Consider the following 113,605-nt stretch of genomic DNA (forward strand, 5'->3'; position numbering starts at 1 on the left):
TCGTCTGCGCAATGCGCTGGCGCCCATCCGCGAGAATTACGATTACATTCTCATCGACTGCCCACCTTCGCTGTCGATGCTGACCCTGAACGCGCTGGTTGCCGCAGACGGCGTAATTATCCCCATGCAGTGCGAGTACTTTGCACTCGAAGGTCTCAGCGACCTTGTGGATAACATCAAGCGTATTGCTGAACTGCTCAACCCGCAGCTGAAAATCGAAGGCCTGCTGCGCACCATGTATGATCCGCGGCTGAGCCTGATCAACGACGTTTCGGCGCAGCTCAAGGAACATTTCGGCGAGCAGCTGTACGACACAGTGATCCCGAGAAACATCCGTCTGGCCGAGGCACCGAGTTTCGGCATGCCCGTGCTGGCGTACGACAAGTCGTCTCGCGGTGCGCTGGCCTATCTGGCCCTGGCAAGTGAACTGGTTCGTCGTCAACGTCGCGGCGCAAAAACCGCTCAGCCAACCTAAGGAATTCCCATGGCCGTCAAGAAACGAGGTCTCGGACGTGGGTTGGACGCGCTTCTGAGCAGTCCAACCGTCAGTTCGCTGGAAGAACAGGCCGTCAAGGCCCCGCCAAGTGAGTTGCAGCATGTGCCGCTGGACCTGATCCAGCGCGGCAAGTACCAGCCGCGCCGTGACATGGACCCGCAGGCACTCGAAGAGCTCGCGCAGTCGATCAAGTCGCAGGGCGTGATGCAGCCGATCGTGGTGCGTTCTATCGGTGACAACCGCTTCGAGATCATTGCGGGCGAGCGTCGCTGGCGTGCCAGCCAGCAGGCAGGTGTCGAGACGATCCCGGCGATGGTCCGCGATGTACCGGACGAAACCGCGATTGCGATGGCGCTGATCGAGAACATCCAGCGTGAGGACCTCAACCCGATCGAAGAGGCCATGGCGCTGCAGCGCTTGCAGCAGGAGTTTCAACTGACCCAGCAGCAGGTGGCCGATGCCGTCGGCAAGTCGCGAGTCAGTGTCGCCAACCTGTTACGCCTGATTGCCTTGCCGGAGGCCATCAAGACGATGCTGTCTCATGGTGACCTGGAAATGGGCCATGCGCGTGCCTTGCTCGGCTTGGGTGAAGATCGGCAGGTCGAAGGTGCGCGACACGTTGTCGCACGCGGGCTTACCGTGCGCCAGACCGAAGCACTGGTCAGGCAGTGGCTGAGCGGCAAGGCAGAGGCTGCCGAGCCGGTGAAGACCGACCCGGACATCAGCCGCCTGGAACAGCGTCTGGCCGAGCGTCTGGGCTCTGCGGTGCAGATTCGTCATGGTCAGAAGGGCAAAGGGCAATTGGTCATCCGTTACAACTCGCTGGACGAGCTTCAGGGAGTGCTCGCTCACATCCGCTGAAACAATTGCTCTGTAGCGTATAGTCGGAAATCACTACCCGACTGTTGAATAGGGGCTTAACCGCCCCTATACTCTGCGCGCATTTTGTCGGCACAAATTATGCCAAGTTATTGATTATGGCGACCGACATCAAAGGAGCAGTTGCGATGGAATCCCGCATGCCAGACCGCTTGCCGTTCTATCGCCTGGCGGTTTTCCCGCTTTTGCTGGCTCAATTGATCGTGCTGCTCATGGCCGCATTGGTGCTGTGGCAGTGGCAAGGAGTCGTTGCAGGATATTCGGGACTCTGCGGAGGCCTGATAGCCTGGCTACCCAATTTATACTTTGCTCACAAGGCATTCCGGTTTTCCGGGGCCAGAGCAGCGCAAGCCATCGTTCGGTCGTTCTACGCCGGCGAGGCAGGCAAACTGATTTTCACGGCAGTGCTTTTTGCATTGACGTTCGCAGGTGTGAAGCCTTTGGCGCCGCTGGCTGTATTCGGCGTGTTCATGTTGATCCAGGTGGTCAACTGGTTCGCTCCCCTGCTTACGAGAACAAGACTTTCGAGACCTTAGGGCGTTTGAGGCAACCATGGCAGAGCAAACAGCTTCGGGCTATATCCAGCACCACTTGCAGAACCTTACATTCGGGCACCTGCCCAATGGCGAATGGGGCTTTGCCCACACCGCAGCGGAAGCCAAGGAAATGGGTTTCTGGGCCTTCCACGTCGATACCCTCGGCTGGTCGGTTGCGTTGGGTCTGATTTTCGTTCTGATCTTCCGCATGGCGGCCAAGAAGGCAACTTCCGGCCAGCCTGGCGCACTGCAGAACTTCGTCGAAGTGCTGGTCGAGTTCGTCGACGGTAGTGTGAAAGACAGCTTCCACGGCCGCAGCGCGGTCATCGCGCCACTGGCGTTGACCATTTTCGTCTGGGTATTCCTGATGAACGCGGTCGACCTGGTACCGGTGGACTGGATTCCACAGCTGGCGATGATGATCTCGGGTGACTCGCACATTCCGTTCCGTGCCGTTTCGACCACTGACCCGAACGCCACGCTGGGCATGGCCCTGTCCGTGTTCGCACTGATCATTTTCTACAGCATCAAGGTCAAGGGCATCGGCGGTTTCATCGGCGAACTGACCCTTCACCCGTTTGGCAGCAAGAACCTGTTCGTTCAGGCGCTGTTGATCCCGGTCAACTTCCTGCTGGAATTCGTGACGCTGATCGCCAAGCCGATTTCCCTGGCTTTGCGTCTGTTCGGCAACATGTATGCTGGCGAGCTGGTCTTCATTCTGATCGCCGTGATGTTCGGCAGCGGTCTGTTGTGGCTCAGCGGTCTGGGTGTAGTGCTGCAGTGGGCGTGGGCTGTGTTCCACATCCTGATCATCACCCTGCAAGCGTTCATCTTCATGATGCTGACCATCGTCTACCTGTCGATGGCTCACGAAGATAACCATTGAGATTCGTCTCAGGACGCGTCTGATGACCGTCTCGCCACTGGCGAGGCGGTGCCCGCAAGGGCTGATGTAGAAACGATTTTGTTTTACCGCTTCAATTAAAAAAACCTAACCAATACGACGTAAAAGTCGGGAGGAAAGATGGAAACTGTAGTTGGTCTAACCGCTATCGCTGTTGCACTGTTGATCGGCCTGGGCGCACTGGGTACTGCAATCGGTTTCGGCCTGTTGGGCGGCAAGTTCCTGGAAGGCGCAGCGCGTCAGCCGGAAATGGTTCCAATGCTGCAAGTTAAAATGTTCATCGTTGCGGGCCTGCTCGACGCCGTGACCATGATCGGTGTTGGTATCGCTCTGTTCTTCACCTTTGCGAACCCCTTCGTTGGTCAACTCGCTGGCTGATCACTCGAATTTTCGAGTTGATTGGTGTGATGGACAACGAACGAGCGAGGTGTTGGCGTGAACATTAATGCAACCCTGATTGGCCAGTCCGTTGCGTTCTTCATTTTTGTGATTTTCTGCATGAAGTTCGTGTGGCCTCCGGTCATCGCGGCTTTGCACGAACGTCAGAAGAAGATCGCGGATGGACTGGACGCTGCTTCCCGAGCAGCTCGCGACCTGGAGCTGGCCCAAGAAAAAGCGGGTCAACAACTGCGCGAAGCTAAAGCTCAAGCAGCCGAGATCATTGAGCAAGCCAAGAAACGCGGTACCCAGATTGTCGACGAAGCCCGTGAAACGGCACGCGTTGAAGCTGACCGTGTGAAGGCTCAGGCTCAGGCCGAGATCGAGCAGGAACTGAACGGTGTCAAAGATGCCTTGCGCGCCCAGTTGGGTAGCCTGGCAGTCAATGGCGCAGAGAAGATTCTGGGTGCCACAATCGATCAAAACGCGCACGCGGAGCTGGTTAACAAACTGGCTGCTGAAATTTAAGCGAGGGCGATCATGGCAGAACTGACCACGTTGGCCCGACCTTACGCGAAGGCGGCCTTCGAGCATGCGCAGGCCCACCAGCAGCTGGCCAATTGGTCAGCCATGCTCGGCCTGGCTGCTGCGGTGTCGCAAGACGACACCATGCAGCGCATGCTCAAGGCCCCGCGACTGACGAGCGCACAAAAGGCCACCACTTTTATTGAAGTGTGTGGCGAAAAGTTCGATGCCAAGGCACAGAATTTCATTCACGTCGTTGCTGAAAACGACCGCCTCCCGCTCTTGCCGGAGATCGCCGAACTGTTCGACCTGTACAAGGCCGAGCAGGAAAAATCGGTCGATGTGGATGTCACCAGTGCTTTCGCATTGAACCAAGAACAGCAAGACAAACTCGCCAAGGTTCTCAGTGCACGGCTCGGCCGGGAAGTGCGCCTGCATGCTGCGGAGGATGCCTCTCTTATAGGGGGTGTCGTCATCCGCGCCGGCGACCTGGTTATCGATGGCTCAGTTCGTGGCAAGATCGCGAAACTAGCCGAAGCATTGAAATCTTGAGTTTGAAGGGGCAGCAGAGCAATGCAGCAACTCAATCCTTCCGAAATAAGTGACATCATCAAGGGTCGCATCGACAAGCTCGATGTAACCTCCCAAGCCCGTAACGAAGGCACAGTCGTCAGCGTGTCTGACGGTATCGTGCGGATTCATGGTCTGGCCGACGTAATGTACGGCGAAATGATCGAGTTTCCGGGCGGTGTCTACGGTATGGCGCTGAACCTTGAGCAAGACTCCGTGGGTGCCGTTGTACTGGGCGCTTACACGACTCTGGCTGAAGGCATGAGCGCCAAGTGCACAGGCCGCATCCTCGAGGTTCCGGTTGGTAAGGAACTGCTGGGTCGCGTTGTCGATGCACTGGGTAACCCAGTTGACGGCAAAGGTCCGCTGAACAACACCGAGACCGATGCGGTCGAGAAAGTTGCTCCAGGCGTGATCTGGCGTAAGTCGGTAGACCAGCCTGTACAGACTGGCTACAAGGCTGTCGATGCCATGATTCCTGTCGGCCGTGGCCAGCGTGAGCTGATCATCGGTGACCGTCAGATCGGTAAAACCGCTCTGGCCATCGACGCAATCATCAACCAGAAGAACAGCGGCATCTTCTGCGTCTACGTAGCAATCGGTCAGAAGCAATCGACCATTGCCAACGTTGTTCGCAAGCTCGAAGAGAACGGCGCACTGGCTAACACCATCGTCGTGGCTGCAAGTGCTTCCGAATCCGCAGCGCTGCAGTTCCTTGCACCGTACTCGGGTTGCACCATGGGCGAGTTCTTCCGCGACCGCGGTGAAGACGCGCTGATCGTTTATGACGATCTGTCCAAGCAAGCAGTGGCTTACCGCCAGATTTCCCTGCTGCTGCGCCGTCCACCAGGCCGTGAAGCTTACCCAGGCGACGTGTTCTATCTCCACTCCCGTCTGCTGGAGCGCGCATCGCGTGTTTCCGAAGAATACGTAGAGAAGTTCACCAACGGCGCAGTGACCGGCAAAACCGGTTCCCTGACCGCACTGCCGATCATCGAAACCCAGGCTGGCGACGTTTCCGCGTTCGTTCCGACCAACGTGATTTCCATCACCGACGGTCAGATCTTCCTGGAATCGGCGATGTTCAACTCCGGCATCCGTCCGGCTGTGAACGCCGGTGTTTCGGTATCCCGTGTGGGTGGTGCCGCTCAGACCAAGATCATCAAGAAGCTTTCCGGTGGTATCCGTACCGCTCTGGCTCAGTACCGTGAACTGGCGGCATTCGCCCAGTTCGCTTCTGACCTGGACGAGGCGACCCGCAAGCAACTTGAGCATGGTCAGCGCGTTACCGAGCTGATGAAGCAGAAGCAATACGCACCAATGTCGATCGCTGACATGGCGCTGTCGCTGTATGCCGCTGAGCGTGGGTTCCTGACTGACGTCGAAATCGCCAAGATCGGCAGCTTTGAACAAGCGCTGATTGCTTACTTCAACCGCGATCACGCCGATTTGATGGCGAAGATCAACGTGAAGGGTGACTTCAATGACGAAATCGATTCTGGCATGAAAGCCGGCATCGAGAAGTTCAAGGCCACCCAAACCTGGTAAGCCGCAGCGGGGGCCGCAAGGCTCCCGCTTGCTAACCTGATAGGTGTTACATGGCAGGCGCAAAAGAGATTCGCAGCAAGATTGCGAGCATCAAAAGCACGCAAAAGATCACCAGCGCCATGGAAAAAGTGGCGGTCAGCAAAATGCGCAAGGCTCAAATGCGCATGGCTGCTAGCCGTCCTTACGCGGAGCGCATTCGTCAGGTGATTGGTCATCTGGCAAACGCCAACCCGGAGTACCGCCACCCGTTCATGATCGAGCGCCCTGTTAAGCGCGTCGGTTATGTCGTAGTGAGCAGTGACCGTGGTCTGTGTGGTGGCTTGAATACCAACCTGTTCAAGACTCTGGTCAAGGACATGGCGGTGAACCGTGAAAACGGTGTAGAGATCGATCTGTGCGTGGTCGGCAGCAAAGGTGCGGCATTTTTCCGCAACTTCGGCGGTAACGTCGTCGCTGCGATCAGCCACCTGGGCGAAGAGCCGTCGATCAACGACTTGATCGGCAGCGTCAAGGTGATGCTGGATGCCTACCTGGATGGCCGTATTGATCGCCTGTCCGTGGTATCCAACAAGTTCATCAACACCATGACCCAGCAACCAACAGTGGAGCAATTGATTCCGCTGGTGGCAACCCCGGATCAAGGGCTCAAGCACCACTGGGACTATCTCTACGAACCCGATGCCAAAGAGCTGCTAGACGGCCTTATGGTTCGCTACGTGGAATCGCAGGTGTACCAGGCGGTGGTCGAGAACAACGCAGCTGAACAAGCAGCGCGGATGATCGCGATGAAGAACGCCACAGACAACGCCGGTGATTTGATCAGCGATTTGCAGCTGATCTACAACAAGGCGCGTCAGGCAGCGATCACCCAAGAGATCTCGGAAATCGTCGGCGGCGCTGCCGCGGTTTAACGGTTCAAATATTAGAGGAACCAGCTAATGAGTAGCGGACGTATCGTTCAAATCATCGGCGCCGTGATCGACGTGGAATTCCCACGCGATAGCGTACCGAGTATCTACAACGCGCTGGAAGTTCAGAGCGCGGCAGGAACCACCCTGGAAGTTCAGCAGCAGCTGGGCGACGGCGTGGTTCGTACCATTGCGATGGGCTCCACCGAGGGCTTGAAGCGTGGTCTGGAAGTAACAGACTCTGGCGCAGCCATCTCCGTACCGGTCGGTAAAGCGACGCTGGGCCGGATCATGGACGTGCTGGGCAACCCGATCGACGAAGCTGGCCCGATCGCCACCGAAGAGCGCTGGGGCATTCACCGTCCTGCACCGTCCTTCGCTGAGCAGGCAGGCGGCAATGACCTTCTGGAAACCGGCATCAAGGTTATCGACCTGGTCTGCCCGTTCGCCAAAGGCGGTAAAGTCGGTCTGTTCGGTGGTGCCGGTGTCGGCAAGACCGTAAACATGATGGAGCTGATCCGTAACATCGCCATCGAGCACAGCGGTTATTCCGTGTTCGCCGGTGTGGGTGAGCGTACTCGTGAGGGTAACGACTTCTACCACGAGATGAAGGACTCCAACGTTCTGGACAAAGTGGCACTGGTCTACGGTCAGATGAACGAGCCGCCGGGTAACCGTCTGCGCGTAGCACTGACCGGCCTGACCATGGCCGAGAAGTTCCGTGACGAAGGTAACGACGTTCTGTTGTTCGTCGACAACATCTATCGTTACACCCTGGCCGGTACCGAAGTATCCGCACTGCTGGGCCGTATGCCTTCCGCAGTAGGTTACCAGCCGACCCTGGCTGAAGAGATGGGCACTCTGCAAGAGCGCATCACTTCCACCAAGAATGGTTCGATCACCTCGATCCAGGCCGTATACGTACCAGCGGACGACTTGACTGACCCGTCGCCAGCGACCACGTTTGCCCACTTGGACGCCACCGTCGTACTGTCCCGTGACATCGCTTCCCTGGGTATCTACCCGGCGGTAGATCCACTGGACTCGACTTCGCGCCAGCTGGACCCGAACGTCATTGGCCAGGAACACTACGACACCGCTCGCGGCGTTCAGTACGTGTTGCAGCGCTACAAAGAGCTGAAAGACATCATCGCGATCCTGGGTATGGACGAGCTGTCGGAGACCGACAAGCAGTTGGTTAACCGTGCTCGTAAGATCCAGCGCTTCCTGTCCCAGCCTTTCTTCGTGGCAGAAGTCTTCACCGGTGCTTCGGGTAAATACGTTTCCCTGAAAGACACCATTGCTGGCTTCAAAGGCATCCTCAACGGTGACTACGACCACCTGCCAGAACAAGCGTTCTACATGGTCGGCGGCATCGAAGAAGCGATCGAGAAAGCCAAGAAACTGTAATCCCGGCGCCCGGCAACGGGCGCTATTAGGTTGAGGCAAGCAAATGGCTATGACAGTCCATTGCGACATCGTCAGCGCGGAAGGGGAAATCTTCTCCGGTCTGGTCGAGATGGTGATTGCGCACGGCAACCTGGGTGATATCGGTATCGCTCCAGGCCACGCGCCGCTGATCACTGATCTGAAGCCGGGCCCGATCCGCTTGATCAAGCAGGGTGGGGAAGCCGAGGTGTTCTACATCTCCGGTGGTTTCCTTGAGGTTCAGCCGAACATGGTCAAGGTGCTTGCCGATACTGTGCAACGTGCTGCCGACCTGGATGAAGCTTCTGCTCAGGCGGCCGTACTGGCTGCCGAGAAGGCCCTGAACGAGAAGGGCGCAGATTTCGATTACGGATCTGCAACTGCTCGTCTGGCCGAGGCTGCAGCTCAGCTGCGCACCGTTCAGCAAATTCGCAAGAAGTTCGGCGGCTAACCCCGCTGCACTCGATGCGCGATTGAGAAAAAGGGTAGCCTCGGCTACCCTTTTTCTTTTTTCAGATTTCCTCTTTCAAGTCAGCCCGCCTTCGGTCCGGTTGCCGCTCAGTTGGTAGTCCTATCATGTCTCTCGATATCGTTATTCTCGCTGCTGGCCAAGGTACCCGGATGCGGTCCGCGCTGCCCAAGGTCCTGCACCCCGTGGCCGGCAATTCCATGCTGGGTCATGTTATCCACAGCGCGCGCCAGTTATCCCCAAGCGGAATACACGTCGTGATCGGACACGGCGCTGATGCTGTTCGTGAACAGCTGGCAGCCGATGACTTGAATTTCGTGATGCAGGACAAGCAACTCGGTACCGGCCATGCGGTTGCTCAGGCGCTGCCCGCGCTGACGGCTGACACCGTGTTGATTCTTTATGGCGATGTCCCGTTGATCGAAGTAGAGACGCTTTCGCGCCTGCTCAAACTGGTCAACCTGCGGCAACTGGGCCTGTTGACCGTTACGCTGGATGACCCTACCGGTTACGGCCGTATCGTTCGCGATGAGCAGAATCGTGTCTGTGCCATCGTCGAGCATAAGGACGCGAGCGACGCGCAGAAGGCTATCACCGAAGGCAATACCGGAATTCTCGCGGTGCCTGCTGCTCATCTCGCTGACTGGCTGGGGCGGCTGTCCAACAACAATGCCCAGGGCGAGTATTACCTCACCGACGTGATCGCCATGGCAGCTAATGACGGCCTGGTGGTTGCCACAGAGCAACCCCACGACGCGATGGAAGTGCAGGGCGCCAATGATCGCAAGCAGCTTTCCGAACTGGAGCGTCATTACCAGATGCGTGAAGCCCGTCGTCTGATGGCGGCTGGCGTGACCCTGCGTGACCCTGCGCGCTTCGATGTGCGCGGTGAAGTCAGCGTCGGGCGCGATGTGCTGATCGATATCAATGTGATTCTTGAAGGCAAGGTCGTGATCGAGGATGACGTGGTCATCGGTCCGAACTGCGTCATCAAGGACAGCACCCTGCGCAAGGGTGTCGTCGTCAAAGCCAACAGCCACATCGACGGTGCGATTCTGGGGGAGGGCAGCGATGCCGGCCCGTTTGCACGCCTGCGACCAGGCAGCGTGCTGGGTGCCAAGGCGCATGTGGGTAACTTTGTCGAGCTCAAGAATGCGAACCTGGGCGAGGGGGCCAAGGTTGGCCACCTGACTTATCTTGGTGATGCTGAGGTCGGCGCACGCACCAATATCGGCGCCGGTACCATCACCTGTAACTACGATGGTGCCAACAAGCACAAGACGACGTTGGGTGCAGACGTGTTCATTGGTTCCAACAACTCTCTGGTTGCGCCTGTGGATATCCTGGACGGCGCGACGACTGCAGCTGGCTCGACCATCACGCAAAACGTGCCTGCTGAACAACTCGGCGTAGCCCGCGCCCGCCAGCGCAACATCGAAGGCTGGAAGCGGCCGGTGAAAATCAGGAAAGACTGAGTTATCCACAGTCCATGATGCCCCGCGTGCCAATGCTCAACATTGGCACGCGTCCATAACTATCCACACCTGACAGTCAAGCCAGGACGCGGAGCATGGGTAAGATGATCTTGAGATCACCTCTCGTTCCTCACGCTCCAGCGTAGGAATGCCGTTCGTGACGCTCCGCGTCACACCCCAGGCTCAAAAGCCGATGTCACGAGTATCCGGTAGAAATTGCGCCGCCCCATCCCGAAACCTTGACCAAAACCAAAAAATAGGTTTTGATTGCCTTCATTATCTTTCGAAACGAAACTTAAGGCAGTCATGTCGAAGCGTAATACACCGCAGCGTCGCCACAACATTCTCGCCCTGCTCAACGAGCAAGGTGAAGTCAGTGTGGACGACTTGGCTAGACGCTTTGAAACTTCCGAAGTTACGATTCGAAAGGACCTGGCTGCGCTTGAAACCAACGGCCTGCTGTTGCGCCGTTACGGGGGCGCAGTGCCGCTTCCTCACGAGCTTATAAGCGATGGCAGTCAGCCGGTTTCCCGCTACAAACAGGCCATCGCCCGCGCTGCGGTTTCCAGAATTCGCGAGCACGCCAGAATCATCGTCGACAGTGGCAGCACCACGGCGGCATTGATTCCTGAGCTGGGCCAGCAACCCGGCCTGGTGGTCATGACCAATTCCCTGCATGTTGCGCGCGCCCTGACCGAGCTGGAGCACGAACCGGTCCTGTTGATGACGGGCGGAACGTGGGATCCGCACTCGGAGTCTTTTCAGGGGCAAGTCGCGGAACAGGTACTGCGCTCCTACGACTTTGATCAGCTGTTCATCGGTGCCGACGGCATCGATCTGATTCGTGGCACCACCACCTTCAACGAGCTGCTGGGCTTGAGCCGGGTCATGGCGGAAGTCGCCCGGGAAGTCGTGGTCATGGTCGAAGCCGACAAGGTCGGTCGCAAGATCCCCAATCTGGAACTGCCCTGGAGCAGTATCCACACCCTTATTACTGATGATCGCCTGCCCAGTGAGGCGCGCGATCAGATACAGGCCCGCGGCATCAATCTGATTTGTGCTGCTGTCAGCTAGGAGATAACCATGTGTGGAATCGTCGGCGCCGTTGCTGAACGTAATATCACGGCCATTTTGCTCGAAGGCCTCAAGCGCCTTGAATACCGCGGTTATGACAGCGCGGGCGTGGCAGTCTTCAGCAACGAAGGCACCCTTGAGCGCCGCCGTCGCTCTGGCAAGGTCAGTGAGCTGGAACAGGCACTTGCCGGCGAGCCGCTGATCGGTCGTCTGGGCATTGCCCACACGCGTTGGGCGACCCACGGCGCCCCGTGTGAGCGTAACGCCCACCCACACTTCTCGGCCGACACGCTGGCAGTTGTCCACAACGGCATCATCGAGAATCACGAAGCGCTGCGTGAACAGCTGAAAGGCCTGGGTTACGTCTTCGCATCCGATACCGACACTGAAGTCATCGTCCATCTGCTGCACCACAAGCTCAAGGACACCGCCGATCTGGCGGTTGCCCTGAAGGCTGCGGTGAAAGAACTTCACGGTGCTTATGGGCTTGCGGTCATCAATGCCGCGCAGCCGGATCGCCTGCTGGCCGCTCGCAGTGGCAGCCCGCTGGTTGTCGGCATGGGCCTGGGTGAAAACTTCCTGGCCTCCGACCAACTGGCGCTGCGTCAGGTCACTGACCGTTTCATGTACCTGGAAGAGGGCGACATCGCCGAGATCCGTCGCGACAGCGTGCAGATCTGGAACGTCGACGGTGTGTCGGTTGAGCGCGAAGTGGTGCAATACCATGAAGGCGCCGAAGCCGCCGACAAGGGTGAGTATCGTCACTTCATGCTCAAGGAAATCCATGAGCAGCCCAAGGTCGTACAGCGCACCCTCGAAGGTCGTCTGGGGCAACAGCAAGTGCTGGTCCACGCATTTGGTCCACAGGCTGCCGAACTGTTCGCCAAAGTACGCAATGTTCAGATCGTGGCCTGTGGCACCAGCTACCACGCAGGCATGGTAGCGCGTTACTGGCTTGAAGGCCTGGCCGGCATCCCTTGCCAGGTCGAAGTGGCCAGCGAGTTCCGCTATCGCAAGGTAGTGGTTCAGCCGGACACCCTGTTCGTCTCGATCTCGCAGTCCGGTGAAACCGCCGACACCTTGGCAGCGCTGCGCAACGCCAAGGAACTGGGCTTTCTGGCCAGCCTGGCGATCTGTAACGTCGGCATCAGCTCACTGGTACGTGAATCAGACCTGACCCTGCTGACCCAGGCTGGCCCGGAAATCGGCGTGGCATCGACCAAGGCTTTCACCACCCAATTGGTCGCCTTGTTGCTGCTGACCCTGTCGCTGGGTCAGGTCAAGGGATCGCTGGAGCAGGGCGTCGAAGCGCAGCTGGTCGAAGAACTGCGTCGCCTGCCAACCCGCCTCGGCGAAGCGCTGGCAATGGACGGCACGGTCGAGAAAATCGCCGAACTGTTCGCCGAGAAGCACCACACCCTGTTCCTTGGGCGCGGCGCACAGTTTCCGGTGGCAATGGAAGGCGCACTCAAGCTCAAAGAAATCTCCTACATCCACGCCGAAGCCTACCCGGCCGGCGAACTCAAGCATGGCCCGTTGGCGCTGGTCGACGCCGACATGCCAGTCGTCACCGTCGCACCGAACAACGAACTGCTGGAGAAACTCAAATCCAACCTGCAGGAAGTGCGCGCACGCGGCGGCGAGTTGATCGTGTTCGCGGATGAGCAGGCCGGCATGAAGAACGGCGAGGGCACCCACGTCATCGCCATGCCACACATCATCGATGCCCTGGCACCGATTCTCTACACCATCCCGCTGCAGTTGCTTTCGTATTACGTGGCTGTGCTGAAAGGGACGGATGTGGATCAACCGCGGAATCTGGCGAAGTCGGTGACGGTGGAGTGAGTTATCCACAGGGGTGGGGGTTTCGGTAACTTAGAGCAGACTCAGATTTATCCAAAATAATCCTAACGTCGTCACTCCTTCGTACGGAGTAGCTGCGTTGGGACGTCAAGCCTCCACGGAAGGAGACCACCCCAGTATGCGCTTGGCTTTTTCGTTGCTGACGGTCGGGCTGTCCTGAGTGATATTGAAAATACCACTTTGCTCTGTTTGCAACGCCAGCAGTGCGGCGCGTGCAGCGGCTTCTACATGCACAGGGCTGGTGCCTGTCGGCTCGTCAGTGCCAGTGCCGGGCCCGTATAACTGGCCATAGCGCAAGACGGTTCCGTTCAATGCAGGCTCGCTGAGCACTTGCTGTTCCAAGGCCGCCACACCCCCCACACTGATGCCACGGCTGCCGTGTGCCTCCACGTCCAGAGGACATGTTTCCAGATAAGGGGTGTCGCCTGGACGGTAGGCCCAGGCGATGCTTTGAGCGATCAGACGGGTAGCGCCAGCAGCTCGAGCGGCGGCTACCAGATTACGCGTTCCTTCTGTACGGATACGTGCGTTGTTCTCGACCGCTTTTGCCATCAATTCGGGACTTAGGCCACGAGGCAGATCTGTCAGTTGATGAATAACGGCCCATGGCTGGATGCGGACCAACTCTTCGTTTAAACGCTCGGCGTCATAGACATCGACCACTACTGCCGTAGCACCTGTGGCCTCAATGTCCTTCACTTTTTCGGCGCGACGGGTAGCGCCATATACGCTGTAGTCCGCACCCACCAAGAGCTTGAGCAGGGCTCTGCCGATTACACCGGATGCGCCGGCTACAAAAACTTTACGCGACATTGCACTCATCTCCTTGAGGTTTCATTGCAGAAGCAAGGCAGTCACTCGCCTGATACTGTGTCGATACCCTCTAATAAAAGCTGTGGATTCTATCGGGTCGGTTATCGACTAGGCCTAGGAATAGGCTCGACCTGACAGCGCGCTTGAGGATGCTAGATTATTTACTGTGATTAACTTTGAATCGAGTGACAATCAGGAGCATTTCATCATGGCAACTATCGCGAAACCCGATCTGTCACGGCTCACGTCCTGAGCAACTGGCATATTTTTCCGAATTCCATTAGCTCTCCCGAAAAAGACCCTACCCCCACTCCCCGAAAGTCATCCTCAAGACCAGGTTTCTTCACTACCTATTCCGGCACTTTCGAAAACTTGTAAAACAGATTCGGCTCACTCACGACGTACAGGTTGCCTGCGCGATCCATGGTCAGGCCTTCGGGTTGGGGGGCGCTGTGCTTGAGGTCGGAGAAGGTAGCCAGCAGGGATCGAATGCTGACGAATCGTCCCTTGCTGTCCAGTTCCGTGATCGAGTGCGACTGGTCGCTGAGCAGCAGTAAATGGCCGGTTCGCGGGTCGTAGTAGCCGTCTGAAAGGTCGCGTGCAGCGACACTTTTCGTGATCCAGTCCAGCCGGTCGGCAACTTTGATCTGCAAGCGGCCCTGATCGATGGAGTGCAGGACGCCGGAAACTTCGAACATCTGCCGTGGATCGCGTTCCTTGATCGCGAACAGGCGGTCGTTGGCGGGATCATAGGTCACGCCTTCGAATCCCTTGTTATGAATACTGGGGTTGATCAGTAGTGCAATGAACTGAGCTTCCTCGACGTGGATGGGGCGTGCCTGCGTCGGCAACGTGATGATGTCCAGTTGCTGGAGATCTTCATCGCACAGCACGATGCGTCCGTTACCCAGATAAGCCACACCTTCGGTGTCGTCGAAACCGATCAATGGGTAGCGGGCGATTATGTCGCCGTTCACGTCCAGTGCCAGCAGCTGCATGGGGCCTTTATTGGTCACTGCCAGCAGTCGGTCATTGTCGTAGTCGTAGGTGATCCCGGAGATATTGGCGACGTCCGGGGCAAGTGGTTTGGCGTCGATAACCACATGGAAATCCGGCAGCCAGATATTCTTGTCGGCTGCCGTATTGCCCTTTAACCAGGTGCGACCGTACTGGTACAGCTGTTGGTGGACCTGAAAGTGTGTCGACACGGCATAGGCCAGGATCAGCAGCCCGAGAGCACCTGCACTCAGCACGAGTTGTGCGAGTGATACCTGCCTTCGTGCGACGTTCGACCACGTCAGGCGCTTTGCCTTTATCGTTTCCAGCTGCATGGCGTCAGGCACTCCCGCGTGTTGGGCGGCTGGGCGGGCGATTAATCAACATTTTGCTGCCACGCGAAGCGATAGGCCTGCATAGGACTTTCCGGTTTACACCGGCCGTTGTCTGCATCGGCATCGACGATGAACCAGTCAGCTCTGGAGGTCTGGCCCAGCGGCCGGGCTTTTTCCGGCAAGAAGCAATTGGCCAGTTGCTCTCCTGGCACCAGCGCAAAGGTGTCGGGGTGTTCTCTTAGCCAACGGGCAGCCTGTTCGGTTGCCGACGGCTTGGCAAAACCGAAATGCACAATGGGTTGGCGTGCATAGAGCCAGTGCCCCTCGCGCCAGTTGACCAGCACCAGATCGGCACCTTGCGTGACATAAGCGGCCTGTTCCATCAGTTCCTTGTGTGGGTTTTGGCCCTCTATGACGGGTTCGACGAACCCTCTGGCGAACCACAGACCAAGCCAGATAACCACCACCGCCGGGACAATTCGCCGAGCCCTGACGCGGTCGTGGAACCAGCGTTTCAACAACCAGGGCAGCAAGGGGGCAGCCACCAGTACCAGGCCGGGCAGCGCTGGAAAGATGTAGATCTTGCGTTTGCCACTGGAGAGGCTGAAGAACAGCAGCACCAGCAACACCCAGCCGAGCAGTACCAGAACCCGGCCATCGCGCTTGCTCAACTGTCGGCGCCAGGGCGGGATCAGCCAGGGCAGCACCAACACCAGCGGCAGCCAATACTGCGGGATGACTTTGACGAAGAAATACCAGAAGGGCTCGCGATGATCCCAGGCGCTGGCGTATCGATTGGCTGTCTGGTGCAAGAGTATTTCCTGCACATAGGCGAACCCTTCCGGGCCGCCGTCACGCACGACCGAGATAATCATCGGCACCAGCCACAGGCAGCAGGCCAGCAATAACGCCAGCAGCCCCAGCGCCCAGCGCGCGGCCTGTCCTGGCATCGCCACCACACCGTGCCAACCTTTACGCGCGGCATAGGCGTAAGGGATCAACATCAAGGCGGGAACAAAACCGACGCCCTTGGTGATAATGCCCAGGCCCATCGCCGCACAGCTGAAATAGAACCAGCCCCAGGCCGGTCCGAGTAACACGTGGCGAACCAGGCCGTAGAAGCCCAGCGCAATCCACAGGCACAGAAAACTGTCGATCTGTCCGGTGCGCAGGATGCTGTAGGTTTGATAGGTCGCCAGGAATAACAAGGCGGCGTACCGACCGATGCGCCGGTTCCACAGGCGGCTGCCCAGATCGTAGAGGACTGCGGTGGTCGCGCCTGCAGAGAGCAGCCCAGGCAGGTACAGCGCGATGTTCGGGCTGCCCGTCAGCCAAATGAAGAATGCCGTCGCCCACATGAACAGCGGCGGTTTGTCGGCATAGATCTCCGCGGCCCGGTGCGGGACGAACCATGAGCCGTTCTGCAGCATTTCCAGGGCAACGCCGAGAAAACGCTCTTCATCCACGTTCTGCGGCAGACGCACGCCCAAGCCGCCCCCGACCAGTAAAACGGCCAGCGCGACCAGTAGCCATCCCTCAAGGCGAGGCGAAAAGTGAGTTCGCACCGTCATTGCTCCTCAGGTGTCTTGGCCTGTCGGCTGATCAGCTGCAGGTTGCGCATGTACACCAGCAGACCAAAGGCCTGGCCGGCGATGAAGACCGGGTCCTGTCGGTAAATGGCATAGGCCAGCAGGATCGTGCTGCCCAGCATGCTCAGATACCAGAAGCCCACCGGGATGATGCTGCGCTTCTTGAATTCGCTGTACAGCCATTGCAGGACAAAGCGGCCGGTAAATACGGCCTGCCCGACAAAGCCGAGGATCAGCCAGAAGGTCTCGTTGTCCGGCTTCATGGCCGCAGTTCCTGTGCCTGAACATCCAGCCGAGTCCGGCGGATCAGCCACCAGACGCCGACCAGATCAAGAATGCCCACCAGCGCGCGGTCCAGGTTGCCGTACTTGGACACGCCGGCCTGGCGATGGCGGTGGTTGACGGGATGCGTGACCATACGGCCGTTATGTCGCTGAATCAGTGCTGGAATGAACCGGTGCATATGGTCGAAGTACGGCAGGCGCAGAAACGCGGCCCGCTCGATCAGTTTCAGGCCGCACCCGGTGTCTGGAGTCGAGTCTTTGAGAAGCCGGCTGCGCAGGCCGTTTGCGAAGCGCGAGGCCCAGCGTTTGCTGGCGGTATCGCGCCGATTCACTCGGTGGCCGGCCACCAGCTGTATCGCCCCGGAGCCGTTTGCGTGAGCGCGTACCAGCGCCAACATCCCGGGAATATCCGCCGGGTCGTTCTGACCGTCACCGTCCAGGGTCGCCAGCCAGGTGCCGTTGGCCGCCAGTGCCGCGTGATAGACCGAGGTACTCTGCCCAAGTGATCGCTCGTGGCGCAGGATCCGCAACACGGTCAGCCCGCTGTCCTTGAGGTGCGTCAGCACTTTCAAGGTGTCGTCTGTGCTGCCGTCGTCAACGACCAGTATCTCGTAGCGTTCTCCGTCCAGCGCTGTGCAAATCTCTTTGATCAGGCTGGGCAGGTTATCGGCTTCGTTTTTGGCCGGGATCACGACGGATAGAAAAGTGGGCGTGGTCATGGAAGTCCTTGTTATTGAAGTGGCACACGGAGCCGGGCCTGGTAGTGCTCCCGATACCAGTCGACGAAGGCCCTGACGCCGGTGTCGACCGAGACCTGTGGTTGAAAGTCGATCCATTGGCTCAGCGCACTGACGTCAGCCCAGGTTTGCAGCACGTCGCCCGCTTGCAAGGGCAGGTAGCGTCGTTCGGCACGCAGGCCTAGCGCGGCCTCCAGGCAGTCGACGAACTCCAGCAGCTTGACGGGTTGGCCCCGGCCGATATTGAAGAGTTGATGGGGCGGCTCGCTGCCAACCGTGTCGGGCGGCAGCAGGCGCAGGCGCAGGATGCTTTCGACAATGTCGTCGATGTAGGTGAAGTCGCGCGCCATTTCGCCGTGGTTGTAGATATCCACAGGCTGCCCGGCCAGCATGGCTTTTGTGAACTTGAACAGCGCCATGTCCGGCCGGCCCCAGGGTCCGTAGACGGTGAAAAAGCGTAGCCCTGTGGCGCGCAGGCCGTACAAGTGGCAATAGCTGTAGGCAGTGAGTTCGTTGGCGCGCTTGGTGGCGGCATACAGGGACAGCGGCCGGTTGACGGCATCCTCAATCTGAAACGGCATGCGCGTATTGGCGCCGTAGACTGAGCTGCTCGACGCGTAGATCAGGTGCGCCGGTTGATGCTGCCGACAGGCCTCGAGCACGTTGATAAAGCCGACCAGATTGGATTGGGCGTAAACATTTGGCTGTTCAAGCGAGTAACGCACACCGGCCTGAGCCGCCAGATGAATGACCTGTTCGAAGGCGTTTTGCGCGAAGAGCGCGGACAGACCTTCGGCATCGGTGATGTCCAGCCTGTGGAACGTGAACCCTGGCAGGCGCTGGAGGATGGCCAGGCGCGATTGCTTGAGCTCGACGCTGTAGTAATCGTTGAGGTTGTCGATGCCGACGACCTCTACGCCGAGCTCGCACAGACGCTTGGCGACATGAAACCCGATGAATCCGGCAGCACCTGTCACCAGTACCGTCATGGTTGAGCCGCCCGGCCACGACCAATGCCGTAGTAGGTAAAGCCCGCCTCATGCAGTTGCGACGGATCGAACAGGTTGCGGCCATCGAACACCACGCGATCACCGAGCTTTTCGCCGAGCCGGTCCAGATCCAGCACCCGGTAGTCCTGCCATTCGGTCACCACCACCAAAGCGTCTGCGCCTTCCAGGGCATCTTGCTTGCAGTGCACCAGTTGCAGGTCGTTTCGCTCGCCGTAATGATGCCTGACCGCTTCTATCGCCTGAGGGTCGTGTGCTTGAACCCTGGCACCGGCTGCCCAGAGTGCTTTGAGCAGGGTATGGCTGGAGGCTTCGCGAATATCATCGGTATTGGGCTTGAAGGCCAGTCCCCAGACGGCGAACACCTTGCCCCTGAGATCACCGTGATAATGCGTGTGGATATTTTCAAACAGGCGGTGCTTCTGGCGGCGATTGACCTGTTCCACAGCGTTGAGCAACGCCGTTTCCACGCCGTGCTCGCTGGCTGTGCCGATCAGCGCCTGCAAGTCCTTGGGAAAGCATGAGCCACCGAAACCGCAGCCCGGGTAGATGAAGTCATAGCCAATGCGCGGGTCGGAGCCGATGCCTAGCCGCACCTGTTCTATGTCGGCACCTACTTGTTCAGCGAGGTTGGCGATCTCGTTGATGAACGAAATCTTGGTCGCCAGCAGGCAGTTGGCTGCATATTTGGACAGCTCCGCGCTGCGCGCATCCATGACCACAAACTTCTCGCGGTTGCGACTGAAGGGCTGATACAACTCGCGCATCTGCTCCAGTGCCCGCGGGCTGGCGCCGCCGACGATAATGCGATCCGGACGCAGGCAATCACTGACCGCGCAGCCTTCCTTGAAAAACTCGGGGTTGCTGATCACTTCAAAGCCGTCATCACGTCGCGGACTGGCAGCGATCTCAGCGAGCAGGCGGTCAACGGTGCCCACTGGCGAGGTCGACTTGTTGACAATGATCCGGGCACTTTCGGCGTGTCTGATTACCGAACCCAGTACGGCAAACACTTGGCTCAGGTCCGCCTTGCCATCGGCTTGCGCTGGCGTACCGACTGCGATGAATACCAACTCTGCAAAGCGACTGGCGTGTACTTCATCGGTTGTGAAACTGAGTCTCTTGCAGTCCAGGCCGTTGCGCAGAAGTTCGCCAAGACCGGGCTCGAATATCGGACATATACCATCGCGCAGCGCGTCGATGCGTTTGCTGTCGACATCCATGCAACAAACGGTATGACCTACCTCAGCCAGACAGGCGGCAAGGGTAAGCCCCACATAACCGGTTCCGAACACTGTCACTTTCAAGTGTCGCTCCTTCCGCCTCATGACATGAATGGATGAGCCAGTTTGTCTTCAGGTGCCTTGGCAGCCTGAAATAACCAGCGCAAAATAAATGTCATAAAGGTGTTAAGAAACGATGACACGAGTTTGTCATGTAGCAGGAAGGGCGGCGGGCAGTCCTGTTTGCCCGCCGCAAGCAGGACTGCCAATCACTGACCGCGCTTCATCATGAAAATGAAAAAAATCCCTCCCAACAAGGCGGTGGTTATGCCTATCGGCAGGTCTTCGGGGGCGATCAGCGTGCGGGAGATGACGTCGACCCAGACCATCAACAATGCGCCCAGAAGGGTGGCGACAGGCAACAATCGTCGATGCTCCGAGCCCACCAGGCGTCTGGCCATGTGCGGCACCATCAGGCCGACAAAACCGATGGAGCCGCACAGGGCAACCAGTACGCCGGTCATCAGTGAGGCGATCAGAAAAACCAGCAGGCGCACGTTGCGCACTTGCAGGCCAAGGCTCACGGCGGTCTGGTCGCCGCCCATCAGCGCGTTCAGTGAGCGACCCAGCCCTTGCAGCAGGACCCAACCGCACAGCACCGTGATAAACGGCACCGCAAGCAACTCCCAGCGGGCCAGACCCAGCCCGCCGAGCATCCAGAACAGCACGGAGGAACTGGCGCGGTGGTCGCCCAGAAACAATGACAAGTTGGCGATTGCCATCATCACGAAGGACACGGCCACGCCGCCGAGCAGCAGGCGCTGGCTGTCCAGCCTGCCTTGGTGAATGGCAAGCCATAGCACCAGGCACAGGCTGACCAGCGAGCCGACAAAGGCGGCCAGTGGCAATGTCAGCGTGCCAAACACTTCGCCCGCGTGCATGACCACGATCACTGCGCCAAGCGTGGCGCCCGAGGTCGCTCCCAGCAAATGCGGATCGGCCAGCGGATTGCGGGTCGCGGCTTGCAGAACGCAGCCAATCAGCGCCAGTCCTGCGCCTGCCAGCGCGCCCAGCAATACGCGGGGCGTACGTATCAGCCAGACGATGGTTTCCTGACCCGCGGTCCAGAGCGGTGGATGTTCGGCAGAACCCGAGACTTTGAACATCAGGATAGCCATCACCCGGCTCAAGGGCACAGGGGCCGCGCCGAAGGTGATGCACACCAGGCACGACGCCAACAGCAAAAGCGTCAGAGCGATCAACAGGCCCAGATAACGACGCGGCCGTTCAGTCAGCCACTGCGCCAGCGTCATCGCTTCACGTCATGAAATGCCGCTGCAAGCGTCTCGATGGCCGTGACATTGTCAATGCCGGGCGTCACCGCCACATAGGGCAGCACGACATAACGTCGGTTGCGGATCGCGTCCACGGATTGCAGTGCCGGATTGCTTTCAAGGAAATGCTGTTTCTGCGCAGCGCTGACTTCGCCATAGTCAACGATCACGATCACCTCGGGATTGCTTTGCACGACCGACTCCCAGTTGACGTGGGTCCAGCTGGCTGCGATGTCGCCCATGACATTGCGGCCGCCTGCAGCGCTGATCAACGCCTGAGGAATCGCCAGGCGCCCGGCGGTCATCGGCCGGTCTTCGCCGCTGTCATACAGAAATACCCTGGGCGGCGATTTGCCTGCCACGCTTTTCTCGACGTCGGTCACGCTGCGGCGCATCTGCGCGACCAGTGTTTCGGCCCGGGTCTGCACGTCGAATATCCGGCCCAGATTGAGCAGGTCGTTGTAGACATCCTCCAGCGTCGCTTCGGTGCGGGGCATTATCTGGGCGCAGGATTCGGTCAGTTCATAGGCCTTGATGCCCAGCGGGGCGAGACTTTGCGGCGTAACATCGCCACCCACGCGCATGCCATAGTTCCAGCCGGCAAAATAGAAGTCGGCGTTGGCATTGAGCAGCGTTTCCAGAGACGGATATTTACTGGACAGCTCGGGCAGTTTGCCCAGGTCGCGTAAGAGCGCCTGATCGGGCTTGTTCCAGCCGGTGATGCCGCTGTAGCCGACCATGTGCGATTGCAAACCCAGGGCAACCATCATTTTGGTGAGGTTCACATCGTTGCTGACGGCACGCTGCGGCGCAGCCGTGAACGTCACTGAGCGGTCGCAGCTTTGCACGGTGACGGGGTAGGCGGCATGCACCATCGGGCTGCATAGCAGCGTTGCCAATGCCAGGCGGGCGGACAGGCAGTTCATGTCAGGGTATCCAGGTGATGCGTGGGTAGTCACGCAGAGGGTGGCTGTCGACCAGCGCCTTGGCGCCGAACACACTGAGCAGCATTTCCGGGGTTAGCACCTCCTGCGGCGTGCCTTGCGCAATGAGCCGGCCGTGATGAATGACACACAGGCGATCACAGAATGCCGCCGCCAGGTTCAGGTCATGGATACTGGCCAGCGTGGCCATGCCGAGCTGTTTGACCAGCCCGAGCAATTCCAGTTGATGGCGCGGGTCGAGGTGGTTGGTGGGCTCGTCCAGCACCATCAATCGGGGTTCTTGCACCAGCGCCCTTGCCAGCAGACAACGCTGCTTTTCGCCACCGGAGAGCGTGTCGAACCGATGCTGCTCATAGCCCGCCAGCCCGACGGCGTTCAGCGCGTTTTGCACAATCGCGCGGTCGTGGTCACTGTCTGCGGCAAAGAATCCCTGATGGGGAGCGCGACCCATGTTTGCCACATCCAGCAGCGTCAGGCCGAATGAATCGGGAAACTCCTGGGCAACCACCGCCACATGCCGGGCGCACCAGCGCGGGCTGCAGGACCAGATATCGCGAGCATTGATTGCGACCTTGCCGCTGTGCGGGCGGCTGTAGCGGAATGCGCAACGCAGCAGGCTGGTTTTGCCGCTGCCGTTGGGCCCGATCAGGCCGACGAACTCGCCTGCGGCGATCTGCAGGTCGATATCCTTCAAGGCAAAGTGTTCGTGCGTGCAGACTGACGTCTGTTCCGGTGCCCACGCGAGGCGTTCCAGCGCCAGCATCAAACACGCGGGCCTATAATGACGTGCAGCGAGGGCGGCTCAACCGGTATCCATTGCCGAATGTGCTGACCGGCCTGCATGGCGTGTCTGGTAGTTACGGGGAGGAATTGGAAAACAGGGTTGATCATGGCGTGGGAAGATCGCTGGAGGAGGCTGAGTTAAAAATGCTCAATTGTTATAACATAACATTTAAGGCGCAGCACACTCGCGTATCAACATTCGATTGCCCCGCTTTATCGACCCACCTTTGCAGCGCAACGTGTGACCTTGACGATTCAATAAATCGCCCAGCAGCCGGGCGTGAGGAGTTCGACGAGATTTTCGTCAGGGTCGCGGAAATAGATGCTCGATCCGCCCTTGGGCCACTCTGTGCGGCCCTCTATGGCGACGCTGGCTCTGGCAAGGCGATCAGCCCAGAGTTGCATCTCGTCGGCATTGATGGCGAAGCACACGTGAATCCGGCCTTGGGCATCGTGGGGCGGTATCTCTCCGCCGCTCAGGTACTGCGTCTGCAGTGAAGCGCCGCGCTTGAACAGCAGCAAGGTGCTCACACCTCCGACGTTGAACGCCACCAATGTCGCGCTTTCGAACATCACTTCCAGTTCAAGGGTGTCGGAATAGAATTCCCTGGCGTTCGCCAGATCTTCTACGTAGAGGGCTGTTTCGATAATCCTGTTCAGGCGTGGCATGTGTCGTCATCCTTTTCGGTGTGCGACGAGCCTGCATCGATCAACAGTGAGGTGTTGATCGACGGCTCGTGACAAGTTTCACCGGGATGCCGAGAGGCTGACCAATGCTCGGTTCTTATGCGCGCTATAAGCATGAACTATCGAAGCTATTTCGGCGGGTCATGCAGAGCGTCGGGTGACCACCAGCTCCACCGCTGCAATACGGTCCACGTCCTCATAGCCCTCTTCAAGCAGCTCTTCACCAAAGACATCCGGGTCCAGTTCACGGTAGGTCCATGCCAGTGCCGCATGGTCGATATCGGCCTGCACCGCCTCGAAGAACGGATCGTGCTCGCCCACCATGGCCACGCCGGTGTAAAGCACCAGCGAGCCGCCCGGAGTGAGGCGGTCCAGTGATTCGCGCAGGATGCGCACGGACAGGTCCGCGCCCAATGCATCACCACCGTGGCGGTAGGCCCGCTGCCTGGTGTCTTTCATGTAGGGCGGGTTGGCGACGATGAGGTCGAAGTTTCCGTTCAGGCCCGAGAGAATATCGCTGTGGCAGCACTCCATATTCTTCAGCCCGGCAACCGCGGCATTGGTCTGCGCGAAATGCAGTGCCTTGGGGTTGATGTCGACGGCATGCACCTGAGCCTGCGGACGGGCGACCGCAATCAACATGGCGCCGGCACCCGTACCGCAGCCGATGTCGACGGCGCGGTTGATCGGGTGCGACGTGCCTTGCAGGTGACGATTGATGGACTGCGCGAAGCGATAGGTATCCGGACCGAAAAATACCGAGTCTTCATCTGCGGTAGGAAACGCCGAATGCACCAGCAGCAGATCATCCAGGCTGGAAAATCTCACCCGGCTTTTCAAGCCGTCTTCCTTGCGCTCCAGAATACCGGCAGCCAGCAGGCCTTGAGCCTCTTCGACCGGCAGCATGGATTCCGGTATCAGCCGGCTCCAGCCGAACACATCGCGTAGCGACGCGGCAAGACGATTTCCCGAGCGTTGATTGACGTATTGATGGGTCAAAGGGGTGGGCGTGATAAAGCGATAGCCACTGGTCTCAAGGCGCTGCGCCAATGCAATGAGCGCGGCGCTGTCGGGGAGGGCATGACTCATGCGTGCGCTCCCGTCATTCGCTCGGCCATGCTGCTCACAAACAGACGCGTCGCGTGTAGACCGGCAGCCGTTGCGTGTCTTGCTGGCGACATGCTTTCGATCAACGTAGTCATCTTCTCGGAGGAGGTCGCAGACTCCAGCCTCATGTGCAGTTCGCGCACGTCCGGATCAGCATCTGCTGAAGCAGGCACCGCAAGCGCGGGGGAGGGCTGAGCACCGTCTTGCAGATTGCGGAAACGCGAGCGAAAGGCTTCCGGAAGCCGTTTGCCGACCGTGGGCTGAGCACTGCCATCGGACAGTGAGTCGCCGGCGATCCAGTCGTGCACGAGTTGCTTTTCATAACCGTTGAAGACGCCGAACATTGGCGCACCGGCGCCTTCGAACAGCTTCCAGAAACGGCTGTGCAGGGGATCTTCATGACGCTTGATCCAGCCTCTGTTCTGCAGCACGGCAAGAAATTCCGGGATCTGGTCGGGCTCGGCGAGCCACTCGTTGACGGTCTTGCCGTCGAGACGGCAGTAATCGGAATGCATGTGCTGCCCGAACGTGCGCTTGCGCTCGAGCATGGCGATCACTTCCTGCTCCAGGTCGAACGACTGGATCACTTGAGTTGAACCCATGCCCAGCTCATTGAGGCGATAACCACTGGCGACACGACGATAAAACTCGTCGCGCTCCTGGCCAACAGGCATCAGCTCAAGGACGCTTTGTGCAGCCTTGCGCGCATGGCCGGTGCTGGCATTATCGATCGTCACATGCAGGGTGAAGTAGTAAGGGTCAATGCCCAGTTCATTCAGCTCGAATGATGTGATGAGCAAGTGCAGCGGCAACTGTTCATAGCCCAGGTTGTAACCAATGACTTCGGGAAGGTATTGCTCGCTCAATTGCCCCAGTGACAGCTGAATCGCACCTTGCAGGTAGGCATCGTCTGCCAGTGGCGCGCTGGTATCGCAGTCCAGATCCGCCAGCAGTTTCCGGTACAGCGAGACATGATTCTGTGCTTGTTCGCCGTCACCGAGCTCTTCAAGGTAGGTCCGAATCAGGCCGTGAAAGCGGTAGTCTGCCCAGCGCGGCAGCAATCCGTATAGCCAGGCGCCGTCGACCATTTTGGTCGGTGCGACCTGCTGAATGAAATACATCGCGTGCGCTTTGTTCTTGAAAAACCGTCTCGGTTTTCCAGCGCGGCGTTGCTCAAGATAGAGTGCATATTGATCAGCCACGACCCCTACGTTCTGCTCCATCCACTGTTCAAGCGCTTCGGGCTGGGCCGGAAGGTCGCAGTGTTCCCGCTCGGCCAGGGCCAGGCAGTGATTCAGAAACAGGACCGCATCGTGTTGATGTTCGGGAGCACGTTCATTCATCCATGATTGATAGACGGTTTTTGAACGGGCTTCTTCAACGACGGTTTTGACGACGGCGTTGCCGGTCATCACTTGAAGAGACGTCATGAAAATCGTACCTCGGCAGTTGAACATCACGTTGACGCGGTCATTCGGGACTTTCTGTTTTTTTGTGCAACGTAGATAAGTGAGTGCCTCGATACAGGGAAATTCAGCGTAATTTCCCCGGCACCGATAGGTGGTGATCGCGCTTATTCCAAGGGGCGATGGTCGCGCGGAAAAAATGCATTGCCGGTCCGGGTTTACATCCGCAACAGGTGACCGTGGTATCGGCGTATGCCGTGTCCGATCAAAAAGGCTGAACGCAGGTATTTGAAGCAGGTCGTAACGTTCATGTCATCGATAACGATGATGTATTCAGCCCATAAAAGGATGACCGAAAATGAACAATTATTTTCGCATGAGCGCCATTGCCCTGGCACTTTCGCTAGGTTCGCAAATGGCTTTTGCTGCTCAGGACGCTGATGATTTTGTGGAAGATGCCTCTGCTAAAGGCATCGCCGAAGTTCAGGTTGGCAAGCTCGCACAGGATGAGAAAGGCGTCTCTGCAGATGTGAAGGAATTTGCAAAGCAGATGGTCACGGACCACACCGCCGCCAATGAGAAGCTGGCTGCCATCGCAAAAAGCAACAACCTTGAAGTGTCCGAAGACCCTATGCTGATGGACAAGGCCAAGGCGATGATTCTGGAGATGCGCGAGAAGTCGTTCGATCAGGCATATGCCAACAATCAGGTCTCCGCACATGAGCAGGCGATCAAGCTATACAAGGAAGAGGCCGAGAATGGCAAGGATCCAGAGCTGAAGGCCTTTGCAAAGGCGACGTTGCCTACGCTGGAGAAGCATTTGGAGCATGCGAAAAAACTCGCTGCTGCGCATGGCGGTGATGCTGCCAAAAAGTAAATCCACTGCACCGCATGACGGGATCTACACCCTGTAGACCGTCATGTGGGTACCGCTGGAAATCATCATTACTTTTTCGAAGTGGCCGCCTGGGTTCCGCCCTGTTCAGCGATCGCCGTCAGCTTTTCGTCCGCGCCTTTTTCTTCTGCCAATGTGGCACTCAGCAGAGCGGCGGCTTCTTTCATATTCAGATGTTTGGCCATGGCGATGAGTGTGCCGTAACTGGCGATCTCATAATGCTCGACCTTCTGGCATGCCCCGATCAGGGCCGCATCGAGTACTGCGCCTTTCTCGATCTCTTCCAGCAATTCCTTGCTTTCTTCGATCAGACCTTCCATGGCTGCGCATTTCATGCGTTTCAGCTTCAGACCAGCACCTTCCACCAATTCATCGATACGATCGATCTGACCTTGGGTTTCTTCAAGATGCGCCTTGAAGGCTTCTGCCAGAAGCGGATTGGTCGAAGCGCGTGCGAGACGCGGGAGTGCTTTGGTAATTTGCTTTTCAGCGCTGTAAACGTCTGAAAGTTCGTGAATGAACAAATCTTCTATGGTCGTGCGAGTCATGTTCTTACCCTTTTCAGCGAAGAGAGACTTGTCCACACGCGGGCCGATTGTCTGCCGACCTGTGGACAAGTTTGATGGAGCGCGTAGCGTTGATGATCGGTGTGATCAGCGCCGTGGCAGGCTGTTTTCAAGCAGGGTTCCAACGCCGAAACCCTTGGTTGCCATCACCACCTGAAAGCCTCTGCGCGCAAGCAGCGCCTGCGCCTCGAAGGCACGAAGCCCTTTTACAAATACCCTGTCGGTCAACGCGCTATCCAACTCGTCGCGAGGCGTGAGAGGTTGACGGGAGCTGAGCTTTTTCATGATTCATTCTCCTGAACAAAACAAGGGTTGCCGTTTCAGGCATCTTTGCCCTGGACAAAGCCAGAACCCAGATCCGCACCGGTAATCGGATTGGCGGCCGGATCGGACTGGGTCCGCTCCTTCAACATTTCCAGCACCTCTGTATCCTTTTCATCCAGCGTGACCGAGGCCGTGCCTTCGCCGCCATCGACGGCCGCTTGTGGCGACTCCACATATTCCCAGTCACCACCCTGATTCCACGCACCGCGTACATTGGGTTCGCCGGACATGTTGAAGTACTTGTTGGTGAATTCCGGCATGCCCGGCAGTTTGCCCTGTGGGAAGTTGGGCTGGATGGCGTGGAGGGCTTTTTCAAAAGACAACTGGTGCGCGATTTCCCGAGTCATGAGAAACCCCAGCGCTTCTTTAACGCCCGGATCATCGGTCACGTTCATCAAGCGCTCGTAAACAATCTTGGCTCTGGATTCTGCGGCGATATTGGAACGGAAGTCTGCTGTCGGTTCGCCGATAGTATCAATATAAGCCGCTGTAAAAGGCACGCCGGCAGAGTTGGTCAACGGCGCACCGGACCCGTACAGCAGGCTGGTGATATGTGAGTCATTGCCGTTACCGTTGATAGAGCGATACAACTCGCCTTCTTCTTCAATACCTTCAGCCAATTGACCTTTGGCACCCTTATTGAGCATGACAATAATGGAGCCCACAATTTCAAGGTGGCTTAGTTCTTCAGTGGCAATATCCATCAGCAGGTCTTTACGGCCTGGATCATCTTCACTCAGCCCTTGAGTGAAATACCGTCCGGCCGCGGCCAGTTCACCCTGAGCCCCGCCGAACTGCTCAAGCAGAAGGTTGGCCAGTCCAGGATTGGGTCTTGCTACACGGACGGTGTATTGAAGTCGCTTGTTATACATGAACATGTCGTATCCTCAGGCTTTGATCTCTCGGGAAGCGTCAACCCATGTGCATGGGCTTGATTCAACGCAGTCACAGGTTATGAGAGACTCAGGAGCGCGATCGTTACTGCTAACTTTTTTAAAGAGGACCGGCGGTGTTAAAACCACCGTTCAATAGGATTTGATTATTCCCCTTGCGTGGCTGAATGTTCGTTCATAGTGGCGAAGAAGCCTGTTTGGATGGGGCTGGAGGCCGTTGCTGTTTTACGCAGGAAAAAAGCGTAAAAAGTGCAGTTATAAACAAACTCTATCGCTAACTAAACCGTTCGGTTCAGGTATAAACATACATCATAAGATGGCAGCATGACATCATTTAGATTATGGCATTAATATTTTGAATTTTTTGAAACTGCTGCGATCTGTTTTGCAAGTCGACAAAGCAGGAGCAACACAATGGCTGATGAAAAACACTACCGTATCGATTACCTGCTGCATGGCAGTTACAAGACGTTCTACATACGAGCAGGTGCCATGGATAACAAAGAGGCCTGGCACTGGGCTACAGTGGATGCCGGGTTCGGTGCGATCCCCAAGTACCGTTCCGACCCGGTACCCAAGCTGAGCAAGCCTCAGGCTGAAAAGCTCGGTCTGTCGAACGTGGAGTGGGCGAGGGCTTGAAAGCCCTCGAATCACCTCGATACGACGCCTGCCGTCGTGCGTCACGATGCCGCACGACGGTATTACCTTTGAAAAGTCTACGGTCGCCAGATCCGTCAGATGAGCCTTTGTTTCCCGCCTGAATACCCTCATTCGGATATGCCTGCCGCAAGCCTCGTACCCGCAAGTCTCTCCCTTTCTTCATTTGCCCGATGCCCATGACCTCATGTTAAACGTGCTCTGGCCGATAGCCGGACTATCAGGCTATGGCACCCATTGAACTTCCTGAAAAGCCATTGCTCTGAAGTGATGGCAATATGCCTCCATCTGAACGGATGACCTCGTTCAGCGCGGCATAGCTGCCCGTATTACCCGTGATGCAAAGAAAGGAGCTTTTCCGCCCGGATCGGACACCCTAATTAAAAAGAGAATGCTATGAACATCCTTTCGCCTGGTATCTACCTCACCAACCGCCTGCGTTTCCCTGCCAAGTTTGTCGTTTTAGCCATCATTATCGTCATCCCGTTGATCGTTCTCGGTCTTCGGGTTTTCAACAGTCTGAATGCAAGCATCGACACGGTCGCGCAAGAGCGCGTTGGCCGTGAGTACCTGCAAATGACCACGCCCGTTCTGCGACTTTCCATGCTGCAGCGCGCGGCCAGCAACCGTCTGCTGGCCGGCGATGCCTCCGCCGCTCAGGATGTGATCAGCAACCGCGCTCAGCTTGAAACCGCGCTTGCCAACCTTGCCGATATTGATGCACGACAGGGGCAGCAACTGGAAACCGAGAACCGCGTACAGCGCCTGCGTGAAAGCGCCCGTTCCCTGATGGACAGTATCAAGCCAGGCCTCTCTCAGGATGACGTGTTCGCCCAGTGGAATGAGCAACTGGCCCAGACACTCAACTTTATCTACTACGTCTCGGCTACCTCGGGCATGGTGTTGGACGAAGATTACGCCTCGCTGTTTCTGATTGATCTGAGCACCATTCGTATGCCCCGGGAAATCAACGTTGCCGGTCAGATCCGCGGCATCACGGCAGGTTTGATGACCGGCCAGGGGCTGAGTGTATCGATGCGCGGCTCGCTCGAGAGCCTGCTGAAGATCGAACTGCAATTTCGGGCCGAGCTGGAGCAAAGTATTCGACTGCTCAAGCGCCGTTCGCCAGAGCTCGCAACGCGCATCAGTGACCCGATCACTGCCGCTACTGCAGCGATGGACAGCTTTCGCAGCGACCTGCACGCGTACATAAAGGGCACAGAGTTTTCGGTGCAGCAGGGGCAGTCGCTGAGCGCGCGCGGCAACGGGGTTGTCTCGGGACTCTACAAGGCTCAGGACGAAATTCAGACTGCGCTTCAGGATGAATTGAATGCGCGCTACGACGCCTTGGTGCTGCAGCGCGGAATAGTCATTGCCATGTGTGTGATCATGGGTTTGTTGCTGCTCTACGCGTTCTGCAGCATTTACCGTGCCTTGCGCCTGACCATCGACAGCCTGCTGGGCGTCACCCGCCGTCTGGGCGAGGGCGATCTGAGTGCACGCGTAACGGTCGTCAGCAAGGACGAAGTGGCTGATATCGCCAATGGTCTGAACCTGATGGCCGAGGCCTTCGCCAGTTCTATCTCGCACATGGACCGCACCTCTTACGAACTGTCTGATGTAGCGTCCCGTCTGGGCTCATCCATCGGCCTGGCCAAGCAGTCGATGAACGCGCAGCAGGCTGAAACGGAGCAAGTGGCGACCGCGATCAACGAGATGACCGCCAGCGTCGCCGACGTGGCGCAGAACACCGAAGGTGCCGCACTGGCCGCTGATGAAGCGAACACCGCGTCACGTAACGGTCTGCGCATCATGCACCAGGCACACTCGACCATTCAGGCTCTGGCCGAAGAAGTGGAAGTCAGTGCTCAGAAGGTTCAGGCGCTGGCCCTGCACAGTCAGTCGATTGGTGGCGTTATCCAGGTCATCAGCACCATTGCCGATCAGACCAACCTGTTGGCCCTGAATGCCGCCATCGAAGCAGCGCGGGCGGGCGAGCAGGGTCGCGGGTTTGCCGTGGTGGCTGATGAAGTCCGCACGCTGGCTTCGCGCACTCAGGCGTCGACCGAAGAAATTCGCGGCATCATCCAGCAACTGCAAGGTGCGACCGATGCTGCCGTGCAACAGATGCAGGCCGGCCAGCAGAAGGCTCATGCGTGCATCAGTGCCGCCAGTGATGCTTCGGGCAGCCTGTCGAGCATCAGTCAGGGCGTGGAGCGCATCGTCGAGATGAACACGCAGATCGCCAGTGCTGCGGTGCAGCAGCATGCGGTCTCCGAAGACATCAACCGCAATGTCATGGAGATTCGTAACAGCTCCGGGACATTGATGTTGGGGATCGACAATAACGCGGCTACCGCCGATGAACTGGCACGCGTCGCCAGCGATATGCGCAATGTTGTGGCACGTTTCAAACTGATTGCCTGATTGAATCGGGGGCTGTTCAGCCCCCGATTTCCCTCCCGAATCGGCGCTTTCGCGCGGATTGCTTTTTTCCGATCAAGTTTTGCTCTTCTGCGGCCGATAGCTCTGGCGCGCGGGTTTGCTGTCTATAAAAACAAATCTCAGCTCTTTCGTTGCGCACAAAAAAGCATTTTCAGGAGATTTTATGAACAGCAGATTTGCGAATATCAGCGTCAACATGAAGTTGGCATTGGGCTTTGGGACCGTTCTTTTCTTCACGGCAGTGCTCGCCCTCGTTGGCTGGACCAGCCTCGACAAGCTCATCAATCGCACCGACAGAATCGGCGATATCACCGAGCTGAGTGACAACCTGACCAACCTGCGAATCGCGCGTCTGCAATACATGCTGACTGACGGCGATGAAACCGCAGCACAGAACATGCAAGGCAAGCTGGATGTGTTCAAGGCGCAGCAGCAATCACTGCTCGTCAGCTTCAACAATCCGGTCAACCTCAAGCCGCTGCGCGAACTGGCCGATGTCACTCGCGACTATGAAGCATCCCTGAACAGCATGCGCGCCGTGTACCAGGCCGGGGCCAAAGTGCGCAACGAGATGACCGCCAATGGGACAGCGGCCATGCAGGCTGTCGAGTCGTTGAATAAGGCGGTCATGCAGATCGATCCTTCTGATCCGGCACGCTTCGATCTGGCCCAGTTGGCGAACAGCGCTCGGCAAGACCTGATCCTCGTGCGTTATGAAGTGCGCGGCTATACCGGCAACCCGAATGACAAGACCGAGGCAGCAGCCTTCCAGCAACTGGATAGCGCGATCAGTCGTCTGGACAGGCTCAAGGCTGCTTTTGGTTCCGCCAATCGCGAACAGATCGCACAGTTTGAAAGCGCTCTGCGCAATTACCGCAGCTCGGTCGATGCCTTCAAGGCAACCACTCAGACAGCTGCGAGCGTGCGCAAGGATCTGACCACTCAAGGTGCGACCATCGTCAAACTGGGCGAAGAGCTGTATGGCCTGCAGATGCAGATGGGCAAGGAAGACACTGCTCAGGCGCGCAGCCTGCAGATAGGGTGTGTGGTGTTGGTCATGTTGCTGGGCATTCTTGCCGCTGTGGTCATTACGCGTCAGATCACTCGCCCATTGCGCGATACGCTGGCCATCGTCGAACGTATTGCATCCGGCGACCTGACACACACCGAAGCGGTCACCCGACGCGATGAACTGGGTGTGTTGCAGCAAGGCATCCAGCGCATGGGGACAACCCTGCGCGAACTGATCTCCGGTATTCGCGACGGCGTTACCCAGATTGCCAGCGCGGCTGAAGAACTGTCGGCAGTTACCGAGCAGACCAGTGCAGGGGTCAACAGCCAGAAAGTCGAGACCGACCAGGTGGCCACGGCCATGCATGAAATGTCGGCGACGGTGCATGAAGTGGCACGCAATGCCGAACAGGCGTCCGTGGCGGCTTCCGATGCCGACAAACAGGCGCGTGATGGCGACAAGGTCGTGGGCGAGGCCATCCAGCAGATCGAGCGACTGGCCGCTGAAGTGGTTCGCTCATCCGACGCAATGAACGTGCTGGAGCAGGAAAGTGACAAGATCGGCAAGGTCATGGATGTGATCAAGGCGGTCGCCGAACAGACCAACCTGCTGGCCCTCAATGCCGCCATCGAAGCAGCACGTGCCGGGGAAGCCGGCCGGGGTTTTGCCGTGGTGGCCGACGAAGTTCGTGGTCTGGCGCAGCGTACCCAGCAGTCCACCGAAGAAATCGAAGGGCTGGTGGCGGCGCTGCAAAACGGCACGCGCCAAGTGTCGGGCATCATGCTCGGCAGCCGCACGCTGACAGACAGCAGTGTCGAACTGACGCGCAGGGCCGGTACGTCGCTGGAAAGCATCACCCGTACGGTGTCGAGCATCCAGGCGATGAACCAGCAGATCGCTGCCGCCGCCGAACAGCAAAGCTCGGTGGCCGACGAAATCAGCCGCAGCATCGTCAATGTTCGCGATGTATCCGAACAGACCGCCGAAGCCAGCGAAGAAACCGCAGCCTCCAGCGTCGAACTGGCACGCCTCGGTGGCCAGCTGCAGATGATGGTCAGCCACTTCCGGGTGTGATCCACCTGACGGTCATGCCCACGCGGAGTACTCGGACACCCGTCGTTCCGCATGCTCCAGCGTGGGGATGCATGTCGTGACGCTCCGCGTCACAGCTCCAGATCGCACCGCTTCTTCAAGGGAGGACGCGGAGCGTCCGGAACGGCATGCGACGCGGAGCGTCGCACGATAGTCCAGCCGGCCACCTATCGTTCCTCACGCTCCAGCGTGGGAATGCATTTCGTGACGCTCCGCGTCACATCTCCAGGTCGCACCGCTTCTTCAAGGGAGTACGCGGAGCGTCCGGAACGGCATACCTACGCCGAGCATGGGCACGATAATGTTCTTTTGCGCGACGCTTAACTGGCCTGAATAACGGGGTGATAGTTATATAACTATACGTTGGTATACCTCACTCATACTTCCAGATAAACATGAGCTACTTTTGCAGGTTTCTACTGTTGATCGAAACGCTATAAGCTTTACCTCACTGTCCGGCAACTATTAACTCACGGCCTTTATCTGTTATCGCTGACTGCCTGTTTGTTTATAAAGCAGGTGGGTCTGCGCCTGCGCGGCCGGCTCGAGGTGAGCAATGCATTCGATATCTGAATTCGGTAAAAGCCTGCGGACGCCCCGTTTTGTAAAACCCGGTGCACGCACGCCTTATTGGGCCGATGGTATTTGCCTGGCCATCCTGACCCTGTTCATTGGTCTGTTCATCTACGGCCTTGGCCAGATGATGCAGCCGCTCGCGGTGCTGAATTCGAGTCCCATGAGCCTCGACCCGGCGCGCCTGCCCGAATACGCATTGCGCACCACACTGCGTATGTTCATCGCGCTGGCCGCTTCGTTGATCTTCACTTTTGTCGTCGCCACGCTGGCCGCCAAAAGCCGCAAGGCCGAGCAAGTGATCATCCCGGCGCTGGATATTCTTCAGTCGGTGCCGGTGCTGGGTTTTCTGACGTTCACCGTGACCTTCTTCATGGGCCTGTTTCCCGGTCGGCAGATGGGCGTCGAATGCGCAGCGATCTTTGCCATCTTCACCAGCCAGGCCTGGAATCTCGCGTTCAGTTTCTATCAGTCACTGCGCACCGTACCGAGTGACCTTAACGAGGTCAGCCGTCAGTTCGGGCTGTCTGCGGTACTGCGCTTCACTCGCCTGGAACTGCCGTTCGCCATACCGGGGCTGGTGTGGAACATGATGATGTCGATGTCCGGCGGCTGGTTTTTCGTGGTCGCCTGCGAGGCCATTTCGGTCGGCGACACCACGGTCAATCTGCCGGGCATCGGTTCCTGGCTGGCGCTGGCCATCGAGCAGAAAAACCTGGCGGCGATTGCCTGGGCAGTGGGCGCAATGGCGCTGGTGATTCTGGCCTATGACCAATTGCTGTTCAGGCCGATCGTCGCCTGGGCGGACAAATTCCGCTTCGAGCAAACCGCATCGTCGAAGCGCCCGCGCTCGTGGATGTACAGCGTGCTGGGCCGCTCCCGTGTGGCACCGATGCTGGGTTCGATCCTGGCTGCGCCGTGGAAATGCCTGATGCTGATCGACTGGCGCGTGTTCTCCCGGCTGTGGAAAGTGAAGCTCACCCCAGGCGTCGTCCGCGTGCTCGACTACGCGTGGCTAGGGCTGGTCATGGCCGCCTGCCTGGCTGGCAGCGTGTACCTGTTCAGGTTCATCGAAGCCTCTCTGGGCGTCAGCGACATGGTCACTGCCTTTGGTCTGGGCCTGGCGACGATGGTGCGTGTGATCGTACTGATCGTCATTGCGAGCCTGATCTGGGTGCCCGTCGGTATCTGGATCGGCTTGCGTCCGGTCTGGGCCGAACGCTTGCAGCCAATCGCGCAATTCATGGCGGCGTTCCCGGCCAACGTTCTGTTTCCTTTTGCGGTGATCGCGATTGTCGGCCTGCACCTGAACCCGGATATCTGGCTGTCGCCGTTGATGGTGCTCGGCACCCAGTGGTACATCCTGTTCAACGTGATCGCCGGGGCCAGCGCCTTGCCGACTGACCTGCGCGAAGCGGCGATCATGTTCAACATGCGCGGCTGGCAGTGGTGGCGGCGTGTCGCGCTGCCTGGCGTGTTTCCCTACTACATCACCGGTGCGCTGACCGCGTCGGGTGGTTCGTGGAACGCCAGTATCGTTGCCGAAGCGGTTTCCTGGGGCGATCAGCATCTGGAAGCGGCAGGCCTGGGGTCATACATCGCCAATGCGACCCAGGCAGGTGACTTTCCGCGCGTTGCGCTGGGCATCGTGGTCATGTCGGTCTTCGTGATTGCGTTCAACCGGTTGCTGTGGCGCCCGCTGTACGGGTTCGCCGAGCGACGTCTGAGTCTTGTCTGATCTTGTGTAAGGGGAGGGCGCCATCATGATGGCTGTCGAAACGCGTTGCCTGGTAGATGTTCAGAAAGTCCGACATGTGTACGGCAAAGGCAGCAAAGAGCGCCTGGTGCTGGATGACGTGACCCTGACGCTCAATGAGAACGAAATAGTGGGCCTGCTGGGCCGGTCCGGCTCGGGCAAGTCGACCCTGTTGCGCTCCATCGCCGGGCTGGTGGTGCCTACCGAAGGTGAGGTGAATTTCCCTCGTCGTGTGCAAGGACGGGCAATGTCGGTGGGCATGGTGTTCCAGAGCTTTGCGCTGTTTCCCTGGCTGACGGTGTTGGAAAACGTCGAAGTTGGCCTCGAAGCGCAACGTGTGCCTGCCGCCGTACGCCGCAAGCGCGCACTGGCGGCCATCGATCTGATCGGCCTGGACGGTTTCGAGAGCGCCTACCCCAAAGAGCTGTCCGGAGGCATGCGTCAGCGGGTCGGCATGGCGCGCGCGCTGGTCATCGATCCTGACGTGCTGTTGATGGACGAACCGTTTTCCGCGCTCGACGTGCTCACCGCCGAAACCCTGCGTACTGACTTGCTGGACATGTGGAGCGAGGGGCGCATGCCCATCAAGTCGATCCTGATGGTGACGCATAACATCGCCGAAGCCGTGCTGATGTGCGATCGCATCCTGCTGTTCTCCTCCAATCCTGGCCGGGTGATCAGCGAGATCAAGGTCGATCTGCCCCAGCCGCGCAACCGCCAGGACCCGATCTTTCGGGCGCTGGTGGAAGAGATCTACGTGCTGATGACCCAGGACAACGACGCCGGCGAGATTCGTCAGGGCGTGTTTCCGGGCACCGGGCTGGGAATGGTGTTGCCACAGGTTTCCACCAACGCACTGGCAGGGTTGATCGAGGCGATTCACGCGCCGCCCTACAGCCTCAAAGCCGACCTGCCGGAGCTGGCCGCTGCGCTGCACTACAACGCCGACGAGCTGTTCCCGATTGCCGAGGTGCTGCAACTATTGCGCTTCGCTGAACTGAAGGGCGGCGACATTCGCCTGCTGCCTGCCGCCAATCGCTATGCGCTGGCGGATGTCGACGAGCGCAAGCAACTGTTCGCCCAGCACCTGCTGAGCTTTGTGCCGTTGGTGGCGCATATCCGTCGGGTGCTGGATGACCGTCCCACGCACACGGCACCGGCACGGCGCTTTCGTGATCAACTCGAAGACTTCATGTCTGAAAGCGATGCCATGCAGACCCTCAACGCAGTGATTCAATGGGGGCGCTACGCGGAGTTGTTCGCCTATGACGAACTGACCGATCAGTTCAGCCTGGACAACCCGTCCTGAGGTTTGTAGGACATACTCAACAGGCCTTTTGCAACCAGCGGGATGATGCGCATGCGTGAACCGGAATCCTACGGCAAGGCTGCTATGGCGGTGCGGCTGATCGCGTTGCTCATGCTGGCGCTGGTCATTGCAGTTGCCGACACCTTGACCGACCTGGAAATCGCCGTGGGCGTATTCCAGATTGTTGTGGTGCTGCTGGCGGTCAGGTTCCTGCCGTCCACAGGCGTTATCGCGATGGCGTTGCTGTGCATGGTGCTGACCGTGATCAGTTACGAGATGACGACCTCCAGAGGCAGTGAGGCGTCCGGGCTGATCAATTGCATCATCAGCCTGGCGGCCATCGCCATGACCACCTGGCTGGCGTTGCGTATGGCGCTGGCCATCCGCTCGGTACATGAAGCGCGCTCACAGCTGGCGCGGATCGCACGGGTCAATCAACTGGGTGAACTGACGGCGTCCATTGCTCACGAGGTCAATCAGCCGCTGTCAGCCATTGTCACCAGCGGCAATGCCTGCCAGCGCTGGCTGGCCACCGAGCCGGTCAATCTGGAGAAGGCCCGGCAGGCTGTCGACCGCATGATCAGTGACGCGAACCGCGCCGGGGACATCATCGTCCGGGTGCGCGCGCTGGCGAAGCGTTCGTCCACTCACAAGGAGTGGATCAGCGTGGCCGATACCGTCGCCGAGATCGTGGCGCTGGCACACAGCGAGATAGAGGGGCAGGGCGTCGCACTGCTGGTCGACGTTCCGGAGGGCCTGCCGCCGCTGCTGGCTGATCGGGTGCAGATCCAGCAAGTGTTGCTGAACCTGATGCTCAATGGCGTCGATGCGATGAAAAAGCTCGAGGCGGATCAGGCGCAACTGGAGATTCGGGTGGGCTGGCATGACGGCGGTGATATCGAATTTGCGGTCAGCGACAACGGTATCGGCGTGCCACCGGAAAACATCCATCGGTTGTTCGATGCTTTCTACACCACCAAGGAGGAAGGGATGGGGATTGGTCTGGCGATCAGTCGTTCGATCATCGAAGCTCATGGCGGGCGCATCTGGGTCACCCCCAACCCTGCAATCGGTGCTACGTTTCACTTCACCCTGCCCACCGGAAAGATGGAAACCTGATGAGCACAGTTGCCGCCGCATCACAGGCCGAAGAGCCGATCATCTACGTCCTTGATGACGACCTGTCGGTGCGCTCCTCGCTGGAGGATCTGCTGGCCTCGGTCGGGTTGCGCAGCATGCTGTTCGGCTCGACCCGCGAGTTCCTGGACACGCCGCGTCCTGACGCGCCGGGCTGCCTGATTCTGGACATTCGCATGCCTGGAATGAGTGGTCTGGACTTCCAGGAGCATATGGCCAGGTCGGGGATTTCCCTGCCGGTCATTTTCATCACCGGGCATGGCGACATTCCCATGTCCGTGCGGGCCATGAAGGCCGGTGCGGTGGAGTTTCTGACCAAGCCCTTTCGCGATCAGGACTTGCTCGACGCCATTCAGCAGGGGTTGGCGCAGGATCGCAGTCGACGCAAAAGTGCCGCGGTCGAAGCCGAACTGCAGCGCCGCCACGCCAGCCTCAACTCCGGTGAGCAGCAGGTGATGGAGCTGGTGGTCAGCGGCCTGCTCAACAAACAGATTGCAGCCCGGCTGAACGTGAGCGAAATCACCGTCAAGGTCCGCCGTGGCTCGGTGATGCGCAAGATGGAAGCCGATTCCCTGGCCGACCTCGTCAAGTTTGCCGAGCGCCTCAAAGAGCTGCACTGATCACCGGCCCACGCCGAGCCCTCATCGTTATACACAAGTCCGCTTTTGATTCTGGCCGGCGGCGGTAGGAGTAGGCGCGAAGAGGCCGCTACAGCCTCCAGAAACAGGACATTTGTACTCAGCGGCTGACTAATTCACCAACTGCGGCAGTACGTAGTTGCGCACGACGTACAGCGAACCTTCTGCGCTCAAGTGCCCCGAGTCGATCTGCAGCAGAGAGCGGTTGTCTTCCAGGCGTACCCGGCAGGCATCGGCGATGCACAGTTTGTCGATCAGCGACACGAACTGGATGCCTGCCGATGCGGCCAGTGCGCGGGTGGCCTGATCCACCAGCATGACACTTTGATCCAGAGCCGGATCGCGGATGTACGATTCGCTCAGCCCCCAATGACGGTTGGCGATGACGCTGGGCAACGACGGGTTCCACTGCGGAACCGGGCCGATCAGCACGATGTGCTTCACACCAAGGCCCTTGAGCCGAACCGCGATCTGCGTCCAGTCGGTCTTGTCGTGCCCATCCTTTTGCGCGATGACCACGATGTCCGGACGCAGCCTTTCGATGCCCTGCAGGGCCGTTCTGTTGGAGTAGTCACAGGCCCTGCTGGTCGCAGAGGTACGTCCTTGCTGGTCCCTCAGAGCGGGACGGCAACTGGCCGAGGCGACCTGATAGAAGGGCGTGCTGTGTGTCAGCAAGGTACGCAGGCCGAGCGACAGCGCTTGTGCATGAGAATCGCCCCACAGGAACACGCCACCCACCCCTTGTTTGCGGGTGCAGGCTTCATCGATGCCTGATTGGCCGCGCTGGGTCAGGGCGGAGAAGGCGTCACATTTCAGCCAGTAGGGCTCGTACAGGTTGTGCTGGCGATCAGCGTACTCCTGAATGAAACGCGCCTTGTCCGAAACACTCACCGGGCGCAGGGGAGAAATCACGCCGCCGGTTGCACTCACCAGCGTTCCGCCGACGAACAGCAGAGCGATCAGCGTGCCGAACGTGGCACGTCTGCTGCGCTGATCAGACGACGGCCTGCTGACGGGCTGCTCGATCAGCCGCCATGAGACCAGACCCAGCATCACGGCCACGCCGATGCCCACCAGCACTGCGCGGATCTCGCCCAGTAACCCGGCGTCATTCATCCACACCACCACCGGCCAGTGCCACAGGTACAACGAGTACGAGCGTGTGCCGGCCCATTGGGCGAGCGGGTTACAGGTCAGCAGCGAGTCGTTGCGTGCGGCGACGATCACCGCGAACGCCCCCAGCACCGGCATCAACACCAGATAACCCGGCCACGTGTCCTGCACGGACAGCAGAAAGAAGCCGGCCACGATCAGCGTCATTCCCAAGTGTTCCAGAACGCGCTGCTGCAGGGCCTTCAATTGCAGCGGGAACAGGCAGGCCACGCCACCGGCGAGCAACTCCCAAGCGCGGGTCGGCAGCAGGTAAAACGCTGCCTCCGGCCATTGCGAGGAGGCAGATACGCACACCACAAAGCCTGTCAGGCTTGCGCCCAGTACCCACCAGCGCAGGTTGTGCAGCGCGACAAAGCGACTGAGCATCAGCAGCGCAATCGGGTACAGCAGGTAGAACTGCCATTCCACCGACAGCGACCAGGTATGCAGCAGCCACTTCTCATGGGCGCTGGCGGTGAAATACCCGGCCTCACGCCAATAGACGAAGTTGGAAACGAACCCCAGGCTGCTCGCCACATGTGTGCCCAGCGCGCTGTAGTCCAGCGGCAGCAGAGCGAACCAGCCGAGCAACAGCAAGGCAAAACACAGCACGGCGAGGGCCGGGACGATGCGTCTGGCCCGTGACGTGTAGAACGCCGCCAGCCTGAATTTACCGCTCCTTAAGCCGCGCAGGATGATGCCGGTGATCAGATACCCCGAGATCACGAAAAACACGTCGACACCGGCAAAGCCGCCAGGCAGCCAGTCGGGGTGGAAGTGGAAGAGCAGCACTGCGATCACTGCGATGGCGCGCAGGCCATTGATGTCTTTTCTGAAGTCCATTTGAGAAAGCCATCCGTTGGCTGATCATGAGGGGGAGGGGCCGGGGATCAGCCGAAGCTTATCGGCAGCCAGCGTTGTGGTGATTGTGCTGGTTGATCAGCGTGCAGCCGACGTCAGCCCGGGCGCATGGCCCGCAGAAGATTCTTTGCCGGCCATCACATGACCAATGGCCAGGCCGATGAACAGGTTGGCGACAGCGACCTCGAACATGTCGGTGGTCCAGCTGATCAGGCACCAGCAAAAGCTGATCGCCAGGAGCATATGGCCAACACGGGTCTGATCATCGATCAGGCGGAACAACAGCGGAATCTGCAGCGCATACAGCAGCAGGCCGAGCACGCCCAGCATTGCCCAGAGGTACAGGGCGGAGCTGTCCATGCCGAGAAATACCCCGGCACCGTCCACCGGAAACAACCCCATCGTGCTGCCGACCATGCCGAAGCCTGCGCCGCTGATCATCCAGCCTTCGCGACTCATTGCATCGATCAGGCCGGGCCAGGTGTTGATCAGCCGGTCATACAGCGAGGCCAGAGAGCCGCCGCTGCTGACCGCGTAAGCGTCAGGGCTCACAATCAGGCCCAGTGCCGGCAACAGCAGGCCGATGCCTACCACCACGGTGCACACTGCCCTGCAGGTCCAGCTCATCCGCCGCAATAACAGCAGCACGATGGTCAGCGCGAAGGCCGCGGCTGGCGCTTTGCTGGTGGTCAGCACGATGGCGTAAAGCGCCACCGCACTCAGCAACATCATCATCAGGCGCGAGCGCAGGAACATGATCAGGTACAGCGTGTAGAAGGCGATCATGATCGACAGCACGTTGGACACCCTGGCGAAACCGGCAATGCGGTCCACCTCGTCCGCGCTCCATGAGGTATTGGCGCTCAACTGGGTTTCACCGACGCTGTAGCTGTAGCCCTTCCATGGCACGGAGGTGAGCTTGTCCAGGGCAATCCCCAACAGCGAGGCCAGCAGGCAGAAAGCAATGGCGCGGTACAACAGCTTGCGGCGATACAGCAGGTGCCGGCCACATACCAGGCCGAACACCAGCGGGCTCAGCGCGAACAGACTGAACGCCAGGTTGTGCGCGCTGGCGCGATGCAGCATGGCCAGCAGCGCGGAAATCAGCCACAGGATCGTGAACGTCCAGAACAACCGCCCGGCTCTGAATGTGCGCAGTTCGAGCGTAAACAGCAGTATGCAGGCGGCCTTGGGCAGATAGAGCAGGGGGCTTATGCCTGCCTGGTCGAAGTAGAAGCGCAAGGCTCCGGAAAAGGTCTCGACCAGAATCAGGCTGATGGCGACCCACACCACCACCGTGGACTTGTCAAAGGACATCAACGACGACCTGGCGTCGACGCCGTTCGCAGTATTCAACGCCATGCTGGCTGCCTTGTGAAATACGTCAGGGGAATTGCGCGGACAAAGCTACCGCCCGACGATCACGAGGACGTGTCGACACAGGGAAGCTTTGGGAGATGGGGGTCTGGAGCGGACGCTCGCAACGGCATGACAACAGGTATATCAGTCGCAGTTGGGGCAACTGTCAATTAATTAGTCGGGATTAATGGTTATGCGCCGCACTTAGTGCCCAGGACAGGACACGGAGCGTCCAGAACGGCGTGCCCACGCTGGAGCATGGGCACGATGGTGTTCTTGCGGACGCGATCCTGCAGACACCTATCGTTCCTCACGCTCCAGCCCAGACATTTATCGTTCCTCACGCTCCGCGTGGGAATGCCCTTCGTGACGCTCTGCGTCACCCATCTGCGGATTACGGGTATTTACGTCTGTCCGGTGCAGGCGGGAAGTACTGATAGAGCCAGGTCTCGCTCAGCGTACGGTCGCCAGTGCGGATGAACATGCGCATTTCAACCGGCTCGACCGAGTCGCTGTCCGGTACCCAGTCGAAGGTGACGCGGTAGCCCTTGATGTCCGGCAACACGAGGATGTTGAAGTCCTGCACCTTGCCATGAGTGACCGTGACGATGGGCTCGATTCCAGTGCCTTCCGGCAAGCGATCCAGACCGCCGCCGTTGAAGTCCACCGCGAAGCGGCGTGCCCAGGTTTTCGGGTAATGCTCGCCCGGTGCCCAGCCTTCGAGGAAGCCGCCCATGCCTGAACGTGTCGCGTGGACCTGTGCCAGCGGCGTGCTTACCGGCGGCAGCGGGCTCCAGAACAGCTTGTAGCCGTAGTTCATCGAATCCCCGGCCTTGACCGGCGTCTTCGGTGTCCAGAACACTACGATGTTGTCCATCGTTTCGCCCGTGGTCGGCAGTTCCAGCAGGCTGACCTCGCCTTCGCCCCACGCCGTGATCGGCTCGACCCACAGGCTTGGGCGACGGCTGTACCAGACAACGGTGTCCTGATAGCTGGAGAATTCGTGATCGCTCTGTACCAGCCCGAAGCCTTTCGGATCGGTGTCGGAGAACGCGCTGAACTGCGGTTTGGCCGGGTTGTTCAGCGGACGGCAGATCCACTCACCGTTGCCACGCCACATCGACAGGCGATCCGAGTCGTGGATTTGCGGGTGGATGGTGTCGCACATGCGGCGTTCGTGAGTGCCGCAGCTGAACATGCTGGTCATTGGCGAAATGCCCAGCTGCTGGATGTCGGTACGCGCATTGACGTGCGCGTCGATTTCCATGACCACCTGGCCGGCCTGGCAGTCGATATCGAAACGGTAGGCGCCGGTCGCGCTCGGCGAATCGAGCAGTGCGTAAACCACGAAGCGTGTCGCGTTCTTGTCCGGCGTTTCAAACCAGAACTTGGTGAAGTCCGGGAATTCTTCCTGACGTTTGGCGTAACTGTCGATGGCCAGGCCGCGGGCCGAGAGGCCGTATTGCTTGTTGCTGTCCACGGCGCGGAAGTAGCTGGCGCCGAGGAACGAAACGACGTCATTGATGGCGATTTCAGGCGCCTTGAACAGTTTGAAACCGGCAAAGCCCAGGTCGCCCTTGACCAGGTTCTTGTCGATGCCACTGTTCTCGTAGTTGAACAGGTCGTGGCGGAAATGCACTTCGCGCGCCTGCTTGCTCTGCGGATCGACGCTGTACATGCGCACGGGCGTCTTGAAGCCCATGCCGACGTGGAAGAAATGCACGTCGAGCTGGCCGTGGACGTCTTTCCACAGCGAGTGATTCGGGTCGTAGCGGATGGCATTGAATTGCTGCGGCGTCATGTTCGCAAGTACCGGTGGCAGCACCTGCTTGTTGCTCACATACCCTTTGCTCGCAAGCTTCTTGGCATGCGCCTGCAACTCAGCAAAATCGAAGTGTTCGATCTCGCCATCGGCTGCGGCGGCCAGTGCCCGCGCAGCAAAAAGCCCTGAGGCCGATACGCTGCCGTAGGCGGCTAACGCCATGGACGCTTTCAGGAGATTTCTGCGATTCATAAAGGTGAAGCCTCTGAGTAATTCTGTGCGTCCTGCACAAAAAATGGCGCGCCAACGACTCCTTGCCGAACGCAAACTACCCACAACAGATAACAAAGACGAGATACGGTTCGGAAATCGGCCAAAAAAAAACGCCGATCATGGCTAATGAATCCGGCGTGTTGACGGCTATAACGCTGATTTTTGTGTCGCTGCAGACTAATCGATTAAGCGCATCGCCGCTTGGCGCAAGGCTTCCAGACGATCGGGGCAAGAAACGCTGATCAACTCGACGTCTTCGACCCGCACGAAAACTTTTTTCGCCAGGCAATATTCAGCAATCATTTTGCTGGCGCGCGGGCTCGCTCTCTGCCTGACTTCAGGTCGATTCGCCCGCTGGGCAGCACCGCTATCTCACATCCGTTCAGCTAATAGTCCTGACGAAAGTTTCATTCCGCGTGTTATATCGTAACGCTATGATTCACTGGCATTCAGATGCCAATGCAGGGCTCTCCAAAGGGCGATAAATCAGCGGGTGCCGGGGTAGTGATGCGGGTTGATTTGGATGAGCACGAAGGCCTTGAAGGCCTGCCACGTTTTCAAATGGCGGTGCAACAGGTTAGGCGTCTGGGACGATTGATGTATGTGACCGGTGGAGCAGGGGCGTTCGGGCTGCTGCTGGCGTTGTCCATCGATCTGTTTTCCCCCGGCTCTTTGTGGATGGCCGTGTTGTGCAACACCTCGGCGGCGTTGTTTCTGCTCACGGCGGGCTTGCAGTCGGCGCGGCATGTCGCGCTGTGGCGGGCTCGCGCGTTGCGTTCGCCGGACGCAGACACCCTCGACGAAAACCTGTCTGCTGGCGACGAGAGCGGCTGGTACGAGCGCCTGCTTGAACGGCTGAGTGACTCCGGCAAATCGCTGGTCAGGCACGTGGGCAGCTCGACCCTGTGGCTTGCCGGTTGGGCGGTGCTGGCGTTGATCGTCGTTCGTGCCTTCTGGAACCTGGCGCTGTCCGGCGTCGACCTCTCCACGGCCGGTAGCCTGGGTGGCAGCGTCATGCTGCTGTTGGCATTCGGGCTGCTGGTCATCGAGCGACAACTGAGCAGCGAGTCCGACAGTCAGTCGCCGGAGGCCGGTGCGCTGGCGCAACTGGTGCGCATGACGCTGATCGTCCTGCTGGTCGGCGCGCTGTGCCTGTTTTTCTCCAGTGCAGAACGTGTCTGGCCTGCGCGGCTGGCGGTATTGATCGGCCTGCTGCCGTTTGGCGTGGCGCTGGAGTTTCTGCTGCGCGCTGTGCTGTCGGTGTTCAGCCCGCGCAACCTACGCAGCGAACCGCGCCTGCTGGCCGCCAGTTTCATCGCCGACCTGTTGCGCTGGCCGCCGCGTCCACTGCTCGCCTTGCAGCACGAACTGCACAACCGCTTTGGCATCGATCTGCGCCAGATCTGGGCCTTTACCTACATGCGTCGCGCCTTTTTGCCGGTGCTGACGGTGGTCGCAGCGCTGGGCTGGGTGCTGAGCGGCGTGCATGAAATTCCCATGCAGGGGCGGGGTATTTATGAACGCTTCGGCAAGCCGGTCGACGTGTTCGGGCCCGGTCTGCACGTGGGTTTGCCCTGGCCGTTCGGGCGTGTGCTGGCCGTTGAAAACGGCGTGGTTCATGAACTGGCGACCAGCGTTTCTGCTGCCGACACGGCCGAGCAAACGCTGGACCCGGCCGAAGGCCCGCCACCGGGTAGCGCCAACCGTCTGTGGGATGCCAGCCATATCAACGAAAAATCCCAGGTCATTGCCAGCAGTGCAGGCGACAAGCAGAGCTTTCAGATCGTCAATATGGACGTGCGGTTCGTCTACCGTATCGGCCTGACAGATGCCGCAGCCATGGCGTCGACCTATAACAGCGCTGACATCCCAGCCTTGATTCGCAGCACGGCCAGCCGGGTGCTGGTGCATGACTTTGCTTCGCGCACGCTGGATGAACTGCTCGGCGAACAGCGCAGCGAGCTGGCCGATGACATCGGCAAGGCCGTGCAGGCCGACTTGCAGCGGCTGGACAGCGGCGTCGAATTGCTCGCTACGGTGGTTGAAGCCATCCACCCGCCTGCCGGTGCGGCCAACGCCTATCATGCTGTGCAGGCTGCGCAGATTGGTGCACAGGCGCTGATCTCTCGCGAACGCGGCGCGGCCAGCGACAGGGCCAATCAGGCGCAGCTCAATGCCAGCGTGGCGCGTGATCAGGCCAATGCCGTCGCCCGCGAGATTCTGGCCGGCGCACAGGGTGCAGACCTGCGCTTCAGTGCCGAACGTCAGGCCTATGCCAAGGCAGGTCAGGCATTTTTGCTGGAGCAATACCTGGCCCAACTGACCGAGGGCCTGGGCAATGCGAAGTTGCTGATACTCGACCACCGTCTGGGCGGCGACAGTGCGCCGACCATCGACCTGCGTACCTTCACCCCACCGGCAGACCCAACGGCGCCGCGTAAAGCCGTTCAGTAAGGAGTCGTCCCTTGAGTCTGTTCCATCATCATCACGATCACGCCGACCACGATAGCCATGACAGTCACGGCCATGGCGGCCATGGTCATCACCACCATCATCATGGCGCGAGCGGCCCGGCAGCGTTTCCCTGGCGGCGGGCAAGCCTGGCTGCGGTGCTGATCGCGTTTGCGATTGCAGCAGCGAGCCTGGTGCAGGTGCGTTCGGGCGAGGCGACCGTCGTCACACGCTTCGGCAACCCGTCCCGCGTCCTGCTGGAGCCGGGCCTCAACTGGCGCTGGCCGGCACCGTTCGAGGCGACCATCCCGGTGGATCTGCGCCTGCGAACCACTTCCAGCGGTCTGCAGGACGTCGGTACCCGCGATGGCTTGCGCATCATCGTTCAGGCCTACGTGGCGTGGCAGGTGCAGGGCGACGCCGACAACGTGCAGCGCTTCATGCGCGCGGTACAGAACCAGCCCGACGAGGCGGCGCGGCAGATCCGTACCTTTGTTGGCTCGGCGCTGGAAACCACCGCGAGCAGTTTCGACCTTTCCAGCCTGGTGAATACCGACGCCAGCAAGGTGAATATCACTGCCTTCGAAAATCAGCTGCGCCAGCAGATCGATCAGCAACTGCTGGCGACTTACGGGGTGCGTGTCCTGCAGGTCGGCGTGGAACGACTGACCCTGCCTTCGGTAACGCTCAACGCTACCGTGGACCGCATGCGCGCCGAGCGCGAGACCATCGCCACCGAGCGAACCGCCGTGGGCAAGCGTGAGGCGGCGCAGATTCGTTCGGCCGCCGAGCGCGATGCACGGATTGTCGAAGCCGATGCCACGGTCAAGGCGGCCGATATCGAAGCACAGTCGCGGGTTGAAGCCGCGCAGATCTATGGCCGTGCCTATGCGGGCTCGCCGCAGCTCTACAACCTGCTGCGCTCGCTGGATACACTGGGCACTATCGTGACGCCCGGCACCCGCCTGATACTGCGCACCGACGCGGCGCCGTTCCGCGTGCTGGTGGACGGCCCGCCGACGCTGGACGGCAAGAGCGGAACGCAGCCATGAGCCAGCCGGTCGACGAAGCCGTGGCGCAGCGCCCGCCGGTAAACAGCCCTTGGTTGCAGGCGAGCCGTCTGGCGTTTCTGGGGCTGTATGGCGTGACATTGCTCGCCGCGCTTGCCTGGGCGACGTCCAACATACGCCAGATCGATCCACAGAACCGCGCGGTGGTCATGCACTTCGGCGCGATCGAGCGGGTTCAGAACGCAGGGCTGCTGATCGCCTGGCCGCAGCCGTTCGAACAGGTGGTGCTGCTGCCTTCGGCTGATCGGGTGATAGAGCGGCGCGTGGAAACCCTGCTGCGTTCGCCTGCCGCGTTGAAAGCCGATGAAGTCGCGACCCTGTCGGCACCCATGAGCGATGCACTGGCAGGCTCCGGTTTTCTGCTGACTGGCGATGCCGGTGTGGTGCAACTGGACGTCACGGTGTTTTACAAAGTGACTGACCCCACTGCCTTCGTGTTGCAGGGCGAGCATGTATTGCCCGCGCTAGACCGGCTGGTCAATCGCAGCGCTGTGGTGCTGACGGCGGCGCGGGATCTGGACACCATTCTGGTTGCCCGTCCCGAGCTGATCGGTGCTGACAGCCAGGCCGCCGAGCGCCGTGAGCGGCTGCGTGGCGATCTGGTGCGCGGCATCAATCAGCGTCTGGCCGAGCTCAAGGCGACCGGCATGGGCATCGGTGTCGAGGTCGCTCGGGTGGATGTGCAGTCGAGCCTGCCGACCTCTGCAGTCAACGCGTTCAATGCTGTGCTGACGGCCAGTCAGCAGGCCGATCAGGCCGTGGCCAACGCGCGCACGGAGGCCGAAAAGCTGACCCAGACCGCCAATCAACAGGCCGACCGAACCCTGCAAGTGGCGCATGCACAGGCGTCCGAGCGTCTGGCCAAGGCGCAGGCGGCTACCGCAACGGTTGTCAGCCTGACCCAATCAGCCGAAACCCGCAGCGACCCCGGCCTGATGCAACGTCTCTACCGTGAACGCGTACCGGTTATTCTGCATCAGGCGGGTTCGGTGACCACGGTCGATCCCAAAGACGATTCCCGCCTGATCATTCAGGGAGCACCACAATGAGTGGCGAAGCCGTTCACACCCACGACACTGGTCAACCGCAAGCGCCTGGCAGTCTGCTGAGCAGCGCAGAACAGCGCAGTGCCGCCCGGCAACTGACCCTCGCGATGCTGGCCTTGGGCTTGCTGGGATTGGGACTGGTCTGGCGGTTTTTCGCCCCGGAGCAGGCAGGTGTCAGCCAGTTGCTGTTGGGCGCTGCGTCACTGTTGGTGGCGATACCGGTGATCAGCGCCGGCTGGCACAGCCTGCGGCATCCGAGCCTGCACGGCATCACCGATCAGTTGATCGCACTGGCGATGCTTGGTGCCTGGGCCACCGGTGACCTGATGACCGCCGCGTTGCTGCCGATCATCATGATCTTCGGCCATGTGCTGGAAGAGCGCAGCGTGATCGGCTCGCAGGAGGCCATCGAAGCGCTGGGACGCCTGACTCGCAGCCAGGCGCGTTTGCTCGGCGCCGACGGCAGCGTGCGCGAGGTCGACAACGCGACGCTCAAAGCCGGCGATCAGGTGGAAGTGCGGGCGGGCGACCGCGTTCCGGCGGACGGTCGGGTGCTGTCCGGGCAAGCCAGTCTGGATACGTCGTCGATCACTGGCGAATCGGTCCCGCTGGAAGCCAGTGTCGGGGTCGAGGTGTTCGGTGGCGCCATCAACCTCGACGGCCTGCTGCGCATCGAAGTGACCCGCATCGGCGATCAGTCGACGCTGGGCAAGGTCATCGCGCTGATGCAGAGCGCAGAGCGTTCCAAGCCGCCTATCACGCGTCTGCTGGAGCGCTACGCAGGCAGTTACATGGTGCTGGTCTTGCTGATCGCGGCGCTCACCTGGTTTATCACTCAGGATGCCCAGGCGATGCTGGCAGTGCTGGTCGCAGCCTGTCCCTGTGCGCTGGTGCTTTCGGCCCCGGCCACCGCCATTGCAGGTATTGCGGTCGCGGCGCGGCACGGGATTCTGATCCGCAGTTCGGCGTTTCTTGAAGAACTGGCTGACCTCAACTCACTGGTTGTGGACAAGACCGGCACCCTGACCTATGGCCGTCTGCGTCTGCAGTCCGTACAGGCTGACGGTTCGCAGCATCCACAATTGCTGGAGCTGGCTGCGAGCCTCGGGTCTGCCAGCAGTCACCCGGTGAGTCGGGCCTTGGCCGGGCTGGTGGATAATGCCCGACTGCTGCCGCTGACCGACACCCGTGAGCGCCAAGGCCTGGGTGTGGTGGCCTCGACCGGGCAGGGCGATGCAGCACTGGGCCGCCCGGAGTTGTTCGCACAGATGGGCATCGTCACGCCTGCTGTCCCTGCACATGATGGCCCGCTGGCCGGTCTGTCGCTGGACGGGGTTTTTCTGGCCTGGCTGCTGCTGGCCGACAGTGTCAAACCCGAAGCTCAGGCGGCGCTGCTGGAATTGCGCGGCCTGGGCCTGGGCCGACAATTGCTGTTGACCGGTGACCGGCAGAGCGTGGCCGACAATCTGGCGCACGATATCGGCATCGCTGACGTTCAGGCGCAGGCGCTGCCTGAAGACAAACTCAACCGCGTCATGGGCGAGATCGCCAGTGGTTTCCGGCCAATGGTGGTCGGCGACGGGGTCAACGATTCGCTGGCCCTCAAGGCGGGCGTGGTCGGCGTGGCGATGGGCGCGGGTGGGGCGGATATCGCGCTGGCATCCGCCGACATCGTGCTGATCGGCAGCGATCTGCGCCGCCTGGGCACCTGTGTGCGACTCAGTCGCCAGTGCCGTCACACCTTGCAGGTCAACGTCATCATTGGGCTGGGCTGGACGCTGGCCATCGTGGCTCTGGCCGCCTTTGGTCTGCTTGGCGCTGCGGGCGCGATGGTCGCAGCTATCCTGCACAATCTAAGCACCCTGTTGGTATTGGGCAACGCCGGACGTTTGCTGCGCTTTCAGGAGCCATTGCTCAAGCTCGAAGACGTGAGTGTGCAGCATCAGGTCTCACGCCTGCACTGATGATCAGTGCGTCAAACGGCTTGAGCTTTGACTAATTCTGTTACAGATTAAGCGCTGTGTTTCATTGTGTGATCCAAATTCAGGCTGACTCTCGGCTCGAATCAGAGGGCACAGGGCTGTTCCCCCGCAGTTGATTCATAGCAGTTTTGCCGTCGCCAATGCCTTTTCGGGCCCTTTTGCGGGGCCTTTGCTGGATTACTCTTTTTTGAGTTTCTGGATAAGGGGGTGATTTTGAAATGCTTACACAACTTCCAACGACCTTGCAGAACCTTCATCTGCCGTTGCGGCTCCGGCTCTGGGACGGTCATCAGATGGACCTCGGGCCTGCGCCCAGCGTCACGATAGTCGTCAAGGACCCGCAGCTGGTCTCCGACTTCAGTCACCCCAGTCTGGGCCTGCTCGGCAGCGCGTTTGTGGAGGGGCGGCTGGAACTGGAGGGCTCCATCAGCGAAGTGGTCCGGGTCTGCGATGAACTGACTCACGCGCTGGTGGACGATGACGACAGCGCTGGCAATCCGATCCGGGTCGAGCATGACAAGGACACTGACGCGGCCTCGATTGCCTATCACTACGATGTCTCCAACGACTTCTACCAGCTCTGGCTCGACAGGGAGATGGTCTACTCCTGCGCGTATTTCAAGACCGGGGACGAATCGCTGGAGCAGGCGCAGCAGGATAAATTCCACCACCTGTGCCGCAAGTTGCGGCTCAAGCGCGGTGAATACCTGTTGGACGTCGGCTGCGGCTGGGGCGGGCTGGCGCGTTTTGCGGCTCGCGAATACGGCGTGAAGGTCTTTGGCATCACGTTGAGCCAGCAACAATTGGCACTGGCCCGCGAACGCGTGCAAGCCGAAGGTCTTCAGGACAAGGTCGACCTGCAATTGCTCGACTACCGCGACCTGCCGCAGGATGCGCGCTTCGACAAAGTGGTCAGTGTCGGCATGTTCGAGCACGTCGGGCACGCCAACCTGCCGTTGTACGCGCAACGCCTGTTCGGCGCGGTGAAGGAGGGCGGCCTGGTGATGAATCACGGCATCACCGCGCGGCACACCGACGGTCGTCCTGTGGGGCGTGGTGCCGGGGAGTTCATTGACCGCTATGTTTTCCCCAATGGCGAGCTGCCGCACATGGCCATGATCAGCGCCCATATCAGCGAAGCCGGGCTTGAAGTGGTCGACGTGGAAAGCCTGCGCCCGCACTACGCGAAAACCCTGGAGCACTGGAGCGCACGACTGGAATCCCGGCTCGACGAAGCCGCGCGAATCGTACCCGAACAGACCCTGCGGATCTGGCGCCTATACCTCGCAGGCTGCGCCTATGGATTCACCAAGGGCTGGATCAACCTGCACCAGATACTCGCCGTGAAACCCTTCGCCGACGGCAACACCGGACTGCCACTGACGCGCGAGGATATTTATGGGTGAAGTCCCGCTCGTCTCTTCAAGACAGGCAGCCTAGTGCACAGAGGTCTCACAGAATCGGTGAAATCAGCCGCGCCACGCGCATACCCAGTTGATGCAGACGCCGTGTTTCGTGGCTTTCCTGCACGGAGATTTCACGGGCGAGGTTGAAGTCGGCGGTGAGCATGGATTCCACCTGGCTGGAGAAGTCGCTGTCGACCGTGAGCAGCATCAATTCGAAGTTGAGGCGGAACGAGCGGTTGTCGAGGTTCGCGCTGCCGATGGCGGTGATCTCGTTGTCGACCAGGACGACCTTCTGATGCAGGAAGCCCGGCTCGTAGCGGAACACTCGGACCCCGGCACGTACGGCGTCGAAGGCGTACAGACTTGAAGCGGCGTATACCACGTAATGGTCGGGGCGCGACGGCAGCAGCAGGCGCACGTCCACGCCGCGCAACACTGCCAGGGTCAGCGCAGCGGTCACGGCTTCGTCAGGGATGAAGTAGGGGCTGGTGATCCACACGCGCTCTTCGGCTGCGTGGATGGCTTCAACGAAGAACAGCGAGCAGGTTTCCTGCGCGTCAGCCGGGCCGCTGGTCAACAGTTGGCAAAGCACACCGTCTTCGGGAAACTCATCAGGCAGGCTTAACGGAGGCAGTTCGCGGGTGGCCCAGAACCAGTCCTCGGCGAACGACTCCTGCAAGCAGGCGACCACCGGGCCGATGACTTGCACATGGGTGTCGCGCCATGGAGCCAGCGGCGGCTTCAGGCCCATGTACTCATCACCCACATTGTGACCGCCCATATAACCTTTCAGGCCATCGACAACGACGATCTTGCGGTGGTTGCGGAAGTTGATCTGAAAGCGATTGAGCCAGCCGCCACGTGTGGCGAAGGCTTTTATCTGCACGCCACCGTCGCGTAGCTTATCGATATAACTGCCTGGCAAGGCGTGGCTGCCGATGCGGTCGTACAGTACAAAGATCGCCACACCTTCTGCCGCTTTCTCCAGCAGCAGCGCTTGCAGCTCGCGCCCGAGTTTGTCGTCATGAATGATGAAGAACTGAATCAGGATGGTCTTCTTCGCTTCTCGGATAGCCTGAAAAATGGCTCCGAAGGTTTCCTCGCCATTGATCAGCAACTTGACCTTGTTGTTGGCCAGCGCCGGCATGTTGCCCAGCTTGGGCATTGCACGCAGCGCCGCATAGGCATCTGACCGACGCGCAGCCACGGCTTCTTCCATCCACGGCCGCCAGTTGAGGCTGCCGATCGCGATCCGCATTTCCTGGTTGGCCTGGCGACGCGCCTTGATGTACGCGTCGAATGAGCTTCGGCCGAACACCAGGTAAGGCAGCAGGGTGAAATAGGGAATGAACAGCAGCGGCATCGCCCAGGCAATCGCGCCTTGGGAGGTGCGCACAGTCAGCAACGCATGGATGGCGGCGCCTGTACCGAGTAAATGAATGAAACCCAGGACATAACCGAAAAAGTACGGGTCGTGATAATCCATGTGGAACAATGCTCCTCGCCTTTGCTGCCTAACAGACCACAGCTGAACAGGAATGTCGCTATTTAATTCCGGGTGCAACTGGGCGACATGTGTGCCGTCTAAGGTTTATCTTTTGGCTGGATTATTCCAGTCTCGTTTTCATCCGCAGTGCCCGATCAGGAATCTTGAAATGAACAAACGCATGTTGGCTTGGATGTTTTGTCTGGCGGCTCCTATGGCTCAGGCGCAGATGCTGCAACCGGGTTTGTGGGAGCTGACGTCCAGCAATATGAAAGTGGACGGACAACAGCTGCCGGACATGCAGTTGATGCTGGGACAGTTGCAGAATCTGCCGCCCGAGCAGCGTGCGATGATGGAACAGATGATGAAGAAGCAGGGCGTCACCCTTGGCGGCAAAGGCGTGAGGGCCTGCCTGACTCAGGCGCAGGTGCAGTCGGACGACATTCCGCTGACTGACCCGGCATCCGGATGCACGCAAAAGATTACTGCGCGCAACGGCAAGACCTGGAACTTCCAGTTCAGCTGCCCAAAAGCCAAGGGCACCGGACAGGCGCAGTTCCTGAGTGATCGCGAGTTCACTACCAACGTGGTGGGCACGTTCAATGCCACCGGGCAGCAACAGAACGGCAGCATGGACACCCGCGCGGTTTGGCTCGGGCCGCAATGTGGCAACGTCGCCCCACGTACCTGATCAAATTCATAGAGTTATGTTCCACGTGGAACACGCTGCGCAGAGGTGATGTTTTTTTGTCACCTCTGATGGTGTGGCAGGTAACTTAATCTTCATGAAGGACCTCATCTTTCGTCCGTAACTGCATGTTATATTGTTACTAATGATGTGGATGAACCCTTCGTGAGCCGGGATGCTCAATTTGCTCTTTGAGACGTTCCATGCACCGACGCCAAGTGTTGCTCAACATGCTGCTTGCCAGCGCGGCCCTGACGTTGCCGTTGGGTGCCTATGCCACGCAAATTCGTAACGCCCGCCTTTGGCGTACCAACGACAAGCTGCGACTGGTCCTCGACCTGAGCGGCCCGGTGCAATACAAGACTTTCACCCTGACAGCCCCCGACCGCCTGATCATCGACGTCAGCGGTTCGCGGCTGACCGGCGACTTCAGTCAGTTGGCGCTGGACCGTACCGTTATAAAATCGATTCGCTCCGGGCATTACGGCCAGGGTGACGACACACGTATCGTGCTGGACCTCACCGCACCGGTACAGCTCAACAGTTTCCTGCTCGGCCCGGAAGGCGGGCAGGGGCATCGGCTGGTCCTGGACATGAGTTCCACGGTCCATGCGCCGGTGCAGATGGCTGAGCTGCCGCCGCCGGTGCCTGTGCCAATCCCGACCAGCAAGGCGCACACCGGACGCGACATCATGGTGGTGGTCGATGCCGGTCATGGCGGCAAGGATCCTGGCGCTGTTGGTTCGCGGGGTGAACGCGAAAAAGATGTGGTGCTGTCCATCGCTCAGTTGCTGGCCAGACGTTTGAAGCGCGAGAAAGGCTTCGACGTACGCCTGGTGCGCAACGATGACTTTTTCGTACCGCTGCGCAAGCGCGTCGAGTTCGCGCACAAGTCCAACGCCGACATGTTCATCTCCGTGCACGCCGATGCTGCGCCTCGTCTGACGGCATCGGGTGCGTCGGTGTTTGCCCTTTCCGAAGGCGGAGCAACGTCGGCAACGGCGCGCTTCATGGCTCAGCGGGAAAACGGCGCGGACCTGCTGGGTGCCACGTCGCTGCTCAATCTGAAGGACAAGGACCCGATGCTCGCCGGGGTGATTCTCGACATGTCGATGAACGCCACTATTGCAGCCAGTCTGCAATTGGGCCACACCGTTCTGGGCAGTCTCGAAGGTATCACCACGCTGCATCAGAAGCGCGTTGAACAGGCCGGTTTCGCCGTTCTCAAATCACCCGATGTGCCGTCGATTCTGGTCGAGACCGGCTTCATCTCCAACAGCCGTGACAGCCAGCGCCTGGTCACTGCGCGTCATCAACAAGCCGTTGCCGATGGCCTGTTCGATGGCCTGCAGCGCTATTTTCAGCGTAACCCGCCAGTGGACTCGCACATGGCCTGGCTGCAGGCGCAGAAGCAGGAACTGCCGGTCTGATCGGCTCAGCGGCAGCCATTCAAGCGGCTGCAGGTGATCTTGCTGCGCGTGCCGCTTGAGCTGGATACCCGAGTGATGGTCGTCCAGCCCACACGCTGCACAGTGCCTGCCCAAGCCTCGCCATCAGAAGCCAACCCGGTAAAAAACGTCAATTGACCATAGCGGCTGTTGGTCTGCGCCCAGCGGCGCTTGTCGCGCACTTCGTACCCCTTCAACCAGGTCGTCGATCCGGCAGTGGCCACGCTGTAGCTATTGCCCTGCGCATCACTGCACGCCAATACCGTCGCGCTACGCGTACAGGTGGCGAGGTCGGCGGAGGGGCTTGGAGGTGCAGCCATCACATGCGCGCTGATCAGCATCGCCATCAAACCTGTTGAAACCCGTCTCATGAAGATCCCTTCACCAAGGCCATAGCTATTTTTGCTTGTTATACTATAACATCCGGATGTGATTAGAGCTGGCTGCCTGAGGGATTCGTCGCAGCCGATATGAACAAGGTTCAAGCCTTGCAGCTGCCTGGAGAGTCCTGATGGCAAATCTTCTACCCGTTACCGTTTTGTCCGGTTTTCTCGGGGCCGGTAAAAGCACTTTACTCAATTATGTGCTGCGCAACCGTGAAAACCTGCGGGTTGCGGTGATCGTCAATGACATGAGCGAGATCAACATCGACGGCAGCGAAGTTCAGCGTGATGTCAGCCTGAACCGTGCCGAAGAAAAGCTGATCGAGATGAGCAATGGCTGCATCTGCTGCACCCTGCGCGAGGACCTGCTCGAAGAGGTCAGCCGTCTGGCTCAGGACGGTCGTTTTGATTACTTATTGATCGAATCCACAGGAATCTCCGAGCCGTTGCCCGTGGCTGAAACCTTCACCTTCCGCGACGAGGCCGGCAAAAGCCTGATGGACCTGGCGCGCCTGGACACCATGGTCACCGTGGTCGACGGCGTGAACTTCCTGCTCGATTACGAGGCGGCAGACGGATTGTCCACACGCGGTGAAACCCTGGGTGAAGACGATGATCGCTCGATCACCGACCTGCTGATCGAGCAGATCGAGTTTGCCGACGTCATCCTGCTCAGCAAGATCGACCTGATCAGCTCCAGTGAGCGTGAAGAGCTGATGGCGATCCTCAAGCGCCTCAACCCGGAGGCCGAGATCGTACCGATGGTGATGGGCCAGGTGCCGTTGGCGACGATTCTCAACACCGGGCGTTTTGACTTCCAGCGCGCTTCCCAGGCACCGGGCTGGCTCAAGGAAATGCGCGGCGAACACACGCCGGAAACCGAAGAGTACGGCATAGCATCAACGGCCTATCGCGCCCGCCGACCGTTCCATCCGGAGCGCTTTTTCGATTTCATCAATCGTCCCTGGGGCAACGGCAAGCTGCTGCGCTCCAAAGGCTTCTTCTGGCTGGCCAGCAAATACAAGGACGCAGGCAGTTGGTCGCAGGCAGGCGGCTTGATGCGCCATGGCTTTGCCGGACGCTGGTGGCGTTTCGTGAACCGAGACAGCTGGCCCGAGGACAAGGAAAGCGTCAAATCCATTCTAGAGAACTGGTCGACTGAAACCGGCGACTGTCGGCAGGAACTGGTGTTCATCGGCCAGAACATCGATTTTGTGCGGCTGACCGCCGAGCTGGATAACTGCCTGCTCACTGATGCGGAGATGGAGGCGGGTGTCGAGCGTTGGCGTGCGCTGGCCGATCCGTTTGGCGATTGGTACGAAGAGGTGGCTGCCTGATGCTGGCTTATCGTTTTAAACCTGAAACCGCAGTCCGCCAGGCGCACGGTGATACGCCCGACGTGTTGAGCGAGATTCTGCAGGACGGCGTCAACCTTGCGCTCTGGCAGCGTCAATTACCTGCGCACATAGAGGACTTCGGCGCCTTGCTACTGTCGATGAACGAGCCTCTGGCCGAGTCCATGACCCTGGAAGTGCGGGGCGGCGAGGTCGAGCCTGACTTGAGCGCGCTGGCATCGGGCTACTCCGACCTGCTGGGCTATCAGGGGTTCGTTGCCGACGTTTCCTGGCTGGTCAGCGCCTATGCCTGTCTGCTGGGTGCCGAGTGCGTTGGCCTGCGTTTGCGGGGGCTCGACAAGGCCATGTGCCCGCGCTTCCATGTCGATCATGTGCCGGTACGTCTTATCACCACTTATGGCGGGGTTGGCAGTCAATGGCTGCATGAAGGGGTGATGGACCGTAAACAACTGGGGTGTCTGGACGCCGAGCCGACGGATGCTGCCCGTATCCAGCAGATCAACAGCGGTGAAGTGGCGCTGCTCAAGGGCGAACGCTGGCACGGCAATGAAGGTTTTGGCCTGATCCATCGCTCGCCGCAACTGCTGCGCAACGAGCGCAGGTTGATTCTGACGCTGGACTGGCTGGCTTGAAGATCAGTCAGGAGTTATCCACTGCCCCTTGCTCTGGCCTTCGCAGAAAGGCTTGAGGTACAGCGCGTCACCGGCGACGCCGTAATAGTGGATATGCTCGCGATACGGCATATTGGCAACCTGCGCATTGCGGCAGACACCGAAGGCGCCTGCCGGGCACTGTTGCGAGTAAGTGGTCTCGGTCTTCTGCCCGGCCAGTTGCGGCTGGCAGAAGCTGTCGTGAAACAGGTTTGCCGGGATGTTGATATTTTCCTGGCAGACCTTCACGTCGAGCCTTTCGGCCTGGCTGTGGACCAGACACGCTTCGGCCCACGCCGAACCGGAAGACACTGTCAGCAACATCAACACCAGGCGGGCAGGCAGCCGCATTACTTGCATCGTTATCCTTCCTTGCTCTTCAATGAACCACGCATTCGCCAAAAGTGATCTCATGCTGCAAAACATACCGACGCATGTCATCGGTGGCCCGCTGGGCGCCGGCAAGACCAGCCTGATCAAGCGCCTGCTGGCGCAGAAGCCTGCCCATGAGCGCTGGGCCATATTGATCAACGAATTCGGGCAGATCGGCCTGGACGCCGCCCTGCTGACCACGGATGCCGATGGTATCGCACTTGGCGAAGTGGCTGGCGGCTGCCTGTGTTGCGTCAATGGCGTGCCGTTCCAGATCGGCTTGGGGCGTTTATTGCGCAAGGCGCGGCCTGATCGTTTATTGATCGAGCCTTCAGGGCTGGGCCATCCCGCGCAACTGATGACGCAATTGCGCGAAGCGCCGTGGCGCGGCGTCCTGGATGTGCAGCCCGGCGTGGTGGTGCTGGACGCGCAGGCAATGCTCGCCGGACAGCCGTTGCCGAGTACTCAGCAGGAAGCGCTGGCACATGCCGGGCTGGTGATCATGAACAAGTCCGAGCAACTGGATGATGTCTCTCGCCAGGCATTGGCCGAACAGTTGCTGCCACACGCCTTGATCTGGACCCGACATGGGGAGCTGCTCCTGAACCGTGTGCCGGGGTTTGCCAGCGGTACTGCTGTGGATAAACAGGCTGTGGATAAGCTGATGCTGCCCAACGGCGTCGGCCACTTGCCCGCGCTATGGACCGATCCGAAGGTGCCGATCTGTCTGAGTCAGGTCAGTGCCGACGGCTGGAGCATCGGCTGGCGCTGGCATCCCTCGCAGCGCTTCGATCTGCAGCGCATCCTGCACTGGCTGGAAAGCCTTGATTGGCGGCGGGCGAAGATGGTTATCCACAGCGAGGGCGGCTGGTATTCCGGCAACGTGGTTGATGGGGCTCCGCTGGCCTGGCAAGTCAGCGAATGGCGTCAGGACTCACGCCTTGAGTTGATCTTTGCCACCGCTCAGGATGTGGATAAGTTGCAGACGCAGATGGCGGGATGCCTGGCGTGACAGCTGCCAGTTAATAGCTGAAGGCAGGACGAAGAGCGTCCGGAACGGCATGCCAACGCAGAGCGTTGGCACGATAGTCAAAGCGCACTTGTGTAAGGATGAGCGCTGAATCGCGGCAGCGGGCGTCGTGCTCGGCTACTGCTTCCATTTCTGATGCGATTGACGCCATTCGCTCATCTGAATAACTTCAGCGCTGGGCGGTGGTGTTTTGATTTCAAACGGGTAGGGTGCCAGTTCGATTTGCGCAGTGTGCGCGCCGAACAGGGTGATCGTGCCAGGGTGACGTTGCTCGCCGGTCACCGTGAACTCGAAGCCATACACGCGGGCCAGGCGTTTGCGGCCTTGAGCGTCGCGCGCGAAGGTCAGGCGGCGCAGGGCAACCGCGTCGTCCAGCAGTTGCAGCTCAAGGCGTTCGCAGTGCTGCTTGACGCGTGCCAGCGCTTTTTCGCGCAGACCATGGGCGTGCCACCACCAGGCCGCGGCGCTCGCGAACAGCATCAGCACGAAGATGTTTCCCAGGGTCAGCATGACGGAGTGCTCCAGCGTAGGAGTCGTCAGCTTAACTGTCCTGAGTGATTTACAGCCATACTGCGCGACTTATATTTCTCATTATTGCATTTGCATCGTGTTCAGGATTCCGCTCCCCATGAAACGTACGCCTCATTTGCTCGCTATCCAGTCCCATGTGGTATTCGGCCACGCCGGCAACAGCGCAGCGGTGTTCCCGATGCAGCGTATCGGGGTTAACGTCTGGCCGCTCAACACGGTCCAGTTCTCCAACCACACGCAATACAAGCAGTGGACCGGTGAAGTGCTGGCTCCGCAGCAGATTCCTGCGCTGATCGACGGGATTGCCGCCATTGGCGAGCTGGGCAACTGTGACGCGGTGCTGTCGGGGTATCTGGGCAGTGCGGCGCAGGGCAGGGCGATTCTGACCGGCGTGGCACGCATCAAGGCGGCCAATCCGAAGGCGCTGTACCTCTGCGACCCGGTGATGGGCCACCCTGAAAAAGGCTGCATCGTAGCGCCTGAAGTCAGTGACTTCCTGCTGCAGGAAGCGGCGGCCATGGCGGACTTCATGTGCCCCAATCAACTGGAGCTGGACAGCTTCTCGGGGCGCAAGCCCGAATCACTGCACGACTGCCTGGCGATGGCGCGGGCTTTGCTGGCGCGTGGCCCCAAAGCGGTGGTGGTGAAACACCTCGATTACCCCGGCAAGGCCGCCGATGGCTTTGAAATGCTGTTGGTCACCGCCGAGGCCAGCTGGCACCTGCGCCGCCCGTTACTGGCGTTTCCGCGTCAGCCGGTCGGCGTGGGTGATCTGACCTCCGGGTTGTTCCTGTCGCGTGTGCTGCTGGGCGACGATCTGGTTGCAGCATTCGAGTTCGCTGCGGCCGCCGTCCATGAGGTGCTGCTGGAAACCCAGGCCTGTGGCAGCTACGAGCTGGAACTGGTGCGCGCTCAGGATCGCATCGCGCACCCACGGGTAAAGTTCGAAGCCGTGCGTTTGTAAGCGCCATACCCTCAAAGGCTCGGGCATCGATGCCCGAGCCAGAAAATTACAACGCTTCTTCCTTGATCTCCTGATAACGCTTTTCCAGTTCCTGGCGGATCTGGCGGCGTTGCTGCGCCTGGATGAAACGCCGCTTGGCATCGGCCGATTCGGGCTCCAGGGGCGGCACGCTGGCGGGCTTGCGATTGTCGTCCACGGCAACCATGGTGAAGAAGCAGCTGTTGGAATGGCGTACCGACCGCTCGCGGATATTTTCGGTGACCACCTTGATGCCCACCTCCATGGACGTGTTGCCGGTGTAATTGACCGAGGCGAGAAAGGTCACCAGTTCGCCGACATGCACCGGCTCACGGAAAATCACCTGGTCTACCGACAGCGTCACCACGTAGCGTCCGGCGTAGCGGCTGGCACATGCATAGGCCACTTCGTCCAGGTACTTGAGCAGCGTGCCACCGTGTACGTTGCCAGAGAAGTTGGCCATGTCCGGGGTCATTAATACAGTCATCGACAGCTGGGCGTTTCCGGGTTCCATAGCGTACTCACACGGTCAAGGTGTTCAAGGGGCGCCTATGCTGGCGCTCAAGGGGCTTGTGACAGTTATCGGGACGCTGGCCAACAGGCGGCCGTCACGCGTCATAACTATCTGTTTCCATATATTGCACCGCCTTTATGTCGAAGGGGGCGGTGTTAACCTGCAAAAACCTGTGGATCGGGGTTTTTCCTGCGTCTTTATCGGATTTTAATGACGAAAAGGATGGCTGTCGCCCTGTAGGACACGGCGATATCGGTTTGCAACATCATCATCACAAGGAGCTTCGCCACCATGCATGCCATCAATTTCATTCAGGATCTGGCAGTGATCATGCTGGTGGCCGGCGTGGTAACCATTCTGTTCCATCGCCTCAGGCAGCCGGTGGTATTGGGCTATATCGTTGCCGGGTTCATCATCGGTCCGCACACTCCGCCGTTCAGTCTGATCCATGACGAAGAAACCATCAAAATTCTGGCCGAACTGGGGGTGATCTTCCTGATGTTCTGCCTGGGCCTGGAATTCAGCCTGCGCAAGCTGTTCAAGGTGGGCGCTACGGCGTTCATCGCGGCCTTTCTGGAAATTGCCCTGATGATCTGGATCGGTTACGAGATCGGGCAGTTCTTTGGCTGGAAAACCATGGACTCGCTGTTTCTCGGCGCGATTCTGGCGATCTCCTCCACCACCATCATCGTCAAGGCGCTCAACGACCTGAAGATGAAGAACCAGCGCTTTGCCCAGTTGATCTTCGGCGTGTTGATCGTGGAAGACATTCTCGGCATCGGCATCATCGCGCTGTTGTCCGGCATCGCTGTCAGCGGCTCGGTCAGTTCCGGGGAAGTGTTCTCCACCGTCGGCAAGCTGTCGCTGTTCATGATCGTGGCGCTGGTGGTCGGCATCCTCGTGGTGCCTCGATTGCTGTCCTATGTCGCCAGGTTCGAAAGCAACGAGATGCTGCTGATCACCGTGCTGGGCCTGTGTTTCGGCTTCTGTCTGCTGGTGGTCAAGCTGGAATACAGCATGGTACTGGGTGCCTTCCTGATCGGCGCAATCATGGCCGAGTCGCGTGAGCTGCTGAAGATCGAGCGCCTGATCGAGCCGGTTCGCGACATGTTCAGTGCCATCTTTTTCGTGGCCATCGGTTTGATGATCGATCCGGGCATCCTGCTGCAATACGCCTGGCCGATCGCCGTCATTACCGTTGCCGTGGTGCTGGGCAAGATGCTGTCCTGCGGTCTGGGTGCCTTTATCGCAGGCAACGATGGCCGTACCTCGCTGCGCGTGGGCATGGGACTGTCACAGATTGGCGAGTTTTCCTTCATCATCGCGGCGCTGGGCATGACCCTGCAGGTCACCAGCGACTTTCTGTACCCGGTGGCAGTCGCCGTGTCCGCCATCACCACCCTGCTGACACCGTATCTGATTCGCGGCGCAGACCCGTTGTCGCTCAAGCTGGCGGCGATCATGCCTCGGCGCGTTGCCCGGGTGTTCGGCATGTACGGCGAGTGGTTGCGCAGCATTCAGCCGCAAGGCCAGAGTGCAGTCCTTGCCGGTATGATCAGGCGGATTCTCTTGCAGGTCGGCGTCAACCTGGCGCTGGTGATGGCGATCTTTTTCAGCGGTGGCTATTTTGCCGAGCGTCTTGGCGGCTACATGAGCGAGTGGGTGGCCGATATCAGCCATCAGAAAGCCTGGATCTGCGGCGCGGCGCTGCTGCTGTCACTGCCGTTTCTGATTGCCGCTTATCGCAAGCTCAAGGCGCTGTCGATGCTGCTGGCCGAGATGGGGGTGAAACCCGAGATGGCGGGCCGGCATACCGTGCGCGTGCGCAAGGTCGTGGCCGAGGTGATTCCGCTGTTATCGCTGGTGGTGATTTTCGTGATGCTGGCGGCATTGTCGGCAAGCATTCTGCCGGCCAACGAACTGCTGCTGGTGGTTGGACTGATAGCCGCCCTGGTCGCCGCGTTGCTGTGGCGCTGGCTGATCCGCGTGCATACGCGGATGCAGATTGCGTTACTGGAAACACTGGGTAACCATCAAGAGAACTCCGGGCACTGAGGCCCGGAGATTCTTGAATACTGCGCAGCAGGGGTGTCTCAGCTTTCCAGCCAGACATCCCGAGCCCAGTGCCAGACCGATTCCCAGCTGTCTTCGGTAACCAGTTCTTCCTCGGCGGACCACAGCAGCACCGTGCCGTCTTCCTCGACGCAGTAATAATCGTCACCGTCCTGGCAGATCGGAATCAGCTCGCGCGGCACGCCCAGATCCCAGGCCGTGGCAGCCACGTCTGGCAGGTAGGTGTGCGACTGCGGGTCGGTCACCGTGACGGGTTCAAGGCTGCCATACACCACATCGCTGACTGTCAGGAGAAATTCCTTGAAGACAAACGGAATGTTGATGAACAGCTGTTCCTCGATCTCGACCAGTTGGTCTTCGTCAGGCAGCTCAAGCGGAACCGGAACCGGTTCATTTGCTTCACGCAGTTGTTCAATGACTTCTTCCACGACACAGATCCTCTCACTTGATGGCGCGGGTTATACAGTAGCGTAAAGCCTTTCTCAAAATAACTATCCGAACGGATAAACAAAAACCCCGGACATATCCGGGGTTCTGAACGCGAGAACGGGTTCTGGTTCAACCGTTCTGGCGAATTCCTGCCACCAGCCAGGGCTGGTTATCGCCTTGCGGGCGTTCCATGTTCCAGCTTTCGCTGAACACTTCGCCCTGGTCGAAACGCGAGGTCTTGGACACGCCCGAGAACGTCAGCGTGGCGATGGTCTTGTCGGCCCGGTCATCCACACCGTCCAGCTGGACATTGAGGTTCTCGATGTAAGTCGACTGGAAGCCGTCGCCCAGGTCCGCACGTTCCTTTTTCAGGAACTGCAGCATTTGCGGAGTGACGAACTCGGCAATCTTGTCCATTTCGTTGGCGTCCCAGTGCTGCTGCAGCGACTGGAAGTGGCCGCGAGCAGCGTCCAGGAAGCGCTGTTCATTGAACCAGGCCGGTGCGTTGATCACTGGCGCAGCGGAGGCCGGGGAAGAACTGCCGAAGATCGGGTTCTGCGCAGGCTGGCTGGTTTCACGCTGGTACGGCGCACCGGCAGCGGCCATTTTCGGCTGTTGCTGCTGACGACGACGCGCAATGAAGCGGAAGATCAGGAAGGCGATGAGGCCCATGATCAGGATGTCGAACAGTTGCAGGCCGTTGAAGCCGTCACCCATGAACATCGACGCGAGCAGGCCGCCGGCAGCGATACCGGCCAATGGGCCCAGCCAGCGCGAAGCACCGCTTGCCGCAGGGGCAGGACGGCCCGCAGCGTTGGGCGCTGCCGCAGGCGTGGAGGGGGCGGCCTGACGTGTCTGGTGCGTAGGCGCCGAGCCCATGCTCTTACCGCCACCGAAGCGCGCGGCGTTCACATCCAGGCTCATGGTGAGCCCGATGCACAGCGCCATCGCGATGCTTAGAAAACGTTGCATAAGGGTATTCCCGTTTTGTGATTGCACGCGCGCCATGTTGCACAGCGGATGGCGACATGACCAGCGCGTTAGTGTTTCGGACTTTTACATAAACAGCGTAGGACTTTTCTACGCGCTTCGTAAGATGTGTACGAGGATTATCGTTCCTCACGCTACGGCGTGGGAACGATAGTCATGGGCGCATGGACAATGATCGACCGGCCTACAACGGCACCAGCTTCGCGTAGCCCATCATCAGCCACTTGCTGCCCTCGGGGAAGTTGACCTGCACCCGGGCCTGGGCGCCAGCGCCTTCGAAGTTGAGGATCACGCCTTCGCCGAACACCGCATGCTGGACGCGCTGGCCCATGGTGAACTCGGTTTCCGGAATGCCGGTGCCGTTGAACAGGCTGCTGCTGTTGAATTTCGGCGTGCCACCGAACGGACGGTTGACGCTGTTGGATAGTCGGACTTCCTGAATCAGCGCAGGCGGAATCTCGCGTACGAAACGCGAGACCTTGTTGTAGGTTTCGCTGCCGTACAGGCGACGCGTTTCGGCGTAGGTCATCACCAGCTGTTTCATGGCCCGGGTGATACCGACGTAAGCCAGGCGCCGTTCCTCTTCAAGACGGCCCGGTTCCTCCAGACTCATCTTGTGCGGGAACAGCCCTTCCTCCATGCCCACCAGAAACACGTGCGGGAATTCCAGGCCCTTGGCGCTGTGCAGGGTCATCAGCTGAATACTGTCTTCATGCTCCTGCGCCTGGGTGTCGCCCGCTTCCAGCGAGGCATGCCCCAAAAACGCAGCCAGTGGCGTCAGGTCTTCTTCGCTTTCGTGATTCTCGAAAGCACGGGCCGCGCTGACCAGTTCCTCAAGGTTTTCTACTCGCGCCTGACCTTTCTCGCCTTTTTCCTGCTCGTGATAGGTAATCAGCCCGGACTGTTCGATCACCGTCTGGGTCATCAGGTGCAGCGGCATTTCCATGACCTTGGCCGCGAGGTTCTCGATCAGCTCGATGAATCCGCCCAAGGCAGTGGCGGCGCGTCCGGTCAGGCCCTTGTTGGCCACCAGCAGGCGCATGGCTTCCCACATTGAAACGTCGGCATGACGCGCATGTTCGCGAATCGCTTCGACGGTCTTTTCACCGATGCCGCGCGCCGGAACGTTGATCACCCGCTCCAGCGCCGCATCGTTGCCACGGCCTTCCAGCAAACGCATGTAGGCCATGGCGTTCTTGATTTCGGCGCGTTCGAAGAAGCGCTGTCCGCCATAGATGCGGTACGGAATACGCTCACGCAGCAGGGCTTCTTCGAGTACCCGCGACTGGGCGTTGGAGCGGTACAGAATGGCGATGTCGTTGCGCGAAATACCGGTTTTCAGCGCGCTCTCGATGGTCTCGACCACGTAACGCGCTTCATCGTGCTCGTTGAACGCGGCGTACAGATTGATCAGCTCGCCATCACCGACGTCGGTCCACAACTCCTTGCCCAGGCGACCACTGTTATTGATGATCAAGCCGTTGGCAGCCTTGAGAATGCTCGCTGTGGAGCGGTAGTTCTGCTCAAGGCGGATGACTTCGGTGTCCGGGAAGTCAGAGGAATACTGGTGGATGTTCTCGATCTTCGCGCCGCGCCAGCCGTAAATGGACTGATCGTCGTCGCCGACCACCATCAGGCTGTCACCGCCCTGGGCGAGCAGGCGCAGCCATGCGTACTGCACGGCGTTGGTGTCCTGGAACTCGTCCACCAGGACGTGACGGAAGCGGCGCTGATAATGCGCCAGCAAGCCCGGGTTATCGCGCCACAGGTCGAGTGCGCGCAGCAGCAGTTCGGAGAAGTCGATGACGCCGGCCCGCTGGCAGGCGATCTCGTAGGCTTCGTAGACGCTTTTCATGGTGGTCAGGAACAGGTCGCCGCTGGCCTGAATATGTTTCGGGCGCAGGCCTTCGTCTTTCTGACCATTGATGAACCACTGGGCCTGGCGTGCAGGCCAGCGTTGTTCGTCCAGACCCAGCTCGCGCATCACGCGCTTTACCAGACGCTGCTGGTCATCGCTGTCGAGAATCTGGAAGGTCTGTACCAGCCCGGCTTCCTGCCAGTGCGCACGCAGCAAGCGGTGGGCCAGACCGTGGAAGGTGCCTACCCACATGCCAGCCGGGCTGATGCCCATCAGCTGCTCGATACGGTGGCGCATTTCGGCAGCCGCCTTGTTGGTGAACGTCACCGACAGGACCGAATGCGGGGAGGCTTGCTCGACCTGCATCAGCCATGCGATGCGATGCACCAGCACACGGGTTTTGCCGGAGCCAGCACCAGCCAGGACCAACTGACGACCCAGAGAGGCGGCTACGGCCTGACGTTGGGCATCGTTGAGGGAATTCAGAAGAAGAGAGAGATCATCGCGCATCAGCGCATTCTAGGGTGCCGCGCGATGACGGGCAAACCATGCTTTGCGTCAGGCAATAAAAATGGCGGGGCGCTGACGACCGGTCGTCGCCTGTTGCCGGGAGCGAATGCGTTGCGTCTACCTTTACCTGTGAGCAGGCAGTGTCTGACGGGCGATTCGGCCTAATGTAGGATTATTCCCACAATTGCCGCTGATAACGCCCGCACGGCACGTTCCAGCTTCGTTTAACTGGGCGGCTGGCGGGTCATGTAGTATAACTACAAGAAAGCTACAACCCAGCCCACCTCTCTTTTGCCGAGTCTGCCCCTTGAATCTGCTGCAACACATCGCCCAGTCACGTAATTTGCTGCGCAAATCGGAGCTCAAGGTAGCCGACCATGTGCTGCTCGACCCTGCGGCCGTGATGCACAGTTCCATGGCAGACCTGGCGCACAGCGTCGGTATCAGCGAGCCGACCATCGTGCGTTTCTGCCGCGCCATCGGTTGCACCGGATTTCAGGACCTCAAGCTGAAGCTGGCACAAAGCCTCGCGGCGGGCGCAAGTTTTGGGCAGTTCGCGATTCACGAAGACGATTCGGTCGCCGACTACAGCCTGAAGATTTTCGACACCACGCTGCACACGCTCATGGAAGTGCGCGAAAACCTCGACCCCCATGCGTTGCAATTGGCGGTCACGGCCATGGCCGGAGCCAATCGGGTCGAGTTCTACGGGTTTGGCGCGTCCGGTGCAGTAGCCGCTGATGCGCAGCACAAGTTCTTTCGTTTGCTGCTGACCGCTGCGGCGTATTCCGATCCGCACATGCAGGCGATGTCAGCCGTCACGCTCAAGCCGACCGATGTCGCGGTGTGCATTTCGCAGTCAGGGCGTTCGAAGGATCTGCTGATCACCGCCAATCTGGTCCGCGAGAGCGGCGCGACGCTGATCACCCTGTGCCCCAGTCAGACGCCGCTGGCCGAGCTGTCGTCGGTCAATCTGGCCATCGACGTACATGAAGACACCGAAATCTACACGCCGCTGACTTCTCGCATTGCCCACCTGGTGGTCATTGATGTGCTGGCAATGGGCGTTGCAATGGCGCGCGGCCCCGGTCTGGTGAACCATCTCAAAAGCGTCAAACGCAGCCTGCGTGGTTTGCGCCTGTCGCCGAAGTCGATCAAGGCTCACGAAGATTGACGTCGTTTTCAATTTGAAAACGACGTCAAGAGTCCCGCCAATGACCTGCGGTTATTGGGAGGGGCCCGCGACTGGATTAATTGAGGTAATGAGTGAATTGCATCCTGCAGGGCCAGTTTCTATCGATTCGGCTTCCGAGATGCGGTAATTGTATATTTTTCGCGTTTTTTCCCGGCTATCACGTTACAAGAATTAACCAGACTGTCATGTGTTCGCTGCAGTCAGCTTGCGCAACGAAGAAAGCCCTCCCCGGAAACCCTGAGGCGTCTGGCGAGGGCTTTACTGAATCTGTTACTTGTTGATCACTGTATAACGGTCAGCTCATCGATGCTTACCAGCAACTCGTCGTCTTGATAGATACGGACGGAGGTGATGGATGCATCGCTGGGCTGGGCGTATACGGCGGGTGTCTCGCGCCCTGTCCACGGCCCCAGACCTGTCGCGTAGTAGTTGAGGTCCAGATTCAATTGGCCCGCTTCACTCGGTATGTTGCGCAGACTCAGCCATGGGAGAGAGTGACTGGCGGATGTAGGCACCAGGCCAGCCACGGTCAGCGTATTAACTTCCGGCGTTCTGTCATCACGCGCGATCCAGTTTTTGTCTTTGGTCGTCATTGGGTAGCTCCTTGCTAGTAATTGTTTAATGAGTGAGTTGCTTTCAGCAGGGCAAGTTTGTGTGTGGCGCGTCAGCGAGCGGCAATACATATATATTTTTTGAAATTTTTTTGATGAGCGCTGAACGAAAGTTCATCGATCTGTCACCTGCGTGCCGTCTGATTGTCACTGTCACGCTCCATTCTGGTGCTCCCACAAAACGTATTGGGAGACAGGATATGGCTCGGCATTACGATGATTTACCTACCAGCACCGTGAAAACCCGCCGTCAGCAGGAAGATCAGCGTCGCATGGAGTTTCGTCGGGCAATTGAAAGCTACAGTGAGGCACGTCAGCTCAATCAGGAGCTGTGTGACTACATGGATGGCATGGATAACGCCGTCTGGCAGACGATCAAGTTGCCCGCGGTCGACCGTCGAAACGCTCGACAAGCTGGCTGATCTGCGCACGTTCGGTGCGGATGAACGCAAGAAACGCATGTGCCACGGGTGAAAGGCGTTTGTCCCCGGCCTGAGCCACGCACCAGCTTCGATACAGTGGCAACTCCGCCACGGGCAGCTCCACCAGAGTGCCTGTGGCGAGTTCCTGGCAGACCGCGTGTCGGGTCAGCATCGCCAGGCCCAGCCCGGCAACCACGCATTCACGTTGTGCTTCGCTGGAAGAGACTTCCAGCGTCTGCGTGAAGTGCACGCGCTTCTCCTTGAAGAACTCCTCGCAGGCCCGTCGCGTGCCCGATCCTGTTTCCCGGGTCAGCAACGGCCATGGCTCCAGGTCTTTCAGGTTCAGCGCCGTGCGGGTGCTCAGCGGATGGTCAGGCGGTGCCACGGCGACAATCGGGTTATTCAGGAACGGCAAGAACTCCAGGCCCATGTCCAGGGGCACTGCCGACATCACCACAAGATCATCGCGGTTATCCGCCAGGCGCCTGATGACTTGCGCGCGATTGACCACCATCAGGCTCAGGCTGACTTCCGGGTGCTGGCGCTTGAAGGCGGCGAACAGGTGGGGGATGAAGTACTTGCAGCTCGATTCGACTGCCAGCTTCAACTGGCCTTGCAGTGAGCCCTGCATGTCGGAAAGCTGCATGTCCAGGCTTTCCAGGCGCCCGAAAATATCCCGGCTGGCCTGTTGCAGGGCTTGCGCCGCTTCGGTCAGGTAGAGCTTTTTGCTGACGTATTCGAACAGCGGCTGGCCGATCAACTCTTCGAGCTGTCGAATCTGCAGGCTGACAGCGGGCTGTGTGAGCGACATTTCTTCAGCCGCACGGCTGTAGGAGCGCAGATCGCACACCTCATTGAAAATGCGTAACTGACGCAATGTCATACGCATCAATGACTTACGCATTTACAAAAGCTCCACTATCCAACCGAAGCGCTAACTATAAGCTTTTACTTATGCACCTCCCAACTTTTACTCATTTTTGTTAATCCTCGATTCGGCATAGGGTGGCTCTGCGACATTCAGTCACATACACGGTTACAAGTGTGGGTCGAGGGAAACGCCAGTGATAACAAAAATTCTGATCGCCAACCGCGGGGAGATTGCCGTTCGTATCGTGCGTGCATGCGCCGAGATGGGCATTCGCTCGGTGGCGATCTTTTCCGACGCTGACCGGCATGCCTTGCATGTCAAACGTGCCGACGAAGCCTATAGCATTGGTGCCGAACCTCTGGCGGGTTACCTGAACCCGCGCAAGTTGGTGAATCTGGCAGTGGAAACCGGCTGCGATGCGCTGCATCCCGGTTACGGCTTTCTTTCCGAGAATGCCGAGCTGGCCGATATCTGTGCCGAACGAGGGATCAAATTCATCGGTCCCTCAGCCGAAGTGATTCGCCGCATGGGGGACAAGACCGAGGCCCGACGCAGCATGATCAAGGCCGGTGTGCCGGTCACGCCCGGTACCGAAGGCAACGTGGCAGATATCGACGAGGCGCTGGCCGAGGGCGAGCGTATCGGTTACCCGGTGATGCTCAAGGCCACTTCCGGGGGCGGTGGACGTGGCATCCGCCGCTGCAACAGCCGCGAAGAACTCGAGCAGGCCTTCCCGCGCGTGATTTCCGAAGCGACCAAGGCCTTCGGTTCGGCAGAAGTCTTTCTTGAGAAGTGCATCGTCAATCCCAAGCACATTGAAGCGCAGATTCTGGGCGACAGCTTTGGCAATGTGGTGCACCTGTTCGAGCGCGACTGTTCGATTCAGCGACGCAATCAGAAGCTCATCGAAATCGCCCCCAGCCCGCAGTTGACGCCCGAACAGCGCGCCTACATCGGCGATCTGTCGGTACGTGCGGCCAAGGCGGTTGGTTACGAGAACGCTGGCACCGTGGAGTTTCTGCTCGCCGAGGGCGAGGTGTACTTCATGGAAATGAACACCCGGGTGCAGGTCGAGCACACCATCACCGAAGAAATCACCGGCATTGATATCGTTCGCGAGCAGATCCGTATTGCCTCCGGTCTGCCGCTGTCGGTCAAGCAGGAAGACATCATCCATCGCGGTTTTGCCCTGCAGTTCCGGATCAATGCCGAGGACCCGAAGAACAACTTCCTGCCCAGCTTCGGCAAGATCACTCGTTATTACGCGCCCGGCGGACCTGGCGTGCGCACCGACACGGCGATTTATACCGGCTACACCATTCCGCCGTTCTATGACTCGATGTGCCTGAAGCTGATTGTCTGGGCGTTGACCTGGGAGGAGGCCATGGACCGCGGCCTGCGTGCGCTCGATGACATGCGCCTGCAAGGGGTCAAGACCACGGCTGCCTATTACCAGGAAATCCTCCGCAACCCGGAGTTCCGCAGCGGTGAGTTCAACACCAGCTTTGTCGAGAGCCACCCCGAGCTGACCAATTATTCGATCAAACGCAAACCCGAAGAGCTGGCCCTGGCCATCGCCGCCGCCATTGCCGCACACGCCGGTCTGTAAGGAACAGTGAAATGTCCAAGAAGATTTTCGTAACCGACACCATCCTGCGTGACGCTCATCAATCGTTGCTGGCGACGCGCATGCGTACCGAAGACATGCTGCCGATCTGCGACAAGCTCGACCAGGTCGGCTACTGGTCGCTGGAAGTCTGGGGCGGTGCCACCTTCGATGCCTGCGTGCGTTTTCTCAAGGAAGACCCTTGGGAACGTCTGCGCCAGCTGCGTGCGGCCTTGCCCAATACCCGGTTGCAGATGCTCCTGCGTGGCCAGAACCTGCTGGGTTATCGGCATTACAGCGATGACGTGGTCAAGGCGTTCGTCGCCAAGGCGGCGGTCAACGGTATTGATGTGTTCCGTATTTTCGATGCCATGAACGATGTGCGTAACCTGCGGGTTGCCATCGAGGCGGTGAAAGCGGCGGGCAAACATGCACAGGGCACCATCGCCTACACCACCAGCCCGGTGCATACCATCGAGGCCTTCGTGGCGCAGGCCCGGCAGATGGAAGCCATGGGCTGTGACTCGGTGGCGATCAAGGACATGGCCGGCCTGTTGACGCCTTATGCCACGGGTGAACTGGTCAAGGCGCTGAAGGCCGAGCAGTCGTTGCCGGTGTTCATCCACTCGCATGACACGGCCGGTTTGGCCGCGATGTGTCAGCTCAAGGCGATCGAAAGCGGCGCGGACCATATCGACACGGCGATTTCCAGCTTTGCCTGGGGCACCAGCCATCCGGGCACCGAATCGATGGTGGCCGCGCTCAAGGGCAGCGAGTTCGACACCGGGCTGGACCTGGAACTGCTGCAGGAAATCGGTCTGTATTTCTACGCGGTGCGTAAGAAATATCATCAGTTCGAGAGCGAATTTACTGCAGTCGACACTCGGGTGCAGGTTAACCAGGTACCGGGCGGGATGATTTCCAACCTGGCCAATCAGCTGAAGGAGCAGGGGGCGCTCAACCGCATGAGCGAAGTACTGGCTGAAATTCCGCGCGTGCGCAAAGACCTCGGTTATCCGCCATTGGTAACTCCGACTTCGCAGATCGTCGGTACTCAGGCGTTCTTCAACGTGTTGGCCGGGGAGCGTTACAAAACCATCACCAATGAAGTGAAGCTGTATCTGCAGGGCGGGTACGGCAAGGCGCCGGGGCAGGTGGATGAGAAGCTGCGTCGCCAGGCGATCGGCAATGAAGAACTGATCGATGTTCGTCCGGCCGACCTGCTCAAACCGGAGATGACCAAGCTAAGGGCCGATATCGGCGCATTGGCCAAGTCCGAAGAGGACGTGCTGACGTTTGCCATGTTCCCGGACATTGGCCGCAAGTTCCTGGAGGAACGCGCTGCCGGGACGCTGGCGCCGGAAGTGCTGCTGCCGATTCCCGAAGCCGGAAGCGTGGCGAAGGCAGGCGGTGAGGGCGTACCGACCGAGTTCGTCATTGATGTGCACGGCGAGACTTATCGGGTCGACATCACCGGTGTGGGCGTCAAGGCTGAGGGCAAGCGCCACTTCTACCTGACCATAGACGGCATGCCGGAAGAGGTGGTGTTCGAGCCGCTCAACGAATTCGTCGGCGGCGGGGCCAGTAAACGCAAGCAAGCCCATGCACCGGGCGACGTCAGCACGACCATGCCCGGCAACATCGTCGATGTGCTGGTCAAGGAGGGCGATGTGGTCAAGGCCGGTCAGGCAGTGCTGATCACTGAAGCGATGAAGATGGAGACCGAGGTTCAGGCGTCGGTCGCAGGCAAGGTCGTCGCCATCCACGTCGCCAAGGGCGACCGCGTCAATCCGGGCGAAGTGCTGATCGAGATCGAAGGTTGAGCTGACACCTGCGCATCATCCAAAGGTTTACCTCAGGGAAGCACTCGTGGCTTCCCTTTTTTTATTCTGGCAGGCGGGCCCAGTGGTCACGACTATCGTTCCGCACGCTCCAACGTGGAAATGCAGTTCTGGGCGCCTTGCGTCCTCAGGATCAGCGAAACGCCTCAAGCCCCTTGATCTGTTGCCCGTCAGTGAAGTTATCCACAGCCAGCCAGTTTTCAAATGCCTTTCGTAATTCAGGCCATTCGCTGTCGAGGATCGAGTACCACGCGGTATCCCTGCTCTGGCCTTTGACCACCATGTGCTGGCGGAAGGTGCCTTCGTAGCTGAAGCCGAATCGCTCGGCAGCGCGTTTGGAGCGGGCATTGTTGGCGTTGCACTTCCATTCCAGGCGGCGATAGCCCAGTGCGAAGGCCTCTCTGGCCAGCAGGTAAATGGCTTCGGTGCCTTTGGGCGTGCGTTGCATGGCGGCGCTGAAGGTGACATGACCTATTTCGATTCGCCCGTGGGCAGCGACGATCGACATCAGGCTGATGACGCCCTTGGCCTTATCGGTCTGCTGATCGACCACAGTGTAAAACCACGGATCGGTGGCTGCCTGATGCCCGGCCAGCCACGCATCGAAGGCGCTACGGTCGATGAACGGCCCGTAAGGCAGATAATCCCACAGCTTCGGGTCCGCATTCGGGCCTTCAAATGCCGTCCACAAGTCATCGGCGTGACGCGCGACATCGAGTTTTTCCAGGCGAATGAAACGGCCTGTCAGTGTATGGGGCGTGGGCAATGCAGCGGCTTGCCAGTCCAGCAGGGTGTCAGACATCAGTCACTTCCTGTTTCAGAGTGCTTTGCGAAATTGTATGAGGCCGGGCCGTTCGGCGATTCGCTCGTACAACTGAATGGCCGTGGCGTTGGTTTCGTGGGTCAGCCAGTGCACCTTGTCGCAACCGTCTGCCTTGGCAGTGGCATAGACAAACTCGATCAGTCGCCTGCCGATGCCTGTTCCGCGTTTTTCGGGTGCGACGATCAGATCTTGCAGGTAACAGGCGTTGTTGATGCTCCAGTTGGAGCGGTGGTAGATGAAGTTCACCATGCCCACCGCCTCGTCACCCAGCCAGGCGAGCGCCGAGTGAGTCGGTTCGTTTGGGTCCACAAGGCGTTGCCAGGTGGTGTCGCTGACGCCTTCGGCCAGCTCGGTGTTGTAGAAGCGCAGATAGGCCTGCCACAGAGGCAGCCACGCGTGATGATCGTCGACGCTAACGGGGCGAATTCGCACATCGGTCATGAGCTGCTTCCTTCGCTCATCAAGCGAGCGATCAGTTGGTCATTTGCATCCTGGCTTGCGGCGAGGCCGTCGCGCACACCGGCGATGTCCGCAGCGTTGCGATTCTGACTGAGTTTACGTTTGCCCTGTAGCCGCTGCACCGGAATGGCGAATCCGACAATCGCTCCAAGCATTTTTGCGATGTAGTCCGCCGGCGCATCGTCAATGGACCAGGGTTGCGCCCGGCCGGATTCATGGCGATGGGTCAGGTCAGCCAGCAATTGATGCAAGTGCGCGGCGTCGGTAAAAACCTCGGCCTGCCCATAGGCATGCACGGCCACATAATTCCATGTGGGTACGACCTTGCCGTGCTCTGCCTTGCCTGGGTAGAACGACGGGCTGACGTAGGCATCGCCGCCAGGAAAAACCACCAGTGCTTCGGCGCCGGAGCTCAACTGCTGCCACTGTGGATTGGCTTTGGCCAGATGCCCGTAAAGTGTGCCTCGGGGGCCTTCATCGCGGCGCAACAGCAGCGGCAGGTGGGTCGCCTGCAATCCCTCTGCGCCGTCAGTGACCAGAATCGCCAGGCGCGTCTGCTCCATCTGCTGGTGCAGGCTCGGTGTGTCGTTGTCCTTGAAAGCGGCGGGGATGTACATGGGGAATATCCTTGGCTGATGACCGGATCGTAGGCAAGGCATTGGTCTGATGTAAGATCCATTTTTGATAGTTTCAATAGGGCCAATGCATGCCTGATGTCCCCGTTGCGTTTCCGTCCACGCTCACCGGTATCGCGCTGGACCCGAATCAGGGCCTGAGCAAGCAGCTTTATAGCCTGTTGCGCCAGCAGGTCCTCGATGGGCGCCTGAGCAGCGGCACGCGCCTGCCAGCCAGCCGCGATTTGGCACATTCACTGGGCATCTCCCGTAACAGCGTGATACGGGCCTACGACCAGCTGTATGCCGAGGGCTTCATTGAAGGGCGCGTTGGCGACGGCACGTATGTCGCGCAGCTCTCTGAAGCAAACGCTTCGCCTCGACGGGCAAGCCGTAAAAAACTATCCACCAACTTACCCACAGGTGTATCCACAGGGTTACGCACAGGTTTGTCCACAATCGCGGCTGAAATGCCGTCAGATTCCTCCTGTGAAGTTATCCACAACCCGACACGCGCGCTGCTCGAAAAGCATCGTTTGCATGAACCACCAACGGGTAGGCCGCGGGCCTTTCGGGTAGGCGTACCGGCGTTCGATCTTTTCCCCTTTGCCTTGTGGGGCAAGCTGTATGCCGCTTTTTGGCGCAAGCCGGACCTTGCTCAGCTCGGTTATGGGTCAGCGGCGGGAGACTCGCGGTTACGTGAACTGATTGCGGTCTACCTGCGCTCATCGCGTGGGCTGCATTGCAGTGCTGAGCAAATTGTGATCACCAGTGGTGCACAGCATGCGATCAGCCTTTGTGCACAGTTGCTTCTTGCCCCGGGCGAGGGCGTCGCCGTTGAGAATCCGGGGTATCGGGCGGCCGGTCATGCGTTTGCACTGGCAGGTGCCCGATTGCACGGGGTGGCTGTGGATAACGAAGGCATGCGTTGCGCCGACCTCGAGCAGGCAGACTGCAGCCTGGCCTACGTGACACCTTCACACCAGTACCCGACCGGCGTGGTGATGAGCCTGGCAAGGCGCTTGGAATTGCTGGCCTGGGCCGAGAAACACCAAGGCTGGATTGTCGAGGATGATTACGACGGTGAGTATCGCTACAGCGGTTCACCATTGGCGCCTCTGGCCGCGCTCGACCGCAACGCGCGCGTGCTCTACGTCGGGACGTTCGGCAAAATCGCCTTCCCGGCGCTGCGCCTCGGGTATCTGGTTTTGCCAGAGCAACTGGTGCCGATGTTCAGCCAGCGCAAGGCCGTGGACATGCGCCATACTGAAATTGGCGTTCAGGCGGTCATGGCGCAATTTATTGCGTCGGGTCATTTCCAGCGACACATACGTCGCATGCGGCGCGCGGCGCTCAGTCGGCGCAATGTGCTGCTGGATAACTGGCCTGCCGATATTCCGGGATGCGCGACAATGCCCAGAGGGGTTGCCGGGCTGCATGTCATGGTCAAGGTCGACAGCGTGGCGCGTGAGCAGGCGCTGATTGCCAAGGCCAATGGCGTCGGGGTCGAAATGAATGCCCTGAGTGATTACTGGCTGCCTGATTCCACTGAGCCTGTGGATAACCGGGCCGGGCTGGTGCTGGGGTTTGCCGCAGTGCCCGAGTACGAGATGGTCGAGGCATTGAACAGGCTGCGCGAGGTCTGGTCCGAGTAGTCCCGTTGGCAGGCGTATAATCTGTGCTTTCTGTTACCTGTCCTTGAGATACCCATGAACAACTCTCTTACTGCAACACCCGGACGCAAGTTCGGCGCGCCGCTGGCCGCGCTGTTCCTGCTGCTGATGGGCGCCCAGTTCCTTCTGCTCAGTGTCGGCACCCGTCAGGTGATGCTGTGGATCGTCGGCGCGGCGTTGGGCGTAACGCTGTATCACGCGGCATTTGGTTTCACCTCGGCCTGGCGGGTGTTCATCCGCGAGCGGCGGGGTGCAGGCCTGCGCGCGCAGATGGTCATGCTGGCGGTCGCCGTTGTGCTGTTTTTCCCGGCACTGGGCGCGGGCACGCTGTTTGGCCAGCCAGTCACTGGTCTGGTTGCTCCGGTCGGGATTTCGGTCGTCGTCGGCGCGTTCATTTTCGGCATCGGCATGCAGCTGGGCGGTGGCTGTGCGTCCGGCACACTGTTCACTGCCGGTGGTGGCAATGCGCGGATGCTGGTGACCTTGCTGTTTTTCATCCTCGGCTCACTGATTGCCACCCATCACGTCGACTGGTGGTTTGCCCTGCCTTCGTTCCCGGCGGTGTCGGTGGTCAAAACCTTCGGCGTGCTGCCTGCGCTGCTGGTCAATCTGGCGCTGTTCGGCTTGATCGCCCTGGTGACCGTCAAGCTCGAAAAGCGCCGTCATGGCCAGCTTGAAACGCCGCCAGCCACGGATCATCGCGGTCTGAGTCGTGTGCTGCGCGGGCCGTGGATTCTGGTCTGGGGCGCTGTCGCGCTGGCGCTTCTCAATTACGCAACGCTGGCGTTGGCCGGTCGTCCGTGGGGCATCACCTCGGCGTTCGCGCTGTGGGGTGCAAAAGCGGCCAGCGGGCTGGGCGTAGACGTCGGCAGCTGGGTGTTCTGGCAGAGCGCTGCCAACGCCAAGGCGCTGGCGGCTCCGGTGTGGGAAGACATCACCAGTGTGATGGACATCGGCATCATGCTCGGTGCCTTGCTGGCGGCAGGTCTGGCAGGTCGTTTTGCACCCAGCCTCGATATCCCCACGCGCTCGCTGGTGGCGGCGGTCATCGGCGGCTTGCTGCTGGGCTACGGTTCGCGACTGGCCTACGGCTGCAACATCGGTGCGTACTTCAGCGGTATCGCATCCGGCAGCCTGCACGGCTGGCTGTGGCTGGTAGCGGCCTACGCCGGTAACGTCGTTGGTGTCCGCCTGCGGCCGATTTTCTTCACCGGCGAGCGTCCACAGGTGGCTCTTAATGGCTGCTGAAAACGTCTGAAACCCCGAGACAAGCGGGCCGCTTGCGAACCAACTGCCGGTTTCGTATTCAAAGGCCATGCGGTAACTGTGCGTATGCGGTTCGCTTATTTTTCGATGGGGTGGTTCTTTTGCAGCAAACGATCATTTCGAAAATCCGTTTTCTCGGCAAGACCATCGGCTACGTAGGATGGTCGCTTTTCTGGCTGTTGATCTGGGACGTGATTGTCACGGTCGACTTCATGCTCTACCTGGAACGCAAGATCACCTTGCCGTCCATGCCGTTGACCCTGCTGGGCTCGGCGCTGGTGGTGCTGACCAGCTTCCGCAACTCAAGTGCCTATAACCGCTGGTGGGAAGCCAGGACGTTATGGGGTGCGCTGGTCAACAGTTCACGCAGCTTCGCTCGGCAAGTGCTGACGCTGGTCGAGGATGACGACGGGATCAACCCGGTCAAGGCCACACTGTTGCGTCGCCATGTCGCGTATGTGAAGTGCCTGTCTGCGCACCTGAAGGGCGCCAAATGTGGTGATGAGGTTCAGATGCTGATTCCTCGCGAGGAATTCGAACGTCGTCACGACACCAACAACTTTCCCAACGACCTGCTCAATACGTCGGCTGCGCTGTTGGCCAAGGAGTATCAGGCCGGGCGGCTGGACAGCATTCGTCTGGCACGTCTGGAGTCGACCATGGTGGACATCTCCAATTGCCAGGGCGGCATGGAGCGTATTGCCAATACACCGTTGCCTTATCCGTACGTAGCCTTTCCGCGCCTGTTCATCACGCTGTTCTGCCTTATCGTACCGATTGGTCTGGTGGAGACCCTTGGCTGGTTCACGCCGCTGGCGTCGACGGTGGTGGGTTTCATGCTGTTGGCGATCGAGAAGATCGGTACTGACCTGCAGAGCCCGTTCCGTGCCAGTGAACATGAGATTCAGATGACGGCGTTGTGCGAAAACATCGAGCGCAATCTGGATTCGATGCTCAGGGGCGCGCAGGAAGAATGCAAGGCTTCATGAAGGGGTGAGGCGTCGCGCGAGTGCGTGACGCCTCGGGTAAAGCAGAAGTAGCCGCTTAACGCAGCTCGCCACACAGGTCCAGTTCGACCAGGCGCCGTACTTCCTCGGTCGTCAGGCGTGCGCCCAGCAGCGCATGCAGCTTGCCGAGCGCGGCCTCACGGGTCATGCCACCACCGGAGAGCACGCCTGCACCACGCAGTCGGCTGCCCGCTTCGTAGACATCCAGTTCGACACCGCCCTCATGGCACTGGGTAATCGCGACCACACAGACACCCAGCGCTCGGGCGTTCTCCAGACTGGCCAGAAATTGCGGATCGTCACTTGGGCCTGTGCCGCTGCCGAAGCACTCGAGCACCAGACCGCGGATACCGCTATTGATCAAACCGTCCAGCTGAGCAGCACCGACACCCGGAAACAGTGGTAATACTGCGACCTCTGCCAGTGTCTTCGGCTGGCGATAGTTCAATGCGTCAGGGAGCGAAACCACCGCATGGCCGCCACGCGAGCGTTGCAGCGGTGCGAACGGTTGACGGCCGAAGCTGCGAATTTTCGCGCAGCGTACAGGTGTCATCAGTTGCCCGTGAAAATACAACTGAACGCCTGACACCAGACCCGACCCCAGCGCCAGCAGGGCGCCGTTGACGTTTTCCCAGGCATCGCTGTCCTGCACGCCGGCAGGCAGCATAGAGCCGGTGAACAGCACCGGTGCGCTGAACCCCAGCAACTGGAAGCTCATCGCCGCTGCGCTGTACGCCAGGGTGTCGGTGCCATGCAGAACCAGCACCGCATCGCAACCGTCGACCTCAACCGCCTCGATTACCGCCTCGCGCAGACGCAACCAGTAGGAAGGCGTCATGTTGGCGCTGTCGATCAGCGGCGACATCTCGCGAAAGTGCCACTGCGGCACCACCAGTTCCGGGTGCTCGGCCAGTTGCCCGGCCATTCGCGCTTCGAAACCGGAGGCCGGTGCCAAGCCGTTGGCGCTGGCCTGCATGCCGATGGTGCCGCCGGTGTAAAGAACCATTACGCGTTGGGCTGGTTGTTGTGCGTCATGAGGCATGGCTCTACTCCGGCGTAGTGTCGCGGTGGTTATCGTGCTTCGGGTACAGGCTTGGCTGCCGCTTCGGCGTCCTGTGTCGACTGACGCGTCGGATTGGCCGGCCATGCGTTGCGGTCCAGGTCCAGATCAGGGAACTGGCTGGAATCGAACACCGGCGTCTTGACCCCGGCCCGACGTTGCGCATCGTAGTCGTTCAAAATGCGCTTGACGACTTTGAACAGCATTGCGAGCGCGATCAGGTTGACGAACGCCAGCATGGTCATGGTGATGTCGGCGAACGCCAGTACATCTTTCAGGTCGACGACGGCACCCCACATGATCAACACCAGCACCGCGATACGGTAGATGATGATGGTCTGGATCTTCTCGCCAAACAGGAACCGCAGGCTGTTTTCGCCCAGGTAGTAGTTGTAGAGAATCGAGGTGAAGACGAACAGTGCCAACGCCACGCTGATGAAGATTCTGCCCCAGTCACCGACTACGGCTGCCAGCGAGTTCTGTGCCAGAACGATACCGTTGCCGTCGTAGCCGATGTCGTAGATACCGGACAGAAGAATCAGCAAGGCGGTGCAGGTGCAGATCACGAAGGTGTCGAGGAACACGCTGAACGCCTGAACCACGCCCTGCGCTACCGGGTGCTCGACGTGTGCCACGGCAGCCACGTTGGGCGCACTGCCCAGACCGGCTTCGTTGGCGAAGACGCCACGTTTGACGCCCATCACGATCGCGCTGCCGATCAGGCCGCCGAATACCGGATCAAGGCCGAAGGCGCTTCTGACGATGGTCATCAGCATGCCGGGAACGTGGTCGATCTGCAGGACGATGACGTAGATGGTGACCGCGATGTAGATCAGGGTCTTGACCGGAACCAGCAGGTCGGAAATAGCCGCGATACGCTTGATGCCACCAACGAAGGCCAGGCCCAGCAGCACGACCAGACAGATGCCGGTGGTTCGGGTGTCGACGTTGAACGCGCTTTTCAGCGAGTCGGTCACAGCGTGCGATTGCAGGCCGTTGAAGGCAAAACCGAAGGTCACCAGCAGCAGTACGGCCATGACCATGCCCAGCCAGCGTTTACCCAGACCGTGCTGGATGTAGAACGCCGGACCGCCACGGAACTGGCCTTCGGAATCCTTGCGCTTGTAGAGCTGAGCGAGGGAGCACTCGATGAAGCTGCTGGCCATGCCGACCAGTGCGGTCACCCACATCCAGAACACGGCACCCGGACCGCCGAGCGTGACGGCAATGCCGACGCCTGCGATGTTACCGGCACCGACGCGGCCCGCAAGGCTGAGCATCAGGGCCTGAAACGAACTCAACTGGCCCGCGCTGCTGCGCAGACTGTCGCGAAAAACCGAGAACATGTGGAAAAAGTGTCGAAACTGAACGAAACGCGAGCGGATCGTGAAGTAACTACCCAAGCCTACGATAAGTACGATCAGTACTTTACCGGAGAGAAAGTCGTTAATCATTTCCAGCATTTTTGTTATTCCTCGCTACTTTTGAGGGGGCGCACTATACCGGTGCAAAGTTTTTACGTCTGTAGTCGCTTTCTTGTACGGCTGATTCTTCATTCGCGACGATGAATGAATACTTCCACGGATGGCTCCGCAAAAGTGGTGTGCCGAAGGCTCTGGGTCCAGTGTCGGAGCCCTTTGCTGCGGGCAAAAAAAAGGGTCTGGAGAATCACTCCCAGACCCTCAAAAAATTGAGGGGTGTCTAGGCCCTCAATCTGGTGAGCAGGTTGCGCAGGTCATTCCCTGTCAGGCCTTCAAGGGGGCCAGACGCGGAGCGATCATGTTTTCCGGGCGCAGGATGTCGTCGAGCATGGCGTCGTCGAGCAGACCTTCTTCACGCACCAGTTCCAGCACGCCGCGGCCGGTTTCCAGCGCGATGCGGGCGATACGGGTGGAGTTTTCGTAACCGATGTAGGGGTTCAGGGCGGTGACCAGACCGATCGAATGCTCGACCAGCTCGCGGCAGCGCTGTTCGTTGGCGGTGATGCCGACGATGCAGTGCTCGCGCAGCATGTCCATGGCGCGCTGCAGCAGACGGATCGAGTCGAAGATCTTGTAGGCGATCAGCGGCTCCATCACGTTGAGCTGCAGTTGTCCGCCTTCGGCAGCCATGGTCAGCGACAGGTCGTTGCCGATGATTTCGAAAGCAACCTGATTGACCGCTTCCGGGATCACCGGGTTGACCTTGCCGGGCATGATCGAGCTGCCTGGCTGGCGTGCCGGCAGGTTGATTTCGTTGATGCCGGTGCGCGGGCCGCTGGACAGCAGGCGCAGGTCGTTGCAGATTTTCGACAGCTTGACCGCGGTACGCTTGAGCATGCCCGAGAACAGCACGAAGGCGCCCATGTCGGAGGTCGCTTCGATCAGATCGGCAGCAGGCACCAGAGGCTGACCGCTGATGAGCGCCAGACGATCGACCGCCAGCTTCTGATAGCCGGGGTCGGCGTTGATGCCGGTACCGATGGCGGTTCCGCCCAGGTTCACTTCGGTCAACAGCTCGGGTGCCAAGCTGCGCAGGCGGTTGAGGTCTTCAGTCAGGGTGGTGGCAAAGGCGCGGAACTCCTGACCCAGGGTCATTGGAACGGCGTCCTGCAACTGGGTGCGGCCCATCTTCAGCACATGGTTGAATTCTTCGCCCTTGGCGGCGAAGGCCTGAATCAGGCTGGACAGGCTGGCGAGCAGGGCGTCGTGACCCAGCAGCAGACCCAGACGGATCGCGGTGGGGTAGGCGTCGTTGGTCGACTGCGCCATGTTGACATCGTTGTTGGGGTGCAGGTGTTTGTATTCGCCTTTCTCGAAACCCATGGTTTCCAGAGCGATGTTGGCGATGACTTCGTTGGCGTTCATGTTGGTGGACGTGCCGGCGCCGCCCTGAATCATGTCGACCACGAACTGATCATGGAAGTCGCCGCGGATCAGGCGGGCGCAGGCCTCGCTGATCGCCGCATGCTTGGCGTCATTGAGGTGTCCGAGCTGATGGTTTGCATCTGCTGCCGCCTGCTTGACCATGGCCAGCGCGACTACCAGTTTCGGGTAGTGCGAAAGCGGCACGCCGGAGAGGTGAAAGTTGTTCACCGCTCGCAGGGTCTGGATGCCGTAATAAGCGTTGGCAGGTACTTCGAGAACACCAAGCAGGTCTTTTTCGATGCGCGATGATGCAGGCGAGGACATGATAAAAAAAGTCTCAAAAAGGCACGGACAATGCCGGAACGCCACGAATAGTGGGCTTGCCGTCTTCGATTGACCAATGCTGTTAAACGCTGGCCTATGCAATAACGGCATAATCAGCGCGTGACCTGGATTCCGTTCAGTGCGTAAAGGGGGCAAAATGTCGCACCGGTGCGCTTCTTCGGTCACATTTGCTGCGCCGTCAGGGTATGTATCCGCCTCGCTTCGCCGGGCGTCCCACCAGGACGCTGCAAACTGGTGCCGCAGGGCACGCGCAATTGCCTGTCGAAGCCGTCATCCATTGTCCGGGAGGACCTGATGAATCTGGAAAGCAAATGGCTGGAGGATTTCAGCGCCCTGGCGGCCACTCGCAGCTTTTCTCAGGCCGCCGAGCGTCGCTTCGTGACTCAGCCGGCATTCAGCCGGCGTATTCGCAGTCTTGAGTCGGCATTGGGGCTGACACTGGTCAATCGCTCGCGTACGCCCATCGAGTTGACCGCTGCCGGACAATTGTTTCTGGTCACGGCCCGTACCGTGGTCGAGCAACTGGGCGAAGTCGTGCGTCATCTGCATCACCTGGAAGGCGGGCAGGGCGAGGTCATGCAGGTGGCTGCGGCGCACTCTCTGGCACTGGGGTTCTTTCCGCGCTGGATCGCCCAATTGCGCAACGAAGGGCTGAACATTGCCACCCGGCTGGTGGCAACCAACGTCGGCGACGCGGTGCATGCGTTGCGCGAAGGTGGCTGTGATCTGATGCTGGCGTTCTACGATCCCGATGCCGCGCTGCAGATGGACGCCGAAATCTTTCCCTCGCTGCATTTGGGCCACACCGAGATGTTGCCGGTCTGTGCCGCCGATGCCGAGGGGCGGCCGTTATTCGATATGGAAGGCGAGGGCAGTGTGCCGCTGCTTGCCTATAGCGCCGGGGCCTTTCTCGGGCGGTCGGTGAACCTGTTGTTGCGTCAGCGCAATCTGCGCTTCACGACGGTTTACGAGACGGCCATGGCCGACAGCTTGAAAAGCATGGCGCTGGAAGGGTTGGGGATTGCCTGGGTGCCGCAACTGAGTGTGCGCGCCGAGCTGGCGCGCGGTGAACTGGTGGTGTGTGGCGGACCGCAGTGGCATGTGCCGCTGGAGATCCGCCTGTACCGCTGCGCACTGGTGCGCAAGGCCAACGTGCGCCTGTTGTGGCGCAAGCTTGAAGGTGCGGCGGCGCCAGATTCCCGGTGACAAGCGCCGCTCCTGGCGATGCCGGAGAGCGACCCTGGTCTGCTCAGGGAAATCTGTTCAGATGATCAGCAATGATTTGCTTGTTGGCGTCGCTGTAGACATAGCAATTGGAGCGTATTTTTTCGTGGCTTTCGATGATATTCGTCTGACACCACCATCCCCCCTTATAGATAACCTCTGCGGCCTCATGAGTGCCGCCGAGCATATGGCCCAGCTCGTGCGCGGGGATTGCGAATGTTTCCAGTGAGGCTATGCCTGTGTAGCTTTTGTCGGTGCTGGCGCCCAGAGTCTTTGAGTTGATCCTGTTCTGAGTCAACAGCAGGTACTTGGTGGTCGCGTTGCGCTCCAGGCCGTGGTCGATGACATACCGATCCATCCTGTTTTTCCAGGCGTAATAGGTTTCGTCTACATCGTCGCTCTGATAAGCGAAGTCAGTAAGGCCCGGGACGTCGCGAATGAACGCCAATCGCACATAACGACCCGTGAAGCTTTCCAGATCTTTTATGAGCCAGGCGAAGTAGTCCTGGCGTAGTTCCTGGGTGCCGTGATGTGACGTGTCGTTGTGGAGAACCAGGTACAGGGTCAACGGTTGCCTGGAGGCGCTATTGTTGGCCCATGCCGCATGGCTCAGCGCCAGCGCACATAGCACCAGACAGCTTGTATATTTCTTGATCATCACACTCATCCTTGAGTAGGTGGATTGTGGCCGGGCCGTGTGTAGTCCGGTGCCGGAGATCTAATAGCAACTGGCGTTGACAGGAAATCAGGATCGACATCTATCGCAGTAGCCCTTGTTTGATTAGTGTGCAGTACAAGTGCCGACTCTCTGCCGGATTTTTCCGTGCTGCCTTCCGCTATAAAAACCTGGACGGTTGAGCGTATGGGGGCTGTCATCCTGGCGCTTTGCGGTATACTGCGCGGCCTTTGGCCGGTTAAACCGGTCATTATTCGTACAACAAGCCACGCCGGTTCCCCCGCGTGGCTTGTTGTTTTCAGACGCGCCTGCGGGCGCCCGATGAGAGGCACGACGATGAGCGCACTGGTTGGCGTGATCATGGGCTCCAAGTCCGATTGGTCCACCCTTAGCCACACCGCCGATATGCTGGAAAAGCTCGGCATCCCTTTTGAAGTCAAGGTGGTGTCAGCGCACCGCACACCGGATTTGCTGTTCCAGTACGCCGACGAAGCGGAAGGCCGTGGCATTGAAGTGATCATCGCCGGTGCTGGTGGTGCCGCTCACTTGCCGGGCATGTGCGCTGCCAAGACCCACCTGCCTGTGTTGGGCGTTCCGGTGCAGTCTTCAATGCTCTCGGGTGTCGACTCGCTGTTGTCGATCGTGCAGATGCCGGCCGGTATCCCGGTCGCGACCCTGGCGATCGGCAAGGCGGGTGCAATCAACGCAGCGCTGCTTTCAGCGAGCATCCTCGGCGCAAAGCACCCGCAATTCCACGCAGCGCTGAAGAAATTTCGCACTGAACAGACAGACAGCGTCCTGGACAATCCAGACCCACGCCACGCCTGAGGTGTTTCCATGAAGATCGGTGTAATCGGTGGCGGCCAGCTGGGCCGCATGTTGGCATTGGCAGGTACGCCGCTGGGCATGAACTTCGCCTTTCTCGATCCTGCGCCGGACGCCTGTGCTGCGGCACTTGGCGAGCATCTGCGTGCCGATTACGGCGATCTGGATCATCTGCGTCAGTTGGCGGATGAAGTCGATCTGGTGACCTTCGAGTTTGAAAGCGTTCCGGCCGAGACCGTGGCGTTTCTGTCACAGTTCGTACCGGTCTATCCGAGCGCCGAAGCGTTGCGCATTGCGCGTGACCGCTGGTTCGAAAAGAGCATGTTCAAGGACCTGGGCATCCCGACGCCGGCATTCGCCGATATCCAGTCGCAGGCCGACCTGGATGCCGCAGTAGCCAGCATCGGTCTGCCTGCCGTGCTGAAAACCCGCACCCTGGGTTATGACGGCAAGGGCCAGAAGGTCCTGCGTTCGGCAGCCGATGTGGTCGACACATTCGCCGAGCTGGGCAGCGTGCCGTGCCTGCTGGAAGGCTTCGTACCGTTCAGCGGTGAAGTGTCGTTGATTGCCGTGCGCGCGCGTGATGGCGAGACCCGGTTCTACCCGCTGGTGCACAACACGCATGACAGCGGCATCCTGCGTCTGTCCATCGCCAGCACTGATCATCCTTTGCAGGCACTGGCCGAAGACTACGCCGGCCGCGTCCTGAAGCAGCTGGATTACGTGGGCGTGCTGGCATTCGAATTCTTTGAGGTCGACGGTGGCCTGAAAGCCAACGAGATTGCGCCGCGCGTCCACAACTCCGGTCACTGGACCACCGAAGGCGCCGAGTGCAGCCAGTTCGAAAACCACCTGCGGGCGGTTGCCGGTCTGCCGCTGGGCTCTACAGCCAAGGTCGGTGAAAGCGCCATGCTCAACTTCATCGGTGAAGTGCCCGCAGTGGACAAGGTCATCGCTGTCGAAGACTGCCACCTGCATCACTACGGCAAGGCGTTCAAGGCTGGCCGCAAGGTCGGACACGCCACGGTTCGCAGCGCTGACCGCGCAACGCTGGATCGTCAGGTGAAGTTGGTAGAAGCGCTGATCAAAGGCTGATCAGGCCCACGGCTAGCGTGCCGATGCTCCGCGTTGGCACGCAGTTTCAGGAGACGCCGCGTCCTTTTGCGACGCGGAGCGTCGAGAACTGCATTCCCACGCAGAGCGTGCGCAACGAGCGTTTCTAACTGTCGTGCCGATGCGTCGCGTTGAAGCACTGTTCGAGACGCCCGGCCTCCGTTCAGGTAGGTTCAGTCCCGTCATTCATGAAGAATTCTCCACCCCGAAGCAAACTGGCCATTGCGCCGGAACCATTCCCTCTCGTCGTTCTCAGATAGCAGTAGGTCGGGGCTGCTGTCAGCCCGGGCGTATTCACTTAATACAGAGGGAAATGGCATGGGTATCATTGGAACCATCTTTATCGGCCTGATCGTTGGTCTGTTGGCTCGTTTTCTGAAGCCGGGCGACGACAGCATGGGCTGGATCATGACCATCGTGCTGGGTATCGCCGGTTCGCTTGCAGCCACTTACGGTGGTCAGGCGCTGGGTATCTATCAGGCAGGCGAGGGTGCAGGTTTCCTCGGCGCGCTGGTAGGTGCAATCATCCTGCTGGTTATCTACGGCATGATCAAAAAGAAATAACGCTTAGGCGTCAGCCCTCTGTTTTACAGTGCGCAGAGGGCTAGAATGCTCGGCAACTTTCCACCCCTTTGCCGAGCTTTATCATGCGTCGCTTCCTGTTGATGACTCTTCTGCTGTTATCCGCGCTCTGCGGTCCCGCATACGCCCAGTTGCCGGAAACCGACTGGCTTGAGCTGATGCCCAAGTCCGATCAAAAAGCCCTCGAAGCCATGCCCGAGATTGACCACAATTCTCCGGAAGCCATGGGCACGTTCGACAGCAAGGGTGGACTGAAGCAGAGCAAGGGTTTGCCTGCAGTCATGTATTCGACCAAAACCGTCCCGGCAATGAACGGCAAGACGATTCGTCTTGGCGGCTACCCTGTGCCTCTCGAAACCGACGCCAAGGGCCGCAGCACGCTGTTCTTCATCGTGCCTTATCCAGGCGCCTGCATTCACGTTCCACCACCGCCGCCTAACCAGCTGGTGCTGGTGCGTTACCCCAAGGGTCTGAAACTGGATGATATCTACACACCACTGTGGGTAGAAGGCACCCTGAAAATCGAGAAGGTCAGTAACGACCTTGCCGATGCTGCGTATGCGATGGATGCGTCAAAGGTCCGCGTGGTGGTTGAGTCGGACCTTTGATGGGCTTGATCAATTACTGATCAGAGCGCCTCGCTCCAGATACTCACTCCCAGAACATGCATCTGGTCCGGTGCCAGGGTGACCACGTCGTCCAGCACGTTGGCGGTTTCGACGCAGACCATGCGCTGCCAGCCGTCTGCTGCCATGTCGGTGAACTTGCCGGTCTTCTCGATCCACGGGTTCCATAGGATGGCTGAGTTCGAGCCCGTGCTGCGGATGTGGATGCGTCGCTGCCACTGTGGGTCAACGATGCTGAGCACGCCTGGTGTGTCCTTGTAGATGCGGTCGGTTTCGCCTGTGAAGGTCAGGTCGCCGGTCTGCTCGCGTTCTTCCCAGTTTGCCAGGGTTTCGATGTAACGCAGGCCGTCGAGCCCTTCGACGCTGACCTGACGTACATCGCTGACTGCGAAATAGGTATGCAGCGCCTGGCTGATCACCACAGGCTCAGTGCCACAGTTGTAGCTGACCAGACTGACATTCAGTGCGTGGTCCAGACGAATGCTCAGTTTCAGGGCGACATTGTGCGGCCAGCCCGGCAAGTGGCCTTCGGCCTCGGGAAGGACGAACTCCACCAGCAGTGCATCGCCATCTGCGCCGATACCCAGCAACTGCCAGTCGAGCGCTCGCACTTCGCCATGTGCCTTGGCAGGTTCGCTGCTGTCGCGCATGGCCTGCACGCTTTGCGGGTTGCGCTCCAGATTGCCGAACCACGGCCAGCAGATCGGCATGCCTGCACGAATGGGTTTGCCGCGCTTGAAAACGGCCTCTTCGTTCAGCCACACCAGCGGCTGCTGCCCGGCCACTTGATAGCTGAGGATGTGTGCGCCTTGTTGCGCAACCAGCAGCTCTGCTTCGCCGTGGCAAATACGCCAGCAGTTCAGCTCATCGTAAAGGATGGATTCAACGGTGGGTTCAACCGGGGATGTTGGCATGCAAAGTTCTCACTCAATGACCGTGACGAAAATAGACCGCTTCATGCAGGGCGAGTTTAACCGGGCAGCCAACCTGTAGCCGAGCGACAATTTACCGTCGCGCGGGAACCGAGCGCGTCCGGCCGCTGGCATCTATGGCCACGAATACGAACGCGGCCTCGGTGACCTTGCGCCATTCGCTGGTGAGCGGGTCGTCGCTCCACACTTCGACCATCATCTTGATCGAGGTGCGTCCGACTTCCAGGGTGCGGGTATAGAAGGAAAGCTGTTCGCCGACCGCGACCGGGACCAGAAACGCCATGCGATCGATGGCCACGGTCGCCACGCGGCCACCCGCGACTTTGCTGGCCATAGCTGTGCCTGCCAGGTCCATCTGGGACACCAGCCAGCCACCAAAGATGTCGCCAAAGCCATTGGTTTCGCGGGGAAGGGCGGTGATTTGCAGTGCAAGGTCGCCTTGCGGGGTTGGATCTTCTTGTTCGAGCTCGATCATGCCTAGGGTGCCTCTGACCCATGACTCTCATTATTGTATGTCGCGGTTAACAGGTGCCATTCAAAACCATGAGCATGAACATTATGTGTTCAGCGCCGGTGTGGCCCAAAGGGAAACTCTGCGAAACCCGCTGATTCAGACGTTTTCGCACAACTTCCCAAGGCTGTTGACGACTTGCGAGTATATCGGGCGTTGCGTCATAGAACGACCGTGGGTCTTCATTTTGTGTCAGTGGCAGTTCTGCCATGTGTTTTTTGTAGCAATTTGCTATCTTGCTGGACCTCTACAGGTGACAAGACTGCCTGTACACGCAATTTTGGTGCCTATCTGCGCCGTTGCTCCCGACAATCGCTTCTGCACGGCACCCCGCAGCAGCCAGCGTTGCTGTCGCTCGCCCCTTTTCAAAGAACACGTAAAGAGAAGCCTTGTCATGTCATCTGTTCCTCCAAGTTCCACGCAGCCTGCGCGGCCTTTGACTCGCAGCGATTACAAAACCCTTTCGCTGTCGGCCCTGGGTGGCGCGCTGGAGTTCTACGACTTCATCATTTTCGTGTTTTTCGCGGCGGTGGTCGGCAAACTGTTTTTCCCGGTGGACATGCCCGACTGGCTGCGCATGATGCAGACGTTCGGCATTTTCGCCGCCGGTTATCTGGCGAGACCCCTGGGCGGCATTATCATGGCGCACTTCGGCGATCTGCTGGGGCGCAAGAAAATGTTCACGCTGAGCATTTTCATGATGGCGGTGCCGACCCTGATCATGGGTCTGCTGCCGACCTACGCACAGATCGGCATGTGGGCGCCGATTCTGCTGTTGTTGATGCGCGTCATTCAAGGTGCCGCCATCGGCGGTGAAGTACCTGGCGCGTGGGTCTTCGTGTCCGAGCATGTGCCTGCACGGCGTGTCGGGTATGCCTGCGGCACCCTGACCGCGGGCCTGACAGCGGGCATCCTGCTGGGCTCGCTGGTCGCCACGGCGATCAACAGCATCTATACCCCCGTCGAGGTATCGGATTACGCATGGCGTATCCCTTTCCTGCTGGGTGGCGTGTTCGGCCTGATGTCGGTGTATCTGCGTCGCCTGCTGCATGAAACGCCGGTGTTTGCCGAGCTGCAACTGCGCAAGGCACTGGCCGAAGAGGTGCCGCTCAAGGCGGTACTGCGTGATCATCGTGGCGCCGTTGCGCTGTCGATGCTGATGACCTGGTTGCTGTCTGCCGGCATCATCGTCGTGATCCTGATGACACCGACCATCCTGCAAACCATCTATGGCTTTCCGGCCGCTACCGCGCTGAAAGCCAACAGCCTGGCGATTGTCTTCCTGAGCGTGGGTTGCATCGCTGCGGGCGCGCTGGCGGATCGTTTCGGCGCAGGCTGGGTGTTTCTGCTGGGCAGCGCAGGTTTGCTGGTCAGTTCCTGGACGTTCTATCACATCCTCGGCAGCCATCCGGAAGTGCTGTTCCCGCTGTATGCCGTGACCGGTCTGTTCGTCGGTACGATCGGCGCAGTTCCTTACGTCATGGTCAAGGCATTCCCGCCTGTGGTGCGCTTCTCGGGGCTGTCGTTCTCCTACAACCTGGCGTACGCGATCTTCGGCGGTCTGACGCCGATGGTCGTGACCTTCATGCTCAAGAGCAGTCCGATGGGGCCGGCGTGGTACGTCGCGATCCTCTGCGGTCTGGGCATGGCCATCGGTGTGTTTTTGCTGAGCCGAAAGCGCTGATCATCAGCCGCTGCTGAATCGCTCGGGCACCGCTACAGCCAAAGGCTATCTACCTGCACAGGTCGATAGCCTTTTCATCTTATTGTCATAATCAATTCATAGAGTAGTCATAAGACTGGCCCAAAAAGGCTCGTGGACACCTACACACCCTGCCAGGAGCGCAAGGATGACACTCAAGCGTTTGATGACTGCACTGACATTGGTTGCCGCCGGAGTGACGGCAGCCAATACGCTGGCTGCGGTCGACCCTGCCATCCAGGCCTATACCAGGACCTCCGGTGTGTCGGGCAATCTCTCCAGTGTCGGCTCCGATACCCTGGCAAATCTGATGACCCTGTGGGCCGAGGCCTACAAGAAAGAATACCCGAGCGTGAACATCCAGATTCAAGCGGCCGGCTCCTCCACGGCGCCACCCGCGCTGACCGAGGGCACGGCCAATCTGGGCCCGATGAGCCGCAGGATGAAGGACGGCGAGCTGTCGGCTTTCGAGCAGAAACATGGCTACAAGCCCACTGCCATCCCGGTCGCGGTGGATGCTTTGGCAGTTTTTGTGCACAAGGACAACCCGATCAAGGGCCTGACCCTGCAGCAAGTGGACGCGATCTTTTCCGCGACCCGCCTGTGCGGCGCCAGGGCAGATGCGAAAACCTGGGGCGATGTCGGCGTGACCGGCGATCTGGCAGGGAAACCGATCCAGTTGTTCGGTCGTAACTCAGTGTCGGGTACCTACGGTTATTTCAAGGAAGAAGCGCTGTGCAAAGGCGACTTCAAGGCCAACGTCAACGAGCAGCCCGGCTCTGCTTCGGTGGTCAGCGCGATCAGCAATTCGCTTAACGGCATCGGTTATTCGGGCATCGGTTACAAGACATCCAACGTCAGAACTGTGCCGCTGGCGAAGAAGGAAGGGGGCGAGTTTGTCGAAGACAGCGAAGCCAATACCCTGAACGGCAGTTATCCACTGTCGCGCTTCCTTTATGTCTACGTGAACAAGGCGCCGAACCAGCCCTTGGCGCCGCTCGAGGCCGAGTTTGTAAAACTGGTGCTGTCGAGGCAGGGCCAGGAAGTGGTGATGAAGGACGGTTACATCCCGCTGCCCGCCCGTGTCGTCGAGAAGACGCTGGCCGATCTTGGCCTGCAGGGCGCGGGCGGCGTGGCGGTAAAGTAGTCACGTACGCGTTGGAGCGGGGCTCAATGGACTGGCCTGCATACAAATTGAACAGTCCGCCGCCGGTTTCGCAGGCAGCGGGCTTTCTTGCGTCACCTTGCTGTAATGTTTCTGTCATACAAGGCGTCTACGGTGTGTGCGCATGAATGAGCTGTTCAAATCGACGATGAACCAGAGCTCGCCTCCAGCGCGTATTGATTTCAATACGCCCGCGATGGTGCGCAAGCGTCGTGTCCGTGCGTTTACCGACCGGCTCACTCACTGGTACGTCGCCATTGGCGGCCTTGCCGTGCTGGCTGCCATTACGCTGATCTTTTTCTACCTGGCCTATGTCGTTGCGCCGCTCTTCAAAGGCGCCAGCCTGACCGCCGAACCTGCGCTGAATACCGCCTGGCTGCAGGATGCCGGCGCTCCGCTGATGATTACCATCGAAGAGCAGAACCAGATCGGCATGCGCATTTCCGACAAGGGCGAAGTGGTCTTTTTCAACAGCGAGGACGGCGCAGAGCTGCGGCGCATTGCCTTGCCGCTCCCTGCGGGCGTGTCCGTTGCGTCCATCGGCAAGGATCAGCCCGGCGCGCCCTTGATAGCCCTGGGTTTGTCCAACGGTCAGGTGCTGGTGTTCAGGCACTCTTACCTGACGACCTACCCGAACGATCAGAAAACCATCACCCCGAGCGTGGCCTGGCCTTACGGCGAAGCGCCCCTGGTACTGGATGAGGCCGGGCGTGCGGTCGAGCATGTCACCGTCAGTGCCGATGGCGACAGCCTGAAGCTGGCAGGGTCTACCGGCACTCAGTTGCATGTCATCTCGCTCGAACAGAAAGAAAACATGATGACCGGCGAGATGACCCGCGAGCAGACGCGTGTCGAGTTGCCGCAGATGTCCGCAGCGGTCAAGGCGATCTACATCGACCCGCGTCAGCAATGGTTGTATGTCATCAACGGGCGCGCGCAGGCGGATGTGTTCAGCCTGCGCGATCGCAGCCTCAATGGCCGCTATAAATTGCTGGAAGACGGCAACGCCGAGATCACGGCGAGCGCTCAACTGGTCGGCGGCATTTCGCTGATCATCGGCAACTCGAAGGGCAGTATGTCCCAGTGGTTCATGGCCCGGGACACTGACGGTGAGCAGCGCCTGATGCGCATCCGCGATTTCAGCCTGGGCAGCGCACCGATCGCGCAGATCAAGGCCGAGCAGCGCCGCAAGGGGTTCATCGCTCTGGATGCTTCCGGCAAGCTGGGCGTATTTCACAGCACAGCGCACCGCACCCTGCTGATCGACAAGGTCGCCGAGGGGCCCGGTATTCTGGCGTTATCGCCACGCGCCAACCGGATTCTGATTGAAAGCGCTGGCAAGCTGCTGCCGCTGACGCTGGACAACCCGCACCCGGAAGTCTCCTGGAGTTCGCTGTGGGGCAAGGTCTGGTACGAGAATTACGATGAACCCAAATACATCTGGCAGTCCACGGCGTCCAACTCCGACTTCGAGCCCAAGCTGAGCTTGGCGCCGTTGACCTACGGCACGCTGAAAGCGGCGTTCTACGCCATGCTGCTGGCCGCGCCGCTGGCCGTGGCTGCCGCGATTTACACCGCCTACTTCATGGCCTCGGGCATGCGCCGCAAGGTCAAGCCGGTGATCGAATTGATGGAAGCAATGCCGACGGTGATTCTCGGCTTTTTTGCCGGATTGTTTCTGGCCCCGTATCTGGAAGGGCATCTGCCCGGCATCTTCAGCCTGTTGCTGCTTACGCCGATCGGCATTTTGCTGGTGGGCTTTTTCTGGACCCGCCTGCCTGATTCGTTTCGCTTGCGTATTCCCGATGGCTGGGAAGGCGCGATTCTGATTCCGGTCGTGCTATTGGTGGGCTGGTTTTCACTGAGCATGAGCCCGCATCTGGAGAACTGGTTCTTCGCGGGTGACATGAGCACCTGGATTCGTGACCACCTGGGTATCACCTACGATCAGCGCAATGCACTGGTAGTTGGCATCGCCATGGGATTCGCGGTGATCCCCAACATTTATTCGATTGCCGAAGACGCCGTGTTCAGCGTGCCGCGCAGCCTGACGCTGGGTTCGCTGGCACTGGGCGCGACGCCGTGGCAGACCCTGACGCGGGTGGTGATTCTGACCGCCAGCCCCGGCATCTTTTCCGCCTTGATGATCGGCATGGGCCGGGCCGTGGGGGAAACCATGATTGTGCTGATGGCGACCGGTAACACGCCGATCATGGACATGAACCTGTTTGAAGGCATGCGTACGCTGGCGGCCAATGTCGCGGTGGAGATGCCGGAGTCGGAAGTGGGCGGCAGCCATTATCGGGTGCTGTTTCTCGCGGCGTTGGTGCTATTGATGTTCACCTTCGTGATGAACACCCTCGCAGAGCTGATTCGTCAGCGTCTGCGCAAGCAATACTCGTCGCTGTAAGGAAGGTAGGCGTTGGTGAAGCGGAACTCCCTCAGGAACTGGTTCAAAAGTGGCGCCCCCGGCGTCTGGATGAGTGCGGGTGCCGTATCCATCGCTGTGATCATGACCATCGGCCTGTTGGCGGTGATCGCCGTGCGTGGCCTTGGGCATTTCTGGCCCGCCGATCTGGTGAGCGCGCAGTACGCGGTGCCCAATCAGGAATCGAGCGTTCTGGTCGGCGAGCGGGTCGAGCAGGAGCAAGTACCTCGTGCGCGCCTGAAAAGCGCGGGCCTGCCGGTGCCTGATCAAGGGCCGGAATTCATGACCCGCGAGCTGTTCAAGGTCGGCAATCGCGATCTCAACCCCAGTGACTTCAACTGGGTGGTAGGCGAATGGCTGACCGGGCAGAGCCGGCCTGCAGACCTGATGACGCTGGAGCGTCGCGAGTGGGGCAATTTCTACGGCTATCTGGTCAACGTCAAGGAAGACGGGCGTGTCGTGGCCGAAGGCGAGGCGGCATGGCCAGTCCTGCAAGAGCGCATCAAACGCGTCGAAAAGCTGGCTGACGAGCTCTACAGCCTGGAAAAGAAAGACATTGGTGCCATCAATCACGGTATCGAGCGCCTGCGCCTGCAGGCCCGCAAGTTGGAACTCGATGGCCGACTGGATGCCGCCGCGCAAGCGGACATGGCTGCCGAGCGGGCCGAGCTGGATGCGCGTTACAAGGTGATCGAGGCGCGCCTTGACGGGCTGCACCAGGCCTTTGATCGCGACAGCCTGACCGCGCGCGATGGCAACGGTAAAGAGATCGAGCTCAGCCTGGGCAAAGTGGTGCGTGCCTATCAGCCCAATGCGATGGGCACGGTGACCAAGCTTGGCTTCTACTTCGAGAAACTGTGGGAGTTTCTCAGCGCCGACCCACGCGAAGCCAACACCGAGGGCGGTATCTTCCCGGCGATCTTCGGCACGGTGATGATGACCCTGATCATGGCCGTGATCGTCACGCCGTTCGGTGTGCTGGCGGCGGTCTACCTGCGTGAGTATGCGCGCCAGGGGCCGGTTACCCGGTTGATTCGCATCGCTGTGAACAACCTTGCCGGTGTGCCTGCGATTGTCTACGGCGTGTTTGGCCTGGGATTCTTCGTCTATGTGCTGGGCGGCTCGGTGGATCGGCTGTTCTTTCCTGAAGCGCTGCCGGCCCCGACGTTCGGTACGCCGGGCCTGTTATGGGCCTCGCTGACCCTGGCACTGCTTGCCGTGCCGGTAGTGATCGTGGCGACGGAAGAAGGGTTGGCGCGCATTCCGCTGACCCTGCGTGAAGGTTCGCTGGCACTGGGTGCAACCAAGGCCGAGACGCTGTGGAAAATCGTACTGCCAATGGCCAGCCCGGCGATGATGACCGGGCTCATCCTCGCGGTAGCGCGTGCCGCCGGGGAAGTTGCGCCCTTGATGCTGGTGGGCGTCGTCAAGCTGGCGCCGTCGCTGCCGCTGGACGGCAACTATCCTTATCTGCACCTCGATCAGAAGATCATGCACCTGGGTTTCCACATTTACGACGTCGGCTTCCAGAGCCCCAACGTCGAGGCCGCGCGCCCGCTGGTGTATGCCACCGCGCTGCTGCTGGTGCTGGTGATCGCCTTGCTCAATCTGTCGGCGGTGAGCATCCGTAACCATTTGCGGGAAAAGTACAAGGCGCTCGACAATTGATCCCGAATTCGCCCTTTGGCAAACGCGGCCGTGCGATGACGCGAACAGTTCGCACAGGAGCAATCCATGCAGCATGAAAGCCCGACGAGTGGCATGAACATGTCGGCCCTGAGGCGTCACAAGCAACGTCTGGATCTGGCCGACGAGAGCGTGGCCATCGAAGTGCCAGGCCTGAATCTGTTCTATGGCGACAAGCAGGCGCTGTTCGATATTGCCCTGAATATCCCGAAGCAGAAGGTGACCTCGTTCATCGGTCCGTCCGGGTGTGGCAAATCGACGTTGTTGCGCTGCTTCAACCGCATGAACGACCTGGTCGATGGTTGCCGGGTCGAGGGCGCGATCAACCTGTATGGGCACAACATCTACACCAAGGGCGAGGAAGTCGCCGAGTTGCGTCGCCGCGTCGGCATGGTGTTTCAGAAGCCCAATCCGTTCCCCAAGACGATTTATGAAAACGTGGTCTACGGGCTGCGTATTCAGGGGATCAACAAGAAGCGCGTGCTCGATGAAGCTGTCGAGTGGGCGCTGAAAGCCGCTGCGCTCTGGGATGAAGTCAAGGATCGACTGCATGAGTCGGCATTGGGTTTGTCCGGGGGGCAGCAGCAGCGTCTGGTCATTGCCAGAACGATCGCCGTGGAGCCGGAAGTCCTGCTGCTCGACGAACCCTGTTCGGCACTCGATCCGATTTCGACCCTTAAAGTCGAAGAACTGATCTACGAACTGAAATCGAAATACACCATTGTGATCGTTACCCACAACATGGAGCAGGCGGCTCGGGTGTCGGATTACACCGCGTTTATGTACATGGGCAAGCTTGTCGAGTTTGGTGATACGGATACCTTGTTCACCAACCCGGCAAAAAAACAGACAGAAGACTACATCACCGGTCGTTACGGGTAGTACGTGCTTCGTCAGCCCTGAACCACCGCTGCGTTTTCGCAATTAACCGGACGTTCCAAGGACACCCAGCATGATCCACAAAGACAGCCATACGCATCACATTTCCCAACAGTTCAACGCTGAACTCGAAGACGTTCGCAGCCATTTGCTCGAAATGGGTGGCCTGGTCGAGAAGCAGGTGAACGATTCGGTCACAGCGCTGATCGAGGCAGACTCCGGTCTAGCCCAACGTGTTCGCGAGGTCGACGACCGGATCAATCAGATGGAGCGCAGCATCGACGAGGAATGCCTGCGCATTCTGGCTCGTCGTCAGCCTGCGGCGTCCGACCTGCGCCTGATCATCAGCATTTCCAAGTCGGTGATCGACCTGGAGCGCATTGGTGATGAAGCGACCAAGATCGCGCGCCGTGCCATCAAGCTCTGCGAAGAGGGCGAGGCACCACGCGGCTACGTCGAGGTACGTCACATCGGCGATCAGGTGCGCAACATGGTGCGCGATGCGCTGGATTCGTTCGCCCGTTTCGACGCCGAGCTGGCCCTGTCGGTGGCGCAGTACGACAAGACCATCGACCGCGAGTACAAGACGGCCCTGCGCGAGCTGGCGACCTACATGATGGAAGATCCACGCTCGATCTCCCGGGTACTGGACGTCATCTGGGTGCTGCGCTCTCTGGAGCGAATCGGCGACCATGCGCGCAACATTTCCGAGCTGGTGATCTATCTCGTGCGTGGGACCGACGTGCGGCACATGGGTCTCAAGCGCATGAAGGAAGAAGTGCAGGGTATATCGAGCGAAACCGCTAATGTTCCGGGCGACGCTGACGATAAGTAAGATTGCCTGCGAGAAAAACGCCCAGCACGCGCTGGGCGTTTTTCGTTACGCAGATCAGTATTTCCCGTCGCCTGCGGATTAAATGTCGCGGCGCAGTCAATCAATATGGCAGTTGGCTATCGGTCAACGCTATGCTTGCCGAAACAAAGGGCGTGTTGGCATACCGCAGTTCGCCTCCAGGTGAACACGCCCGCAGGAGCGTCGATGAGTAAGGTCAGTGTATTGGTGGTGGATGACGCGACTTTCATTCGCGACTTGGTCAAGAAAGGGCTGCGCAATTATTTTCCCGGGATTCATACCGAGGACGCGGTCAATGGTCGCAAGGCTCAGACGTTGCTGGGCAAAGAGGCGTTCGACCTGATTCTGTGCGACTGGGAAATGCCAGAAATGTCCGGCCTGGAGCTGTTGACATGGTGCCGTCAGCAAGACAATTACCTGAGAACCGTGCCGTTCATCATGGTGACCAGCCGTGGTGACAAGGAAAACGTCGTGCAGGCCATTCAGGCCGGTGTGACCGATTTTGTCGGCAAGCCGTTCACCAATGAACAGCTGCTGACCAAGGTCAAGAAAGCACTGGCAAAAGTCGGCAAGCTCGACGCCGTCATGTCCACAGCCCCGGCACGCATGAACTCGCCGCTCAATGACTCGCTGAGCGCATTGACCGGTGGCAAGGCCGAAGTGGTTCGTGCCGCGCCTGTTGCCGCCGCCGCTGCTCCCAAGCCAGCCCCTGCACCCGTCAGATCGGCAGAGCCGACCGGTCGCGGCCAGGGCCAGTTGCGCCTGCCCAACGGCACTCAGTCGTGTGTGATCAAGGCCCTCACCCTGAAAGACGCCACACTGGTGATTCGCGTCAGCGAAAACCTGCCACAGGTACTCGATAGCGCGGTGCTGGACCTGGAGCAGGGCGAGGAAAACGAGGTCGCACGCCTGAACGGCTATCTGCACTCTGTTGCCGCGTTCGAGCAGAAGCCCGACAGCGAATGGTTGCAAGTGACCTTCCGCTTTGTCGATCACGACGCGCAGAAGCTCGATTACCTGTCGCGTCTGATCGCTCGTGGCACGGCGCAGAAGCACTTCATCCCGGGCGCCTGATACCTGCCTCTGAGCTGAGTGGCATGCCCATGCGCGTCAGCCTTGCGCGGTGTTACACGACACCGCGTACCGAGCCTCTGGCGCGCCTTCCTTGACGCTTCATTCATGTCCGATTGATACCCTTGCGTCCTCTTCTGCCTGCAAGGCTGCTAGGCTTGGCACCCAGTGCCCTTGAACCCGAACATCTCCGATGCTTGAACGCCTGCTTATCCTGTTTGCCCTGACGTTGACTGTGCAGTCGGCCGGGGCTGTCACGATTTATAAATTCACCGATGCCAATGGCGTGGTGTCCTTTTCGGACCGGCCGACGCCCGGCGCATCGGTCATGGTGTTTCGGGACCGCATGGTCGAGCGTATCGACGGCCAGGTGCACTTGAGTGTCAGGCGTGAAAAGGGCGTACACAGCCTGTATGTGCGCAACGATCTGTACGCCCCGGTCGAAGTTGAACTCAGGCTTTCCAGTGTGACCAACGTGCTGGGGGTCTCTGGCTCGTCGGCAACGTTGCGTCGCACGATCCCTGCGCGCAGCAACCAGCGCGTGGTGGTCTTGAGCCCCAAGGTGGGGAGCAAGCCGATGAACTACGCCTCGGTGCTGACATCAACCCTGGGTGATCCCAAGGGCTCGGTGCAAGCCTACAAATACCCGCTGCCGTGGATTGGCGGGCCGTTCCGCCTGACGCAGGGCCCGAATGGCCGATACAGCCATTACGGCGTCAAAGGGCGCTATGCAATGGACATCGCCATGCCGGAAGGCACGCCGATCATTGCCGCGCGCGGCGGCACGGTGGTGAAGATCGAAAACAGCCAGTCAGGGCGCGGCTCGAATGCGTCAGGCAACTTTGTGCGCATTCTGCACGACGACGGCACCATGGGCGTCTACCTGCACCTGATGCGCGGCTCGGTGAGTGTCAGGGAAGGTCAACGGGTGAGTGTTGGAACAGCGCTGGCACGTTCGGGCAACACCGGCAACAGCACCGGCCCGCACCTGCACTTCGTCGTGCAGCGCAACTCGGGCAACGAACTGGTCTCGATCCCCTACGAATTCGCCACACCGGTACAGAGTCTGCCCAACTTCGCCGTCGGCGGGAATTGAGGGGGGAGCTATTCATAGCTCTACGCCCTGCGTCCGATCCTGAACAGGCGGCGCTGATCGGGTCAGTCCAGCTTCAGTACCTTGGCCAGAACGATTTTCGGGCCTTTCATCTTTTTGATGATGATGCGCAGGCCTTCGACTTCCAGCTGTTCCTCTTCTTCCGGCACACGCTTGAGCGTGTCGTAGATCAGACCGGCCAGCGTCTCGGCTTCGATGTGATCCAGGTCGACGCCCAGCAGGCGCTCGATCTTGAACAATGGCGTATCGCCCCGTACCAGCAGTTTGCCGGGCTGATAGGCGAGAATGCCGCGTTCAACCTTGCGGTGTTCGTCCTGGATGTCGCCCACCAGCACTTCGAGCACGTCTTCCATGGTCAGGTAGCCCACGATCTTGCCGTCGGCTTCTTCTACTACGGCGAAGTGCGCGCCACCCTTGCGGAACTGCTCGAGCAACTGTGACAAAGGCATGTGCCGGGAAACACGTTCCAGCGGGCGGGTCAGCTCGGCGAGGTTGAACGACTCCGGAATATGGTCCAGCGCTGCCAGCTCCAGCAGCAGGTCCTTGATGTGCAACAGGCCGACGAACTCGCCACGTTCAGCGTCATACAGCGGATAACGGCTGAATTTGTGACGGCGGAACAAGGCGAGGATTTCCTTGAGCGGCGCATTGAAGTCCAGCGACACCATGTCTTCGCGGGAGTTGGCCCAGTCGACCACTTCCAGCTCGCCCATTTCCACTGCCGACGCCAGCACGCGCATGCCCTGATCGCTGGGGTCCTGGCCACGGCTGGAGTGCAGGATCAGTTTCAGTTCGTCGCGGCTGTAGCTGTGTTCATGGTGCGGGCCGGGCTCACCCTGGCCAGCGATGCGCAGAATGGCGTTGGCGCTGGCGTTGAGCAGGTAGATGGCCGGGTACATCAACCAGTAGAAGAAGTACAACGGCGCCGCTGTCCACAGCGACAGCAGCTCCGGCTTGCGGATCGCCCAGGATTTGGGGGCCAGCTCGCCGATCACGATGTGCAGATAGGAAATGATGAAGAAGGCGGTAAAGAACGACACGCCCTTGATCAATTCCGGCGTGTCCACGCCCATCGCCGCGAGCAATGGCTCCAGCAGGTGCGCGAAGGCCGGTTCACCGACCCAGCCCAGACCCAGAGAGGCGAGGGTGATACCCAGCTGGCAGGCCGAAAGGTAGGCGTCCAGCTGGCCATGGACCTTGCGCAGGATGTGCCCGCGCCAGCCGTTCTTGTCGGCAATGGCTTCAACCTTGGTCGAGCGCAGTTTGACCATGGCGAACTCTGCCGCAACGAAAAAGCCGTTGAGCAGGACCAGGAACAAAGCAAAAAGAATCATGCCGAAATCGGCGAAGAGTGAAGACAGGTTAAAACTAGGGGAAGGGTCCATGATGGGGTTTTGCAGGGTCCGTATTAATCAGGAAGAGGGTCGTGTCACGTCAGAGAAGACGCCATGAACCCGGCAATGTAGCGGCTCGAAGCAGGATTGCCTAGTAGTCTGAATCGTCGCTCGCGGGTTTGGACAACTGAGCGCTGGCAAAGTGACAGATAAAAACACTGCCCTTGCCGAGAACACTGTTGATCTCGAGGTTGCCGCGATGGCGCAGCAGCACATGTTTGACGATGGCCAGACCGAGCCCTGTGCCGCCGGTATTGGACGCGCGGCTGGTGTCGACCCGGTAGAAGCGCTCGGTCAGGCGCGGCAGGTGTTTGGTCTCGATGCCGATTCCTGAATCCTGCACGCTCAGGTGCGCGCCCCGTTCGTCGGCCCACCAGCGAATACGGATCACGCCCTCGGCCGGTGTGTATTTCACGGCATTGAAGATCAGGTTGGAAAACGCGCTGCGCAGCTCGCTTTCGCTGCCCTTGAGGCGCATGTCGCTTTCCAGGCTGAGGTGGATCTGCTGGTTCTTGCTGCCCGACAGCGCGTTGGCATCGGCGGTGATGGTCTTGAGCAGTGTATTGACGACCACCGGGTGATTGTCCGACGGATAATCGGTGGCCTCGAGCTTGGCCAGCAACAGCAGGTCATTGAGCAGCGTCTGCATGCGCCCGCCTTGCTGATGCATCTGTTGCAGCGCACGTACCCAGCGCGGATTGACCTCGTCGACGTTGTCGAGCAGCGTTTCCAGATAGCCGAAGATCACCGTGAGCGGTGTCCGCAACTCATGAGACACGTTGGCGACGAAGTCCTTGCGCATCTGCTCCAACTGATGGATGCGCGTCACATCGCGGACCAGCATCAGGTGTTCGTTGTTGCCGTAACGGGTGATCAGCAACTGAATGCGCAGGCGATCGTTGGTTGGCGACGGGATTTCCAGCGGTTCGCTGTAGTCGCCCAGCGCAAAGTATTCCTTGAAGCGTGGATGCCGCACCAGATTGGTCACGGGTTGACCGCTGTCCTGTGGCGTCTTCAGGCCCAGCAGGGTTTCAGCGGCACGGTTCCACCACTCCAGGTTGCCGTCGCTGTCGAGCATGATCACTGCATCACGCAGCGCGGCGGTGGACTCCTGCACGCGGTCAATAACGGCCTGAAGGCGGCCACGGACGCGCTGATCCCGACGTTGCAGGTGGTAGATGCTGTCGAAGACTTCGCCCCACAGACCATAACCGTCCGGAGGCGGCTCGTCAGCCTTGTGGCTGCTCAGCCAGTCGTGCAGGCGTAACAGTTGCTTGAGGGTCCAGGCCAGATACAGTCCCAGCCCGGCGGCCAGGCTCCAGGCATACTGCCCACTGATCAGACCGACCAACAGGCAGGCGGTGACCAGCAACAACATGTGGCGTATCAGAGTGCCGTGCCAATTTTGATTCAATTAGGGGTAAATCCTTGTCTGGTCTGCACTGGCCATTGCCTTGCATCGACGCAGCGGTTGTCAGCTCTTGGTCGAGAAACGATAGCCAGTGCCGCGCACGGTTTGTACCAGATTTTCATACGCATCCCCCAAGGCCTTGCGCAGGCGGCGGATGTGAACATCGACGGTGCGTTCTTCGACGTAGACGTTGCCGCCCCATACCTGATCCAGCAGCTGACCGCGGGTGTAGGCGCGCTCCTGGTGGGTCATGAAGAACTGCAGCAGACGGTATTCGGTCGGGCCCATTTCGGCGGGTTTGCCGTCGATGGTGACACGGTGGCTGATCGGGTCGAGCAGCAGGCCGCCGACTTCGATGGGCGCTTCGCCGTCAGTCGGGCCGGCACGACGCAGCACGGCTTTGAGGCGCGCCACCAGTTCGCGGGGCGAGAAAGGCTTGGTGATGTAATCGTCGGCGCCCACTTCCAGGCCCTGGATCTTGTTGTCCTCTTCACCCTTGGCGGTGAGCATGATGATCGGGATGTCCCCGGTCAGTTCATCACGCTTGAGGCGCCGGGCCAGTTCGATGCCGGATGTGCCAGGCAGCATCCAGTCGAGCAGAATCAGGTCAGGCTTGCGGTCCACGATGATCGCGTGGGCCTGCTGAGAGTTTTCGGCTTCAATACAGTCGTATCCAGCCATTTCCAACGCAACGGCGATCATTTCGCGAATTGGCGCTTCGTCGTCAACGATCAGGATGCTCCTGCCAGCCATGCTCGAACCTCTTGTCATTTAACTGTCTTGGGGCGCATTAGATAACGGAATTATTGCAGTCGTGTGACAGGTCTGAATGAGGCTAGCACGCTGACAGGCTGCGGGGGCCCGCAGGCCTCGCGATCATGAATTTATTTCCGTCGTGCGCAGGCTGGCAGTGGCCGTTATCCGCGCACCGCGTAGTCGGCGACGATGCCCAGGAATATCGCCAGCCCGGCCCAGTGGTTGTGCAGGAAGGCCTTGAAGCAGGCGTCTCGCCCGCGCTCACGGGTGCTCCAGAATTCCCAGGCGAAACAGCCTGCCGCTGCCAGCAGACCGACGTAGAAGCACGCGCCCAGTTCGAAGCGCGCACCGGCCAGTATCAGGCAGCCCAGTGCCAGCCCTTGCAGGGTCAGGATGATGACCCGGTCGGCATCGCCGAACAGTACTGCCGTGGATTTCACGCCGATTTTCAGGTCGTCGTCGCGATCGACCATGGCGTAGTAGGTGTCGTAGCCCACCGTCCACAGCAGGTTGGCGATGTACAGCAACCAGGCTGCAGCGGGCAACTCGCCGGTTTCGGCGGTGAAGGCCATCGGCATGCCCCACGAGAACGCAGCACCCAGCACCACTTGCGGGTAATAGGTATAGCGCTTCATGAACGGATAGCTGGCCGCCAGGGCGAGACCGCCGAACGACAGCCAGATGGTCGTCGCGTTGGTAAACAGCACCAGCACAAAGCTCAGGCCGACCAGCACCGCAAACAGCACCAGCGCTTCCCTGGAGCTGACTTTGCCGCTGACCAGCGGACGTTGCTCGGTGCGTTTGACGTGGCCGTCCACCTTGCGGTCGGCGAAGTCATTGATCACACAGCCTGCCGCCCGCATCAGAAACACGCCGAGCACAAAAATGAACACGGTCTGCAGCGAGGGCGAGCCCTTGCCTGCAATCCAGACCGCCCACAGGGTCGGCCACAGCAGCAGGTAGACGCCGATGGGCTTGTCGATGCGTGTCAGCTGGATGAAGTCCCAGGCGCGCGGGCTCAGACGATTGAGGGATTTGAGGAGGGACAGGTACATCAGGCGTGGTCCTTGTCGTGGATCGCAGTGCACAGGGCTGGCAGGAAAACTTCGGCGACCAGCACGCTCAATGCGCCGCGATCGAATCGCGAGCGGCGTGCCCACAGTCCGCGCGCTGCGTCGGCAGCGGGTAGCCAGGCCTCGGGGTAATGACACACCTCAAGTGTGCCGCGCACGAACGCCGGGTCGCTGAACAGCAACTCACCCAGAGAGCGAGTGCCCAGCTCATCCATATTCAGGCCGCCATCCTGCAGGGCGCTATGGGCGGCGACGCTGCGCGCGAACACCCAGTGTTTGCCGTTGCCGCGCAAATACACCTCGCGCACCCAGCCCTCGCCAGCCTCTGGCAGGCCCAGCGCCAGGCACTCGTCAGGGCGCAACGGCTGCCAGCCTTCAAACTGCGGAAATACGCTGAAACGACCATCAGACAAACGGTCCAAGCGGCGAGTGAGGGAGTCCTGATTGAACAACCAGTCGAGCATTACCGGGTCCGGCACGTCGATCAATTGCTCGCGCTCAAACCAGACAGGGCCAATGAATGCGGGGGATTGCTGGGTCACGGTAAGCCAGTTCCGGCAGCCAACGAGGCGGCGAGCTTAGCATGATTGCCGGTTTCGACCGACGGTCGGTAGAGCCTGAGTTATAGAATCAGACTTGCATCCGCGCCTGTCGATCAGTACAACGCCCCTTCAGAAGACGGCAACCGACCGTCGTACGCTATTGAGCCTGATAAACGAGAGAACCTGACATGAAGAAATGGCAATGCATCGTCTGTGGCCTGATCTATAACGAAGCCGATGGCTGGCCGGATGACGGAATTGCGCCCGGCACCCTCTGGCAGGATGTGCCGGAAGACTGGCTGTGCCCGGATTGCGGCGTGGGCAAGATGGACTTTGAAATGATCGAAATCGGTTGATTGCTGCCTGCAGACAAGGGCTGGCAACAACGAGCACCAGGCACAGTGAAATAGGGAAGGACAATGAGCGCACCTGTCGTCATCATCGGCACCGGCCTTGCGGGGTATAACCTTGCTCGGGAGTTTCGCAAGCTGGACGCAGACACGCCGCTGCTATTGATCACGGCCGATGATGGCCGTTCCTACTCCAAGCCGATGCTCTCTACCGGCTTTGGCAAAAACAAGGAAGCCGACGGCCTGAGCATGGCTGAAGCCGGCGCCATGGCCGATCAGCTCAAGGCCGAGATCCGCACGCACACGCGCATCAGCGGGATCGATGCCGGGCACAAACGCCTGTGGATCGGCGAAGAGGCGGTGTATTACCGCGATCTGGTGCTGGCCTGGGGCGCCGAAGCCATTCGTGTACCGGTGGAAGGCGATGCAGGCGACGCGATTTTCCCGATCAACGATCTTCAGGATTACGCCCGTTTCCGTGCGGCTGCGTCGGGCAAGCGTCGGGTGCTGATTCTCGGCGCAGGGCTCATTGGCTGTGAATTCGCCAACGACCTGATCCTGGGCGGCTATGAAGTGGATCTGGTGGCGCCGTGCGAACAGGTCATGCCGACCCTGTTGCCCCCTGAGGCGGCGGCTGCGGTGAAAACCGGCCTTGAAAGCCTGGGTGCACGTTTCCATCTGGGGCCGGTGCTGACCCGTCTGAATCGCAATGGCGAGGGCCTGCAAGCGCACTTGTCGGACGGGCAGGTGATTGACTGCGATCTGGTGGTCTCAGCCATCGGCCTGCGTCCTCGCATCGAGCTGGCCGCTGCTGCCGGCCTGCAGACCGGGCGCGGCATTCTGGTCGACCGCCTGCTGCAAACCTCCCACGCCAACATCCACGCGCTGGGTGATTGCGCTGAGGTCGATGGTCTCAACCTGCTCTACGTGATGCCGTTGATGAGCTGCGCTCGTGCCTTGGCCCAGACGCTGGCCGGAAACCCGACCTCAGTCAAATACGGGCCCATGCCGATCACCGTGAAGACGCCAGCCTGCCCGCTGGTGGTTTCGCCGCCGCCGCGTGGCAGCGATGGCCATTGGAGCGTCGAAGGGCAGGGCGCTGATATCAAGGCGCTGTGTCACGACGCCGACGGCCATCTGCTGGGCTATGCCCTGACAGGTGCTGCGGTTATGGAAAAACTCGCACTCAACAAGGTGCTGCCCGCGTTATTGGCGTGATTTCTCGTCATTTTGTCGGATTGACCCCGTATTTCTGCCAATAAACCGCGCTCATGCACTGGCGCGGGTCAGTTCGGCATGCCATCCTCGGTCTTGTCTGCCGCTACGTAGAGCTGTCGCGGCGCCTTGTGGCCGTTGTTTTACAAAAGCGGCGCGGGACATAAAAACAAAAAACCGTAAAAGAGGCTTCATATGCGTAAACCAGAAGTTGCAGCCGCCATCGCTGAAAAGGCGGATCTCACCAAAGAGCAATCCAATCGCGTTCTCAATGCCATCCTTGAAGAGATTACTGGCGCACTGAACCGCAAGGACAGTGTCACGCTGGTAGGTTTCGGTACTTTTCTGCAACGCCACCGTGGCGCCCGCACTGGCAAGAACCCTCAGACCGGGGAGCCGGTCAAAATCAAGGCAAGCAACACGGTTGCCTTCAAGCCGGGGAAAGCCCTGAAAGACAGCGTCAACCCTTGATACCCCGGTGTGCGCCTCGGCGGGAGGCGCACGACCCACAGGCGGGCACACCAATCGGATTGGGTGCCCGTTTCTTGTTTCTGCCGTATGACGCCGATGATGCCTCTCGCTCCCTGTGAGAATTGTCCTACTCCATTGCGTGTAATTGCCTTCCAAAGCCCCAGCTTTGCCTGACTTTTTCTTGTTGCTGATTCCCTTAGAGTGCCGCCCCTGCTGCACCCCTTCAATTACTCTTGGGAAATCCAGAATGAAAAAGCCATGGAAGTTTGCTGCTGTTGCGGCTCTGATCGCCACAACCAGCGGTTGTGTGAGCTACAACGTCAGCCAGCCAAGCGCGCCGCTGGAAGGCACGGTCAAAACCGACCTGAAGGCTGACGTCAAGGTTGGCGGCACCATCAGCGGCGAGTCGTCCACCAACGTGCTGTTCAATTTCCTGAGCTTCGGCGGCGATAATCAGTTCGCCGACGGCGTGACCTACGGTGGCGCAGCTGGCGGTGGCGGCCTGGGTCTGGCGTTGCCTGATCCTGTCTCGACGACCAAAGCGGCAGCTGCCTTCAAGGCGGTTAAATCCTCCGGTGCCGACCTGATTGTTGCGCCGCGCTACGAAGTCAGCGTCAAAGACTACTTCATCTTCAAGAAGGTCGATGTAAAGGTCACGGGTAACAAAGGCAGCATCAACAGCATTCGTTGATGTCAGTGTGATACTGCTCCCCACGCGGAGCAGCATCCTCATATTCGAGGGCTGTTTTGTGCCGATCTCCCTCGAAATCCATTTTTGTCCTACAGGTTTTGCGCCGATAACCCGCTACACTGCTACGCCGATTCCGAGTCGGAACTCGCGTGTTCAGAGGCCGTGTATGAAATTTCGTTTCCTGTTGTGGATGCTGGGCCTGCTGATGGCCCGCGCCAGTCGTAACAATCCGGCGTTCCAGCAGCAATTGGCTGGCAAGGACCTGACCTTTCAGTTGCAGACTGCAGATGGCAAGATTTCACGTCACTTCGTGGTCCATGAACAACGGATCCGTAGTGCAAGTGGCACGGTTGCAGAGCCGGCCTTTGCCATCGTGTTTCGTGATGCAGCCTTTGGCTTTGATACTCTCCAGGCGAAGAACAAGCAGCTGGCGTTCATGAAGGGCATTCAGGACAAGGATATTCAGATCAAGGGCAACCCGGCCCTGGTGATCTGGTTCCAGGGCCTGGTCAAATACCTCAAACCGAAAAAGAAAGCAGCCTGATCACGGCAGCTGCAGCCCGCCTGCAGCCTTGTGCAACGCCCTCAGGTGCTCCGACACCTGTTTGAGGTTGGCTTCGTTGGCGGCAATCTCTTTGGCGCGCTCAGGCTCCAGCAGGGCTCGCACCTCCTTGTCGAGATCACCGGTCAGGCGCTTGAGCTGCTTCTGGCGCTGACTGCTTTCTGCTTCAAGACGCTGCCATTCTCCTGCCTGTGGCAAACCGTACCCGTCGCTGCCCAGCAGCTCGGCAGGCCGACTGAGGAACCCGCTGCTGGCGAGGATCTCCTGCAGCGTTTTGGTGGCGTTGGAAACCTTGCCGTCTTTCAACTCCCGTGCACCCAGATAGCTCTGTTTCACTTCGTCCTGGGCTAACAACAGTTGCCTGCGCAGGCTGGCCTGCTCCAGCAGCAGAATCGCAGCGCTGGTACGCAGGTCTGCTTTAGCAAACCACTGGCTGCGCTCACTGGCGGGCAGCGCCATCCATTCTTCCACGGTGTTCTGTTTGATCGGCAGGTGCTTCTTCAGCACTTCGAACATTGCCTGATAGCGATCCCGGTAGGAGTCGAACCGATAGCCCAGACGCAGCGCTTCCTTGGGATCGTCCAGTACGCTGGTGTCAGCCAGCCCGCGGCCTTCGAGGACTTCAAGCAAACCGTTGGGCAAGATGCTGTCCAGGCCGACGAGCTTGGGGTTGTGCGTACCGGCGCGCAACAGCTTCAGGTTTTCAACGGCGCAGTTGTTCGAGAGGAAGTAGTAGTTGCCGTCGTAGCTCCAGTGCATCTCGGCGGCGTGCTGCACGAGCCCTTCTATTTCCGGACGCGACAGCTTGATTGGTACCGACGCCAGGCTGCGCAGCTCGGTTTTGGTGTATTCATCGATGACCTGCGCCAGTGGCAGGACGAACAGGCGCGACGGGTAGGCCCCCATCAGGCCGTCCCAGCTGGACAGCTGCACGTCGCCGACAAACGCCCGGTACGACAGCACTAGGTGCTGATCAAGGTCCAGTCGGCAATCCGGACCACGCGGGCGGCCGGGTTTGCAAATCACCAGGCGCAACATGCTGTGGCCCCAGCGGCTTGCCCAGTTCTGGTTCGCCTCGGCCAGCAGATAATCCACCGCATACACCCGCTCCGGGTCCAGCTTGCCCAGTGGCTCTCGGCCGAAGTCGCTGCCGGCATTCAGGTAGGGGTAAAACGTCGGGCATTCATTATGGGCTGCAGGTGCCCAGCCAAAACGCTCCTTGTAATAGGCATACAGGGCAGGGCGACGGCAGGCGTAGGCCGGATCGAGGAGGAAGTACTCCATGTTCACCGCCACGAACTCCAGCGGGCTGGTGGTTTCGTAGATGTCCGGGCTGCGGGCGACCTGGCCGTTATGTTCCTCGCGTTCGCCACGACGTCCGACATATTGCTGCCAGCCCGCCAGGTCCAGCAGGCGTGGATCGTCACTCAGGGTGAAGCGTCGCTCGGTCTGGCCGCGGCAGTCGTCAGGCAGACCGACCTTGCCCAGCGAACTGCTACGTGATGTGCAGCGAAAAATCGCCGCTCGCTCGCTGGGAGACCACAGGCGGGCGCGGTCGTAGACGTGGGTCAGCTCGTGCAGGACAGTAGCGAGCAACTCCCGGCGTACCGTACCGTGTGGCCGGCCCGTCTGAGCGGTGGCTGCCGAGCCGTCCGTCAAGGACGTCAGCAGGTGGCTGTTGAGGTACAGCTGATAGGGACCGGCGGCCTGACCGTAGGCGTTCTGCGGCATGTCAGCGGACCAGCTCACCTCGACGGTGCGATCCAGTGCTGCGACGAAGCTGGGCGGTAAGGCGTGCAGGGCTTCGTCGAGCAGCGCCTGGCTGGCTTGTTGTTGGGGCGCATCGAGGCCGTCGGTGTGCAGTTCCAGCTTCAGGCTGGCAAAGGCATGCGTACCAACCAGCGACAGCGCGCCAGCAAGCAGCCAGGCGCGAAACCGCCTCACAATGCGAGGATTGCTTCAGCCAAGGTCTGATCGCTTGCATCACGCGCTTCCGGCACGCGGCTACGCAGCGTGTCGAACGCAGCATCCAGTTGGGCACCGTGGATATCACCACCGGTGGCAACGTAGCTGGCAGCATCGTCCTTGGCCTGGAGAACGACCTTGGAGTCGCGGATCGATGTGGTGGTGTCGGAAGTGAAATCGATGGTACGGCCGAACGCACGAACGATGATGTTGCTCGTGGCCACAACAGTCTGGGCCTGGGCAAAATCGGCCAGCAAGAGCAGGCCAAGGGAAGCAGCAATCAGCGGGGTACGCATGTAGTGACGTCTCCAGTTACGCGAAGAGGGGAAAGTGGCTATTGGACGAGGATTGCCTGCGCCAGTTCAAGGTCGCTGGCATGAAGTTTTGCATCTGCCTGACGCAGGGCGTGCAGCGCTGACTCAAGCCGGGCGCCACGCATTTCTCCGTCGCTGGCGATGAATGCAGCCGCATCGTCACGGGCAGCCATGATCAGTTTGTTATCGAACGGTCCTGTCGAGACCTGACTGGTGGCATAGGCGGTCTTGACCAGGCCTTGCGTGGTCGTATCGAACGCTTGAACCTGACTGACGTACATCAGGCTGGCAAAGGGAGCGATATACAGAAGGTGCACTAAACGCATGACTTTCACGAACCGGCAAAACAGGCTCCAAGGCTAGCGCAATGCGCGGGCCAGAGCTACCCCGGCACGTAGCCGGGGCGCAGCGGTCAGATGGCCAGAATGGCCTGAGCCAGCTGGCTGTCGCTGGCTTGCAGTTCAGGCAGGACCTGGCGGATGTGCTGCAAGGCGCCTTCAAGGCGGGCGCTGCGGATGTCGCCGGAGCTGGCCACGAAGCTGGCGGCGTCGTCACGGGCGGCAAGAACGATCTTGTCGT

Annotated in this window: 106 protein-coding genes and 2 pseudogenes (2 of these 108 running past the window's edge); 61 read left to right on the forward strand and 47 right to left on the reverse strand. The window is 59.6% G+C overall.

Annotation, left to right across the window (positions count from 1 at the left end; genetic code table 11):
- The 14 genes from BT119_RS08070 to glmS form a co-directional block, all read left to right on the forward strand.
- Positions 1–475 carry the 3' portion of a ParA family protein gene (locus BT119_RS08070; RefSeq protein WP_002555991.1) on the forward strand. Its footprint begins 317 nt before the window's first position, so 475 of the gene's 792 nt are visible here — the last part of the coding sequence; its start codon lies beyond the left edge, outside the window; the stop codon is at positions 473–475.
- A 9-nt stretch (positions 476–484) separates the two neighbouring features.
- A complete protein-coding gene (locus tag BT119_RS08075; protein ID WP_003432741.1) occupies positions 485–1,357 on the forward strand; it encodes a ParB/RepB/Spo0J family partition protein in 873 nt (290 codons plus the stop codon).
- Positions 1,358–1,503: 146 nt separating this feature from the next.
- Positions 1,504–1,911, forward strand: a complete 408-nt coding sequence (locus tag BT119_RS08080) for a F0F1 ATP synthase subunit I (protein WP_002555989.1) — start codon at positions 1,504–1,506, stop codon at positions 1,909–1,911.
- Between the two features lie 16 nt (positions 1,912–1,927).
- Positions 1,928–2,797 (forward strand): F0F1 ATP synthase subunit A, encoded by an 870-nt coding sequence (atpB, locus tag BT119_RS08085; RefSeq protein WP_003315954.1) that lies wholly within the window; start codon positions 1,928–1,930, stop codon positions 2,795–2,797.
- Between the two features lie 138 nt (positions 2,798–2,935).
- Positions 2,936–3,193: a F0F1 ATP synthase subunit C gene (gene atpE / locus BT119_RS08090; protein ID WP_002555987.1), complete on the forward strand. Its 258-nt coding sequence runs from the start codon at positions 2,936–2,938 to the stop codon at positions 3,191–3,193.
- A 57-nt stretch (positions 3,194–3,250) separates the two neighbouring features.
- Positions 3,251–3,721 (forward strand): F0F1 ATP synthase subunit B, encoded by a 471-nt coding sequence (locus tag BT119_RS08095; protein WP_002555986.1) that lies wholly within the window; start codon positions 3,251–3,253, stop codon positions 3,719–3,721.
- A 12-nt stretch (positions 3,722–3,733) separates the two neighbouring features.
- Positions 3,734–4,270: a F0F1 ATP synthase subunit delta gene (locus tag BT119_RS08100; RefSeq protein ID WP_003315956.1), complete on the forward strand. Its 537-nt coding sequence runs from the start codon at positions 3,734–3,736 to the stop codon at positions 4,268–4,270.
- A gap of 21 nt (positions 4,271–4,291) precedes the next feature.
- The gene (gene atpA / locus BT119_RS08105; RefSeq protein WP_072365301.1) at positions 4,292–5,836 is read left to right on the forward strand and encodes a F0F1 ATP synthase subunit alpha; all 1,545 of its coding nucleotides are present in this window, start codon (positions 4,292–4,294) and stop codon (positions 5,834–5,836) included.
- A 50-nt stretch (positions 5,837–5,886) separates the two neighbouring features.
- Positions 5,887–6,747, forward strand: a complete 861-nt coding sequence (atpG, locus tag BT119_RS08110; RefSeq protein WP_003367855.1) for a F0F1 ATP synthase subunit gamma — start codon at positions 5,887–5,889, stop codon at positions 6,745–6,747.
- A 27-nt stretch (positions 6,748–6,774) separates the two neighbouring features.
- Positions 6,775–8,154 carry a F0F1 ATP synthase subunit beta gene (gene atpD, locus BT119_RS08115; protein ID WP_002555982.1) on the forward strand — a complete coding sequence of 460 codons (1,380 nt, stop codon included), beginning with the start codon at positions 6,775–6,777 and terminating at the stop codon, positions 8,152–8,154.
- A 43-nt stretch (positions 8,155–8,197) separates the two neighbouring features.
- Positions 8,198–8,623: a F0F1 ATP synthase subunit epsilon gene (locus BT119_RS08120; protein ID WP_003413751.1), complete on the forward strand. Its 426-nt coding sequence runs from the start codon at positions 8,198–8,200 to the stop codon at positions 8,621–8,623.
- Positions 8,624–8,748: 125 nt separating this feature from the next.
- A complete protein-coding gene (gene glmU, locus BT119_RS08125; RefSeq protein ID WP_003367859.1) occupies positions 8,749–10,116 on the forward strand; it encodes a bifunctional UDP-N-acetylglucosamine diphosphorylase/glucosamine-1-phosphate N-acetyltransferase GlmU in 1,368 nt (455 codons plus the stop codon).
- Between the two features lie 306 nt (positions 10,117–10,422).
- On the forward strand, positions 10,423–11,190 hold the full coding sequence (locus tag BT119_RS08130; RefSeq protein WP_003367861.1) for a DeoR/GlpR family DNA-binding transcription regulator: 768 nt from the start codon (positions 10,423–10,425) through the stop codon (positions 11,188–11,190).
- Between the two features lie 9 nt (positions 11,191–11,199).
- Positions 11,200–13,035 (forward strand): glutamine--fructose-6-phosphate transaminase (isomerizing), encoded by a 1,836-nt coding sequence (glmS, locus tag BT119_RS08135; RefSeq protein WP_003432746.1) that lies wholly within the window; start codon positions 11,200–11,202, stop codon positions 13,033–13,035.
- 105 nt (positions 13,036–13,140) lie between these two features.
- Here glmS and BT119_RS08140 read toward each other — a convergent pair whose 3' ends face one another.
- From BT119_RS08140 to BT119_RS08200, 13 genes are all read right to left on the reverse strand, one after another.
- Complete coding sequence (locus BT119_RS08140; RefSeq protein ID WP_072365303.1) at positions 13,141–13,866, reverse strand: NAD-dependent epimerase/dehydratase family protein; 726 nt, start codon at positions 13,864–13,866, stop codon at positions 13,141–13,143.
- Between the two features lie 350 nt (positions 13,867–14,216).
- The gene (locus BT119_RS08145) at positions 14,217–15,197 is read right to left on the reverse strand and encodes an SdiA-regulated domain-containing protein (RefSeq protein ID WP_058416427.1); all 981 of its coding nucleotides are present in this window, start codon (positions 15,195–15,197) and stop codon (positions 14,217–14,219) included.
- Between the two features lie 41 nt (positions 15,198–15,238).
- Positions 15,239–16,768 carry an ArnT family glycosyltransferase gene (locus tag BT119_RS08150; RefSeq protein WP_072365305.1) on the reverse strand — a complete coding sequence of 510 codons (1,530 nt, stop codon included), beginning with the start codon at positions 16,766–16,768 and terminating at the stop codon, positions 15,239–15,241.
- Positions 16,765–17,049, reverse strand: coding sequence for a lipid-A-disaccharide synthase N-terminal domain-containing protein (locus BT119_RS08155; RefSeq protein ID WP_003367870.1), 285 nt, complete (start codon positions 17,047–17,049; stop codon positions 16,765–16,767). Before BT119_RS08155 ends, BT119_RS08150 begins: the two co-directional genes overlap by 4 nt.
- Positions 17,046–17,789, reverse strand: a complete 744-nt coding sequence (locus BT119_RS08160; protein WP_003432750.1) for a glycosyltransferase family 2 protein — start codon at positions 17,787–17,789, stop codon at positions 17,046–17,048. Before BT119_RS08160 ends, BT119_RS08155 begins: the two co-directional genes overlap by 4 nt.
- Positions 17,790–17,800: 11 nt before the next feature.
- On the reverse strand, positions 17,801–18,796 hold the full coding sequence (locus tag BT119_RS08165) for an NAD-dependent epimerase (RefSeq protein ID WP_058416429.1): 996 nt from the start codon (positions 18,794–18,796) through the stop codon (positions 17,801–17,803).
- Positions 18,793–20,121: a UDP-glucose dehydrogenase family protein gene (locus BT119_RS08170; protein ID WP_161437944.1), complete on the reverse strand. Its 1,329-nt coding sequence runs from the start codon at positions 20,119–20,121 to the stop codon at positions 18,793–18,795. The genes BT119_RS08165 and BT119_RS08170 overlap by 4 nt, the downstream gene beginning before the upstream one ends.
- Positions 20,122–20,306: 185 nt before the next feature.
- Positions 20,307–21,350: a FecCD family ABC transporter permease gene (locus tag BT119_RS08175; protein WP_058398181.1), complete on the reverse strand. Its 1,044-nt coding sequence runs from the start codon at positions 21,348–21,350 to the stop codon at positions 20,307–20,309.
- Positions 21,347–22,297 (reverse strand): ABC transporter substrate-binding protein, encoded by a 951-nt coding sequence (locus BT119_RS08180; protein ID WP_003367879.1) that lies wholly within the window; start codon positions 22,295–22,297, stop codon positions 21,347–21,349. Before BT119_RS08180 ends, BT119_RS08175 begins: the two co-directional genes overlap by 4 nt.
- A 1-nt stretch (position 22,298) precedes the next feature.
- Entirely contained in the window at positions 22,299–23,078 is a 780-nt protein-coding gene (locus BT119_RS08185) for an ABC transporter ATP-binding protein (RefSeq protein WP_003367881.1), read from the reverse strand.
- 275 nt (positions 23,079–23,353) lie between these two features.
- A complete protein-coding gene (locus BT119_RS08190) occupies positions 23,354–23,767 on the reverse strand; it encodes a VOC family protein (RefSeq protein ID WP_058398179.1) in 414 nt (137 codons plus the stop codon).
- Between the two features lie 159 nt (positions 23,768–23,926).
- Entirely contained in the window at positions 23,927–24,874 is a 948-nt protein-coding gene (locus BT119_RS08195; RefSeq protein WP_072365309.1) for a methyltransferase, read from the reverse strand.
- Positions 24,871–26,322, reverse strand: coding sequence for an iron-containing redox enzyme family protein (locus BT119_RS08200; RefSeq protein ID WP_072365370.1), 1,452 nt, complete (start codon positions 26,320–26,322; stop codon positions 24,871–24,873). The genes BT119_RS08195 and BT119_RS08200 overlap by 4 nt, the downstream gene beginning before the upstream one ends.
- A 334-nt stretch (positions 26,323–26,656) precedes the next feature.
- Here BT119_RS08200 and BT119_RS08205 point away from each other — a divergent pair, with 334 nt between their 5' ends.
- The gene (locus BT119_RS08205) at positions 26,657–27,175 is read left to right on the forward strand and encodes a DUF4142 domain-containing protein (protein ID WP_072365310.1); all 519 of its coding nucleotides are present in this window, start codon (positions 26,657–26,659) and stop codon (positions 27,173–27,175) included.
- Positions 27,176–27,243: 68 nt separating this feature from the next.
- Here the strand turns inward: BT119_RS08205 and BT119_RS08210 are convergent, their stop codons facing one another.
- The 3 genes from BT119_RS08210 to BT119_RS08220 all read right to left on the reverse strand — a co-directional run bounded on the left by BT119_RS08210 (position 27,244) and on the right by BT119_RS08220 (position 28,961).
- Entirely contained in the window at positions 27,244–27,741 is a 498-nt protein-coding gene (locus BT119_RS08210) for a YciE/YciF ferroxidase family protein (protein ID WP_003367887.1), read from the reverse strand.
- Positions 27,742–27,846: 105 nt separating this feature from the next.
- A complete protein-coding gene (locus BT119_RS08215) occupies positions 27,847–28,044 on the reverse strand; it encodes a hypothetical protein (RefSeq protein ID WP_003367888.1) in 198 nt (65 codons plus the stop codon).
- 35 nt (positions 28,045–28,079) lie between these two features.
- Positions 28,080–28,961 carry a manganese catalase family protein gene (locus BT119_RS08220; protein ID WP_003367889.1) on the reverse strand — a complete coding sequence of 294 codons (882 nt, stop codon included), beginning with the start codon at positions 28,959–28,961 and terminating at the stop codon, positions 28,080–28,082.
- 429 nt (positions 28,962–29,390) lie between these two features.
- Between BT119_RS08220 and BT119_RS08225 the strand changes: the two genes are divergently transcribed.
- From BT119_RS08225 to BT119_RS08260, 9 genes and pseudogenes are all read left to right on the forward strand, one after another.
- A complete protein-coding gene (locus tag BT119_RS08225) occupies positions 29,391–29,615 on the forward strand; it encodes a DUF6555 family protein (RefSeq protein ID WP_072365312.1) in 225 nt (74 codons plus the stop codon).
- Positions 29,616–31,022: 1,407 nt separating this feature from the next.
- Positions 31,023–31,190: pseudogene (locus BT119_RS27745) on the forward strand (HAMP domain-containing protein); the annotation flags it as partial.
- A gap of 159 nt (positions 31,191–31,349) precedes the next feature.
- Entirely contained in the window at positions 31,350–32,060 is a 711-nt protein-coding gene (locus tag BT119_RS27750; protein WP_371857166.1) for a methyl-accepting chemotaxis protein, read from the forward strand.
- Positions 32,061–32,274: 214 nt separating this feature from the next.
- Positions 32,275–33,261: pseudogene (locus BT119_RS27755) on the forward strand (methyl-accepting chemotaxis protein); the annotation flags it as partial.
- Positions 33,262–33,459: 198 nt separating this feature from the next.
- A complete protein-coding gene (locus tag BT119_RS27760) occupies positions 33,460–34,164 on the forward strand; it encodes a methyl-accepting chemotaxis protein (protein WP_371857167.1) in 705 nt (234 codons plus the stop codon).
- Positions 34,165–34,738: 574 nt separating this feature from the next.
- Positions 34,739–36,493, forward strand: a complete 1,755-nt coding sequence (locus tag BT119_RS08245) for an ABC transporter permease (RefSeq protein WP_072365316.1) — start codon at positions 34,739–34,741, stop codon at positions 36,491–36,493.
- A 22-nt stretch (positions 36,494–36,515) separates the two neighbouring features.
- Entirely contained in the window at positions 36,516–37,820 is a 1,305-nt protein-coding gene (locus BT119_RS08250; RefSeq protein WP_170846049.1) for an ABC transporter ATP-binding protein, read from the forward strand.
- Between the two features lie 51 nt (positions 37,821–37,871).
- Positions 37,872–38,939 (forward strand): sensor histidine kinase, encoded by a 1,068-nt coding sequence (locus tag BT119_RS08255; protein WP_003432777.1) that lies wholly within the window; start codon positions 37,872–37,874, stop codon positions 38,937–38,939.
- Positions 38,939–39,577, forward strand: a complete 639-nt coding sequence (locus tag BT119_RS08260; RefSeq protein ID WP_058398177.1) for a response regulator transcription factor — start codon at positions 38,939–38,941, stop codon at positions 39,575–39,577. Before BT119_RS08255 ends, BT119_RS08260 begins: the two co-directional genes overlap by 1 nt.
- A gap of 129 nt (positions 39,578–39,706) precedes the next feature.
- On the opposite strand, the gene BT119_RS08265 is transcribed toward BT119_RS08260, so the two are convergent.
- The 3 genes from BT119_RS08265 to BT119_RS08275 form a co-directional block, all read right to left on the reverse strand.
- Complete coding sequence (locus BT119_RS08265; protein ID WP_072365318.1) at positions 39,707–41,590, reverse strand: acyltransferase family protein; 1,884 nt, start codon at positions 41,588–41,590, stop codon at positions 39,707–39,709.
- A gap of 96 nt (positions 41,591–41,686) precedes the next feature.
- The gene (locus BT119_RS08270; RefSeq protein ID WP_054082264.1) at positions 41,687–42,970 is read right to left on the reverse strand and encodes a hypothetical protein; all 1,284 of its coding nucleotides are present in this window, start codon (positions 42,968–42,970) and stop codon (positions 41,687–41,689) included.
- 391 nt (positions 42,971–43,361) lie between these two features.
- Complete coding sequence (locus BT119_RS08275; protein WP_003432784.1) at positions 43,362–44,981, reverse strand: glucan biosynthesis protein D; 1,620 nt, start codon at positions 44,979–44,981, stop codon at positions 43,362–43,364.
- A 528-nt stretch (positions 44,982–45,509) separates the two neighbouring features.
- Here BT119_RS08275 and hflK (BT119_RS08280) point away from each other — a divergent pair.
- From hflK (BT119_RS08280) to cfaB, 5 genes are all read left to right on the forward strand, one after another.
- Positions 45,510–47,456, forward strand: coding sequence for a protease modulator HflK (gene hflK, locus BT119_RS08280; protein WP_072365320.1), 1,947 nt, complete (start codon positions 45,510–45,512; stop codon positions 47,454–47,456).
- 11 nt (positions 47,457–47,467) lie between these two features.
- Positions 47,468–48,505 carry a protease modulator HflC gene (gene hflC / locus BT119_RS08285; protein ID WP_003432786.1) on the forward strand — a complete coding sequence of 346 codons (1,038 nt, stop codon included), beginning with the start codon at positions 47,468–47,470 and terminating at the stop codon, positions 48,503–48,505.
- Positions 48,502–49,572: a protease modulator HflK gene (gene hflK / locus BT119_RS08290; protein WP_072365322.1), complete on the forward strand. Its 1,071-nt coding sequence runs from the start codon at positions 48,502–48,504 to the stop codon at positions 49,570–49,572. Before hflC ends, hflK (BT119_RS08290) begins: the two co-directional genes overlap by 4 nt.
- Complete coding sequence (locus tag BT119_RS08295) at positions 49,569–51,533, forward strand: heavy metal translocating P-type ATPase (protein WP_072365324.1); 1,965 nt, start codon at positions 49,569–49,571, stop codon at positions 51,531–51,533. The genes hflK (BT119_RS08290) and BT119_RS08295 overlap by 4 nt, the downstream gene beginning before the upstream one ends.
- Before the next feature lie 236 nt (positions 51,534–51,769).
- Complete coding sequence (cfaB, locus tag BT119_RS08300; RefSeq protein WP_058398170.1) at positions 51,770–52,957, forward strand: C17 cyclopropane fatty acid synthase CfaB; 1,188 nt, start codon at positions 51,770–51,772, stop codon at positions 52,955–52,957.
- Positions 52,958–53,003: 46 nt separating this feature from the next.
- On the opposite strand, the gene cls is transcribed toward cfaB, so the two are convergent.
- A complete protein-coding gene (gene cls / locus BT119_RS08305; protein ID WP_054082260.1) occupies positions 53,004–54,443 on the reverse strand; it encodes a cardiolipin synthase in 1,440 nt (479 codons plus the stop codon).
- 169 nt (positions 54,444–54,612) lie between these two features.
- Between cls and BT119_RS08310 the strand changes: the two genes are divergently transcribed.
- Positions 54,613–55,134 (forward strand): DUF3617 domain-containing protein, encoded by a 522-nt coding sequence (locus BT119_RS08310; protein WP_003367913.1) that lies wholly within the window; start codon positions 54,613–54,615, stop codon positions 55,132–55,134.
- A gap of 200 nt (positions 55,135–55,334) precedes the next feature.
- Positions 55,335–56,561, forward strand: a complete 1,227-nt coding sequence (locus BT119_RS08315) for an N-acetylmuramoyl-L-alanine amidase (RefSeq protein WP_054082259.1) — start codon at positions 55,335–55,337, stop codon at positions 56,559–56,561.
- A gap of 5 nt (positions 56,562–56,566) precedes the next feature.
- Here BT119_RS08315 and BT119_RS08320 read toward each other — a convergent pair whose 3' ends face one another.
- Complete coding sequence (locus tag BT119_RS08320) at positions 56,567–56,950, reverse strand: hypothetical protein (RefSeq protein ID WP_032609357.1); 384 nt, start codon at positions 56,948–56,950, stop codon at positions 56,567–56,569.
- A 140-nt stretch (positions 56,951–57,090) separates the two neighbouring features.
- Here BT119_RS08320 and zigA point away from each other — a divergent pair, with 140 nt between their 5' ends.
- Together zigA and BT119_RS08330 are read left to right on the forward strand one after the other, a co-directional pair.
- A complete protein-coding gene (gene zigA / locus BT119_RS08325) occupies positions 57,091–58,299 on the forward strand; it encodes a zinc metallochaperone GTPase ZigA (protein ID WP_054082258.1) in 1,209 nt (402 codons plus the stop codon).
- Complete coding sequence (locus BT119_RS08330) at positions 58,299–58,949, forward strand: DUF1826 domain-containing protein (RefSeq protein ID WP_072365326.1); 651 nt, start codon at positions 58,299–58,301, stop codon at positions 58,947–58,949. The genes zigA and BT119_RS08330 overlap by 1 nt, the downstream gene beginning before the upstream one ends.
- Positions 58,950–58,952: 3 nt before the next feature.
- Here the strand turns inward: BT119_RS08330 and BT119_RS08335 are convergent, their stop codons facing one another.
- Positions 58,953–59,327, reverse strand: a complete 375-nt coding sequence (locus tag BT119_RS08335) for a hypothetical protein (protein ID WP_003367925.1) — start codon at positions 59,325–59,327, stop codon at positions 58,953–58,955.
- 52 nt (positions 59,328–59,379) lie between these two features.
- Between BT119_RS08335 and BT119_RS08340 the strand changes: the two genes are divergently transcribed.
- Positions 59,380–60,351, forward strand: coding sequence for a CobW family GTP-binding protein (locus BT119_RS08340; protein WP_072365374.1), 972 nt, complete (start codon positions 59,380–59,382; stop codon positions 60,349–60,351).
- Positions 60,352–60,486: 135 nt separating this feature from the next.
- Here the strand turns inward: BT119_RS08340 and BT119_RS08345 are convergent, their stop codons facing one another.
- A complete protein-coding gene (locus BT119_RS08345) occupies positions 60,487–60,879 on the reverse strand; it encodes a DUF3301 domain-containing protein (RefSeq protein ID WP_003367929.1) in 393 nt (130 codons plus the stop codon).
- A 118-nt stretch (positions 60,880–60,997) separates the two neighbouring features.
- Between BT119_RS08345 and pdxY the strand changes: the two genes are divergently transcribed.
- Positions 60,998–61,864, forward strand: a complete 867-nt coding sequence (gene pdxY / locus BT119_RS08350) for a pyridoxal kinase PdxY (protein ID WP_054082256.1) — start codon at positions 60,998–61,000, stop codon at positions 61,862–61,864.
- Positions 61,865–61,910: 46 nt separating this feature from the next.
- Here the strand turns inward: pdxY and BT119_RS08355 are convergent, their stop codons facing one another.
- A complete protein-coding gene (locus BT119_RS08355; RefSeq protein WP_003367933.1) occupies positions 61,911–62,396 on the reverse strand; it encodes an acyl-CoA thioesterase in 486 nt (161 codons plus the stop codon).
- Positions 62,397–62,687: 291 nt separating this feature from the next.
- Here BT119_RS08355 and BT119_RS08360 point away from each other — a divergent pair, with 291 nt between their 5' ends.
- Positions 62,688–64,451 (forward strand): cation:proton antiporter, encoded by a 1,764-nt coding sequence (locus tag BT119_RS08360; RefSeq protein WP_003432818.1) that lies wholly within the window; start codon positions 62,688–62,690, stop codon positions 64,449–64,451.
- Between the two features lie 38 nt (positions 64,452–64,489).
- Here BT119_RS08360 and BT119_RS08365 read toward each other — a convergent pair whose 3' ends face one another.
- From BT119_RS08365 to uvrD, 3 genes are all read right to left on the reverse strand, one after another.
- Positions 64,490–64,897, reverse strand: a complete 408-nt coding sequence (locus BT119_RS08365; RefSeq protein ID WP_003316056.1) for an SMI1/KNR4 family protein — start codon at positions 64,895–64,897, stop codon at positions 64,490–64,492.
- Positions 64,898–65,027: 130 nt separating this feature from the next.
- A complete protein-coding gene (locus tag BT119_RS08370) occupies positions 65,028–65,870 on the reverse strand; it encodes a Tim44 domain-containing protein (protein ID WP_003432820.1) in 843 nt (280 codons plus the stop codon).
- Positions 65,871–66,072: 202 nt separating this feature from the next.
- Positions 66,073–68,256, reverse strand: coding sequence for a DNA helicase II (gene uvrD, locus BT119_RS08375; protein ID WP_003367943.1), 2,184 nt, complete (start codon positions 68,254–68,256; stop codon positions 66,073–66,075).
- Between the two features lie 307 nt (positions 68,257–68,563).
- Between uvrD and hexR the strand changes: the two genes are divergently transcribed.
- Positions 68,564–69,430, forward strand: coding sequence for a transcriptional regulator HexR (gene hexR, locus BT119_RS08380; protein ID WP_003367945.1), 867 nt, complete (start codon positions 68,564–68,566; stop codon positions 69,428–69,430).
- Positions 69,431–69,732: 302 nt separating this feature from the next.
- On the opposite strand, the gene BT119_RS08385 is transcribed toward hexR, so the two are convergent.
- Positions 69,733–70,044, reverse strand: a complete 312-nt coding sequence (locus BT119_RS08385; protein ID WP_003432821.1) for a hypothetical protein — start codon at positions 70,042–70,044, stop codon at positions 69,733–69,735.
- Positions 70,045–70,298: 254 nt separating this feature from the next.
- Between BT119_RS08385 and BT119_RS08390 the strand changes: the two genes are divergently transcribed.
- Positions 70,299–70,484, forward strand: a complete 186-nt coding sequence (locus BT119_RS08390; protein ID WP_003316061.1) for a PA3496 family putative envelope integrity protein — start codon at positions 70,299–70,301, stop codon at positions 70,482–70,484.
- Here the strand turns inward: BT119_RS08390 and BT119_RS08395 are convergent.
- Positions 70,438–71,388 carry a LysR family transcriptional regulator gene (locus BT119_RS08395; RefSeq protein ID WP_072365328.1) on the reverse strand — a complete coding sequence of 317 codons (951 nt, stop codon included), beginning with the start codon at positions 71,386–71,388 and terminating at the stop codon, positions 70,438–70,440. The two genes, BT119_RS08390 and BT119_RS08395, sit on opposite strands and share 47 nt — an antisense overlap.
- 160 nt (positions 71,389–71,548) lie before the next feature.
- On the opposite strand from BT119_RS08395, the gene BT119_RS08400 reads away from it, so the two are divergent.
- A complete protein-coding gene (locus tag BT119_RS08400; protein WP_003367950.1) occupies positions 71,549–72,964 on the forward strand; it encodes an acetyl-CoA carboxylase biotin carboxylase subunit in 1,416 nt (471 codons plus the stop codon).
- Positions 72,965–72,975: 11 nt separating this feature from the next.
- Positions 72,976–74,784 (forward strand): sodium-extruding oxaloacetate decarboxylase subunit alpha, encoded by a 1,809-nt coding sequence (gene oadA / locus BT119_RS08405; RefSeq protein WP_003432826.1) that lies wholly within the window; start codon positions 72,976–72,978, stop codon positions 74,782–74,784.
- A gap of 151 nt (positions 74,785–74,935) precedes the next feature.
- Here the strand turns inward: oadA and BT119_RS08410 are convergent, their stop codons facing one another.
- Genes BT119_RS08410 through BT119_RS08420 form a run of 3 tightly spaced genes read right to left on the reverse strand, consistent with a single transcriptional unit; the run spans position 74,936 to position 76,701 of the window.
- On the reverse strand, positions 74,936–75,604 hold the full coding sequence (locus BT119_RS08410) for a GNAT family N-acetyltransferase (RefSeq protein WP_054082254.1): 669 nt from the start codon (positions 75,602–75,604) through the stop codon (positions 74,936–74,938).
- Positions 75,605–75,619: 15 nt separating this feature from the next.
- Positions 75,620–76,066, reverse strand: coding sequence for a GNAT family N-acetyltransferase (locus tag BT119_RS08415; protein ID WP_003367956.1), 447 nt, complete (start codon positions 76,064–76,066; stop codon positions 75,620–75,622).
- Entirely contained in the window at positions 76,063–76,701 is a 639-nt protein-coding gene (locus tag BT119_RS08420; protein WP_003367958.1) for an FMN-binding negative transcriptional regulator, read from the reverse strand. Before BT119_RS08420 ends, BT119_RS08415 begins: the two co-directional genes overlap by 4 nt.
- An 89-nt stretch (positions 76,702–76,790) precedes the next feature.
- Between BT119_RS08420 and BT119_RS08425 the strand changes: the two genes are divergently transcribed.
- The 3 genes from BT119_RS08425 to BT119_RS08435 all read left to right on the forward strand — a co-directional run bounded on the left by BT119_RS08425 (position 76,791) and on the right by BT119_RS08435 (position 80,626).
- Complete coding sequence (locus BT119_RS08425) at positions 76,791–78,353, forward strand: MocR-like pyridoxine biosynthesis transcription factor PdxR (RefSeq protein ID WP_072365330.1); 1,563 nt, start codon at positions 76,791–76,793, stop codon at positions 78,351–78,353.
- A gap of 54 nt (positions 78,354–78,407) precedes the next feature.
- On the forward strand, positions 78,408–79,619 hold the full coding sequence (locus BT119_RS08430) for a YeeE/YedE family protein (RefSeq protein WP_003432829.1): 1,212 nt from the start codon (positions 78,408–78,410) through the stop codon (positions 79,617–79,619).
- 119 nt (positions 79,620–79,738) lie between these two features.
- Positions 79,739–80,626: a bestrophin family protein gene (locus tag BT119_RS08435; protein ID WP_003316074.1), complete on the forward strand. Its 888-nt coding sequence runs from the start codon at positions 79,739–79,741 to the stop codon at positions 80,624–80,626.
- A 55-nt stretch (positions 80,627–80,681) separates the two neighbouring features.
- Here the strand turns inward: BT119_RS08435 and BT119_RS08440 are convergent, their stop codons facing one another.
- The 3 genes from BT119_RS08440 to aspA all read right to left on the reverse strand — a co-directional run bounded on the left by BT119_RS08440 (position 80,682) and on the right by aspA (position 84,874).
- Positions 80,682–81,686: an asparaginase gene (locus BT119_RS08440; protein WP_003432830.1), complete on the reverse strand. Its 1,005-nt coding sequence runs from the start codon at positions 81,684–81,686 to the stop codon at positions 80,682–80,684.
- Between the two features lie 29 nt (positions 81,687–81,715).
- The gene (locus tag BT119_RS08445) at positions 81,716–83,167 is read right to left on the reverse strand and encodes an alanine/glycine:cation symporter family protein (RefSeq protein ID WP_003367965.1); all 1,452 of its coding nucleotides are present in this window, start codon (positions 83,165–83,167) and stop codon (positions 81,716–81,718) included.
- A gap of 282 nt (positions 83,168–83,449) precedes the next feature.
- A complete protein-coding gene (gene aspA / locus BT119_RS08450; protein ID WP_003432831.1) occupies positions 83,450–84,874 on the reverse strand; it encodes an aspartate ammonia-lyase in 1,425 nt (474 codons plus the stop codon).
- A 315-nt stretch (positions 84,875–85,189) separates the two neighbouring features.
- Here aspA and BT119_RS08455 point away from each other — a divergent pair, with 315 nt between their 5' ends.
- Entirely contained in the window at positions 85,190–86,101 is a 912-nt protein-coding gene (locus tag BT119_RS08455; protein WP_003367967.1) for a LysR substrate-binding domain-containing protein, read from the forward strand.
- Between the two features lie 43 nt (positions 86,102–86,144).
- Here the strand turns inward: BT119_RS08455 and BT119_RS08460 are convergent, their stop codons facing one another.
- Entirely contained in the window at positions 86,145–86,777 is a 633-nt protein-coding gene (locus BT119_RS08460) for a zinc metalloprotease (RefSeq protein ID WP_072365332.1), read from the reverse strand.
- 354 nt (positions 86,778–87,131) lie between these two features.
- Here BT119_RS08460 and purE point away from each other — a divergent pair, with 354 nt between their 5' ends.
- The 4 genes from purE to BT119_RS08480 all read left to right on the forward strand — a co-directional run bounded on the left by purE (position 87,132) and on the right by BT119_RS08480 (position 89,923).
- Positions 87,132–87,623 carry a 5-(carboxyamino)imidazole ribonucleotide mutase gene (gene purE / locus BT119_RS08465; RefSeq protein WP_003340324.1) on the forward strand — a complete coding sequence of 164 codons (492 nt, stop codon included), beginning with the start codon at positions 87,132–87,134 and terminating at the stop codon, positions 87,621–87,623.
- 9 nt (positions 87,624–87,632) lie between these two features.
- The gene (locus BT119_RS08470) at positions 87,633–88,715 is read left to right on the forward strand and encodes a 5-(carboxyamino)imidazole ribonucleotide synthase (RefSeq protein ID WP_003349746.1); all 1,083 of its coding nucleotides are present in this window, start codon (positions 87,633–87,635) and stop codon (positions 88,713–88,715) included.
- Between the two features lie 336 nt (positions 88,716–89,051).
- Complete coding sequence (locus tag BT119_RS08475; RefSeq protein ID WP_002555896.1) at positions 89,052–89,297, forward strand: GlsB/YeaQ/YmgE family stress response membrane protein; 246 nt, start codon at positions 89,052–89,054, stop codon at positions 89,295–89,297.
- An 83-nt stretch (positions 89,298–89,380) separates the two neighbouring features.
- Positions 89,381–89,923, forward strand: a complete 543-nt coding sequence (locus BT119_RS08480; protein ID WP_003367971.1) for a DUF3299 domain-containing protein — start codon at positions 89,381–89,383, stop codon at positions 89,921–89,923.
- A 20-nt stretch (positions 89,924–89,943) separates the two neighbouring features.
- On the opposite strand, the gene BT119_RS08485 is transcribed toward BT119_RS08480, so the two are convergent.
- On the reverse strand, positions 89,944–90,855 hold the full coding sequence (locus BT119_RS08485) for a D-hexose-6-phosphate mutarotase (RefSeq protein ID WP_003432833.1): 912 nt from the start codon (positions 90,853–90,855) through the stop codon (positions 89,944–89,946).
- A gap of 91 nt (positions 90,856–90,946) precedes the next feature.
- The gene (locus tag BT119_RS08490) at positions 90,947–91,348 is read right to left on the reverse strand and encodes an acyl-CoA thioesterase (protein WP_003316086.1); all 402 of its coding nucleotides are present in this window, start codon (positions 91,346–91,348) and stop codon (positions 90,947–90,949) included.
- 430 nt (positions 91,349–91,778) lie between these two features.
- On the opposite strand from BT119_RS08490, the gene BT119_RS08495 reads away from it, so the two are divergent.
- The 8 genes from BT119_RS08495 (at position 91,779) to BT119_RS08530 (ending at position 102,264) form a co-directional block, all read left to right on the forward strand.
- A complete protein-coding gene (locus tag BT119_RS08495; protein ID WP_003432834.1) occupies positions 91,779–93,068 on the forward strand; it encodes an MFS transporter in 1,290 nt (429 codons plus the stop codon).
- A gap of 166 nt (positions 93,069–93,234) precedes the next feature.
- Positions 93,235–94,233, forward strand: coding sequence for a phosphate ABC transporter substrate-binding protein PstS (locus BT119_RS08500; RefSeq protein ID WP_003367977.1), 999 nt, complete (start codon positions 93,235–93,237; stop codon positions 94,231–94,233).
- Positions 94,234–94,375: 142 nt separating this feature from the next.
- On the forward strand, positions 94,376–96,661 hold the full coding sequence (locus BT119_RS08505) for an ABC transporter permease subunit (protein ID WP_175550557.1): 2,286 nt from the start codon (positions 94,376–94,378) through the stop codon (positions 96,659–96,661).
- Positions 96,662–96,730: 69 nt separating this feature from the next.
- Entirely contained in the window at positions 96,731–98,347 is a 1,617-nt protein-coding gene (gene pstA / locus BT119_RS08510) for a phosphate ABC transporter permease PstA (RefSeq protein ID WP_173645615.1), read from the forward strand.
- 66 nt (positions 98,348–98,413) lie between these two features.
- The gene (gene pstB / locus BT119_RS08515; protein ID WP_072365334.1) at positions 98,414–99,247 is read left to right on the forward strand and encodes a phosphate ABC transporter ATP-binding protein PstB; all 834 of its coding nucleotides are present in this window, start codon (positions 98,414–98,416) and stop codon (positions 99,245–99,247) included.
- Between the two features lie 70 nt (positions 99,248–99,317).
- Positions 99,318–100,079, forward strand: coding sequence for a phosphate signaling complex protein PhoU (gene phoU, locus BT119_RS08520; protein ID WP_002555887.1), 762 nt, complete (start codon positions 99,318–99,320; stop codon positions 100,077–100,079).
- 204 nt (positions 100,080–100,283) lie between these two features.
- A complete protein-coding gene (locus BT119_RS08525; protein WP_003432838.1) occupies positions 100,284–101,171 on the forward strand; it encodes a response regulator in 888 nt (295 codons plus the stop codon).
- A gap of 190 nt (positions 101,172–101,361) precedes the next feature.
- Positions 101,362–102,264, forward strand: coding sequence for a peptidoglycan DD-metalloendopeptidase family protein (locus BT119_RS08530; RefSeq protein ID WP_003367990.1), 903 nt, complete (start codon positions 101,362–101,364; stop codon positions 102,262–102,264).
- 62 nt (positions 102,265–102,326) lie between these two features.
- Here the strand turns inward: BT119_RS08530 and BT119_RS08535 are convergent, their stop codons facing one another.
- The 5 genes from BT119_RS08535 to BT119_RS08555 all read right to left on the reverse strand — a co-directional run bounded on the left by BT119_RS08535 (position 102,327) and on the right by BT119_RS08555 (position 107,458).
- Positions 102,327–103,667, reverse strand: coding sequence for a hemolysin family protein (locus BT119_RS08535; protein ID WP_003367992.1), 1,341 nt, complete (start codon positions 103,665–103,667; stop codon positions 102,327–102,329).
- Between the two features lie 100 nt (positions 103,668–103,767).
- On the reverse strand, positions 103,768–105,054 hold the full coding sequence (gene phoR / locus BT119_RS08540; RefSeq protein WP_230082027.1) for a phosphate regulon sensor histidine kinase PhoR: 1,287 nt from the start codon (positions 105,052–105,054) through the stop codon (positions 103,768–103,770).
- 96 nt (positions 105,055–105,150) lie between these two features.
- Positions 105,151–105,840, reverse strand: coding sequence for a phosphate regulon transcriptional regulator PhoB (gene phoB, locus BT119_RS08545; RefSeq protein WP_002555882.1), 690 nt, complete (start codon positions 105,838–105,840; stop codon positions 105,151–105,153).
- 164 nt (positions 105,841–106,004) lie between these two features.
- Positions 106,005–106,898, reverse strand: a complete 894-nt coding sequence (gene ubiA / locus BT119_RS08550; RefSeq protein ID WP_072365336.1) for a 4-hydroxybenzoate octaprenyltransferase — start codon at positions 106,896–106,898, stop codon at positions 106,005–106,007.
- Positions 106,898–107,458, reverse strand: coding sequence for a chorismate--pyruvate lyase family protein (locus tag BT119_RS08555; RefSeq protein WP_003432840.1), 561 nt, complete (start codon positions 107,456–107,458; stop codon positions 106,898–106,900). Before BT119_RS08555 ends, ubiA begins: the two co-directional genes overlap by 1 nt.
- 188 nt (positions 107,459–107,646) lie before the next feature.
- Between BT119_RS08555 and BT119_RS08560 the strand changes: the two genes are divergently transcribed.
- The 5 genes from BT119_RS08560 (at position 107,647) to BT119_RS08580 (ending at position 110,729) form a co-directional block, all read left to right on the forward strand.
- Positions 107,647–107,814, forward strand: a complete 168-nt coding sequence (locus tag BT119_RS08560) for a rubredoxin (protein ID WP_002555879.1) — start codon at positions 107,647–107,649, stop codon at positions 107,812–107,814.
- A 63-nt stretch (positions 107,815–107,877) separates the two neighbouring features.
- Entirely contained in the window at positions 107,878–109,026 is a 1,149-nt protein-coding gene (locus BT119_RS08565; RefSeq protein ID WP_044310348.1) for an NAD(P)/FAD-dependent oxidoreductase, read from the forward strand.
- A 192-nt stretch (positions 109,027–109,218) separates the two neighbouring features.
- Positions 109,219–109,494: an HU family DNA-binding protein gene (locus BT119_RS08570; protein WP_003316110.1), complete on the forward strand. Its 276-nt coding sequence runs from the start codon at positions 109,219–109,221 to the stop codon at positions 109,492–109,494.
- 247 nt (positions 109,495–109,741) lie between these two features.
- On the forward strand, positions 109,742–110,185 hold the full coding sequence (locus BT119_RS08575) for a hypothetical protein (protein ID WP_003432842.1): 444 nt from the start codon (positions 109,742–109,744) through the stop codon (positions 110,183–110,185).
- Between the two features lie 166 nt (positions 110,186–110,351).
- On the forward strand, positions 110,352–110,729 hold the full coding sequence (locus tag BT119_RS08580) for an SCP2 sterol-binding domain-containing protein (RefSeq protein ID WP_003432843.1): 378 nt from the start codon (positions 110,352–110,354) through the stop codon (positions 110,727–110,729).
- Here the strand turns inward: BT119_RS08580 and BT119_RS08585 are convergent, their stop codons facing one another.
- From BT119_RS08585 to BT119_RS08600, 4 genes are all read right to left on the reverse strand, one after another.
- On the reverse strand, positions 110,730–112,691 hold the full coding sequence (locus tag BT119_RS08585) for a DUF7844 domain-containing protein (RefSeq protein ID WP_072365338.1): 1,962 nt from the start codon (positions 112,689–112,691) through the stop codon (positions 110,730–110,732).
- The gene (locus BT119_RS08590; protein ID WP_003368012.1) at positions 112,688–113,008 is read right to left on the reverse strand and encodes a DUF2388 domain-containing protein; all 321 of its coding nucleotides are present in this window, start codon (positions 113,006–113,008) and stop codon (positions 112,688–112,690) included. The genes BT119_RS08585 and BT119_RS08590 overlap by 4 nt, the downstream gene beginning before the upstream one ends.
- Positions 113,009–113,046: 38 nt before the next feature.
- Positions 113,047–113,352, reverse strand: coding sequence for a DUF2388 domain-containing protein (locus tag BT119_RS08595; protein ID WP_003368014.1), 306 nt, complete (start codon positions 113,350–113,352; stop codon positions 113,047–113,049).
- Positions 113,353–113,438: 86 nt separating this feature from the next.
- Positions 113,439–113,605 carry the 3' portion of a DUF2388 domain-containing protein gene (locus tag BT119_RS08600; RefSeq protein WP_003368015.1) on the reverse strand. The gene runs 151 nt beyond the window's last position, so the window shows 167 of its 318 coding nt (coding positions 152–318); the start codon falls outside the window, past its right edge; it ends in the stop codon at positions 113,439–113,441.

Source organism: Pseudomonas sp. NFACC10-1 (genome assembly GCF_900119195.1).
Lineage (GTDB): Bacteria > Pseudomonadota > Gammaproteobacteria > Pseudomonadales > Pseudomonadaceae > Aquipseudomonas > Aquipseudomonas cerasi.

What these genes read in the sequence shown, in the direction of transcription:
- BT119_RS08075 (WP_003432741.1), top strand. Translation starts at nt 485, where the DNA reads ATGGCCGTCAAGAAACGAGGTCTCGGACGTGGGTTGGACGCGCTTCTG.
- BT119_RS08080 (WP_002555989.1), top strand. Translation starts at nt 1,504, where the DNA reads ATGGAATCCCGCATGCCAGACCGCTTGCCGTTCTATCGCCTGGCGGTT.
- atpB (WP_003315954.1), top strand. Translation starts at nt 1,928, where the DNA reads ATGGCAGAGCAAACAGCTTCGGGCTATATCCAGCACCACTTGCAGAAC.
- atpE (WP_002555987.1), top strand. Translation starts at nt 2,936, where the DNA reads ATGGAAACTGTAGTTGGTCTAACCGCTATCGCTGTTGCACTGTTGATC.
- BT119_RS08100 (WP_003315956.1), top strand. Translation starts at nt 3,734, where the DNA reads ATGGCAGAACTGACCACGTTGGCCCGACCTTACGCGAAGGCGGCCTTC.
- atpA (WP_072365301.1), top strand. Translation starts at nt 4,292, where the DNA reads ATGCAGCAACTCAATCCTTCCGAAATAAGTGACATCATCAAGGGTCGC.
- atpG (WP_003367855.1), top strand. Translation starts at nt 5,887, where the DNA reads ATGGCAGGCGCAAAAGAGATTCGCAGCAAGATTGCGAGCATCAAAAGC.
- atpD (WP_002555982.1), top strand. Translation starts at nt 6,775, where the DNA reads ATGAGTAGCGGACGTATCGTTCAAATCATCGGCGCCGTGATCGACGTG.
- BT119_RS08120 (WP_003413751.1), top strand. Translation starts at nt 8,198, where the DNA reads ATGGCTATGACAGTCCATTGCGACATCGTCAGCGCGGAAGGGGAAATC.
- glmU (WP_003367859.1), top strand. Translation starts at nt 8,749, where the DNA reads ATGTCTCTCGATATCGTTATTCTCGCTGCTGGCCAAGGTACCCGGATG.
- BT119_RS08130 (WP_003367861.1), top strand. Translation starts at nt 10,423, where the DNA reads ATGTCGAAGCGTAATACACCGCAGCGTCGCCACAACATTCTCGCCCTG.
- glmS (WP_003432746.1), top strand. Translation starts at nt 11,200, where the DNA reads ATGTGTGGAATCGTCGGCGCCGTTGCTGAACGTAATATCACGGCCATT.
- BT119_RS08140 (WP_072365303.1), bottom strand. Translation starts at nt 13,866, where the DNA reads ATGTCGCGTAAAGTTTTTGTAGCCGGCGCATCCGGTGTAATCGGCAGA.
- BT119_RS08145 (WP_058416427.1), bottom strand. Translation starts at nt 15,197, where the DNA reads ATGCAGCTGGAAACGATAAAGGCAAAGCGCCTGACGTGGTCGAACGTC.
- BT119_RS08150 (WP_072365305.1), bottom strand. Translation starts at nt 16,768, where the DNA reads ATGACGGTGCGAACTCACTTTTCGCCTCGCCTTGAGGGATGGCTACTG.
- BT119_RS08155 (WP_003367870.1), bottom strand. Translation starts at nt 17,049, where the DNA reads ATGAAGCCGGACAACGAGACCTTCTGGCTGATCCTCGGCTTTGTCGGG.
- BT119_RS08160 (WP_003432750.1), bottom strand. Translation starts at nt 17,789, where the DNA reads ATGACCACGCCCACTTTTCTATCCGTCGTGATCCCGGCCAAAAACGAA.
- BT119_RS08165 (WP_058416429.1), bottom strand. Translation starts at nt 18,796, where the DNA reads ATGACGGTACTGGTGACAGGTGCTGCCGGATTCATCGGGTTTCATGTC.
- BT119_RS08175 (WP_058398181.1), bottom strand. Translation starts at nt 21,350, where the DNA reads ATGACGCTGGCGCAGTGGCTGACTGAACGGCCGCGTCGTTATCTGGGC.
- BT119_RS08180 (WP_003367879.1), bottom strand. Translation starts at nt 22,297, where the DNA reads ATGAACTGCCTGTCCGCCCGCCTGGCATTGGCAACGCTGCTATGCAGC.
- BT119_RS08185 (WP_003367881.1), bottom strand. Translation starts at nt 23,078, where the DNA reads ATGCTGGCGCTGGAACGCCTCGCGTGGGCACCGGAACAGACGTCAGTC.
- BT119_RS08190 (WP_058398179.1), bottom strand. Translation starts at nt 23,767, where the DNA reads ATGCCACGCCTGAACAGGATTATCGAAACAGCCCTCTACGTAGAAGAT.
- BT119_RS08195 (WP_072365309.1), bottom strand. Translation starts at nt 24,874, where the DNA reads ATGAGTCATGCCCTCCCCGACAGCGCCGCGCTCATTGCATTGGCGCAG.
- BT119_RS08200 (WP_072365370.1), bottom strand. Translation starts at nt 26,322, where the DNA reads ATGACGTCTCTTCAAGTGATGACCGGCAACGCCGTCGTCAAAACCGTC.
- BT119_RS08205 (WP_072365310.1), top strand. Translation starts at nt 26,657, where the DNA reads ATGAACAATTATTTTCGCATGAGCGCCATTGCCCTGGCACTTTCGCTA.
- BT119_RS08210 (WP_003367887.1), bottom strand. Translation starts at nt 27,741, where the DNA reads ATGACTCGCACGACCATAGAAGATTTGTTCATTCACGAACTTTCAGAC.
- BT119_RS08215 (WP_003367888.1), bottom strand. Translation starts at nt 28,044, where the DNA reads ATGAAAAAGCTCAGCTCCCGTCAACCTCTCACGCCTCGCGACGAGTTG.
- BT119_RS08220 (WP_003367889.1), bottom strand. Translation starts at nt 28,961, where the DNA reads ATGTTCATGTATAACAAGCGACTTCAATACACCGTCCGTGTAGCAAGA.
- BT119_RS08225 (WP_072365312.1), top strand. Translation starts at nt 29,391, where the DNA reads ATGGCTGATGAAAAACACTACCGTATCGATTACCTGCTGCATGGCAGT.
- BT119_RS27750 (WP_371857166.1), top strand. Translation starts at nt 31,350, where the DNA reads ATGACCGCCAGCGTCGCCGACGTGGCGCAGAACACCGAAGGTGCCGCA.
- BT119_RS27760 (WP_371857167.1), top strand. Translation starts at nt 33,460, where the DNA reads ATGTCGGCGACGGTGCATGAAGTGGCACGCAATGCCGAACAGGCGTCC.
- BT119_RS08245 (WP_072365316.1), top strand. Translation starts at nt 34,739, where the DNA reads ATGCATTCGATATCTGAATTCGGTAAAAGCCTGCGGACGCCCCGTTTT.
- BT119_RS08255 (WP_003432777.1), top strand. Translation starts at nt 37,872, where the DNA reads ATGCGTGAACCGGAATCCTACGGCAAGGCTGCTATGGCGGTGCGGCTG.
- BT119_RS08260 (WP_058398177.1), top strand. Translation starts at nt 38,939, where the DNA reads ATGAGCACAGTTGCCGCCGCATCACAGGCCGAAGAGCCGATCATCTAC.
- BT119_RS08265 (WP_072365318.1), bottom strand. Translation starts at nt 41,590, where the DNA reads ATGGACTTCAGAAAAGACATCAATGGCCTGCGCGCCATCGCAGTGATC.
- BT119_RS08270 (WP_054082264.1), bottom strand. Translation starts at nt 42,970, where the DNA reads ATGGCGTTGAATACTGCGAACGGCGTCGACGCCAGGTCGTCGTTGATG.
- BT119_RS08275 (WP_003432784.1), bottom strand. Translation starts at nt 44,981, where the DNA reads ATGAATCGCAGAAATCTCCTGAAAGCGTCCATGGCGTTAGCCGCCTAC.
- hflK (WP_072365320.1), top strand. Translation starts at nt 45,510, where the DNA reads ATGCGGGTTGATTTGGATGAGCACGAAGGCCTTGAAGGCCTGCCACGT.
- hflK (WP_072365322.1), top strand. Translation starts at nt 48,502, where the DNA reads ATGAGCCAGCCGGTCGACGAAGCCGTGGCGCAGCGCCCGCCGGTAAAC.
- BT119_RS08295 (WP_072365324.1), top strand. Translation starts at nt 49,569, where the DNA reads ATGAGTGGCGAAGCCGTTCACACCCACGACACTGGTCAACCGCAAGCG.
- cfaB (WP_058398170.1), top strand. Translation starts at nt 51,770, where the DNA reads ATGCTTACACAACTTCCAACGACCTTGCAGAACCTTCATCTGCCGTTG.
- cls (WP_054082260.1), bottom strand. Translation starts at nt 54,443, where the DNA reads ATGGATTATCACGACCCGTACTTTTTCGGTTATGTCCTGGGTTTCATT.
- BT119_RS08310 (WP_003367913.1), top strand. Translation starts at nt 54,613, where the DNA reads ATGAACAAACGCATGTTGGCTTGGATGTTTTGTCTGGCGGCTCCTATG.
- BT119_RS08315 (WP_054082259.1), top strand. Translation starts at nt 55,335, where the DNA reads ATGCACCGACGCCAAGTGTTGCTCAACATGCTGCTTGCCAGCGCGGCC.
- BT119_RS08320 (WP_032609357.1), bottom strand. Translation starts at nt 56,950, where the DNA reads ATGAGACGGGTTTCAACAGGTTTGATGGCGATGCTGATCAGCGCGCAT.
- zigA (WP_054082258.1), top strand. Translation starts at nt 57,091, where the DNA reads ATGGCAAATCTTCTACCCGTTACCGTTTTGTCCGGTTTTCTCGGGGCC.
- BT119_RS08330 (WP_072365326.1), top strand. Translation starts at nt 58,299, where the DNA reads ATGCTGGCTTATCGTTTTAAACCTGAAACCGCAGTCCGCCAGGCGCAC.
- BT119_RS08335 (WP_003367925.1), bottom strand. Translation starts at nt 59,327, where the DNA reads ATGCAAGTAATGCGGCTGCCTGCCCGCCTGGTGTTGATGTTGCTGACA.
- BT119_RS08340 (WP_072365374.1), top strand. Translation starts at nt 59,380, where the DNA reads ATGCTGCAAAACATACCGACGCATGTCATCGGTGGCCCGCTGGGCGCC.
- BT119_RS08345 (WP_003367929.1), bottom strand. Translation starts at nt 60,879, where the DNA reads ATGCTGACCCTGGGAAACATCTTCGTGCTGATGCTGTTCGCGAGCGCC.
- pdxY (WP_054082256.1), top strand. Translation starts at nt 60,998, where the DNA reads ATGAAACGTACGCCTCATTTGCTCGCTATCCAGTCCCATGTGGTATTC.
- BT119_RS08355 (WP_003367933.1), bottom strand. Translation starts at nt 62,396, where the DNA reads ATGGAACCCGGAAACGCCCAGCTGTCGATGACTGTATTAATGACCCCG.
- BT119_RS08360 (WP_003432818.1), top strand. Translation starts at nt 62,688, where the DNA reads ATGCATGCCATCAATTTCATTCAGGATCTGGCAGTGATCATGCTGGTG.
- BT119_RS08370 (WP_003432820.1), bottom strand. Translation starts at nt 65,870, where the DNA reads ATGCAACGTTTTCTAAGCATCGCGATGGCGCTGTGCATCGGGCTCACC.
- uvrD (WP_003367943.1), bottom strand. Translation starts at nt 68,256, where the DNA reads ATGCGCGATGATCTCTCTCTTCTTCTGAATTCCCTCAACGATGCCCAA.
- BT119_RS08385 (WP_003432821.1), bottom strand. Translation starts at nt 70,044, where the DNA reads ATGACGACCAAAGACAAAAACTGGATCGCGCGTGATGACAGAACGCCG.
- BT119_RS08395 (WP_072365328.1), bottom strand. Translation starts at nt 71,388, where the DNA reads ATGCGTAAGTCATTGATGCGTATGACATTGCGTCAGTTACGCATTTTC.
- oadA (WP_003432826.1), top strand. Translation starts at nt 72,976, where the DNA reads ATGTCCAAGAAGATTTTCGTAACCGACACCATCCTGCGTGACGCTCAT.
- BT119_RS08410 (WP_054082254.1), bottom strand. Translation starts at nt 75,604, where the DNA reads ATGTCTGACACCCTGCTGGACTGGCAAGCCGCTGCATTGCCCACGCCC.
- BT119_RS08415 (WP_003367956.1), bottom strand. Translation starts at nt 76,066, where the DNA reads ATGACCGATGTGCGAATTCGCCCCGTTAGCGTCGACGATCATCACGCG.
- BT119_RS08420 (WP_003367958.1), bottom strand. Translation starts at nt 76,701, where the DNA reads ATGTACATCCCCGCCGCTTTCAAGGACAACGACACACCGAGCCTGCAC.
- BT119_RS08425 (WP_072365330.1), top strand. Translation starts at nt 76,791, where the DNA reads ATGCCTGATGTCCCCGTTGCGTTTCCGTCCACGCTCACCGGTATCGCG.
- BT119_RS08430 (WP_003432829.1), top strand. Translation starts at nt 78,408, where the DNA reads ATGAACAACTCTCTTACTGCAACACCCGGACGCAAGTTCGGCGCGCCG.
- BT119_RS08440 (WP_003432830.1), bottom strand. Translation starts at nt 81,686, where the DNA reads ATGCCTCATGACGCACAACAACCAGCCCAACGCGTAATGGTTCTTTAC.
- BT119_RS08445 (WP_003367965.1), bottom strand. Translation starts at nt 83,167, where the DNA reads ATGCTGGAAATGATTAACGACTTTCTCTCCGGTAAAGTACTGATCGTA.
- aspA (WP_003432831.1), bottom strand. Translation starts at nt 84,874, where the DNA reads ATGTCCTCGCCTGCATCATCGCGCATCGAAAAAGACCTGCTTGGTGTT.
- BT119_RS08455 (WP_003367967.1), top strand. Translation starts at nt 85,190, where the DNA reads ATGAATCTGGAAAGCAAATGGCTGGAGGATTTCAGCGCCCTGGCGGCC.
- BT119_RS08460 (WP_072365332.1), bottom strand. Translation starts at nt 86,777, where the DNA reads ATGATCAAGAAATATACAAGCTGTCTGGTGCTATGTGCGCTGGCGCTG.
- purE (WP_003340324.1), top strand. Translation starts at nt 87,132, where the DNA reads ATGAGCGCACTGGTTGGCGTGATCATGGGCTCCAAGTCCGATTGGTCC.
- BT119_RS08470 (WP_003349746.1), top strand. Translation starts at nt 87,633, where the DNA reads ATGAAGATCGGTGTAATCGGTGGCGGCCAGCTGGGCCGCATGTTGGCA.
- BT119_RS08475 (WP_002555896.1), top strand. Translation starts at nt 89,052, where the DNA reads ATGGGTATCATTGGAACCATCTTTATCGGCCTGATCGTTGGTCTGTTG.
- BT119_RS08480 (WP_003367971.1), top strand. Translation starts at nt 89,381, where the DNA reads ATGCGTCGCTTCCTGTTGATGACTCTTCTGCTGTTATCCGCGCTCTGC.
- BT119_RS08485 (WP_003432833.1), bottom strand. Translation starts at nt 90,855, where the DNA reads ATGCCAACATCCCCGGTTGAACCCACCGTTGAATCCATCCTTTACGAT.
- BT119_RS08490 (WP_003316086.1), bottom strand. Translation starts at nt 91,348, where the DNA reads ATGATCGAGCTCGAACAAGAAGATCCAACCCCGCAAGGCGACCTTGCA.
- BT119_RS08495 (WP_003432834.1), top strand. Translation starts at nt 91,779, where the DNA reads ATGTCATCTGTTCCTCCAAGTTCCACGCAGCCTGCGCGGCCTTTGACT.
- BT119_RS08500 (WP_003367977.1), top strand. Translation starts at nt 93,235, where the DNA reads ATGACACTCAAGCGTTTGATGACTGCACTGACATTGGTTGCCGCCGGA.
- BT119_RS08505 (WP_175550557.1), top strand. Translation starts at nt 94,376, where the DNA reads ATGAATGAGCTGTTCAAATCGACGATGAACCAGAGCTCGCCTCCAGCG.
- pstA (WP_173645615.1), top strand. Translation starts at nt 96,731, where the DNA reads ATGAGTGCGGGTGCCGTATCCATCGCTGTGATCATGACCATCGGCCTG.
- pstB (WP_072365334.1), top strand. Translation starts at nt 98,414, where the DNA reads ATGCAGCATGAAAGCCCGACGAGTGGCATGAACATGTCGGCCCTGAGG.
- phoU (WP_002555887.1), top strand. Translation starts at nt 99,318, where the DNA reads ATGATCCACAAAGACAGCCATACGCATCACATTTCCCAACAGTTCAAC.
- BT119_RS08525 (WP_003432838.1), top strand. Translation starts at nt 100,284, where the DNA reads ATGAGTAAGGTCAGTGTATTGGTGGTGGATGACGCGACTTTCATTCGC.
- BT119_RS08530 (WP_003367990.1), top strand. Translation starts at nt 101,362, where the DNA reads ATGCTTGAACGCCTGCTTATCCTGTTTGCCCTGACGTTGACTGTGCAG.
- BT119_RS08535 (WP_003367992.1), bottom strand. Translation starts at nt 103,667, where the DNA reads ATGGACCCTTCCCCTAGTTTTAACCTGTCTTCACTCTTCGCCGATTTC.
- phoR (WP_230082027.1), bottom strand. Translation starts at nt 105,054, where the DNA reads ATGTTGTTGCTGGTCACCGCCTGCCTGTTGGTCGGTCTGATCAGTGGG.
- phoB (WP_002555882.1), bottom strand. Translation starts at nt 105,840, where the DNA reads ATGGCTGGCAGGAGCATCCTGATCGTTGACGACGAAGCGCCAATTCGC.
- ubiA (WP_072365336.1), bottom strand. Translation starts at nt 106,898, where the DNA reads ATGTACCTGTCCCTCCTCAAATCCCTCAATCGTCTGAGCCCGCGCGCC.
- BT119_RS08560 (WP_002555879.1), top strand. Translation starts at nt 107,647, where the DNA reads ATGAAGAAATGGCAATGCATCGTCTGTGGCCTGATCTATAACGAAGCC.
- BT119_RS08565 (WP_044310348.1), top strand. Translation starts at nt 107,878, where the DNA reads ATGAGCGCACCTGTCGTCATCATCGGCACCGGCCTTGCGGGGTATAAC.
- BT119_RS08570 (WP_003316110.1), top strand. Translation starts at nt 109,219, where the DNA reads ATGCGTAAACCAGAAGTTGCAGCCGCCATCGCTGAAAAGGCGGATCTC.
- BT119_RS08575 (WP_003432842.1), top strand. Translation starts at nt 109,742, where the DNA reads ATGAAAAAGCCATGGAAGTTTGCTGCTGTTGCGGCTCTGATCGCCACA.
- BT119_RS08580 (WP_003432843.1), top strand. Translation starts at nt 110,352, where the DNA reads ATGAAATTTCGTTTCCTGTTGTGGATGCTGGGCCTGCTGATGGCCCGC.
- BT119_RS08590 (WP_003368012.1), bottom strand. Translation starts at nt 113,008, where the DNA reads ATGCGTACCCCGCTGATTGCTGCTTCCCTTGGCCTGCTCTTGCTGGCC.
- BT119_RS08595 (WP_003368014.1), bottom strand. Translation starts at nt 113,352, where the DNA reads ATGCGTTTAGTGCACCTTCTGTATATCGCTCCCTTTGCCAGCCTGATG.